A 92,706-nucleotide genomic window follows, 5' to 3' on the forward strand; every position below is an offset into this window, starting at 1 on the left:
GACCAGCAGCGAGCGGATTTTCGAGGTGATGGTCGAGCCACCTCCTTGACCCTGTTCCTGGCTCTTGGGACCGGCGGCATTTGCCGCCTTGGCTGCTGCCTTCGCGCTTGCCTTTGCACTTGCCTTGGCGCCGCGGGCCGGCTTTTCCGGCTGTGCGGCGGCGGCCTGCGCGGCGCGGCGCGCGGCGGCAATGAAGCTCGACGAGGACACCGGCTCCTTTGGAGCTGCGGGAATTTCGCTGATCGCGCTTTCGGAGGCGGCGATGCGCTCCGACGGCGTTGCGGCGCGGCTGCCCGGCCGTGTGCCCGGCTCGAGCGGATGGTCCGGCGGCAGTTCGGGCGCGATCGCGGCGCGGGCAGGGGCGGTGTGCGGCTCGAGGATTTCGCTGATCGCGCGCGGCGGCACCGGCTGTGCCATCGGCATCGGCGGCGGCGCGGCAGGCGCTGCAGCGTGGAATTCGCGCGGCGCCGCGACGAAGGCGGACTGCGCCGGGTATTGCGCGGCTGCGGGGTTCGGCAGCTCGGGCTTCGGATCGTATTTCGGCTGCTGCGGTGCTTGCGGCCGCGGCTCACGCCCGACAGGCGCGGGCTCCATCGGAGCGGCCGCTTGCATCGCCAAGGAAGCCGGCATGGAAGCCGGCATGGGCATCGGCTGCGGAGCAGGCGGCGCGCTGCGTACTGCGCGCAGATCGCCTTCGATCATCGAGAGGCGGTCGACGACATGGCCGAGCGCGCTGTGGACGGCGTCGAGCGAGTCCTGGGTGCTGCGGTTGGTCTCGGCCTGGCTGAATCGGATGTCCGAGAGCTCGCGCTTGACCAGATCGACCATGCCGGAATCGGCAGCCGGCGCCGAATTTCGGCTCTCGGCGAGGGCCGAATAGGTCGCCTGCTGGCGCTCGAGGTGGCGGAGGATGTCGTGCAGCCCGTCCTCGACGCGGCTCAAATTGCCGTTGCGCGGATCCGAGGCGGCCTCGATCCGCTCCAAGAGATACGAGACCCGCTGTTCGAGATGGGCGAAGGTCGAGGCGGAATCGTTGCCGACCTGCATGCGGTCGAACCGGTCAGATAGCGCGCGGATTGCAGCTTCCAGATGCTCGCTGCTCTCTGGCCGCTCGCGCGTTTCCAGCGCGGCGGTGAGCGCGGCGATGCGCTGCTCCAGCACGGCAAAGCTGTCGCTGGGACCGGTGGGGCGGGTGATCTGGTCGACCTTGGACGACAGCAGCTGCACGTCCTCTGATAGCCGCGCCAGCGCTTCGTTGGAGGCGACGTTGGAGACGATGCCGCGCAGCGCCGAGATCGCGCCTTCGAGCTGGCGCACGGTCGAGGGATCGTCATTGGCGCGCAGGATCAGGTCGAGCTTGGCGCCGAGATTGCGGATCGCCTCGTCATAGCCGGTGAGCTGCTCGGCCGGCGTCAGCGTGCGCAGCACCTGCTTGATGTCGGACAGTGCGCGCTCGATGCCCGACAGCACCTGGCCGTCGGTGCCGTTGGAGCGGGTTTCGTCGATGCGACGGTGCAACGAGCGGATCTCGTTCTCGATCGATTCGATCGCGCGCCGAGGCATCGCCTCGGTGATGGCCTGACGGATCTCGGCGAGCTCGCCGCGGAAGGCGTTGATCGCCTGCTCGGTATTGTCGGGGCGCTGCAGCGATTCGATCTGGCTCGTGATCTTGAGCAGATGGCGCTCGAGCGAGGAGAAATCCGGGCCCGGCTGCGGTGGCGGCGGCGGAGCATAGGCAGGTGCCGGCGGCGCCATCGGGGGCGTGTAAGGAGCGGCGTAGGGCGTTGCACCGGGGGCGATCGACGGCGCCGCGCGCGGCGGCACCTGGCGCGGCGCAAAGCCGTCGAGCTCGCTCTGGCGCGCGGTGATCTCGGCGACCGCGACATCGAACGAAGCGGGGCTCAAGGGCGGCGAGCTGCGATAGACCTGGGCTGCCGCGCGCTCGACCGCATCGGCCTGGCGCTGGCGCGTTTCAACGGGTGAGGGCGCAGGGGCCGGCCGCGGCGCAGAAGGCTGCTGGGGTTGCTGCGGCCGCGAGATTTGCGACAGGCGCGCATCGAGCCGCGAGATGGCGTCGTTGAGCTGGCGCGCGACGCCCTGCTCGCGCGAGACGTCTCTTTGCGCAGAGTCTTGGCGCGGTGCGGGTTTTGAAATCCGTTCGATCTGCTGGGTGATGGCGTCGAGCCGCTGGTGGATGTCGGCGACTTCGCGGCTCTCCTGGCTCGGCATGGGTTGCGGGCGCTGATCCTGACGTGGATCTTGGCGTGGATCCTGGCGCGGATCGCGCTGATCGTAAGGCGCGCGAAAATTCGGCGGGGCAGTCTCGCCGAGCGTGGAGTTCAGCCAATCGTTGAGCGACATGCCGGCGCGACGCGCGGCAGCTTCGGCCCGCTCTCGGACGGAGGGATCGATGCCGTCAGCACTCCACGATACGCGCGAATTCATGACTCTGTCCGGTTCCGACTTCGGCGCCCCACCCGGCACCTCCAGCCTCCCCACGCGTGCCGGTTGCAATCACAACCGGATTTGCCGCGGGTCGTCTGCCTCGAAAACCGACTTTTTCCTGTTACGGTAAATAACGGGTTAAGGAATGGGGCGCCGGTGTCTTAAAGTTGGGCGGCCCCGGCCCAGCTTGGCCCAGAATCCTGCGTTCCGGGAACTCTCTGCGTCCTGGCAGCTTGGAACTTGAGCAACAAAGGATGTTCGAGATGGCAGGTCTGACTGAAGAAGAAATCCGCAAGCGGGCCTATGAGATCTGGAAAGGCGCCGGCGAGCCAAGCGGGAAAATGGACACCTTCTGGTATGAGGCCGAAAAGCAGCTTCTGGCCGAACGGTCAGCGCAAGGCGAGGTGCCGCCCGGGATGACCGACAATCTGCCGGTTTAGCCGGATCACCCCTTCCCCTCCCGCTTGCCATCCTCCAGCGGCACCACCGTGCCCATTCCCGTGTCCTTGCCGCTCATCGCCGACAGCGCCTCCAGCGCCTCCTCGCAGAAGTCCGCGACCATCTGCTCGTGCCGGGCGCCGAGCTGGAGCAGCAGCAGGTTGCCGAGGTCGAGCACGCCTGATGCCGTACCATCCGGAAAGCGCTTCTTGAGGATGCGCTCGTAGTTGGCGTGGCGGTCACGGTGGTGCTCCAAGCGGTCCATCAGATCGGTCCGCATCGGCTCGATGTCGATACTGTCGAGCGCGTGCAGCCGGACCAGGAGGTCGTCCTTGATGGAGGGGGGTGTGCTCGGCCGCGCGGCCCAGTGCCGCAGCGCTGTTCGGCCTTCCGGAGTGAGCGTATAAATGAGTTTATTGGGTTTGCCCGTCTGCACGACCTCGCGGCCCTGGATGTAGCCGCGGTCGCGCAGCTTGGAGAGCTCGCGGTAGATCTGCTGGTGGTCGGCCTTCCAGAAGAAGCCGATCGAGGAGTCGAAGGTCTTGGCGAGCTCGTAGCCCGTCATCGGCCGTTCCGTCAGGCATGCGAGGATTGCGTCGCCCAGCGCCATGGCACCTGCTCCTTGTTAGTCCCGACCAATTGACTTGACTTTATGCGCATTGGTGCATATGCGTCAATGTGCATATGAGGTGGCCGAAGGTCGGGGCTGACGATCCGACCCGAAAATCAAACGGAATCAACTTCCTCGCTACTGTGCATGGGGTTGTTTTCGCGTTTTGGTGCCAAAGCCCTTTGGGAGGCAGCCTGAAATGACCGGTCTCGACGCCTGGTACGCCTTCATGACGTCGCACGACCACAAGGCGCTGTGGGACCTCCTGCATCCCGACGCCGTGTTCGAGAGCCCCGTGGTGCATTCGCCCCAGCGCGGCCGCGACATCACCTTCAAATATCTCGCCAGCGCCGAGAAGGTGCTCGGTGGTCCGGGCTTCACCTATGTCGGCGAGTGGCGCAGCGATAGCGGCGCCGTGCTCGAATTCAAGACCCAGATCGACGGCATCGAGATCAACGGCGTCGACATCATCACTTTCGATGACGAGGGCCGCATCACGAATTTCAAGGTGATGGTGCGGCCGCTCAAGGCCATCAACATGCTGCACCGCCTGATGGCGGAGCAGCTCGCCGCAGCCCAGTCCTAAGCCAGATCATTACTTCAGACCGCCCGCCGGGAGACCACCATGCCGATCTATAAAGCGCCCGTCGAAGACGTGAACTTCCTGCTCAACGACGTCTTCCAGATCGACCGCTACGATAACCTTGCCGGCTTTTCCGATGCGTCGAGCGACGTGCGCGAGGCGATCCTCGGCGAGGCCGCCAAGCTCGCCGAAGAGGTGCTGCAGCCGCTCAATCGCGTCGGCGATCTCGAAGGCTGCAAGCGCACTGAGGACGGCAGCGTGACCACGCCGAAGGGTTTCAAGGATGCCTTCAAGCAGGTCGCCGAAGGCGGCTGGCTCGGCCTGTCGGCACCGACCGAGTTCGGCGGGCAGGGGCTGCCGGTGACGCTGTCGCAAGCCGTCAACGAATTCCAGATCTCCGCCAACATGGCGTTCTCGATGTATGGCGGCCTCACCATGGGCGCGACCGCGGCGCTGATCGTCCATGGCTCGCCGGAGCAGAAGCAGACCTATGTGCCGAAGATGGTCGCCGGCGAATGGACCGGCACCATGAACCTGACCGAGCCGCATTGCGGCACCGATCTCGGCATGCTCCGCACGAAGGCGGTGCGCCAGGCCGACGGCAGCTTCAAGATCACCGGCACCAAGATCTTCATCTCGGCCGGCGAGCATGATCTCGCCGACAACATCATCCATCTCGTGCTCGCCCGCATCGAGGGCGCGCCGGCCGGCATCAAGGGCGTGTCGCTGTTCGTGGTGCCGAAATTCCTGGTCAATGCCGACGGTTCGGTCGGCGCACGCAACGGCGTCGTCTGCGGCTCGATCGAGCACAAGATGGGCATCCACGGCAATTCGACCTGCGTGATGAACTACGACAACGCCACCGGCTGGCTGATCGGCGAAGAGAACAAGGGCATGCAGGGCATGTTCGTGATGATGAACGAAGCCCGGCTCGGCGTCGCGGTGCAGGGCCTCGCGCAGTCCGAGGTCGCCTATCAGAACGCGGTCGCCTATGCCCGCGAGCGCATCCAGGGCCGTTCGCTCACCGGTGCGAAAGCGCCGGACAAGCCGGCCGACCCGATCATCGTGCATCCGGATGTGCGCCGTACGCTGCTGTCGATCCGCGCCTTCAACGAAGCCGCGCGCGCCTTCGTGATGTGGACCGCGTTGAAGAGCGACGTCGCCCACCGCTCCGAGGACCCGAAGGACCGCCAGGCCGCCGACGATCACATGGGCCTGATGACGCCGGTGCTGAAGGGCTTCCTCACCGATTACGGCTTCGCCAATGCGGTGCAGGCGCAGCAGATGTATGGCGGCCATGGCTACATCGCCGAGCAGGGCATGGAGCAGTTCGTGCGGGATGCGCGCATTGCCATGATCTATGAAGGCGCCAACGGCATCCAGGCGCTCGACCTGGTCGGCCGCAAGCTGCCGCGCGACGGCGGCCGCGCCATCATGGCCTTCTTCGGCGAGGTCGGCGCGTTCGCCAAGGAGAACGGCGGCGACGAGGCGATGAAGCCGTTCATCACCCCGCTGTCGACGTCGCTTGGCCATCTCCAGCAGGCCACCACCTGGCTGATGCAGAACGCGATGATGAAGCCTGACAACGCGGGAGCAGCCGCAACCGACTATTTGCATCTCTTCGGCTTCGTCGCGCTCGGCTACATGTGGGCGAAGATGGCGAAGGTGACGCTGGCGAAGATTGCCGCCAGTGGGACGACCCCCTATCTCTCCACAAAACTCGTCACCGGCCGCTTCTTCATGGAGCGCATGCTGCCGGAGACCGCGGCCAATCTCGCGCGCATCCAGTCCGGCGCCGCCACCATCATGGAACTGCCGGCGGAAGCCTTCTGAGGTTTCCCGCCCACAAATGATCGCGACCGCGCAGCGGTCGTCAGCAAGATAACCGCAATCAGGAGGCTCCCATGGCAGATGCCTATATCTACGATCACGTTCGCACGCCGCGTGGCCGCGGCAAGGCCGATGGCTCGCTGCACGAGGTGACCGCGCTCGCGCTCGCCACCGTGCCGCTGAAGGCGCTGAAGGACCGCAACAACCTTCCCGAAGATTCCGTCGACGACGTCATCCTCGGCGTGGTCGATCCGGTCGGCGAAGCAGGCTCCGACATCGCGCGCTTCGCCGCGCTCAAGGCCGGCCTCGGCGAAGCCGTCCCCGGCGTGCAGATCAGCCGCTTCTGCGCCTCCGGTCTCGATGCCGTGAACTTTGCCGCCGCCCAGGTGATGAGCGGCCAGCACGAGCTGGTGATCGGCGGCGGCGCCGAATCCATGAGCCGCGTCGGCATCGGCGCCTCCGGCGGCGCCTGGCCGATGGATCCCTCGATGGCCGTGCCTTCCTATTTCATGCCGCAGGGCGTCTCGGCCGATCTGATCGCGACCAAATACGGCTTCTCGCGCGACGATGTCGACGCCTATGCGGTGCAAAGCCAGCAGCGTGCAGCGAAATCCTGGGAGGAAGGCCGCTTTGACAAGTCGATCGTCCCGGTGAAGGACATCAACGGCCTGACCATCCTCGCCAAGGACGAGCACATGCGTCCCTCGACCACGATGCAGTCGCTGGCGCAGCTGCAGCCGTCGTTCACGATGATGGCGCAGATGGGCGGGTTCGACGGCGTCGCCGTGCAGTCGCATCCGGAAATCGAGCGCGTCAATTACGTGCACCACGCCGGCAATTCCTCCGGCATCGTCGATGGCGCCGGTGCCGTCCTGCTCGGCAGCAAGGAGGCCGGCAGCAAGTACGGCCTGAAGCCGCGTGCCAAGATTCGCGCGTTCGCGAATATCGGCTCGGAGCCTGCAATGATGCTGACCGGCCCGGTCGACGTCACCGAAAAGCTGTTCGCCCGTTCCGGCATGAAGAAGTCTGATATCGACCTGTTCGAGCTCAACGAGGCCTTCGCCTCGGTCGTGCTGCGCTACATCCAGGCCTTCGACATCGACAATGCCAAAATCAACGTCAATGGCGGCGCCATCGCGCTCGGCCATCCGTTAGGGGCCACCGGCGCGATGATCCTCGGCACCGTGCTCGACGAGCTCGAGCGCACCAACAAGTCCACCGCCCTGGTCACGCTGTGCATCGGCGGCGGCATGGGCACCGCGACCATCATCGAGCGCGTCTAAGGGTTGAGGAGCCATCAACATGTCGTACAAGAACTTCAAGGTTGAAACCGATTCCGACGGCATCGCGCTCGTCACCTGGGACATCCCGGGCCGTTCGATGAACGTGCTCGACGAGACCTCGACCAACGAGTTAGAGGGGATCGTCAAGGCGACCACGGCCGACGCCGCGGTGAAGGGCGTCGTCATCACCTCTGCCAAGGAGGCGTTCTGCGCCGGCGCCGACCTCTCCATGCTCGAAGGCATGAACCAGGCCTACGCGAAAGTTTTCAAGGAGCAGGGCGAGACCGCCGCGAACCAGATGCTGTTCGACCAGAGCCGCCGCTTCTCGCAGGTGCTGCGCTCGATCGAAACATCCGGCAAGCCGTGGGCGGCCGCGATCAACGGCCTCGCGCTCGGCGGCGGTTTCGAGATCACGCTATGCTGCCACTATCGCGTCGCCGCGGAGAATCCCAAGACCCGTCTCGGCCTGCCCGAGGTCAAGGTCGGCCTGTTCCCCGGCGCCGGCGGCACGCAGCGGGTGCCGCGCCTAGTGCCGCCGCAGGACGCGATGACGATCCTGCTGAAGGGCGAGCCCGTCACCGTCGAGAAGGCGAAGCAGCTCAACCTCATTCACGCCATCGTGCCGGCCGCCGATCTCATCAAGGCCGCGAAGGAGTGGATCAAGGGCGGCGGCAAGGCCGTCGCGCCTTGGGACGAGAAGGGCTTCAAGCTGCCCGGCGGTCCGGTGTTCTCCAAGGCTGGCATGATGATGTTCCCGGCCGGCAACGCGATCTATCGCCGCGAGACCTACGACAACTATCCGGCCGCGCGCGCGATCATGAGCTGCGTCTACGAAGGCCTGCAGCTGCCGATCGACGCTGCGCTTCGCGTCGAGTCGCGCTACTTCACCTCGGTGCTGCGCTCGAAGGAAGCGGCGGCGATGATCCGCAGCCTGTTCCTGTCGATGCAGGAGCTCAACAAGGGCGCGCGCCGTCCGAAGGACGTGCCCGCTACCAAGGTGAAGAAGATCGCCGTGATCGGCGCCGGCTTCATGGGCGCGAGCGTCGGCTACGTCTCGGCCCGCGCCGGCCTCGACGTCGTGCTGATCGACCGCGACCAGGCGAGCGCCGACAAGGGCAAGGCCCATGCGCAGAAGGTGATCGAGGAGCAGATCAAGAAGGGCCGCGCCAAGCCCGACGATGCCGAGAAGCTGCTCGCGCGCATCACACCAACCGCGGATTACGCTGCGTTGAAGGACGTCGACCTCGTCATCGAGGCCGTGTTCGAGGACCGCAAGGTCAAGGCCGAGACCTTCGCCAAGGCGCAGGAATATCTCAAGCCCGACGTGATCTTTGCCTCGAACACCTCGACACTGCCGATCACTTCGCTGGCAGAGAGCTTCAAGGACGAGGGCAAGTTCGTCGGCATCCACTTCTTCTCGCCGGTCGAGAAGATGATGCTGGTCGAGATCATCAAGGGCAAGAACACCGGCGATGTCGCGCTCGCGACCGCGCTTGATTACGTCCGGCAGATCGGCAAGACGCCGATCGTCGTCAACGACTCCAGAGGCTTCTTCGCCAATCGCTGTGTCGGCCGTTATGTCGCCGAAGGCAACGAGATGTTCCTCGAAGGCGTGCCGCCGGCGATGATCGAGAACTGCGCCAAGATGGCCGGCATGCCGGTCGGCCCGCTCTCGCTCTCGGACGAAGTCGCGCTCGACCTCGGCCTCAAGATCATGAAGGCAACCGAAGCCGATCTCGGCCCGAACGCCATCAACCCCGATCAGAAGAAGCTGATGGTGGAACTGGTCGAGAACCAGGGCCGCCTCGGCCGCAAGAACAGCAAAGGGTTTTACGATTATCCCGAGAAGGGCAAGGGCTCGAAGAGCCTGTGGCCCGGTCTCTCGGCGCTGCAGCCGAAGCAACTCGATCCTGATACGCTCGACGTCGAAGAGTTGAAGCAGCGCTTCCTGGTGGTGCAGGCGGTGGAAGCCGCGCGCACGGTGGAGGATCACGTCATCACCGATCCGCGCGAGGCGGATGTCGGATCGATCCTCGGCTTCGGCTTCGCGCCGTTCACCGGCGGCACGCTGTCCTACATTGACTTCATGGGGCCTAAGAAGTTCGTCGAGCTTTGCCACAAGCTCGAAGCGAAATACGGCTCGCGGTTCGCCCCGCCGAAACTGCTCGAGGAGATGGCGGCAAAGGGTGAAACCTTCTACGGCCGCTTCGCGCCGAAGAAGGTGGCAGCCTGATCGGTTGAAGACGTTTAAGAACGAAAGGCCGGATCGTCGATCCGGCCTTTTTCTTTTGATGACGTCATCACGGTTGCGTCATGAAGGTCTTGGATTGTGGACAAGTCACAATATCCGCCTACGAACCATGCCAGAGTTCCAGTGCGGGGAGAAATTGCCACGGCCGCGTAAAAGCAATGCCGTTCTTTCGCTCGGCTCTGGCACTAGTTTTGCTAAGAAATTGAGGTCAGCCAGCGGTCAGACCGCTGCCGGAAGCCGACAGGCTGCCGAAGACGAGGAAAGTGTCTGCAATGAATTCGCTTGCGCTTCAGAAGACCATGCGTGACCGTGAACTGGGCACGAAATATGGAGCTGCTTCTGCGCTTGCTCGCTTCCAGCCACACCCGAACGGAGTACGCCTGCGGCGAAAGGGGCCGATGTTTTGGGCGGCCTTGGCGCTACTTGTGCTGGCGGCGGATACCTTGCTCGCGCTGCTCGCTTGGGGCGCCGTCGATCGCGTCCTGAAGTGAAATCTCGCGCCTGTGCATCAGATAAGTCGCGGCTAGATAGGCGAGCTCCGAGGCGACGAGACAGCCGGTAATGGTCGTGACGCCTGCGACGATGCCAAATCCGTAAACGTGAAGAATGATTGCCGCAAGCAGCGCAATCAGAGGTGAAATGAGGATCAGAGCCCAGACTCGATAAGTGAATCCGGTGGCCAGTCCTGCCAATGCGCTTACAAAAATCAACAAAAGGGCGATCGTCAAATTCAACCCCGATGAGAGCACTTTTGATCTGCAACCGCAGCTTGGCGCCCTTCGGGCGGGAACAAGACAGAAGTACTTACATAGTGCGAACGGTGGTTCATAAGTCCAATCGCAGGTATGATGATCCCCTGAAATTGGGTTCAGGCTGCACCCGTGGCCGCGCTGCGACGAGGGCTTTGTAGGCGGCGAGGTTCGGCATCGCCGAGCGGTCGAACTTCATCCGATCGCCTCGGGTCAGCATCGCGAAACAATAGCCGCCGCCCCCGTGGACTGGGTCGTTCAGCGCCGGGGCGAACAGCGGGCTGAAACTCTTGTGGATCTCCGACGGCAGGAAATTTATCCATTCGAGCCGCTTGTAGCGTTCGGCGCTGCCATGGGCCGGCGCCAGGGCCTCAGCCTGGTCGGCGATCATCTGGACAATGACCGGGGCTTCGGTCACGATCTCGCCCCTGTCGAGGCCCAGCGCAGGCCCATGTCCCTCGGCGATCAGCTTCAGATAATCCTCACCATTTCGAGCTTCCTGGCCCGGTATCGACCCTGACCAGCCGACTCCAGGAAAGCGCGATGTGGGGTGACGGGAGCACGCGCCAGGCGAGTCATAGAGTTTTAGGGAATTTCCTCCTCTCGATGCTTGGTTTGGGCGAAAGACCGACTACATGCGCCTGCATGGAATAGTCAAGATTGATGCAGGTGCATCGAGTGGGGTAAGAGACGGACGACGAGCTTGAGCGGGACCATGAAACGCAAACCATCGACCGAGGCGACCTCCGCCTGGATCCGCCTGATGCGGGTGCAGAGCCGCGTGCTCGATTGTGTCGAGCAGGATCTGAAGAAGGCCGGCTTCCCGCCGCTGGCCTGGTACGATGCGCTGCTTGAGCTGTCCCGGGCGCCCGGGGGCGAGCTGCGGCCGGTCGAGCTCGAACGGCAGATGCTGATCCCGCAATATTCCACCTCGCGCCTGATCGACCGCCTGGTCGACGAGGGCCTCGCGTGCCGGCGCGAATGCAAGATCGACAAGCGCGGCCAGTTTGTGGAGATCACGGAGGCCGGCCGCGAACTCCAGAAGCGGATGTGGGGCGCCTATTCGGCCGCGATCGAAAAGTATGTCGGTTCGAAACTGTCCGATGCCGATGCCGTCAAGCTCAGCGGTCTGCTCGACCGTCTCGGCTGCTCGTGCGGCGAGATGAAGCTGCCGCCCGTCGCCAATAACACCAACGAAACCACGCCATCGCGATGACTCGCGCAGCGCACCAGCTCGGCCGTGCACCCGGTGGGTTCGCGGACCATCCCCGTCACCCGCGCGCCTTCGGTCGAAGCGCCCTTTTGATTAGAGTTTGATATGGCGCGAGATCAGATCGACATGACGCCGCTGCAATCGCGCGACGAGCTCGTCGCCTGGTTCGAGGCCGGCTGCAAGCCGGCGTCCGAATGGCGGATGGGCACGGAGCACGAGAAGACCCCGTTCACGCTCGAGGGCCACTGTCCGGTGCCTTACGAGGGGCCGCGCGGCATCGGCGCGCTGCTCGAAGGCATGAAGCTCCTGCTCGGCTGGGAGCCGATCATGGAGAAAGGCAACATCATCGGTCTCTACGACGTCACGGGCGGCGGCGCGATCTCGCTCGAGCCCGGTGGACAGTTCGAGCTGTCGGGGGCGCCGGTCGAGACCGTGCACCAGACCCAGAGCGAGCTGATGGCGCATCTGGCGCAGGTGCGCGAGATCGCGACCCCGCTCGGCATCGGCTTCCTCGGTCTCGGCATGACGCCGTCCTGGTCGCGTGCCGACATTCCGGTGATGCCGAAGGGCCGCTACAAGATCATGACCAATTACATGCCGAAGGTCGGCCAGTACGGCCTCGACATGATGTACCGGACCTGCACGGTGCAGACCAATCTCGATTTCTCCTCGGAAGCCGACATGGTCAAGAAGCTGCGCGTGTCGCTGGCGCTCCAGCCGGTCGCAACCGCGCTGTTTGCGAATTCGCCCTTCACCGAAGGCAAGCCGAACGGCTTCCTCTCCTTCCGCTCCGAGATCTGGCGCGATACCGACAATGCGCGCGCGGGGATGATGCCGTGGGCGTTCGAGGACGGCATGGGCTTCGAGCGCTATGTCGACTACGCGCTCGACGTGCCCATGTATTTCGTCAAGCGCGGCGAGGATTACATCGACGTCTCTGGCTCTTCCTTCCGCGCCTTCTTCGACGGCCGCAACAACAACCTGCCCGGCGAGCGGCCGACGCTGTCGGACTGGGCCAACCATCTCTCGACGATTTTCCCGGAGGTGCGCCTCAAGCGTTATCTCGAGATGCGCGGCGCCGACGGCGGCCCGTGGGGCCGTCTGCCGGCCCTGTCGGCGTTCTGGGCCGGGCTGCTCTATGACGAGGTGTCGCTCGACGCCGCCTGGGACCTGGTGAAGCACTGGAGCGCGCATGAACGCCAGGCGTTGCGCGACGACGTGCCGCGCTTCGGCTTCAAGTCGCGGATCAAGGACCGCTATCTGTTCGAGGTCGCCAAGGAATGCCTCGTTCTGGCACATGCCGGCCTGCGCCGGCGTGGCCGGATCGACCAGCTCGGCCGCGACGAGACCCGGCATCTGGAGCCGCTCGACCGCATCATCGATTCCGGCCGGACTCCGGCCGAGGAAATGCTTGAGAAGTTCAACGGCCCCTGGAACGGCTCCGTGGAACCTGCCTACGCGGAATACGCGTTCTAATTCGATGGACCCACGATCAGGATTTAGGCCGTTCATCGCCCGTACAGGTTTGCGGCGATCAAATGACCAGCTGAAAAAACCTGAGCGTCATCAATAACTCGAAAGCTGTTCCGATGGGGAAGAGCCGCCTGTCCGTGGCCGTCATGGCAAGGGGCCTGGCAAGCGTCGTGGCTCTTGCCGCGCTGTTTTCGCTCGTGCTTGCGAGCTCGCCTGCGCATGCCCAGACGGCGTTCGACCGGCCCGGCGGCGACTATTTCAGTCAGCCGATCACGTCGGGCGACCCCGAGGATTGTGCGCTGCTGTGCGAGCGCGACCGCAAGTGCCGCTCCTGGAGCTTCAGCTATCCCGACGTCGAAGGAGGCTCGGCGGTGTGCTGGCTCAAGAACACCGTGCCGGCCCGCGTGCCGGGCAGTTGCTGCATTTCCGGCGTGCGCGGCGCCGGCGTGATCGAGCCCCGCATCGAAGGCGTGGAGACGTCGATCGACCGCCCCGGCGGCGACCTGCGTAATTTCGAGCTCAAGGACGGCGAAGGCGAGGAGGTCTGCAAGGCGGCCTGCACCGCCGACAACAAGTGCCGCGCCTTCACCTATGCCCGCCCTGGCTATACGGGGCGCGAAGCGCGCTGCTTCCTGAAGAAAGATATCAAGCCGCCGCGCCGGAAGGCCGGGTTCACCTCGGGCGTGGTCCGGTAGGTGCGATCAGACCCGCACCGGCCCCAGCGCATCGAAGTGCCCGCGCTTCTGGAGCCAGGCCAGCAGGATCAGGCTCGGGATCGCCACCAGGACGCAGATCACGAAGAACAGCGGCCAGCCGGTCGAAGCTGCGACAAAGCCGGCGCCCGAGGAGAGATAGGTTCGCCCCACCGCCGCCAGCGCGGTGAGCAGCGCATATTGCGTCGCCGTGTGCAGCGGGTTCTGGCACAGCGCGGAGAGATAGGCGACGAAGATCACCGTGCCGATGGCGCTGGTGAAATTCTCGGCGCAGATGGCCAGCGCCAGCGCCCATTGATTGGTGCCGACGATCGCGAGCCAAGCGAAGGAGAGGTTGGCCAGCGCCTGCACCACGCCGCCGATCCAGAGCGATGTCGCCAGCGAATAGCGCCGTGCGACAAAGCCGCCGGCGAAGCCGCCGATCAGCGTCGCGGCAAGGCCGACGCCCTTCACGATTGCCGCATAATCGTTGCGGGTGAAGCCGAGGTCGATCACGAACGGTGCCGTCATCGTGCCCGAGAACGCGTCGGTGAACTTGAACAGCACGACGAAGGCGAGCGCGACGAGGGCATCCTTGCGCGTCAAAAATTCGGAGAAGGCGCCGATCGCCGCGTGCAGCACGCGCGTGAACGCGGTGTCGGTCTGCGTTGCAGCTTCGGCTCGCACTGATTGCTCGGGCTCGGTCGCGAGCAGCGCCGTGATCGTGCCGATCAGCACCATCGATGCCATCACCACATAGCCCCACATCCAGGCGGAGGTGCGGGTGATGCCGGTGCTCTCGAAGCCCGAGACGATGAACAGCGCGCCCGCGGTCGAGACCAGCATGCCGATGCGGTAGGCGGCGACGTACGCCGCCATGCCGGCGGCCTGCTCGCTCTCGGGCAAGCTCTCGACCCGGAAGGCGTCGACCACGATGTCCTGCGTCGAGGACGTCGTCGCCACCAGCAGCGCGCCGAGTGCGACGTAGAACGGCGATTGTGCCGGATCGGTCATCGCCAGCAGCAGGATCGCGACGATCAGCAGCAATTGCGAAAACACCAGCCAGCCGCGCCGCCGCCCGAACGCGCGCGTGAACAGCGGCACATGCAGCGCATCCACCAGCGGCGCCCACAGGAATTTCAGCGTGTACGGCGTGCCGACCAGCGCGAACAGCCCGATGGTCTTGAGATCGACGCCGGCCTCGCGCATCCACACCAGCAGCGTCGAGCCCGACAACGCCAGCGGCAGCCCCGAGGAGAAGCCGAGGAACAGCACGATCAATACCCGCGGTTGCAGGTATACGGCAAGGCTGTCGCGCCAGGAAGTGGGAGCCGTGTCGGTGCCGGCGGAAGAGGTCGCGTCGGGTGCGGTCATGGGGAGGTGTTAGCAGATTCTGGGCGAAAAGACTCGCCGTAGCCGGTGAGATGGAAAGAGCCTCAACAACCTCGCTGTCATCGTCCGCGAAGGCGGACGATCCAGTAGTCACCGGCGCCTCGGCTCCATCACGATTGCCGCGGCGTACTGGATGCCCCGCCTTCGCGGGGCATGACAGCGCCGCGGGGCATGACACCGTCAGGGTGGCCCGGCGATCTCGTGGTACAGGTCATCCCAATTCGGATTGTGCTGCTCGATCAAGCGGACCTTCCAGGCTCTGTTCCACTTCTTCAGTCGCTTCTCACGCTTGATTGCGTTCTCGGGGTCCTCGAACTGCTCGAAATAGACCAGCCTTGCGACGTCGTATTTTTCCGTGAAGCTCTCGATGAGCTTTGACTTATGTTCAGCCACGCGGCGGATCAGATCGTTCGTCATGCCAATATACAGCGTACCGCCGATTTTGCTGGCGAGAATGTAGACGTAGTAGTGGCGATCGCCCATCTGCTGCCCCCCACTCCGCCGTCATCGTCCGCGAACGCGGACGATCCAGTAAATCACCGGCGCGTCGGTTCAACAACGTCTGCCGCGGCGTACTGGATGCCCCGCCTTCGCGGGGCATGACCATGTGCCCTGAACTCACTCCCCCGCCTGGAGCTTCCTCGGAAACAGATCTGGCGCCGTCGCGACCAGCTTCGGCCCGTCTGCCGGCGCGTCGCTCTTGCTGAAATCCAGCTCTTCGATTCGCCCCGCGCGCTTCTCGATCTTGTCGGCGGAGATCAGGATCTGGCGGACGTCCTCGTTGGCGTCGGCAAAGTGCTTCTGCAATTTCAGCACGCGGTCGCGCAGACGGCCGAGATCGTCGCCGAGCTTGATCACTTCGGTCTGGATCTGATCGGCGGCATCGCGCATGCGCGCGTCCTTCATGATCTGTTGCATCACCTGGATCGCGAGCATCAGCAGCGAGGGCGACACCAGCACGACCTTGGCGCGATAGGCCTTCTGGATCACGTCGTCGAAACCGTCATGGATTTCGGCGTAGACCGATTCCGACGGCACGAACATCAACGCCATGTCCTGGGTCTCGCCGGTGACGAGGTATTTTTCGGCGATGTCGCTGACATGCTTCATGACGTCGCCGCGCAGCCGCTGCGTGGCGATGCGCCGCTCCTCGTCGGTGCGGGCGTCGTGCAGCGCGGTCATCGCCTCCAGCGGAAATTTCGCGTCGATGCAGAGCGGGCGCTGGTCGGGCAGGAACACGACGCAGTCGGGCCGCTTTCCGGTCGAGAGCGTGTGCTGGAATTCGTAGGACCCCTTGGGCAGACCGTCCTGGACGATCGCCTCCATCCGCGCCTGGCCGAACGCGCCGCGCGACTGCTTGTTGGCGAGCACGTCGCGGAGCGTCGTCACCTGCGTGGTGAGGTCGGTGAGGTTCTTGTGCGCGTTGTCGATGATCCCGAGCCGCTCGTGCAGGGCGCGCAGGCTCTCCATGGTGTTGCGGGTCGAGTGTTCCATGGACTGGCCGACCCGATGGGTTACCGAATCCAGCCGCTCGTTGACCGCGCGCGCCATCTCGGCCTGGCGGCCCGCCAGCGCCTGGGTCATGGCATCGACCCTCCCTGCGGCCTCGCTCTGGGCGTGCAGCACCTGGGCGAGCCGCTCCTCGAGCTCATCGGCGCGGATCGCATTGGCCATGGCGAGTTCCGCGCCGCGCCGCCCCGAGCGCGCGATCACGACGGCAATTACAATCAGCAGGATGAGGATAAGAGCGCCGAGGCCGATCAGCGCATCAATCGTGCGCACCGGCCAGTCGCCCAGCATGAAAACGATCTCGTTCATGCCTGCCCTTCTATCCGATTCGGCGGGCCGCACGAACGAATAGCGAACATTTCTGGTAAAAGCCCGGTTAATTTTTATGGTTAACGAAACCTGAAGTTTTATGGTTAGCGAAAGGTTAACCGGGTTCCTGACCGCATTGACCGTATTCGATGCGGGGCTTAAATCGCGGCCATGGCCCTCAGAGAAATCATTATCCTGCCCGACAAGCAGCTGCGTCTGGTCTCCAAGCCGATCGAGAAGGTCACGCCGGAGATCCGCAAGCTTGCCGACGACATGTTCGAGACCATGTACGACGCGCCAGGCATCGGGCTTGCGGCGATCCAGATCGCGCAGCCGCTGCGGTTGATCACCATGGACCTCGCCAAGCCCGATCAGGACGGCGAAACCCGGCGCGAGCCGCGCGTCTTCATCAATCCCGAGATCATCGCCTCGTCCGAGGATATGTCGGTCTACGAGGAAGGCTGCCTGTCGATCCCCGAATATTACGAAGAGGTCGAGCGGCCCGCCAAGGTGCGCGTGCGCTTCACCGATCTCGACGGCAAGGTGCACGAGGAGGACGCCGAAGGCCTCTACGCCACCTGCATCCAGCACGAGATCGACCATCTCAACGGCGTGCTGTTCGTCGACTATCTGTCGAAGCTCAAGCGCGACCGCGTGATCAAGAAGTTCGAGAAAGCCGCCAAGCGCGCGGAGTAGCCAGATCCTCCGCCGTCATGCCCGGCCAACAGCGCTGAGCGCGTCTCTAAGCTAACGTGCCGGGCATCCACGTTCTCTGCCGCAGCGAGCAGGAAGAACGTGGATGGCCGGGACAAGCCCGGCCATGACGAGTACCTTGTTCGCTTCCGAGGATTGCCGCGCCACATGCCCCTCCGCCTGATCTTCATGGGCACGCCCGATTTCTCCGTGCCGACGCTGCTCGAGCTGGTCGCGCACGGCCACGAGATCGTCGCCGTCTACACCCGCGCGCCGAAGCCGGGCGGGCGGCGCGGGTTGCAATTGCAGCCGACCCCCGTTGAAGAAGCGGCGCGAAAGCTCGGCCTGCCCGTGCTGACGCCGAAGACGTTGAAGACACAGGACGCGCTGGAGGAGTTTCGCTCGTTCGATGCCGACGCGGCCGTCGTCGTCGCCTACGGCATGATCCTGCCGCAGGCGATCCTCGATGCGCCGAAGCTCGGCTGTTACAATCTGCACGCTTCGCTGTTGCCGCGCTGGCGCGGCGCCGCGCCGATCAACCGGGCGATCATGGCGGGCGACGCCGAGAGCGGCGTGATGGTGATGAAGATGGATGTCGGTCTCGACACCGGCGACGTCGCCATGGCCGAGCGTCTCCCCATCACCGACAGCATGACCGCGGCCGATTTGCACGATCGCCTCTCCCGCCTCGGCGCCGACCTGATGGTGCGCGCGATGGCCGCGCTCGACCGCGGCGGGCTTCAGCTCAAGAAGCAGAGCGAGGAGGGCGTCACCTACGCCGCCAAGATCGACAAGGCCGAGGCGCGGATCGACTGGAGCAAGCCCGCACACGCGGTGCTGCGCCACGTCCACGGCTTGTCGCCGTTTCCCGGCGCCTGGGCCGAACTCGAAAATGCGCGCATAAAAATCCTGCGCTGCGAGCTCGCCCAGGGCTCCGGCGCGCCGGGCGAGGTACTCGACAACCAGCTCACCATTGCCTGCGGTGAGGGCGCGATCCGCATCATCGAGCTCCAGCGCGAAGGCAAGGGCCGGATGCAGGCGGCAGAGTTTTTGCGCGGCGTGCCGTTGAAGGCGGGCTCGAAATTCACCTAACACTGTCATACCCCGCGAAGGCGGGGTATCCAGTACGCCGAGGCTTCTCGGTTGAACCGGTAGGCCGCGGCGTACTGGATCGCCCGGTCAAGCCGGGCGATGACAGCAGAACTGGACACGATGCCCCGCTACAAGCTCACCATCGAATATGACGGCGCGCCGTTCTTCGGCTGGCAGATCCAGGACACGCTGCCCTCGGTGCAGGGCGCATTGGAAGCCGCGGTGAAGGCGATGACCGGCGCGGAGCTGCGGGTGCATGGCGCCGGCCGTACCGATGCCGGCGTGCACGCGCGCGGCCAGGTCGCGCATGTCGATATCGAAAAGCAGTTTCCGCCGGGCCGGTTTCGCGACGGGCTGAATGCGCATCTGCGTCCGCATCCGATCGCGGTGCTCGAGGCCGAGATCGTCCCTGACACGTTCGAAGCTCGCTTCTCCGCTGTGAAGCGCCACTACCGCTATCGCGTGATTAACACCCGCGCCAATCTCGCGCTCGACGTCGGCCACGCCTGGCGCGTGCCGCGCAAGCTCGACGCCGACTTGATGAACGCGGCGGCAAAGCGGCTGCTCGGCAAGCACGATTTCACGACCTTTCGCGACACCGAGTGCCAGGCCAAATCGCCGGAGAAGACGCTCGACCAGCTCGACGTGACGCGCGACGGCCGCGAGATCATCATCACCACCTCGGCGCGCTCGTTCCTGCACAGCCAGGTGCGCTCGATGGTGGGCTCGCTGGTTTGGGTCGGCGAGGGCCGCTGGACCGCGGATGATCTCTCCGCAGCACTGGCAGCCCGCAACCGCGCCGCCTGCGGCATCGTCGCGCCGCCGGAGGGGCTGTATCTGATGCAGGTGGATTATTGAGGAGGCGTGTGCGCCGAGTGCGGGCACGCGCTCACCACGCTTTCGGTGTCATGCCCCGGCTTGACCGGGGCATCCAGTACGCCGCGGCCCCTCGGCTCAATCACTGCTGTCTCTGGAATACTGGATCGCCCGATCGAGTCGGGCGATGACAGCGGAGTAAGTTGCGACAACGGAGCAGGGGTTGTCAGCTACCCAAAATACCTTGCCAGTATCCCGCGATAGACCTTTGTCAGCTTCTCCAAATCCGCCACCGGCACCCGCTCGTTGACCTGGTGCATGGTCTGGCCGACCAGGCCGAACTCGATCACCGGGCAATAGCTCGAGATGAAGCGCGCATCCGACGTACCGCCTGATGTCGACAGCTCCGGCTTGCGGCCCGTCACCTCTTCGATCGCGGACACCGCGAGATCGGTGAACGAGCCCGGCTTGGTGACGAACACGTTGGAGTTCGACGGCTCCCAGACGATGCGGGCCTTGATGCGGTTGCCGCAGGCCTTTGCCAGCCGCGTCTCGACCAGCTCGCGCAAGGACGCCTGCGTGTGATTGTCGTTATAGCGGATGTTGAACCTGGCGCGGGCCTCGCCGGGGATGACGTTGAAAGCCCTATTGCCGACGTCGACCGAGACGAATTCGAGATTCGACGCCTGGAATTGCGCGCTGCCATTGTCGAGCGGCTCGTCCGAGATCGCCACGATCAACCGCGAAATATCCGGCACGGGATTGACGGCGCGGTTTGGATAGGCCACATGGCCCTGCACGCCGTCGACATAAAGCGTGCCGGATTGCGATCCGCGGCGGCCGACCTTGATGGTGTCGCCGAGGGCCTCGACATTGGAAGGCTCGCCCAGCACGCAATGATCGAACTTTTCGCCGCGCTCGGCGGCCCATTTCAACAGCTTGATGGTGCCGTTGATGGAGACGTCTTCCTCGTCGCCGGTGATCAGGAACGAGATCGAGCCCGTCCCGTCGGCACGCGGTTTGCCGCCATTGGCGGCGAGATGCTCCAGCACGGCTGCGACCGAGCAGGCGATGCCGCCCTTCATGTCGACCGCGCCGCGGCCGTGCAGGAAACCATCCTTCACCTCGCCGGAGAAGGCGCCAACGCTCCAGGCGCTCTCGTCGCCGGGCGGCACCACGTCGGTGTGGCCGGCGAAGGTGATGTGCGGCCCTGCGGTGCCGATCCGCGCATACAGATTGTCGACGTCGGCGGTGCCGTCCTCCCTGAACGTCACGCGGTGGCAGGTGAAGCCTGCGGCGTTGAGGGCCGTTTCAAGCACACCCAGTGCACCCGCATCTTCAGGGGTTACCGAGGGGCAGCGGATGAGATCGCGGGCAATCGAGAGAGCATCGGTCATGCGCCCCGCTTAACATGCATGCCGCCGGGTGGGCTAGCGGTGGGCGGCACGAATTCGATCTCGCGGCTCTGCTCCCAGCTTTTCGCAGGGGAAGCGGCCGCGCTGTCCTCGACATCAAGCAGCGGATCCGGGCCGAACCTGTTGTGGCCGGACGTGCCGGGTACGATGAACATCTCGACGACGCCCCACAGCCAGAGGATCGACGCGGTGAGGCTGAACGGCGGTGTCAAGGAGCGAGGCAGCAGGTCCGAGAACTGGCTGTAGAGTCCCGGGACGAAGAAGAACAGAACGATCCACCAGCCGCTCCTGTCGCGGTCGTGCAGCCGCTTGATGGCCGTCGCAAGGTAGATCCACAGGAACAGCGCGTTGCCGATCCCCCTGATGATCAGGTTGGTGGCATCGACCGGTCTCGGCAAATGGTGGGCCCGGGGATCGACCGCCTTGAAGAGGTCGTCGAGGCCGAAATCGAAATTCACGGTCAGGCCGGTGGTGAACGATCTCTGGCCGTTGAGGACGTGGATCGCCTGGTTGATCAGTTCGAGCAGGCCCGCCGCCAGCGCGACGATCAGCAGCGCCTGCCAGATCAGAGCGCGGTTGATGCGGCCGTCGAAGCGGAAGAGGTACCAGGTCCAGTCCATGCGAAAGGCTCCGGGCGGTGGGGCCACCCGAAGATTGGTCGCGATGGAGGGAGGGTGGGTTCGATAGGCTACCAGACCCGTCATCCTGAGGTGCGAGGCCTGCGGTGCGGAGCACCGCAGGGAGAGCCTCGAAGGATGTACGGCCACGATGCAGCCGCCAGCCGGGGCCGTCGCCCTTCGAGGGCCGCCGAAGAGGCGGCCACCTCAGGGTGACGGTGAGGGAGTGGCGCTGGTAGTGCCGATCAATCCCGCAGCAGCTCGTTGATGCTGGTCTTCGAGCGCGTGCGCTCGTCGACCCGCTTCATGATGACGGCGCAAGCCGTGCTCGGGCCGATCTGGCCGTTCTTCATGGGTTTGCCGGGCAGGGCGCCGGGGACCACGACGGAATATTCCGGCACTTCGCCGACGAAGATCTCGCCGGTCTCGCGATCGACGATCTTGGTCGAGGCGCCCAGGAATACGCCCATCGCCAGCACCGCGCCCTTGCGCACGATCACGCCTTCGGCGACCTCGCTGCGCGCGCCGATGAAGCAATCGTCCTCGATGATGACGGGTTCGGCCTGCAGCGGCTCGAGCACGCCGCCGATGCCGGCGCCGCCGGAGATGTGCACGCGCTTGCCGATCTGCGCGCAGGAGCCGACGGTGGCCCAGGTGTCGACCATGGTGCTCTCATCGACATAGGCGCCGAGATTGACGAAGGACGGCATCAGCACGACGTTCTTGGCGATGAAGGCCGAGCGGCGCACCACCGCGCCCGGCACCGCACGGAAACCAGCGTCGCGAAAACGGTTCGGGCCCCAGCCTTCGAACTTCGAGGGCACCTTGTCCCACCAGTTCGCCTGGCCCGGGCCGCCGGGAATGACGTCCATGTCGTTGAGGCGGAAGGAGAGCAGCACGGCCTTCTTCAGCCACTGGTTGACCTTCCACTTGCCGTCAGCGCCGCGCTCGGCAACGCGTGCCTCGCCCTTGTCGAGGGTCTCCAGCGCCTGGTCCACGGCCTCGCGCACTTCGCCCTTGGTCGAGGTCGAGATGCCGTCACGCGCGTCGAAAGCGCTGTTGATGGTGGATTCGAGGGCGGACAGGGACATCGGGATTTCCTCTTCGGATCAGGAATTTCGAGGGATTGGGGCGCTTTTTCGGGATTTGGCGGGGGAGAGTCAAGGCATACTCCGCTGTCGTCCATACCTCGGTTGTCATCCCGGACAAGCGCAGCGAAGCGGAGCGCCGATCCGGGATCCATAACCACAGGGAGTGGTTTGGCGAAGACTCGGAGTTGCGAGCTCGCGCGATAACCGAATTCCGTGATTATGGGTCCCGGGTCTGCGCTGACGCTTGCCCGGGACGACGGCAGTTATTGGGGAGACAGCTTGGCCAAAAACCCCGCCAGATCATCCGTGACGTGATCCACATAGGCCGCGTCCCGGCCTTCCAGTTCCCAGTCCTCGCGCACCACCTCTTTGGTGCCGTCAGGGACCACCAGCACCGTGGTCATGCCGAGCTGATGCGGGACGGTGAGATTGCGGGCGAGATCCTCGAACATCGCGGCCCGGGCCGGATCGACGGCATGGTCGGAGAGGAATTTCCGGTAGGTCTGCTCCGCCGGCTTCGGCTCGAACCCGGCGGCGATGATGTCGAACACGCCGTCGAAATGGCTGGCGAGGCCGAGCCGCGCCAGCACCGCATCGACGTGATCGACCGAGCCGTTGGTCAGGATCAGCTTTCGCCCCGGCAGCTTCGTGATGGCAGCGCCAAGCGCCGGATTCGGCTCCAGCGGTGAATGGTCGATCTTGTGAACGTAGGCGAGGTAGTCGTCGGCGCGCACACCATGCAGGGTCATCATGCCGCGCATCGTGGTGCCAAAGCGCAAATAATAATCCTTCTGGATCTTGCGCGCTTCTGCGGGCCCGACGTTGAGCCAGTTGCAGACGAACTCCCCGATCCGCGCATCGACCTGCTGCCACAGATTGACGTGATGCGGGTAGAGCGTGTTGTCGAGGTCGAACACCCAGGTGTCGATATGCGAGAAGGTGCGGGGAGATTTCATCGCAACTCTTTCAACTCACGGCATCGCAAAGCGCAGCGTCTTGCCGCCGCTCGACATGTCAACCGCGCCAAAGCCCGTCGCCGCAAAGCCGCGCGCGGGGCAATCGGTCTGCTCGTTGGTTTCGAACTTGGTCTCGCGCGTGCAGAGCTGCCTGTCCCCGCCCCAGTTCAGCGGCTTGTCCTTCACCTTGATGGTGCGGTTGTCGGCATCGATCGCTTCCGCGAAGCTGAAGATCTGCTTCGGCTGGCCGGTCACGTCGGGATGCAGGCACTTGCCGGGGTCGATGCGGTACCAGCCGCGGCTGGTCACGGACTTGCCGTCGTCAGTGGCGATCGCCGCCATCACCTTATGCGGCGTGTCGTTGCACCAAGTGAGGCCGCTCGCGGACGGTGTCTGCGTCGCGTCGACCATGGTCTTGAAGAAATTTTGCGACGACACGGCATCGGACGAGAGCCCCCGGCTCTTCAGGAACGCGGCCAGCGCTGCCTGCGTCTTCGGCCCGTCGACGCCGTCGATCGCGCCGACGTCATAACCGATGATCACCAGCAGCCGCTGGATGCCGGCGAGGCGCGCCTGCTCGTCGTCATATTCGGCATCCTCGGCGAGATAGGCAACGAGATTGCCGTCGTCGCCTTGCGTCGGCGTCACCTGGGTGAAGGGGACCTGCGTCTGGCCGCTGCGGCACTGCCGCGCGGCCGCGATGACGAAATTGTCCTGCGCCACGCACAGCATGTCGCGGCCGTTCTGCGGGATCGGCGAGGCGCCATAGACGCCGAGCGCGCGGGCGTTGAGCAGGATGCGGTCGGCGGAGAGCGTGCCCTGCACCACCACACGGCAGCTGGCGGGGTCGATCCTGAACCAGCCGCGCGTCGCGGTCGCCGCCTTGTCGTCGATGCCGATCGCGGCCTCGACGACATAGGACATGCGGTTGCAGATTTTGAGGTCCGCGAAAGCGGGGGCGGAGGAGAAGAGGAACGAGACGGCCGCGGCCGGCAGCGTCATGAGGAAACGGGTGAGGGGGGAGCGGCGGGGCCGCCGCTCTCTCGGCTCGTCATGGCCGGGCTTGACCCGGCCATCCACGTGGACCAGCGACCGCGGATAGTCGTGGATGCCCGGGGCAAGCCCGGGCATGACGACCTTTTTCCGCTGGTCGTGCTCGCCCATCACTTATGTATCAGCGTGCCCGTGCCCGTATTGGTGAACAGCTCCAGCAGCACGGCGTGCTGCATCTTGCCGTCGATGATGACGACGCCCTCGACGCCCTGCTCGAGCGCGTAGATGCAGGTCTCGACCTTCGGGATCATCCCGCCGGAAATGGTGCCGTCGGCGATGAGCTTTCGCGCGTCCTTCACCGAAAGCTGCGGGATCAGCTTCTTCGACTTGTCGAGGACTCCAGGCACGTCGGTGAGCAGCAGCAGGCGTTTTGCCTTGAGCGCGCCCGCAACCGCGCCGGCAAAGGTGTCGGCGTTGATGTTCAGCGTCTGGCCTTCATTGGAGGTCGCGAGCGGCGCCAGCACCGGGATCAGCTCGTAGCCGATCAGCTGGTTGAGCAGCGTGAGGTCGACCTTCTCGGGGTCGCCGACATAGCCGAGATCGACCGCCTTCTCGATATGCGAGTCCGGATCGACGATAGTGCGCGTCGTCTTCGACGCCTTCACCATGTTGCCGTCCTTGCCGGAGAGGCCCACGGCCTTGCCGCCGGCCTCGTTGATGTAGCCGACGATCTGCTTGTTGACGGAGCCGGCCAGCACCATCTCGACGATCTCGATGGTCGCAGCGTCCGTGATGCGCAGGCCGGCCGCGAATTCCGAGACGATGCCGAGGCGCTTGAGCATGGTCGCGATCTGCGGCCCGCCGCCGTGCACCACGACCGGATTGATCGCGGTCTGCTCCAAGAGCACGATGTCGCGGGCAAAGTTCTTCGCGGTCTCCTCGTCGCCCATGGCATGGCCGCCATATTTGATGACGATGGTTTCGTCGTCATACTGCTGCATGTGCGGCAGCGCTTCGGACAGGATGCGGGCCTGGTCGAGCGGAGAGATGTCGGTCATGTCACGGATCTCGCTGGCGGGACGGTCGGTGCGCGTTCTATCCGATTGGCGGGCGGGGCGCAAAGTGTGGCTGGCATGTCGCCGTAGCCCGGATGGAGCGAAGCGTACTCCGGGAATCTAGCCGCGAATTCGGCCCCGGATTGCGCTGCGCTCCATCCGGGCTACAGGGTCAGCGCTTCGCCACCGCCGCCGCCAGCGTCACCGCCAGCCACCCCAAAATCATCACCGTCCCGCCGGTCGGCGCCGCCATCGGAAACAGCGCGTGCCCCGCATATTGCCGCAAGCTCAGGTCGCCCGCGAACAGCGCAGCGCCGAGCACGAAACCGAATGCGGCCACGAGTCCAATTCCGCCGTGCAGAAGGCCGCGCGCGAGCAGCGCTGTGGTCGCAAGTATGGCAGTTGCATGAAACAGCAGCATGGCGCTGGCGGAGGCGAGCCGGCTGGCGTCGGTGCCATGCGCGGAGGCGGCGGCCAGCGCGACGCCGGCGCCGCCCATCAAACCGGCAAGCCCAATCAAGAGGCGCGCCATCACTTGCTCCGCTCTTCCAGCAGCTTCGCCATCGCGGCGCGCAGTTCCGCCATGCCGGTCGAGCTGCGCGACGACGTCGCCAGCACGTTCGGGAACGCGGCGGGATGCTTTGCCAGTGCAGCCTCGGTCTCGGCGATGCGCGATTGCAGTTCTGTCGCCTTCACTTGGTCGGCCTTGGTCAGCACGATCTGGTAGCTGACGGCGGAACGGTCGAGCGTCCCAAGGATATCGAGATCGACGTCCTTCAGCCCATGCCGCGCGTCGATCAGCACATAGACGCGCGCGAGCGAGGCGCGGCCGAGCAGGAATGTGTGGATCAGCTCGGTCCAGGATGCGACCTGGCTCTTGGGCGCCTTGGCATAGCCATAGCCGGGCATGTCGACGAGGCGCAGGTCTTTCTTGCCGGGGACCTCGAAGAAGATCAGCTCCTGGGTGCGGCCTGGCGTGTGCGAGGTGCGCGCCAGCGCGTTGCGCCCCGTCAGCGCGTTGATCAGGCTGGACTTGCCGACATTGGAGCGGCCGGCAAAGGCGATCTCCAGCCCGTCCATCGGCGGCAGCGTCTGGATCGAGGGCGAAGCCCAGATGAACTGCCAGTCGCGCGCGAACAGCTTGCGCCCGGCCTCGATCAGCTTGTCGTCTGACTTATCGGTCATCTGAAAGGTCTACCCTCGCGTCATGGCCGGGCTCGTCCCGGCCATCCACGTCTTCTCGGAGCTAGCTTCCAAAACGTGGATGCCCGGGACAAGCCCGGGCATGACGATGTGGAGGCAGTGTACCCGCCGCACCGAGGCGGGCGCTTGTCGGAAAAAGCTACGTCGCCTTCCGCGCGAACGTCGCCTTGAGATTGTCGAATAATTCCACCTTCACGCCGTTGCGGCGCATGATGAAGCTCTGCTGGAGCACCGAGAGAGTGTTGTTCCAAGCCCAGTAGATCACGAGGCCCGCCGGGAAGCCGGCCAGCATGAAGGTGAAGATCAGCGGCATCCAGTTGAAGATGATCTGCTGTGTCGGATCCGGCGGCGTCGGATTCAGCTTCATCTGGAACCACATCGTGATGCCCATGATAATCGGCCAGATGCCGAGCGCGAGGTAATGGCCGAACACGGGAATCGTGGTCGGATCGAACGGGATCAGGCCGAACAGCGTGAACAAATTGGTCGGATCGGGCGCCGAGAGGTCCTTGATCCAGCCATAGAACGGCGCGTGCCGCATCTCGATGGTGACGAACAGCACCTTGTAGAGCGAGAAGAACACCGGGATCTGGATCACCACGGGAAGACAGCCGGCGACCGGATTGATCTTCTCCTTGCGGTAGATCTCCATCATCTCCTGCTGCTGCTTCACCTTGTCGTCGGGATAGCGCTCCTTGAGCGCCTGCAGCTGCGGCTGGATCGACTTCATCTTCGCCATCGAGGCGTAGGACTTGTTCGCCAGCGGGAAGAACAACAGCTTCACGATCACGGTGACGAGCAGGATCGAGATGCCGAAATTGCCGAAGAAGCGGTAGAAAAAGTCGAGGCCGAGGAACATCGGCTTGGTGATGAAGTAGAACCAGCCCCAGTCGATCAGCAGATCGAAATGGTTGAGGCCGAGCTCCTTGTTGTAGCCGCCGAGGCCGGCGAACGGGAATACGCCGACCACGCCGGCTTCCTTGGCGCCGGCGAACAGCCGCGCATTCGCGGTCGCGGTGCCGCCGATCGCGACCGTGACGGGATCGAGCAGATAGTCGGTCTGGTAGCCGCGGATGTTGTTGGCGAGGGTCGATGAGAAACTCGCCTGGAGCTGGGCATTGGTGTCGGGCAGCAGCGCCGAGGCCCAATATTTGTCGGTCATGCCGAGCCAGCCATTGGTGGCCTTGAAGTCCACCTTCTTGGCCTCGTCGATCTTCTTGTAGGCGTATTCCTGCAAGCCATCGAGATAGCCGATCAGGCCTTCATGCAGGATGTAATAGCCGGAGACCTGCGGGGTGCCGTGGCGCGAGATCAGCGCGAACGGATAGAGCGTGACGGGCGCGTTGCCGACATTGCTCACCTCGTCCTTGATGGTGAAGAGATAGTGGTCGTCGACCGAGATGGTGCGGCGGAAGGTGAGGCCGTCGCCGTTGTCCCATTTCAGCTTCACCGGCGTCGTCGGCGTCAGGCTGCCGCTGCCGTCCTGCTGCCAGACGGTTTGAGAGTCCGGCATCTTCGCCGTCACGCCCGTCGCGGCCACCCAGCCAAACTCGGCGTAATAGGGCTCTGCCGTGCCCGAGGGCGAATACAGGATAATCGCAGGCGACTTCGGGTCGACCGTTTCGCGATACTGCACTAGCGCGAGGTCGTCGATGCGGCCGCCCTTCAGCGAGATGCTGCCGGCGAGGCGCGGCGTGTCGATCTTCACGCGCGGGCTGGCGGCAATGGCGGCGTCCCGGGACACGACCGGCTGCGCCGGCTGGTTCGCGCCAGGCGCGGTGGTCGGCGTCGTGCTGCCGGCCTGCGGCGCGGCGCCCGGTGTCGCGGAGGCCGTCGGCTGCGGCGTGCCTTTCTGCAACTCGGCCTGCGCCTGCTGCTGGGCGCGCTGCTTCTCCATCGCCGGCACGTTGTAGAAATATTGCCAGGCGATCAGGACGAGCCCCGACAGAATGACGGCGAGGATGGTATTGCGATTGTCGGTCATCTCGATTGTCTCGTCATCAATCCGGTTTGCGGCTGGTCGCGGCAGGGGAGGCAGGCTTCGGGCCGCGCGCTTTGGCCGTATGCCGTGCGGGCTTCGTGAACGCTATGCGCAGATCGTCGAGCATGGTCGTGAAGTCGCGCGAGAGCGCGTCCCTGCGTCCGACCAGCACATAATCATGATGGGGCTGCATCGACGCCGGATCGAGCCGCTTCACCAGTTCGCGAAGCCGGCGCCGGATGCGATTGCGCTCGGGGGCGTTGCCGTTCTTTTTGGTAACGGTGAAGCCGATCCTGACAGGACCAAGGTCGTCGCGGAGACGGCTCTGCAGGACGAACGCGGGACTATTCACCCGCGCGCCATTGGCAACGGCGAGGAAATCCGCCCGCTGCCTCAGCCGATCCATGATGAAATCCCAAAAATGGGGGTCCGGCTCAGGCGCTCAGACGCTTGCGGCCGCGGGCGCGGCGGGCGGCGAGGACCTTGCGGCCGCCGGCAGTGGCGAGACGGGCACGGAAGCCGTGACGGCGCTTGCGCACCAGTTTGCTGGGTTGATAAGTCCGCTTCACGGGTTTTTCTCCGCTGACCGGGCAATTTGCCTGTAGAATTAAGGGTAATGTCCGGAAGATGTGGCCCAAAACGGGCCCTTTTCGGCCCCAAGAGAGCCGCCCCCGGCATCACACCGGGTTCATCGCGGACAATTCGGGCGGCTTATAAGGGAGCGTCTTGTTTTCGTCAACGCCGCACAAACGCGCGCTTCCGGTGAATATCGCTGTTTGTGCGGGGGTTTTTAACCCTTGAGGTGGCGACTCGCTCTATCAGCGCTTACATCCCACCTTGGCAGATTAGCGATCCGTAATTTGACCGGGCCGGGGGCGGGCCGCATCCTTCCTCCGCCAGATCGTTCACCGGCAAGATCGTTCACCGAAAGTCAGTGAGGACGAATTTCGTGGCAGCGACAGATCTCCAGCCGATCCAGGATACGGATCAGCCGGATCCACCGGCCACGCGGCCGCGTGGGCCGGGCGGGCTTGGGCTGTCCGGCAAGCTGCTGCTGCTGACTGTTCCTCTGGTGATGATCGCAGCCATCCTGCTCTACGTCCCCGCTATCGCCAACTTCTGGGTCAACCGGCTGAACGACCGCGTCGCGGCCGCCAACACGGCGGCGCTGGTTCTGGATGCCGCGCCGCTCGGCATGGTTCCCGATTCGCTGTCGCGCGAGATCCTCAAGAGCATCAATGCCCGCGCCGTCGCCATCAAGATGGGCCAGCAGCGCCGGCTGCTCGCCAGCGACAATCTGCCTGCGACGATCGAGCACGACGTCGATCTGCGCGACATGACGGTGTGGGAGGCCATCACCGGCTCTTTCCAGATGATGCTGGAGACCGGCAACCAGCCGATCCGCATCGTCGGCCCCGGCGTCGGCAACGCCCAGTTCGTCGAGATCGTGACCGACGAATTGCCGCTGCGGCAGTCGATGTACCGTTTTTCCCGCAACGTCGTGGTGGTCGCGCTGATCATCGGCGTCTTGACCGCGGGCCTGGTCTATCTTGCGCTCCATTATCTCTTCGTGCGGCCGATGCGGCGGCTGACCGCGAGTCTGGTCGGCTTCCACGAAAATCCGGAAAGCTCGGCGCGGATCATCGTGCCGAGCCAGCGCAGCGACGAGATCGGGGTCGCCGAGCGCGAATTGTCGGACATGCAGCGCGACCTGATGTCGATGCTGCATCAGAAGAGCCGGCTCGCCGCGCTCGGTCTGGCGGTCTCCAAGATCAACCACGATTTGCGCAACCTGCTGGCCTCGGCGCAGCTGTTGTCGGACCAGCTCGCCAGCGTGCCGGATCCGCGGGTGCAGCGTTTTGCGCCGAAACTGGTGCGCTCGCTCGAGCGCGCCATCGCCTTCTGCCAGTCCACCCTCTCTTATGGCCGCGCCCAGGAAGCCGCGCCCGACCGCCGCATGATCCTGATCGAGCCGGTCGTGCTGGAGGTGCGTGAGACCGCGGGTCTCGCCTCCGACGCCTCGATCGCTTGGGTCGCCGCCATCGAGCGCGGATTGGCGGTCGATGCCGATCCCGACCAGTTGTTCCGCGTGCTGCTCAACCTCGTCCGCAACGCCGCCCAGGCGCTGGAGAGCCATGCGTCGGAGGGGGGCGGTGCGCAGCAGATCCGGATCACCGGCAAACGCGAAGGCGCCGTCGCCATTCTCGAAGTCTCGGATACCGGCCCCGGCGTCCCCCAGAAGACCCGGGAGCATTTGTTCGAGGCCTTCCAGACCTCCGGCCGCCCCGGCGGCAGTGGCCTGGGCCTTGCGATTGCCGCCGAGCTGGTCCGCGCCCATGGCGGCGATATTCACCTGGTCGAAGGCACCATCGGCGCCACCTTCCGCATCGTCATCCCCGACCGCCCCGTGGAACTCCTTTCCATCCGCAACGAGCGGCAAAGGGCGTAGGGCTAGGCCAGTGGCAGAGCCGAGCGATCGGAGCAACCTCCTCCTCTGTCATTCCGGGACGGCCCAAAGGGCCGGGCCGGAATCCATAACCCCGGCTGGTGGTTATGGATTTCGGGCTCGCGCGAAGTGGCGCTCCCCGGAATGACTGAGGGGTGAAAATACGCGAAAATCTCCCCAATCCGGACCTTGCCAACCGCGGCAAGAGCGGTTAGTCAGAGCGCTCTTTCGCACCCCCTCCGGCCTCGCCGGCGGCTGCGTGCGGGCCAAAGCCCGCACTATTCGCGAAAAACGCGCCCGTAGCTCAGCTGGATAGAGCATCAGACTACGAATCTGAGGGTCGGACGTTCGAATCGTTCCGGGCGCGCCATTCCGCCGAATTCGCTGCAAGCACGGCTGCAATCGCGGGCGCGATGGCAAGCCGGAGCCAGCGCGAAGAAACCAGCGATCAGACAGGTACGTCTTTTAAAGTGAAGGCGTGCGGCATGAGCTCGCCGACCGTTCGTTCGATGGGCTCGTTTGTCCCGGTGTCCAGAAAGACCCTGGTGCCGGGTTCGCAGAACTCCAGCATGACCTGTCGACAGGCACCGCAGGGCTCCAGCGCCTTGGTCTTTTCCGCCGTAATCGCTATCGCTGTAATACGGCGGGCACCCTGCGAGACTGCTGAAAATATCGCAGCGCGTTCGGCGCAGATGGTGAGGCCGTAAGAGGCGTTCTCGACATTTACGCCCTGAAATAGGCGGCCGCGTTCGTCGATGACCGCTGCCGCGACCGCGAAGTTCGAGTAACGGGCGTAGGCGAAACCGAGCGCCTGGCGCGCTCGGGCAACCAATTCCGGCGGGCTGATCGCAGCAGGCGCTGGCGGCGAACTCAAGGCCTAACCCTCGTTGTCTTTCTCGATGATTTCCATTCGCTCGATGGAGCGATCCAGGGATTCGAGCATTTTGGTGGAGCCCGTGCGGAGGGCTATGTTACGCGCCGCTTGCAGCGTTGTGTTGGATGAGTCGAACGGCCCGGTTATCTTGATCGTGAAGACACCGGTATCCTCGCCCTTGCTTGTGGTGGGCGTCGCCGAAACAGTCTGAATCTTCATGTCACACCGTGGTCTCTGGAGCTTTTTCCCCGCGAAACGCAATGTCCAGGTACGGACTTATTCGATCCCTGATGAACGGATATGGCAACATCACCGTTCCCTTGAATTCGTCGGAGTTTCGATCGGCCTGCAGTGGCGCCGGCAAGGTTTCGAGCCCGTCGATGCTCACCACCGCGATGACGGTTTCCCGGAGTTTACTATATATGGGAAAGGATAAGACCCATTTAAGCTGGGGGTGCAGTTTATCAAGCTCTTTGCCCGGCAGCAAATTGCCGCCCCATCCCCGGTCGCCCTTTATCACGAAGGCCACCGTGTTCTGCTTGAACGCCGTCCCCGTCGCGCCGTGATCCGGCGAGATCTTGAGATCGAGCTCCGGGGCGTAGTTCATGTTGACCGTGGCGCCAGGCACGATTCGCAAGGCGCCGGCGATCGGTGCGAACAGGTTGATCCGGATCAGGGTGGCATTGCCCTGGAACGCTCGCGCCACCTCCTGCCGTAATGCGTCGAGCTCGATGATGATCAGGTCGAGAATGTCCGGCGGCAGCAGCGGATAGGCGATGAATCGCGCCCATTGTTCGAACTTCAGCTGGTTGTGCACCTCGCTATGACCGCCCTCTGTTTGGTAGTCCAGCAAGGCCGGATGTTTTTGCTCGAACGCCGTGCGGCCGGCATCACCGGCTCGCAGCCGCGTGATCCAATACAGCCGGCGCGACGCGAAGGCGGCGGCGCTGACCACCCAATCCTTGGTCGCGCGCTCGTTGCGCACCGCCATCACCATCGCGCGCGCAGGATTGAGGATATCGGTCCAGCTGAAGTCGTTCGCCAGGATGCAGCCGGTCAGTACGACTCGGTCGTACTTCAGCTCCCCATTATCGGCGCGCAGCGCCTCCATCGCGAGATAGGTACCAAAGCTGTGGGCGATCACACTTATCCGCGACGCGCCCGTCAGTTCAACGAGACGGCGCATTTCTTTTCTGACCTTCTCCACCTGTCGCTGTCGCAACGGTGGAAACAGGAAAGCGAGGGCGAGGAAATAGCCGTAGTCAATATGGTAAGGGATCAGGCCCTGTTTCGCGAGATATGGAGTGATCTGTTTTTGCCAAACGCCTGTCGTCCGGATTCCGTGAATCGTCACGACAATCTTCGGGCGGTTGCCTTCTACCGGCATGACAGATCAACCAAAACCATGGCCTGAGCGCCGCTGTTCTCCAAACGCCATCCGGAAGACTCGCAATGTTTGGCGTGGTTGGCAAGTTGTAGAGCTACGGCATTTTCTATCCTAGGACGTATGGCTCTGGAGGTCAAAATCGGCGTTTATAGCTTAGTTTCAACTACATAGGAGCTCGTGCTATTTTCCAGAGCGCTCCGTGTGCTGTGGTACATTGTCCGATGCGCGTGATCGATCGTCTCCTTTCCCGCCTCGTCATATTCCTTGCAATCGCAGCCGTTCCGGCCGCTCCCGCACGCGCGGCAGAAACCTGTCCGTTCATCAGCTCTCAGGAGCTTGCCCGCGCGATGCCGGCGTTGAAATGGACGCTGATTTCAAATCAGGATGGCCGTGGCTGCATCTATCAGGATGAGAGCTGCATGATGTTCGATCGCGAGGCCAACACCATGACCGTCGCAGTGATCGCGCTGTCGCGCGACATGTGAGACGGGGCTCCCGCAGTTGGCTCCCCCGCCTTTGAGCGATTCCATGCACATGGTCGCGAGGAACTCATGTCTGTGATCGGGGCTTGAATCGGCGTCGCTGGGCTGCACGGTCCAACCTTACCCCGGTGAGCCGTGACTTTTGCAGGAGGTGCCAATGCACGAGCCAACCGAGCAGGACATCCGAGAACGCGCACACGTCCTGTGGGAGCGAGCGGGCAAGCCCGAGGGTCGTGGGGAAGAGTTCTGGCGCGCGGCCGAGCAGGAGCTACGCAACGAAGACAAATCGAACCCGATGCGGACACCGGATACGCTGTAACTCCAACTTTGCGAGGCGACCTATCAACGGGCCTATTTGCCGCTGCCCTGTGCCGAAGTGCCGGATGTGTGGTTGCTGGTTGCAGGCTGGCCGGTCCGATCGCTGCCGGCACTGACCCCGCCCGCCGCGTTGTTCCCGTAGGCGTTACCCTGGTTCGTGTTGACCGTGCCGCTGGCGTTTGTGCCGGCGGTGCCCTGCACGCTGGACGAATTGGTCGTCGTCTGGCCGGAGGCCGATCCACCCGAGTTGCTCTGCGCGAGGGCAAAGGGCAAATTTCCAAACATGAGGCTCAGAAAAATCGCGAGATATTTCATTTTTTGCTCCACTCCGTTTTCGCAACGGGTCTGCAGCCCCTTCGCATTGCTTGACGAGGCTGAGGTGCGCCCAGGCGGCTCTTTCGACCGGCAACGGTCGCGACGTTCGGCGGTTCCTAAGACAGTTTTCGAATAGGCACCTTTCGCGTCCGCCGCAGTTGCCGATCGAGCAGCCCTGCCGATTCAGCGCCGCCGAAGTCGTGCCCGTCCTTCCATGATCGTCTCTTGCACTGGAGCAGCCGCCATGAAGATTCTCGCCATCGCCGTACTCGGCGCGGCCCTGATCACGACGTTTCCCGCCGATGCACAGAACGGATCCGGCGCATCCAGGACGGGCAGCAGCATCAACTCTTCCGGCACGGGCGGCGCGGCAGGCGCGGGAGCCTCGAGCCTGAATACACCAGCGGACAACAATGGAGGCGGGCCGAGCGCGCCGGCGAAGTCCGCACCAGCATCGCCCAGCACCGGATCGACTGCGGGAAGTTCGACATCAACCGCCGGCTCGTCTGCCACTGGGCAGAAGTAGCAACAGGCGTCTTCAGATCCCAGCGGGAATTGCCAGCGCCTCCTTGCACCTGGCCGCGAAGGCGGTGAGATACGCACCCATCTCGTTCGCCAGCGCGTGGGACCGGTCGACATTCTGCAGGCTCATGTTGAGGGCGTAGACCGGCAGCCCCTCCAGCACGATGGGCGTTGCGACGGCAAGCACGGCCGGCTGCCACGACACCGCGCAATAGCCGTCGCGCTCGACGGCGCCGATCGATCTTCTGACGTCCGCAAGCAGCGCTCTCGTGGCAGCACGGCTGCGCCGTTTGAAGTGTTTGAGCAATCGCTCGCGTGCGGCCGCTTCAATGCCGGCGAGATAGGCGCGACCGAGCGAGGTGAGCTCCATCGGCACCTGCTGCCCCGCGACCACGTTGCGCAGTGCCGCGCGAGGGCTGTAGCGGATCGATTCGAGATAGACCATCATGGTTCGATCGGCGGTCGCCAGCCCCACGTTGAGCCGGCGCTTCGCCGACTCGGCGCGCATCATCGCGCCGATCGCGTTGAGCACGGGCGATCCCGTCCGCATCGCGTGACCGATGCTGATGACGGAGGCGGCAAGGCGGTAAGTCCGCTCAGCGCGGACCTCGTCGAGCATTCCGGAATTGACCAGCGTTTTGGTCAGGCGGCTGACCGTCGATCGCGGCAGTCCTGTTCGTTCCGCAATCTCGCCATTGCCGAGCGTGTCGACGCCGGGCCGGAAAGCCCGGAGGATCTCGATGCCTCGCTCCAGCGACCGGTTGCCATCAACCCCACCCGCATATCTGCGCGCCTGCGTCATATCCAGCCTCCCAGATCATTTCCACTCAGTGGAATTAGGGGGATGTTCGGGACGGTGCAAGCCGATATAGCCAGGGGCAAGAAGAATGCCCGGCCGCGCGCGGTTCATCGAGGAAGCGTCGCGGCCTGACATCGGCATTCGAAAGCCCGCTCGGAGCTTGCCATGTCCTACCAGCTCATCGAATTTTCCGTCGACGCCGGTGTCGCGACGATTGCCTTCAACCGGCCGGAACGGCGCAACGCCATGAGCGACGACATGCGCGCCGAGTTCGTCCATGCTCTCGAAACCGTCGCCCGCGACAAGGCGATCAAGGCGCTGGTGCTGACCGGGCGTGGCAACGCCTTCTGCGCCGGTGGCGATATCAGTGGCATGAAGCGCCGGCTGGAGTCGCCGCAGGGGGAAGTCGCCTTCAACGGATGGAGCCGCCAGCAGGGCGTGCACCACGTGCAATCCTTCCTGATGGGCCTGCCGAAGCCGACCATTGCGGCCGTCAACGGTGCCGCGGCGGGCTTGGGAGCGGATACCGCGCTGGCCTGCGACTTCGTGATGGGAACGGAACGCTCGAAATTCACCTGGTCCTACATCAAGCGCGGCCTGATTCCCGACGGCGGCGGCCTGTACTTTCTGCCGCGCCGGGTCGGGCTTCCCAGGGCCAAGGAGCTGATCTTCACGGGGCGCATGGTCGAGGCCGACGAAGCGTTGTCGCTCTGCATCGTCGATCGCAAGGTGGCTGCAAGCGAGTTGCTGCCGGCCGCGCAGGCCTGGGCGGCCGAACTGGCGCAGGGCTCTCCCACCGCGCTGGCGCTGGGCAAGAAGATCCTGAACGAGACTTTCGAGCATTCCGCGCACAACATTTTCAGTCTCGGCAGCCAGGCGCAGGCGATCTGCTATACCAGCGCCGAGCATCGCGACGCCGTGACGGCGTTCCTCGCGCAATCCACGTCGAAGGATTGAGCGATGGATGCGATCGAACGCCTGGTCCGGCCGCGCAGCGTCGCGATCATCGGTGCCTCGGCTGACCCGACCAAGACGTCGGGGCGGCCGGTCTCCTATCTCAGGAAGCACGGCTTTGCGGGCGAGATCTATCCCGTCAATCCGAAGGTCGCAGACATCGGCGGCTTGCGTTGCTACGCCGACGTGGCCTCGCTGCCTGCCGTGCCCGACGTCGGCATCGTCCTGTTAGGTGCGGAGCGCGCGCATATCGCGGTGCGCGAATTGTCCGCGCGCGGCTGCGCTGCTGCGATCGTTCTTGCCAGCGGCTACACCGAAACCGGCGCGGAGGGCGCCGCGCGGCAGAAGCAGCTGACGGAAGCCGCCGGATCCATGCGCCTGCTCGGGCCGAACACGATCGGTCTCGTCAATCTCACCGACAATATCGTGCTGTCGGCCTCCGGCGCGCTGGCGATGGACCGCTTCCCGGCAGGCGCGATCGGGCTGGTCTCGCAAAGCGGCGGCATTCTCGGCGCCTTGCTGTCGCGCGCCGCCGCGCGCGGAGTCGGGCTGTCCAAGCTGGTGTCGACCAGCAACGAGGCCGATCTCGAGCTCGCCGATTTCATCGACTTTCTGGCCGATGACGGCGCGACCAGGGTGATCGCGCTCTACATCGAGGCGATCCGCAACCCCGCGCGCTTTCGCGATGCGGTGCTTAAGGCGCGCCGCGCCGGCAAGCCCGTCGTCGCCTTCAAGATCGGGCGATCGGAAGCGGGTGCAAAGGCGGCTGTCTCGCATACCGGGGCGCTTGCGGGCTCCGACCGGATGTACGACGCCTTGTTCAGGCAGCTCGGCGTGATCCGCGCCAGAACGTTTGATGACCTGCTCGACATTCCTGCGGCCCTTGCGGCCGGACGCAAGCTGTCCGGCAAGCGTGTGGCGATCCTCACCTCGACCGGTGGCGCCGGCACGATCGTGTCCGACAGCCTGGGCGTCGCCGGCTTTGCCACACCCGCGCCCGACGCGGAGACGGCGGCTCAACTGCGCAGCCTTCAATCGGGATCGCACACCGCGCTGGATCGCAATCCGATCGATGTGACGCTGGCCGGCCTGCAGCCGGACCTGCTGCGCGCCGCGATCCGCATCCTGCTCGCAAGTCCCTCCTACGATGCGCTCACCATCATCGTCGGCTCGTCGGCGGTGGGATCGCCGACGCTGATGGCCGATGCCATCCGCGACTGCCTGCCGATGAGCGATAAGCCCGTCATCGCCTATGTCAGCCCCTACGCGCCCGAGGTGGTCGCCGTCCTCACCGGGCGAGGCGTGCCGGCCTATACGTCGGCCGAGAGCTGCGCCGCTGCGCTCGACGGGCTCTTGCGGGCGGGACTGCCGGAGCAGGTCCAGACATCCGGCTCGGTGGGGCCGGCGGTCGATATCAGTGACGTCCCGGCGGGCTCGCTGGATGAGGCAGAGGCCAAGGCGCTGTTCGCCCGCTTCGGCGTTCCGATCGTCGCCGAGAAGGTGATCGCGACATCGACCGAAGCGGAGCAGGCGGCGCGGGACTTTGGCGGCCCGGTCGTCCTCAAGATTCTCTCGCGCGAGATCGCGCACAAGAGCGATGTCGGCGGCGTCGCCGTGGGCCTGACCGCCGAGACGATCGGCAAGCGCCTGACGGCGATGGCCGGAGAGGTCGAGGCGAAGGCCGGCAAGCGACCCGAACGTTTTCTGGTTCAGGAGATGATCTCCGGCGGCGTCGAGATCATTCTCGGGATGCATCGCGATCCGCTGGGGACGGCGATCCTGCTCGGCATGGGCGGCGTCTCCGCCGAACTGTTCAGGGACACGACGATGCGTCTGTTGCCACCCCAAGGCGGCCTCGATCTGTCCGAAGCCGGAGCGATGATGCGCGACCTCGTGACGTGGCCGCTGCTGGACGGCTTTCGCGGCCGGCCGGCATGCGATGTCGATGCGCTCGCAGCCGCGATCGTTGCCTTCTCGCGCATGGTTGCGCAGCTCGGCGACCGCCTCGTCGAGGCCGAAATCAATCCGGTGTTCGTGCTGCCGGAAGGCCAGGGCGTGAAGGCTGCGGACGGATTGGTTGTTCTCAATGACTGAACGAAATCGGATGGAGCTCCAGATGGCCATTGGCGAAATCATCGATCACGACCGCGCTCGCAAGAAGGGTGTTGCCGTACGGCGCTGGCTGCACCGCGCCATCTTCGCCTGTGCCGTCCTGCCGGTCGTCACCGGCATGGCAATTGCGCCGGCGCGCGCCGAATACCCCGAAAAGATCGTCAAGATCGTGGTGCCCTTCGCAGCCGGCGGCGGCACCGACATCATCGCGCGCACCACGGCGCAGGAGATCCAGGCGGACCTCGGCAGATCCGTCATCATCGAGAACAAGCCGGGCGCCGGCACCATCATCGGAACCCAGACGGTGGCCACCAGCGATCCCGACGGCTATTCGCTGCTGATGGCGACCTTCGCGCACGCGGTCAACCCGAGCCTCTACAACAAGCTGCCGTTCGATCCGCACAAGGACTTCGCGCCGGTCTCGCTGATCGCGCGCTCGTTCAACATCGTCGTGGTCAACCCGGCATCGAAGATCAACTCGATCGCCGATCTGATCGCGGAAGCCAAGGCCAATCCTGGCAAGCTCAATTTCGGCACGTTCGGCACCGGCACCTCAGCCCATCTCGCCGGCGAGCTGTTTAACGCGCTGGCCAACGTCAAGATGACGGCGGTGCCGTACAAGGGGGCCGCGCCTGCGATCAGCGATCTCCTGGGCGGACAGATCGACGTGATGTTCACAACGGTGGCGAGCGCGGCCTCGCTGGTCGCTGCGGGCCAACTCCGCGCGCTGGCTGTCACGTCCGCGGAACGTTCGACCGCATTTCCGCAATTGCCGACGGTCGCCGAGGCCGGCGTGCCCGGCTACGCCGCCGAGTCCTGGTACGGCCTGTACGCCCCGGCCAGGACGCCTGCGCCCGTGATTGCACGCCTCAACCAGGCTGTCGCCAAGGCCGTCAAGTCCGGTGGCTTCAAGCAGCTCGAGGCCAACGAGGGCCTCATCATGGTCGGCGGCTCACCGGAAGATCTCGATCGCTATGTCGCGCAGGAAGAGGACCGCTGGCGCAAGCTGGTCAAGGACGCGAATATCGAGGTGCAATGAGGAGCCGGTTGATGAGCTGAACCAGGGTGCTCTCCAGCTCTTGCGGAGAACTGATGGTGATGCCGTCCTTGTAGTACTGGTCGACGGGGTGGGCGATACCGATCGCCGCAAGCTTGATGTCGCCGGCCTGCTCGATCTCGCCGGTGACGCGGCGCAAATGGTGGATCAGATAGCCGTCGCCATTGGCGAGCAATGTGGAATCGTCGACCGGCGCACCGTCGGACAGCACAATCAGATATTTCTGTCTTTCTTCGCGCCGGCGCAATCGCGACGCAGCCCATTCGACAGCTTCGCCATCGACGTTCTCCTTGACGAGGTCTCGCCTCAGCATCACGGCACAGCGTTGTGCGCTCAGCTTCTCGCCGGCGCTGCAATAGACGATGTGCAGCAGGTCGTTAAGCCGCCCGGGATAGGGCGGCTGGCCGTCGTTCAGCCATCCCTCGCGGCTCCGGCCGCCCTTCCAGCGTGCGGTCGTGAATCCGAGCACTTCGTATTTTGCTCCGATCCTGTCGAGCAGGTCGGAGGCGACCAGCGCAGCCCGCGCCGCGAACAGCATCGGCGGCCCCCGCATCGATCCGGAATGATCGATGAGCAAGGATACGACCGTATCAGCGGCAGCAAAATCCGAGCCGTCTTGCGGCTGGGCCGTTGCCATGCACGCTCGCTGTGCAGCAAGGCCCTCTTCGAGCGCGTACAATTGTCTGAGATCGACCTTGGGAAAGCGCTCGGCCCAGTCCCGGTCGGGGTCGGAGAGAAGAACCGAATCCAGATCGTCGGCGTTCGCCTCGACGTCGAAATCGCTTGTGTAGATCCGATAAGGCATACCGGGCTCGAACAGGACCGGAGTTCGCCACGATCTCCGAAGCAGCCGCAGGACGCTCAACGCAAGGAGCGCAACGAGCATCGTCAGGAAAGCGTTACGCCAAAGCAAGGCGGGCTCCAGTCATGTTGGGTGGGCGTTTCGGTCGGTTAGGCCGCCGGCCGACACGCTGACGTATTCGCGTGCAGGCCCGATCATGCTCTATTCGCTGCTCTCGTCGGGAGTCCGTGGAACGTGGCGCTGAAGGTCCATTCTGTCGTGCAGAATACGCACGATTTCGATCGTGCTGTCGGGTGCTGCCCGATACATCAGGAAGTGACTTCCGCGGTGACCGCGCCGTGCGACATGGAGCGTACGAAGACCTGCCATGATCTCGTCGCGAGCCGTGGAGCCCAAGACGTCGGGGCCGTCGGTGAGTTCGCCAATCGCCTGAACGAGCGTGTCCCGATAGATGCGCGATTGGCGCGCGCCAAAATTCTCCGCGGTCCATTTGAGGATGTTGGCGAAGTCGACTTCCGCAACAGCACCGAGACGAACCCGCCATTTCCGCTCGGCCATGAGGGTTTTACTTGGTTGTTCTGGAGATGACCCTCTCCGAGAGGTCATTCAAATAGGCTTGGAGTTCCTCGACGGTTCCAAACTCTTTGAATTCGCCTCGATCTAGCGCCCCGACGCCTTTGCGAGCCGCTGCCTGCAACGCTTTCAGCTTGACCGCGTCTTCCGCTTCGCGCTGCTCCACGAGCCGCAGCCCGTCGCGCAGCACTTCGCTGGCGTTCTGGTAGCGACCGGACTTGACGAGGGTCTCCAGGAGTTCTTCCTGACGCTCCGTCAGCACGACGTTTCTGGTGGGCATGGACACCCTCTTTCTCGGTCGTTCGGAGGCAAACAGGGTTATGGCATAATATGCCATGGCCGCTCGGCCGGCTCAACTCTGAAGTTGCGACTCTCAGCGCGAGCCCGCTGCAAACGCCGCGGCCCGAGCCTGCAATTCCGCCCGAACCCGATCGAGCACGCTCTCATATTCCCGCGTCTCGCTCTGCCTGAATAGCCGCACGCTCGGATACCAGGGGCTGTCGTCGCGATCGAGCAGCCAGCGGTAGTCGGGCGTCCATGGCAGCAGGATCCAGGTCGGACGGCCGAGGGCGCCGGCGAGATGGGCGACGCTGGTGTCGACGGTGATCACGAGATCGAGACAGCTGACCAAGGCAGCGGTCTCGGTGAAGTCGGTGAGGTCGGCGGTGAGGTCGACGATGTCGCTCCGCTCGCGCAACACCGCCGCGTCGGCCGGGCGCGGGGCCTTCTGCAGGCTGATGAAGCTGGCATCGACGTCGAGGATGCGGCAGAGCGTTCGCAGCGGAATCGAGCGCGTTTGATCGTTGACGTGGCCGGGATCACCGGACCAGACGAGGCCAACCCGGAGCTTGCTGCGAGGACCGAGACGATTGTCCCAGGCCCGAATGCGGTCGGCTGGAATGGAGGGCAGATACGCCGCCGACGGAATCGTGTCGAGACGCGTTCCGAAGGCGAGCGGAAGGCTGGAGATCGGGCAGTGCAGGTCGAACGCCTTCAGCCTGCCTGCCGTCGACAGCGGAGCGCAGTCGGATACACCGCTCAGGTTTGACATCAGGCGATGCAGCGGATCTTGGACGGCGAGAAGAACGCGCGCGCCGCGCTTTGCCAGCAGGGGGACGTAGCGGGCGAAGTGAATGCTGTCGCCCAGTCCCTCGTCCGCAGCGACGAGGATCGTCTTGCCCTCAAGGCTCTCTTCACCGAGCCACATGGGCTGCGCAAACTTCGCGTATTTCGACGAAGGCAGCTTCAACCTTGTGTGGTGCCCGCGCCAGCCAGTTTCGAAATCACCCGTCAGGAGCCGGGCCAGAGTCACATTCCACTCCGTCACACTATTGCTCAGCCCGAGCGCCTTCATGCGATCGGATAGCGCGAAGACCTCGTCGAAGCGGTGCAGGTGGTAAAGCGTGGTCAGCTTGTTGTTGAAGGCATCGACCAGGCGCGGCTGGAGCGCGACGGCCTTGTCGAACCATGCCAGCGCTTCCTCATCCCTGCCGAGCTGCCGCAACGCGAGACCGAGATGGTTGCAGGTGTCGGCATTGTCAGGGTCGAGCTGATGCGCCCGCCGGCCGTCGCTCGCGGATTCCTCGAACCGTTTCAGGCAGTAGAGAATCCATGCGCGCGCGTGCAATGTCGGGGCATGGTCCCGGTGCAGGCTGTCGCTCAGATCGAGACGCGCGATCGCCTCTTCGTTCCGACCCAGCTTGTGGAGGATGATCCCGCTCTTGTGGAGGGCATCGTGCTGATGCGGATCGAGCTCGATCGCCTTTTGAAAACTCACGAGGGCCTGATCGAGGCGCTTGAGCTGGACGAGGATGTCGCCATGCTGTCGCCAAAACTCGGAATCATCGGGTCGAAGCTGGATCGCCTTGTCGAGGACGTTGAGGGCTTCTGCGAAACGCCCATGGCGCTGCAGCGCCGCCCCGAAGCTCGCGAGATATTCCGCCTTGGGGGCGCGCTGGATCGCGCGGACGATCCAGCCCATGGCATCGCCATATTGCCCGGCTTGGAGAAGCAGCAGCCCCATCAGATGCTGCGCGCCGGCGTGCTCCGCATCGATCGCGAGCGCCTGCTCGCAGCAGGCCCGCGCGTCGGGATGCCGTCCGCCCCTGAAATGCTGAAGGCCCGCCTCGCAGAGCGCGGCGGGCGTCTTCACCGCCAGCATGCTCAGGGCTGTCATTGAGCTGTTGCTGGCGGCTCGGTGATTGGCTTGTCCGGTCAAGTCGCGATCAGCTTTCGATGTCAGATCGCGACCGTGCACGATTCTTGTAAACCCCGGAAGCTGGGCGGGCAGTCGGTGCGTTCGCAACGCAAGCCTCGCGCAAGCTTGCGCCCTCAGCGCGGCAGCGTTGCCTGCACGTTCTTCAGCATGGCGACGAGCTGGCTCTGCTGGCTGGTGCCGGTCTTGTAGAAGACCCGGATGAGATGGCTGCGCGCCGTGCTCATGCGAATGCCGATCCGGTCGGCCGTCTCCTTGAGCGGGTGACCGCCGGCGAGGTTCGCGGCGACGCGGGCCTCCTGCGGGGTCAGGTCGAACAAGCGGGCGATCGTCTCGGCAAATCCGGATGGCATGTCTTGCGAGATCCGGCGCACGATGACCACCGCGCACGGCTCCAGTGCAATACTGGGAATATCGTGCCCCATGGATGGGCCGATCGAGATCGCGAGGGTTGCGGGATCGTTGACTTCAGGTCCCGGGGCAATCAGGAGGTCTCCGCCAAGGCCGGGCAGCGCATTGGCGCGCGCCGCGCAGGACTCGGCAACGAGCTGCCGTAGCCTTGCGTCGTAGCGCGGGTCCGCGGTCATGAGCACGCCTCTGCGCAGGAACAGGCCGGCATCCTGATCAGACAGGATCTGCTCGGCCGCCTCGTTGCGGGCGAGAACGCGCAGTTGCGCGTCGACGGCGAGGACAGCGAACGGCAAATGCGACAGGCTGGAGGACACCAGCTTCGCGAGTCCCGCCTGCCGCCCGATCTCGACGGCGCGCGCAAGATGCGGCGAGACCATGTTGAGGAGCTCGAGCTCTGCGGCGTCGAACGCCGTCTGGTTGCGGCCGCGCTGCACGTCGAAGAACCAGGATGACTGCCGCGAGGTGATCAGCTTGCAGGTGAGGCCGCCATACATGTCCTGCGGCGCCATCCACTCGTTCCAAAGCCGGCTTGTCCGCAGCGTCTCCCGTCCGATGAAATCGAGATCGCTGTAGGCCGTGCCGACCGGCGCCCGCGCGATCGCGCTCTCGACGATGTTGGGTTCGCCGGCGAATTCGGCGATGTAGCGGTCCTGGAAGGCGGGGTCGTTGTTGGGCGCAATCAGGTCGCCCGGCCCGCGCTCGGGTCCCGTCCGGACGAGACAGGCCTTCGAGCCGTTGAACAATTCGCGCAGGGATTCGATCGCGTCCGGCCAGGACACCGGATCATAGGCGGCCTGATAAAGGCTGCCGACGCAGGCGACGACGGAGCTTTCCTGAACCTGCATGGCGCTGCTGATCCGATTCATCATCCACCTATTCGGCGGCCATATCCGAACTCAACAGCGCGTTGAGCCGGATCGGTTGCACGGGTTTGCGCAGCAGCAATATGCCGCGCTGGCGTGCGCCTTCGGCGATCTCCGCGCCGATGTCGCCGGTCATCATGCTGATCCTGGTCCGGCCCGCATGTGCCGACAGGATCTTGTCGGCAATGGTGAGGCCGGTTTCCGCACCCGCGAGCCGGTAGTCGAGCAGAACGATCCATCGCTTGCCTGCGCCATCGTGATTGAGGAAGTGAAGCGCCGGATCGCCGGATTCGAACAGCGCGCATTGGTAGCCCCAGTTGGTCAGCAGCCGCTCGAGCGAATCCCGCGTCGTGGCGTCGTCGTCGATCACGAGGACGCCGGGCGGGTCCGACAGATCGGGCAGCCGCTCGACACGCGCTTGCGGCTCGACATCGGTGCTTGCCGGGATCTCCTCCGCCATCGGAACGGTCAGGCTGAACGTGGTTCCGCGTCCGACCACCGATTTCACCTCCAGCGGCCAGCTCATGGCGTTGCAGAGGCGGCGGACGATCGACAGGCCGATGCCGAGGCCCTTGTCCCGGTTGCGCTCGGGGTTCCCGACCTGGAAGAAATCATCGAAGATCGCATCGAGATATTGTCGTTCGATCCCGATGCCGGTGTCGATCACCTGAATCCTGACGGCGCCGGCCCGGCGGCGCGCGCACAGCAGGATGGCGCCCTTCGTCGTATATTTGATCGCGTTGCCGACCAGGTTGAGCAAGGCGCGTTCGAGCAGCACCGGATCGACTGAGCACCACAGCTCCGAGGGCGGCACCCGCAAGCGCAGCGATTTGCGCCGCGCCTCGAGATTGAGTGTCGTGGCCACCCTTGCAAAGATCTCGTGAACGGCGACGGGGCGGACGCTGGCGTTGCGGATCTCGGCGTCGGTGGCCGAGACGCCCATGATGGCATCGAATTGTCGCAGCAGGCTCGCCGCGCAGTCCTGCAGATGCGCGATGATCTCGTTGCGATCGCCGTGCTCGGAGGAGCGTGCCAGCAGCTCGAAATACAGCCCCATCGCGTTCAGCGGCTGACGCAGATCGTGGCTGGCCGCGCTGAAGAAGCGCGTGCGCTCGGCGAACAGTTCCTCGATCTGCTGAGCCTGCTTGGCCTTGATCTCGAGCAGCTCGGCGATATCGAGGCGAATGTTGATCGCCGCCTCCGACTTGCCCGCGGCGATGAGGCCGGTCGCCACCGTGAACGGCAGCAGGGTCAACAGGCCGATGCCGGCGACCTGTTCGAGCCCGCCGCCGAAGCTCAGCAGCCAGAGCGCCGCCGGAACGTTCGCGGTGATCATCACCACCCACATGCTCGGCGTGTAGTCCGCGCCGACGATCCAGGTTGCGATCGTCACGAAGAAGATGAGGGAGCCCATCGGCACCAGCACCGATGCGGGGGCGCCGTTGACGTGGAGCAGCAGAGGCCCCAGCGACCAGGCGAGCGCGTTGATGCCGCACAGCCCGGCCTTGGCCCAGCCCCAGCGCCACAGCGTCTCCTGTGGCGGAGAGGCGAGGCGGAATGCGTCGTTGATGTTGGTGATGAAGCATTCCGACAGGAACACCAGGAATGTCCAGATCGCGACCCGGATGAACGGCAGGTCGCACAGCAGCCAGACCAGCAGGCCGGTGTAGAATGCGCCGCCGGTGGAAATCGCCTGGAGAAACCGGATGCCGCCGAGATGCGGGATCGCCCGCGTCCGGAAGAACAGGTGGATGCGTTCCTGCTTGACGGCGCTGGCGCGCAGGGCGGCGCTGCCGGCGGTCATCTAGATCAGCCTCTGCCGCAGCGCGCGGGTCACGGCTTCGGTCCGATTGCCGACCTGCAACTGCTCGAAGATCCGTCCCCAATGGGCCCTGATGGTGCTCTCGGTGACGCCGAGGCGCTCGCAGATCTGCTTGTCCAAAAGGCCCTGGCTCGCATAGATCAGGATCTCGCGCCGCCGCAGCGACAGCATGTTGCCGTCCGTCGCGCCGCTGACGGGATCAAAGACCTTGCCGCCGGAGAATGCGATGCGAATGGCGGCGACGAGATCGGCCGAGGTCTTGTCCTTGGAGAGGCAGAGCACGGCCCCGAGCGATGCCGCGCCTTCCGCAAGCGGCGATGACAGGTCGGCGCAGAGCAGCCCGAGCGCGATCAGCGGAAAGCGCGCCTTGATGTCCCGCAGCAGCGACAATCCGTCTCCGTCAGGCAGACGGTAGTCGGCAAGACAGAGATCGACCTCCTTGGCGTTGAGAAAGTCCAGCGTCGCGGTGCAGCTTTCCGCGGTTGCGACGCTGAGATCCTCGATCTCCAGCTCGAGGGTGCGGCGGACGGCGTCCCTGTAAATCGGGTGATCATCTACAAAGAGGAGCGATGGCACTTATTCCACCTGCCTTCGGCGATCATGCAATCCTTCCCAAATGCCTGGCTTCTGCAAGCCCAATCGTCAGGCATTTGCCGGTTGGCGAATTCCAACCAGAAGGGCGCCGGTGCCATTCGGCGCTCGGAAAGTCAGCACCTCTACTTACAACCTTCGCCCAGAGAGGGGAGCTATCGAAAACGACAGCTGTCTATAGCAGCACGTGGTTCCGCAGCATAGACAATGCGAGTTCCATCGCGGTGGAGGGACACCCGATGACAGGCAAGAACGACGGCAGCTTCGGCGGGCGCGGGATTTCGCCGTGGGCCGCGCTGATCAGGGGCGGGTTGATCACGGCATTCGTCTCCGTGCTGCTTCTGCTGCTTCTGTTCGCGCAGTGATGGCGGGAACCCGCGTCTCGCGCAACGTCGGCCGGCGAATGCGCCTCCATTCCGAGCAATTGCGGATATTCCATTCAGAACATCGGCAACGAGGCTGCCGAGATCGTCGGCGTGCTCGACAGCGGCATTTATCACGAGAGCAGCCTGTCGGACTGGCTGGCCAAGGCGCCGCATCACCTCCTTGCCAACAATTTCGGCATCAAGGAGCAGGACGTCGCGCGCTTCGCGGAGCGGCGGACCATCATCACCGCGCCGGGTGAGGGTGAAGCGCGCAGCAGCTGTAATCTGCTTCACACGCAAACGCGTCCAATGACGCTAGATGAACACAGGCCTCGCTCTCTGGCGCGGTCCGGTTCGGAGCTGGCGATGATGGCTGCTTTGGCAAAGGCGATATCCCGCGCGACGAGAACCAATCTCGACGTCGAGACCCTGAAGATCCTCCTGATCTTCGCGGGTGCGGGCCTGCTGCTCTCCCTCGTCGCTCTGATGATCTACGGACAGGCAGTCAAGGCAGCCTTGTTTTGAGATCGGAGCCACGGCCGATCATCGAACTGTCATCGCGCCGTCATTCCCGCTCTATTGATCGCTGGTCCTTATCCCGCGGATCGTGGAGACTGAAATGCATCCGACTGAGACACTATCGTCCGACCGCCGGTCGGTCCTGAAGGGCTTTGCGGCCGCAGCCGTTGCGTCGCTGGCGACGCCGGCTTTGGCCGCCGAGGCCCTGCCGCCGCAACCGACCGGACCTGCGGCCGCAATCGCCACCGACAAGGCCTATTGGGCGGCCGTGAAGGGGCTCTATGCGGTGACGCCTGAGGTGGTCAATCTGGAGAACGGTTATTGGGGCATCATGGCCGAGCCTGTCAGGCGCGAGTTCATCCGCCAGTCCGACATGATTAACTTCCAGAACACCTATTACGCGCGGCAGCGCGCGGGCGCTGATTTCGAGGCGGTGCGCAGCAAGGTGGCGCAGGCACTTGGCGCGGCGCCCGAGGAGATTGCGCTCACGCGCGGCGCGACCGAGGCGTTGCAGCTGCTGATCGGCGGCTACAACCGGCTGAAGCCCGGCGACGGCGTGCTCTACGCCGATCTCGATTATGATTCGATGCAATATGCGATGAATGCACTGAAGGGCCGCCGTGGCGTCGATGTCGTCAGGTTCGATATCCCGGAGCCGGCCACCCGTCAGGCCGTGCTCGACGCCTATGCCCGCGCCCTGGAGGCCAATCCGAAGACCAGGCTGTTGCTGCTCACCCATGTCAGTCATCGCACCGGCCTTGTCATGCCGGTCGCCGAGATTGCCCGCATGGCCAAAGCCAAGGGCATCGATACCATCCTCGATGCTGCCCATTCCTGGGGGCAGATGGACTTCAATGTGAGCGAGCTCGAGGTCGATTTCGTCGGCTTCAATTTGCACAAATGGATCGGTGCGCCGCTTGGCGTGGGTTTCCTCTACATCAGGAAGGATCGCCTCGCCGACATCGACCGCGACATGGGCGACGAGGATTTTCCGGAAACCGACGTCCGCTCGCGCGTGCACACCGGCACGGTGAATTTTGCGACGGTTTTGACGGTGCCTGCGGCCGTGGCGCTGCATCAGCAGATTGGAGCTGCGGCGAAACAGGCCCGCCTGCGATATTTGCGCGACTATTGGGTCAGCCGCGCGCGTGGCTTCAAGGATCTCGAGATCCTGACGCCGGACGAGGTCGGCTCCTATGGCGCGATCACGTCCTTCCGCCTCGCCGGCAAGACCGGCAAGGCCGACAATGACGCCATCGTGGCCAAACTCCGGGACAGCCACAAGGTCATGACGGTGCGCCGCGCCGGTGTCGCCAGAGGCCAGTGCATCCGCGTGACACCGGCACTCTACACCGACGAGGCCGATCTCGACCGCTTTGTCGAGGCGCTCGCCATGGTCACCGGGACAAAGACGGGCTAGCTCGCGCACCGGCGGTGCGGGTCGCCGCATAGCTTACCGGTTGGCATCATGTGCCATCGGTGTCGCGACCGGCGCCGCCTCGCTGCCGCGGGGCGGACCGATCAGGCAGGCGAGCCGGTCGCGCCAGGTGCGCGAACGCCAGAGATCGCGCGCCAGCGCCGCCCATTCGTGAAACGCGATGATGACAGGATTGTTGGAGCGCAGCGGCGTGACGAGGCCGTAGCGGCAGGGCAGGTCGTCGCGCTCTGCGACGAAGGTGCCGAACATCCGGTCGAATACGATGAAGATGCCGCCGTAATTGCGGTCGAGATATTCCGCATTGCAGGCGTGGTGCACGCGATGATGCGAGGGCGTGTTGAGCACATATTCCAGCCAGCCGAGCTTCGGAATCCACTCCGCGTGCAGCCAGAACTGGTAAAGCAGATTGACGGCGGCGGCGGTGAATACCGGTCCCGGGGCGAAGCCGAGCCAGATCATCGGCACGAAGAAGATCGCAGTACCCGTCAGCCGCCCGGTCCAGCCGAAGCGGTAGGACGCCGCCAGGTTGAACTCGTTCGAGGAATGGTGGATCGCATGCGTCGCCCAGAACCAGCGCACGCGATGGCTGCAGCGATGGAACCAGTAATAGCTGAAATCCTGGGCAATCACGAGCACGGCGACGGCCCATGGACCGTTCAGCGGCACGGTGAACAGCCGATGCTTCCAGGCCAGCTCGACCAGCGGCTGCGCCAGGCTGAGCGGCACGATCGCATAGACGACATATTCCCGGCCGAGCGCGTCAGCGAGCGAGGCGAGGTACGCCCGCCAGTCGTAGTCGCGCCGCATCACCAGGGCCAGGACCAGACCTTCCAGTGTCGCGATCACGATCAGGGCGGGAAGGGCGAATTTCAGCACCTGGAATAGCAGCGTCATGGCCATCTCCGCATCGCAGGCGCGCGGCCTGCCCGGAGCAAAGCTGGCACGGCGAAAATGCCACGGCGCGCCGATTCCTGCAGACGGATTGGCCGATTCCCGCAAACGGCCGCCCGAAATCAGGAATCGGTCAGGTCCCGGCCGCGCTCGGTCCGGCGGCCGCTCCCGCGCCGGCAAGACGCGCGCGCCGATATTCGGACGGCGTCAGGCCGGTCTGTGCCTTGAAGGCGCGGTTGAACGGGCCGATCGAGCCGAAGCCCGCATCGAGCGCGATGGTCAGGATCGGGACGCCGGCCTGCGCGGGATCGCTCAATGCAGCTTCGGTCTCTGCCAGCCGGTAGCCGTTGACGAAGGCGTTGAAATTGCGGTGTCCGAGCCGGCGGTTGATCAGATGACGCAGACGGTACTCGGGAATGTCGAGCTTTCGCGACAAGGACGCGATGCTCAGGTCCGGCTCGCGAAAGACCTTGTCATGGTCGAGCAGATGCTGAAGCGCGGCGAGCTGCACCGCATCGGGCTCGGCCGCCGGAGTTGCGGGCGGCGGACCGGATGGCAGTGCCGACGGCGTTGCCCGGACCGGCGCTGGCGCCAGCTGTGCCTCCGCCGTCGTGATCGAACCCAGCACGGCGAACAGGAAGATCAGCGCCGTCAAGGTGGCGGCACTGGCGAGGCTGACCGAACTCGCCGAAAGGCCGCCGGGCCAGAGCCAGTCCGCGGCGATCGCAATCAGCGCATAGAGCACGGTGACGGCGGCGTACCAGATGCGAAGCCGCCGCCGCCTTTCCACCAGGTCGATTGCGCGCCCCGACAGTGCGTGCCAGGCGCCGAGCAGCAGGAAGCCCACCGACAGGCCGGTGCGCGCCACGTCGACGGCCATTGGGTGCCTGAACTGGTCCATCAGGGCGAGCACCACCAGAACCAGCCAGCCGACCGCGTGGTGCCAGCGCGGCCGGAACTCGTCGGTGAACATCGCGCCCATGGTGATCCAGAACGCGGCCGGCACGCCGGCGCTGACGATCGCAACCGGAATGCGCAGGCGCAGATCCAGCGCCCCGAAGCCCGGCGCCGATTCGATGATGTAGGCTGCGATGCCCGCCGCCAGCGGCGCGGCATAGCGACTCACGGCATCGTGCCGCGCGCTGCGAGCGGCGACTGCCGCGCGGAGAAGAAGGATGACGACCGCTCCTCCACGCAGTGCAGCTTCCAGGGTCGTCATGCAATTCAAGGGTCCGGCCGGGATTGTTGGCGGACAATTGCATCATGGGCGGTCGTGTCAACCGTGGAGAGCGGTGCAGCGGCAGGCCGATGACATCAGCTTTCGCCGCTGCGCGCGTAACCATCCGGCCTGTCCGGTGCACTGGCTCACGCCGTCGCCAGCACAGGCTGCACCGGCCGCCGCCCGATCATCAGCGACAGCAGGGCCGCGGCGATGCCCGTTGCGCCGGCGATCATGAAGGCTTGCAGATAGTCACCCTGCGCCGAGCGCATGAAGCCGGCGAAGAATGCGGCGCAGGCCGCCCCGAGCTGGTGGCCGGCGACCACCCAGCCGAAAATCAGCGGCGCATTCTTGTCGCCGAACGTCTCGTTGGCGATGCGCACGGTCGGCGGCACGGTGGCGATCCAGTCGAGCCCGTAGAACGCCGCGAACACCGTCAGGCTGACGAGGGAGAAATCCGAGTAAGGCAGGTAGATCAGCGACAGCCCGCGCAGCCCGTAATAGAAGAACAGCAGCTTGCGCGGGTCGAACCGGTCGGTGAGCCAGCCCGACAGCGTGGTGCCGAACAGGTCGAAGAACCCCATCAAGGCGAGCAGGCTCGCGGCCTGCACTTCGAAAATGCCGTGATCGCCGCAGAACGCGATCAGATGCGTGCCGACGAGGCCGTTGGTGGTGAAGCCGCAGATGAAGAAGGTCGCGAACAGGAACCAGAAGGTCGGTGTCTTCGCCGCGCGGACCAAATTGCTGATCGCGGCAACGAACGGATTGCCCTGCGCAGGCGCCGCGGGCGCATCGTCATGCGTGCTGCCATAGGAGCGCAGGCCGATCGCGGCGGGCCGCTCCGGCACCAGGATGTACACCAGGGGAATCAGCGCCGCGCAGCATGCCGCGACCGTCAGCACCACCGGCTTCCAGCCGCCCCATTCGACCAGCGAGGCGAGACCCGGCATGAAGATCAGCGTGCCGGTCGCGGTGCTCGCGGTCAAAAGCCCCATGACGAGGCCGCGATTGGTGGTGAACCAGCGATTGACGATGGTGGCGCCGAGCACGTTGGCGACCGCGCCCGAGCCGATACCGGAGAGCAGGCCCCAGGTCAGGAACAATTGCCACGGCGCGGTCATGAAATAGCTCGCGCCCGTGGAGAGCGACATCAGCGCTAGCGCGCCCAGCACGGTGCGGCGGATGCCGACGCGCTGCATCACCGCCGCGGCGAACGGCCCGGCGAGGCCATAGAGGAAGATGCCGATCGCGGTCGAGGACGAGATCACGCTGACGTCCCAGCCGAAGGATTTTTGCAGCGGCAGCATCAGCACGCCCGGCGTCGAGCGCAGGCCGGCGGCGGCGAGTAGCGCGAGAAAGATCACGCCGACGACCACGAAGGCATAGCGTTGGCCGAACGGCCGCCGGGAGACGGCGATGGAGGGATTGGGCGCGGATTGAACGGGGGCTGGAGGCATGTTACTTACCGGTACGTACTGCGATGCGGTATTAGTACGTACCGGTCAGTAACATTGTCAAGCCCATCCGGGAGGCACCGACAGCGATGAGGAAGAAAGCCGAAATGCCCGCGGAGGCGCCGCTCCGGGCCGCCGACCGGATCAGGGCCTCCGCGCGCGAGTTGTTCTACCGCGAGGGCATCCGCGCGGTCGGCGTCGACGAGGTGGTGGACCGGGCCGGCGTCACCAAGCCAAGCCTCTACCGCAGCTTCGCCTCCAAGGACGATCTCGCCGCCGCTTACTTGCGCGACTACGATCTGGAGTTCTGGCAGAATTTCGAGCACCCCGGCGGCAAGAGTTACGCCGATGCGCGCGAGCATGTGCTCGCCTATATCGGCCAGCTGTCGGCGCGTGCCGTGCGCAAGGGCTATCGCGGCTGCGGCCTCAGCAACGCCACGGTCGAATATCCTTCACGCGACAATCCCGCCCGTCAGGTCGCCGAGGCGCACAAGAAAATGTTCCGCAAGCGGCTGCGCGAGCTCGCCGCCAATATGGGCGCGCGCCAGCCGAACATGCTCGGCGATGCGCTGCTGCTGCTGATCGAAGGCATCTACCTCACCGGCCAGCAGTCCGAGGACGGCCCGGCACAGTCGGCGGTGGCGGCGGCGAAGCTGTTGATCGATGCGAGCGTGAAGGGCTGAGGCGCTACTCCTCCTCCCCGGTGGAGTCCGCCTTGAGCGAAATGCCGCGGCTCCGCAGCGCTTCCCCCATCTTGACGAGATCGGCCAGCGATCTCGCGTTCATCTTGCGCATGGTCTCGCGGCGATGAACCCTGACGGTGACTTCGCTGATTCCGGCGGCGCCCGCGATCTGCTTGGTCTGCAGGCCCGACACCGTCAGCGCCATGATCTCGCGCTCGCGGGATGTCAGCTCTTCGAACCGTCGTTGGGTGTCGGCCACGACGTGATCGTCGACGCGTCTCTGCCGGTCCTTCTGGATGGCTGCGAGCACCGCCTCCAGCAGAGCCTGGTCGCGGTAGGGTTTGGTCAGGAATTCCACGGCGCCCGCCTTCATTGCCTGGACCGACATGTAGACGTCGGCATAGCCGGTGATGAAGATGATCGGCGGATGGCTGCCGGCAGCGGCCAGCTCGCGTTGAAAATCGAGCCCGCTCGATCCAGGCAAGCGCACATCCAGGATGATGCAGTTCGGAGCGTCCTTGCGGGCCTGCTGGAGATACTCGCGCGGTGAGGCGAACAGCTCGACCCGCAGCGCCGCCGTCTCCAGCAGTCCCTGGATGGACTCGCGCACGGAGATGTCGTCGTCGATGACCGCGACGATCGGAGCCGGCTCACTCATCACTCATACTCATGGCTCGTCCCTGGCCTTGCCGGGCAAGGTGAACTGGAACAGTGCGCCATGCGGTTCGGCGGGCGAGGCCCACAGACGCCCGCCATGGGCCTCGATGATCGACCGGCAGATCGCCAGCCCCATTCCCATCCCCTTGGGTTTTGTCGTGAAGAACGGGCTGAAGATCTTGTCGATGGTGCCCTCGTCCAGACCGACACCGCTGTCGCGGACGAAGATCAGGCCGTCCCCGTCGGGGCCGGCATTCGAACCGACGACGAGCAGCCTCGGTCGGCCGTTGACGTCGGACATCGCATCGGCGCCGTTGATGACGAGATTCAGCAGGACCTGCTGAAGCTGCACGGCGTCGCCGAGCACAGGCGGCGGCGATGGCGCGAGCTCGGTTCGCACCGAAACCTCGCGCAGGCGCAACTCGGTCTGCAGCAGGTCGAGAACCTGGTGGATCAACTCGTTGACGTCGATGCTCCGCGCCTGCGGCGGCGTCTTCGTCAGCAATCCCTGGATGCGCTGAATGACGCCGTTGGCGCGCTCGCCGTCGCGAAGCATCCGCTCCGCCGTCGTGCGCGCCTTGTCGATGTTCAGCGTGCCCGCGTTCAGCCAGTGCAGCACCGTGTGGCCGTTGGTGATGACGCCGGTGAGCGGCTGGCGGACCTCATGCGCAATCGAAGCGGCGAGCTGGCCCATTGTGGTGGCCCGCGTGACGCGGGCGAGGTCGGACTGGATGGCCTGCAATTCGTCCGCAGCGTTCCTGGCGGCCGTGACGTCCATGACGGCGCCGATGAAACCCGTGCCGGTGTCCCGACTGTCGGCGCTGCGCACTACGAGCTGGACATAACGCGTGGTTGCATCCGGCATCGACAGGCGATGCTCGATTTGAAACCCTGTTTTGTCGCGGAAGGACCTGTCGATCGTCTGCTTCAGCAGCGCGCGGTCATCCGGATGGGTCCTCGCGATCATTCTCGCCAGGGTCGGTTCGACATCGGGCTCATACCGATAGATCCGAAAGGTCTCTTCCGACCAGAACTGCACGCCTTCAGGATCCTGCCAGCCGACGCTTCCGGTGTGGCTGAGGTGCTGGGCCTGGGCGAGATAGGCCCGGCTGACGTCAAGTGCCTCCATCGCCCGACGATTGCGCATGACGAGGAGGGTCGACATCGCGATTCCGGTGACGCCGATGGCGCGATCGAGCAGCGGCCAGTGCGCCCAGGGATCTCCCGGCGAAATCAAATGGGTCAGGATCGTCAGGGCTTCGCATCCGATCCCCGTCAGCAGGACGCCGGTCGAACTGAACGCGATCGACGCGATCAGCACGACGAAGACGTAGAGCACGGAGACCGAAACTTCGATCGGCGTTGCCGCGTCGATGGCGAAAATGACGCCCGCGGATAAGACAATCCCGACCGAGGCGAGAGCACGCTGGCCTTCGCGACTATCGGGAAACTGTGTCATCGACCCCATGGCGGCAACCCGAAGGCGGTGAGGCCGGAATGACGCCCTTCGGTGACCGAACATTCCTCGTCTTCTTTTGAGTTCGCCTGCTTCATAGCAAAAACCGCGAAATGCGGCAACGCACCTAAACGAAACGAAAGTAGAGCAATCCATTCGATCGTGTCGAGTGGCAAGACGACACATGGAGCACCGTCTTCGCCAATGGTCTTCTCGCCCAGCCAAGGCCAGGCTGATGACGTGGGAGAGTGTGTTGAGCGACGAAGCCCTGATCGCGATCGTGGACGACGACGAATCCGTGAGGGTCGCCATGGGCGGCATGGTCGAATCGTTTGGTTACGCACCTGCCACGTTCGAATCCGCCGATGACTTTCTGAACTCCGATCAATTGCACGGCGCCTCCTGCCTGATTCTGGATGTCCAGATGGACGGCATGAGTGGCCTCGAACTGCATGCGAGACTGGTCGCGACCGGTCACCGGATTCCGACCATTTTCGTGACGGCCTTTCCGGAGGGACGCATCCGGGACCGAGCGCTCCGCGCGGGCGCCGTCTGCTTTCTCGCCAAACCGTTCGGGCGAGACGATCTTCTGGGCTGCATTCAAAACGCCCTCGGCAAGTCAGCGCCATAGGATGTGTCATGAACGCCTCTGTCGGGACCCGGCAACTTTCGGCGGCAGTGGCGGCAGAAGACACCGGCGCGTTTGCCGAGGTCTTGCGAACGGAAACGTCCGAATCGAACAGCTCCATCGAAACTTCCGTTTGCTTTGGCCCCTTCGAGTTCTTCCCGCGCCGCAGGTGCCTGTTCAAGGCCGGCCAGCGGGTTCAGCTGGGCGGTAAGTCCATCGATCTCCTGACTGTCCTTGCGGAGCGTCGTGGCGAGGTCGTTGACAAGAACGAGCTGTTCTCGCGGGTTTGGCGGGGCATCGTCGTCGACAGCGGCGCCCTGAGGTTTCAGGTCGCCGCATTGCGTAAGGCGCTCGGCGAGGACATGGGCGACGACGGCCACATCAAGACCGTTTCCGGGCGCGGCTATTGCCTGATCGCGGCGCGCGATCGGCCGCGTTCCCTCGAGCAATCGGCTGCGGCCGCGGAGATCGGCTCCCCGCCGCAGCTTCCTGCGCCAGTTGAAGGCATGATCGGCCGCGATGAGGCGGTTCGCCGGATTTCAGATCTGCTGAAGACCAATCGGCTTGTCACCGTTCACGGCCCGGCAGGCGTTGGCAAGACGACGGTCGCAGTGGCCGTGGCGCACGCCGAAGCGTCCTCCTTTGCCGGCGACGTTCACTTTATCGATCTCGGCCCGGTCGCGTCGGCGCATCGACTGCCGGATGCGATTGCTTCGGTGTTCGGCTTGCCGGATCAATCCATCGATCCGCTGCCGGCTCTGCTGAATCATCTCGAGGACCGGCACGCGCTGCTGGTCTTCGACTGTTGCGATCATCTGATCGAACCGGTGTCGCTGATCATCGAGCGTATCCTCCATCGCGCACCGCAGGTGAGCATCCTCGCGACGAGCAGGGACATGCTCAGCGTCGATGGCGAGCACGTGTACCGTCTTTCCGGGCTTGCCTGTCCGCCGGATGAGGCGGGCGACCGGTCGGCAGAGAGGATTCTCTCGTTCGATGCGCCTCGGCTGTTTGCCAATCATGTCGTCGCAAACGGGTACGAGATCGAGATCACCGAAGCCGACGCGCTGCTTGCCGCAGATATTTGCCGGAAGCTGGACGGACTTGCGCTTGCGATCAAGATCGCGGCCGCGCGCGTGCCTTCGTTCGGCTTCCCGCAGGTTGCGAGCTCGCTGGAGAGCGGCAGCTGGCTGCGCTGGCGCGGCCAGCGTACCGCCTTGCCCCGCCATCAGACCATGGCTGCGGCCATTGACTGGAGTTACGATCTGCTCTGCGAAGAGGAACGGGCCGCGATGCGCCGCCTCTCCCTCTGCCGGGGGCTTTTGAGCCTCGACGAAATCTGTGACGCTCTGAGCGGGACCTTGCCATCGCGTTCGGACGCGCTGCAGATCGTCGGCATGCTGGTGACGAAGTCGCTGATCTCGTTCGAGACCGCGGAAGGCGGCGGACGGTACAGGATGCCGAATTTGATTCGATCCTATGCGCTCGAAAAGCTGCAGTCGCCGCGGTCGATCACGATCACCGCCTGAGCGACCTTGGCCCTTCGGCTGCCGGGAGCCGGGGCCTGTGCATCGTCCGGGCCAGCCCTTTCTCACATCGTGACGCGTGGTCTACATTTCCCCCTCCGCCGCCCCCGCGCATGGAGACCGACGCGTGCTCGAACATATCCTCAGATTCATGACGCTCGGGACGGTGATCGTCGGCATGGCCGCGATCTACGCGGCGCTCCACACCAACAACCGGCGTCTGGGCGCGGACATCTTCCTGCGCTATTCCGACCGGGTCTCCGATCTGCGCCGCCGGCTTCCCGTCGCGGCATTTCTGGAGCGAGAGACGGCCGGCGACATCGAGCTGACCGCGGACGAGCGGCGGGCCGTGCATGAGATCATCCATTCGATCTTCGAGCTCTATGAGCTCAAGGTCCATGGCTACTTTCCGCCGGCGATCTGGAAAATCAGGGAGCCCGATATCGAAAGGCTGCTGGGGTTGCCGGCCTTTCAGCAGGAGCTGGCCGGCATGGCGGGCCGCTATGCGAGCCATCCGCGCCTTGCGGCCTGGCTCGGGAAGATCAGGAGGCAACGGGAAGCGACCTGACCTGCGCGGAAACAGTAGCTCGCCCTCACCTCACGAGCTTGCGCGGATCCACGAAGACGATCTGGTCTTCGTCGCCGCCTTAACAGGAACTTCCATTTTTTCCCGACGTTGAACTGCCAGCCCGAATGGGCGGCTGGCGTGTGCAATGAAGAACTTTTCCAATGCCGAATTTTCTCCCGAGGCGATCGAACTGATGACCGCCGCCCTGGAAGCTGCGGTTGCGACCCTGCCCGAGCCGGTGCACGCCTCGCATGTCACCGCGCTTGCCGAATCCATCCTGCGCTCCGCAAGCGCCGGCGAGCGCAATGTCGCGAACTTGCAGAGGATTGCCCTGATGGAATTGCAACTGGCGCCACGCTGATGAGGAGGTTCACGATGAAAGCTGTGGTTGCCGCCCTCATTGCGCTCTCGGCTGCGCCGCTCGGTGGTGCCCGGGCACAGAGCTGGACCCCTTACCGGATTCCCGAGTCGGGGACCTCCGTCGACATCCCCAGCTCGGTGTTCACCGAAGTGGCGGGCCAGCCTGACGGATATGGCCGGCAATTTCGGACGTCGGACGGCCGCGCGGATCTCACGGTGCAGGCCGTTCCAAACCAGGGACTGCCGCCGGCCGAATTCCTGGCCAGGAAGAATCCGCCGTCCGGGATCGTCTATCGGCGGATCGCGCCGAACTTCTTCGTGGTCTCCAGCATCAAGCGCGACAAGATATGGTACGATCGCTGCAATTTTTCGCGGCGCTACGTCCATTGCGTGCTGATCAATTATCCCGCGGTCGAGAAGCGGCAATGGGATCCGCTGGTGACGCGGATCAGCCACAGCCTGCGTGCCGACTGAAATCGGACCGTGAAAAAAGCTGCCCGAGCAAGTCGGGCAGCAGGTCGTGAGGATCAGCGCGCCGTCGTCGATGTGGTCGACATGGTCGGCTTCGAACCCGGGACATGCGACATCGTCTTGGTTGTCGAACCGACCTCTTCGCCGGCCTTGACTTGGGTGCGCGTATGCGAGCGGCTGAAGGTACCGCCCTCATGGGCCTGCGCCCGGGCGTTGGAATTCATCACCGGACCGTTGCCCTTGTTCATGCTGACGCCTGTCTGCGTCTTGCCGTCGACGGCCGCGGCGCTTCCGCCGGCCGCGATCGACGAGCCCGTGCGGCCCGACGCCGAAGTGGACGTGCCACCGGTGCCGACCGTCGAGGCAGACGTGCCGCCGGCTGCGGCCGAACCGCCCGTTCCGCCGGTTACGCTGGTCTGTGCAAGAAGGGGTGACGTGGCGGCGAGCAGCAGTGCGAGCGCCGAAGTCGTCAGGAGCGTTCTCATGTTTCAATCCTTCATGATCTAGGGTGACGAAGTCGAGATCGTGCAGCCATTGACGGTGACCGTACTGGCGCTGGTTGAGCCGGGCCCGCCCGCCGTCGATGACGAGCTCGTAACGTTGCCGCCGCCGGCCTGCACGTGCACGGAGGATCCGCCCGCCGAGCTCGAGCTCGAAAGCGAACCGCTCGAGGCCGTCGAGCCGGTGGTCTCGGAGCCCGATGAGCCCAGTGCGGTGATGCTGCCATCGGCATGTTTCTCGACCGTGACCTTGCAGGTCGCGCCCGATGCCGTCTTTCCGGTCTTTTCCATGGTTTCTGCCTGAGCGGCGCTGCCCATCAGGGCCAACGCCGCGATCGCGATGATCGATCTGTTCATGCGAGTCCTCCTCGAGTGAAGACGAGGGAGCGGCATTGCTGCCGCTCCCGGTCAAGGCGTCAATCCTTGTCCTTTTTCATCTCATCCTTGTGGTGGCCCTTGCCCTTTTCCATGCCCATGTCGCTGGCATGACTCGCCGACGAGCCGGCCGCTCCGACCGTCGAGCCGCTCTTGCCGCCGCCGGCCGACGAGCCGCCGGTACCGACCGTCGAAGCGGAATTGGAGCCCGAGCCCGCTGCGGAGCCGCCGGTGCCGACGCTGGACGAGCTCTTGCCGCCGCCGGCCGATGAGCCGCCGGTGCCGAGTGTCGACGCGGAGCCGCTGCCCGAGCCCGCCGCGGAGCCGCCGGTACCGACGCTGGACGAACTCGTGCCGCCGCCCGCCGACGATCCGCCGGTGCCGAGCGTCGATGCGGAGCCAGAGCCGCTGCCGGCCGAAGACCCGCCGGTGCCGACGGTCGAGCTGCTCGTGCCGCCGCCGGCCGAAGAGCCGCCGGTGCCGACCGTCGAACTCGATTGCGCGATGGCGAATGCCGTGCTGGCCAACAGCGCCGCCGCAGTTGCAGAAAGCTTGAAGATCCTCATGTCCATCTCCTCCAGAGTTTCAAAAAAATTGCCAAGTCAGGCTCGGGATAAAGTGGCAATCACGGAAAACGTTCCTCTGCTTGCGGGCGCAACGTTTGGAGAGCAAAGTTCTGCAATGCGAAGAGAAGAGCAGACCCCACATCGTGCTGCCATTCATCTGCCGTTCATTTGGCACCGCGCCTGCGTGATGCCGCAGCCTTCAGAACGCGCCGGCCATCACCTGGCGATCACAGAGGCGGGGCGGCGACAGCTGCCAATGGAACGGTGCGTTCGGGCCGAGGTTGACGAGACATGAAGTGGCTCACCGCCGCAGTGGCGGCCCTGGCGCTCTGCCTTCTCCTGTATGCCGGCTCGGCACTCGCGTCTCTCGCCCGCTTGGCGGAGGCGGCGCGCCGCGGTGATGCCGAGCAAGTGCTTGCACGGACCGATCTGCCGCGCGTGCGCCATGCGCTCGTCGATCAGCTCGTCGATGCCTATCTCCGCCGCCTGGGACGCGAGCGGCCGATCAAGCCGTTGGAACGGCTCGCCATCAATACGTTCGGCGCCAGCATCGCAGACGAGCTCGCGGCAAAATTGATGACGCGCGAGAACATCGCCGTCCTGCTGCAAACAGGCGCCCTGCCGGAGAATGTGGAGCTCGGCACCATTCCGCCGCTCGCCAGCATCGATCTGTCGAACATGACGGCCATCATGGGACGCCTCGCCCTGATCAAGCCGGTGGAGTTTTCCCTGCAGCTGGGCGCAGCCGCAGACGCCGGCAGCATCAGCATGCATTTCGCCGGCGATGGTTGGCGGCTGTCGGCGGTCAACCTGCCGGCGCGCATGGTGGCAAAGCTGGTCGAGCGGCTGCCGACCCGCTGATCCCCGGTTATCGCCAGCCGCGGACTTGTCGCGTATGTCCGGTCACCGCCAGCCCAGCGCAGGCGCCACGTGCTTCAGGATCGCCTCGATTGCGTGCGCGCAGTAGTCGACACCGAGCTGGTTGGGAATGGTCAGCAGCAGCGTGTCCGCCTCTGCAATCGCCTCGTCCTGCCTGAGTTGCGCGATCAGAACGTCCGGCTCGGCCGCGTAACTCCGCCCGAAGATCGCGCGCGTGCGCGGATCGATGAAGCCGATCTGGTCCTGGCCGCCACGCTCGCCGCCGAAATAGGCGCGGTCGCGATCGTCCATCAGCGCGAAGATGCTGCGGCTGACCGACACGCGGGGCTCGCGGCTGTGGCCGGCCTCCTTCCAGGCGGCGCGATAGGCGCGGATTTGCGCGGCCTGCTGCACGTGAAAGGCCTCGCCGGTCTCGTCGTTCTTCAGCGTCGAGCTCTGCAGATTCATGCCGTGCTGGGCGGCCCACACCGCGGTCGCGTTCGAGCCGGCGCCCCACCAGATCCGCTCGCGCAGGCCCGGCGCATGCGGCTCAATGCGCAACAGCCCCGGCGGGTTCGGAAACATCGGCTGCGGATTGGGTTTTGCAAAACCCTCGCCGCGCAAGAGGTCGAGGAAGACCTCGGCGTGACGCCGGCCCATGTCGGCGTCGGTCTGCCCTTCGGCGGGCTCATAACCAAAATAGCGCCAGCCGTCGATCACCTGCTCGGGCGAGCCGCGGCTGATGCCGAGCTGGAGCCTGCCGCCGGCGATGAGGTCGGCGGAGCCTGCGTCCTCCACCATGTAGAGCGGATTCTCGTAGCGCATGTCGATCACGGCGGTGCCGATCTCGATCGTGCTGGTTTTCGCGCCCACCGCTGCGAGCAGCGGGAACGGCGAGGCAAGCTGCCGCGCGAAATGATGCACGCGGAAATAGGCGCCGTCCGCGCCGAGCTGCTCGGCCGCAACCGCAAGCTCGATCGATTGCAGCAGCGTGTCGCCGGCCGAGCGGGTCTGCGATTGCGGGGAGGGGGTCCAGTGTCCGAAGGACAGAAATCCGATCTTCTTCATGGGCGTCATTTAATGCCTGTATGGATCGCGTCAACCGCTGGCGCCTGAGGCCGCGGGCCTCACGGTGCGCGCGGTTCGTCCGGGCGCGTGCCTGACCATTCACGGGCAGCATGGTGATCGAGCCGAGCGCAACGACAACTGGCTCGATCACCCCGGCGACGAGCCAGGACCATGGCGATCGGTCGTGCCTCAGGCGGCCCGGACCGCCTCGAGGAACTGTTGTACTTCGCTCTTCAGGCGGGTGCTGTCGGTGGCGAGAGACTTCGCCGCGGACAAAACCTGGGATGAGGCCGAGCCGGTCTCGGTGGCTCCGCGCTGCACGCCGATGATGTTCGACGAGACCTGCTGGGTGCCCTGCGCCGCCTGCTGGACGTTGCGAGAGATTTCCTGCGTTGCGGCTCCCTGTTCCTCGACGGCCGCGGCGATGGTGGACGCGATTTCGGAGAGCTTCTCGATGGTGCCGCCGATCTCCTCGATGGCTCCGACCGACTCCTTGGTCGCCGCCTGGATGCCGGAAATCTGCTGGCCGATCTCGCCGGTGGCTTTCGCCGTCTGCTCCGCCAGTGCCTTCACTTCGGACGCGACCACCGCAAAGCCGCGGCCGGCCTCACCGGCACGTGCCGCCTCGATGGTGGCGTTCAGGGCCAGCAGGTTGGTCTGGCCCGCGATCGTGTTGATGAGCTCGACGACGTCGCCGATCCGGCTCGCGGCGCGGGATAGCTCGCTGACGCGATCGTTAGTGCTGCGTGCCTGGTTGACCGCCTCGTGTGCCATCCGCGCCGATTCCTGCACCTGTCGGCTGATCTCGTTGACGGATGACGACAATTCCTCTGTCGCCGACGCGACCGACTGAACGTTGGTGGAGGCTTCCTCGGATGCGGCCGCGACCATGGTTGTCACCTCCTGGGCCTGCTCGGCCGTGGCGGTGAGCGTGCTCGCGGACGCCTCGAGTTCGGTCGAGGCCGATGAGACCGTCTCGACGATCTCGCCGATCATCGATTCGAAATTGCGCGTGATATCGTCGACCCGCCGACCGCGCTCGATCTTGGCCTCCGCGTCGCGCGCTGCGGCGTCGTCCGATGCCTTCTTCGCAATCAAGGCCTCCTTGAAGACCTGCAGCACGTCGGCCATCGCGCCAATTTCGGTCTTTTCTCCGCGATGGTGCACCTCGGCCGAGAGATCGCCTCGGCCCAGCTCCTGCATCGGCTTGATGATCGAAGCAATTCCCGCGGAGACGTCGCGCAACAGAATGAACCCGACCAGCGCCCCGCCGGCTACCGCCGCGAGGATGATCCCGACGATCACGATGAGGGCCGTGCTGTAGCCTTCGGCCGCGGCAATCGTCTCGTCGTCCGCGCCCTTGTCGTTGATCTTGATGTTCTTCTGAAGCAGTTCATCGGCTTGAACGCTGAGCTTGCCATATTTGGCGAGAAGCTCGCGCGCCTCGAGCGCCGGACGCCCGGTGATTTTACGGGAGATGTCGGTGACTTCGTCAACGGCTTTGCGGTAGTCGCTCCAGACCCGCATCCACTCCATGTAGTTGGCACGCTCTGTCGGATCGGTGATCATCCGCTCGTAATTCTTGCGCTGCTCCTCGAGATCCGCAAGGCTCGCGGCGGCCCGTTTCTCGAAGCTGGCCTTGCCTTCCGCGGTCTCGTTGAAGATATGATCGCGAATGGCGATACGGTATTCGGTGATGGCCGTTCGCATCGCGGCGAGCGCGCGGACGCTGGGGAGCCAGTTGGTGGCGATCTCGACGGAGTGGGCGTTGATGCCTTGCATGCTCCGCACCGCCTTGGCTCCCAGTCCTCCCATCAGGACGAGCATGATCGCGATGACCGCGATGATCTTCGAGCGGATCGACCATTTGGCAAACATGATGAAATCTCCGAAGTATTGGCTGACACGCCCACATGTTCACCGCGGAAGCGGATGAGCGTTTCTGCGCCCGACATTCGGCGTTTCTCGTAAAATTTGATGAAATTCCAGGCGGGCCAGCATCGTTCCGAAAATGCCAGTCGCTTGGTGTCAGGTCGATGACACCTGCGCTTCGCCGAGACGGGCATTGATCGCGGTCATTGTTTCGCCGCTGTATCCGACGGAAGCTCTCCGAAGCGCTGTCGGTAGGCGCGGGCGAAGTGGCCGAGGCTGTGGAAGCCGCACGACAGGGCGACTTCCGTCACGGATTTTGACGTCCCGTCGTCCGCCAGCATGGTGCGCGCGCGTTCGAGCCGCAGACGCTTCAGATACTGGCTTGGGGATTCGCCGTGGACCTCCTGAAAATAGCGAAAGATCGATCGCACGCTCGTTCCGGTCGCCTCCGCAATCCCGGCGACGTCGATCGGTTTGCTGAAGTTCTCGAGGATGAAGTCCTCGGCTTGCTTGAGTTGGGACCGGCTCGGGCGCGGACTCGAGAGATCGAGAAGATGGCTGTGATTGTGCGGGAGATGGATCAGGAGTCGGAGAAGCACCACCGCGTGAATCTGCTCAATCAGCGAGTCGTGAAAGCGCCGCTCGAGCGCGTCGAGTTCCTGCGCGCCTCGAAACACCGTATCCCGAACGTAACGGCTGAAGCTCAGGTTCGACGCGGCCGGCTGGGTGAACTGCACCGCGTCCGAAACCTCTTCGCCGCACAGTGAGGCGAGGGTCTGTCTCAGGTCTTCCGGCTTGATGCGAATGAACAGGCTGGAATGACCTTCGGGGTCGATCTTGCGGGCCTCGACGCTCTCCGGGATCACATATCCCATGTTGTGAGGGCCGGTATCGATTTCTCTTCCCTGCAGGGCAATGCGGCTGCTGCTGCGGGTCTGGAAGACAATTCTGAGGTAGTCCACCGGCTGATAGAGGACGTCGAGGGCCGCGTCGCTCTTCGACGCGAAAAACGGCAGTTTCTGGCTCTGAACGCTGTTACACCAATAGCCCGCTCTGCCGCCCGGAAACTTGGCTGATTGGACGCTGCCGCTTGCGACCTCTTCGAGCTGGTGCGCGAGCTCCTGCATGTTGCGAGCTTGAAACGCCGGGTATTTTCTCAGAAGCATGTCGCGAATTCGAATTGGTGCTGCGGTTGCAGGCCGACACAACGCATTCCCAGGCGCCTGACGGGAAAAAGGGGTAACACGGAAATATTCCCCGTGGCGAACAATTCCTATCGGTTTCCGGAGAACTTCAAGAATGTGATCGGCAAGGTGGTGAGCATCCGCGATCAACGCGATCCGGTCGCCGATTTCGCGACCGCCAACGGTCGCCGTCAATCATCAACCCGTAAAACTACGGCATGACATAGGATCAAAATTGCGGGCCGCTGAACTTCACCATCCCATGTACCAGCTATACGCGCCCACCCCGGGCGCAACATGGAGCGTTCACGACAGAGATTGTGATGCCTGTTTTGCCCGACGCGTCAAGAGATTTTTCTGTTTTTCGGAAGTGTGGGTGCTGGCGACACGAGCGCGGGGACGATGAGCGTCATCCTGGCCACTCGGTGCTGCAAGCCATTGATCTTGTTATCGCGGGCTACTGTGCATGGGGTTGTTTTCGTATTTGCTGCGAGAGCCACGAGAGGGTCACGCAAGTTTCGACTGTTGCCGGCTACTTCATCAGCCTTATGCCCTTCGTCGTGAACTTCTGCGTCTTGCCGCCGGGGCGCAACGGACGCTTCGTGCCGGCAGCCTTGCCGGTGCCGGGCGGCTGGTGTGCTGGGACCAGCTGGTGCGGCTGCGAGCCGATCAGATCGCGGCGGCCCATCTCGATCAGGGCTTCGCGCAGCACCGGCCAGTTGTCGGGGTCGTGGTAACGCAAAAACGCCTTGTGCAGGCGGCGCTGGCGCAGGCCCTTGATCGCCTCGACCTTGTCGCTGCCGCCGCGGCGCACGCCGCGCAAGGGATTGACGCCGGTGTGGTACATCGCGGTCGCGGTCGCCATCGGCGAGGGCAGGAAGGTCTGCACTTGATCCGCGCGATAGCGGTTCTTCTTCAGCCACAGCGCGAGGTTCATCATGTCCTCGTCGGTCGTGCCCGGATGCGCCGCGATGAAATAGGGGATCAGGTAATATTTCTTGCCGGCGCGCTCGGCCGCTTCATCGAACATCCGCTTGAACTTGTTATAGGCGCCGATGCCGGGCTTCATCATCTTGTCGAGCGGGCCGCGCTCGGTATGTTCAGGCGCGATCTTGAGATAGCCGCCGACGTGATGGGTGACGAGCTCCTTGATGTATTCGGGGCTCTCGACCGCGAGGTCGTAGCGCACGCCCGAGGCGACCATCACCTTCTTGATGCCCTTGGTCTCGCGCACCTTGCGATAGAGCCGGATCAGATCGTCATGCGAGGTGTTGAGGTTGGGGCAGATCTCGGGGAAGACGCAGGACGGACGGCGGCACGCGGCCTCGACCTTCGGATCCTTGCACGCCATCCGGTACATGTTGGCGGTGGGGCCGCCGATGTCGGAGATCACGCCGGTGAAGCCGGGCGTCTTGTCGCGGATCAATTCGATCTCGCGCAGGATCGATCCTTCCGAGCGGTTCTGGATGATGCGGCCCTCGTGCTCGGTGATCGAGCAGAAGGTGCAGCCGCCAAAGCAGCCGCGCATGATCGTCACGGAGAACTTGATCATGTCCCAAGCGGGGATCTTCGCATCGCCATAAGACGGATGCGGCGCGCGCGCATACGGCAGATCGTAGACCGCGTCCATCTCCTCAGATGTCAGCGGGATCGGCGGCGGGTTGAGCCAGAGATCGCGATCGCCATGACGCTGCACCAGCGGGCGCGCATTGCCGGGATTGCTCTCCCGGTGCAGCACGCGCGAGGCGCGCGCGTAAGCTTCTTTGTCCTGCTCGACCTGCTTCAGCGCCGGCAGGCGGATCACGGTCGGCCCCTTCTGGCGCGTGGCGCCCTCGTCGGCGGAGTCGAGATCGTCGGCGTGCAGCTCGGTGTAATCCTCAGGGACGCGGCGGAACAGCGCGACGCCCCTGATGTCGTCGAGCTCGCGCGGTGCTTCGCCGGCCGCGAGCCGCTGCGCGACTTCGACCACGGCGCGCTCGGCGTTGCCGTAGAGCAGGAGGTCGGCCTTGGCATCGGCCAGCACCGAACGGCGCACCTTGTCCGACCAGTAATCGTAATGCGCGATCCGGCGCAACGAGGCCTCGATGCCGCCGAGCACGATCGGCACGTCCTTGAACGCCTCGCGGCAGCGCTGGGCGTAGACGATGGTGCAGCGGTCCGGCCGCTTGCCGCCTTCGCCGCCGGCCGTATAGGCGTCGTCGCTGCGGATGCGGCGGTCGGCGGTGTAGCGATTCACCATGGAATCCATGTTGCCGCCGGTGACGCCGAAAAACACTTTTGGCTTGCCGAGCGCCTTGAACGGCTCGGCCGAGTGCCAGTCCGGCTGGGAGATGATGCCGACGCGGAAACCCTGCGCTTCGAGCAGGCGGCCGATGATCGCCATGCCGAAGCTCGGATGGTCGACATAGGCGTCTCCGGTCACCAGCACGATGTCGCAGGCGTCCCAGCCGAGCGCGTCCATCTCGGCGCGGCTCATGGGAAGGAACGGCGCCGGCTTGCGCGGGCGCGCGTGGGCCATCAGGGGCTTTTCGGCGGCGATGATCTGGATGTCCATGGCGCTACGCATAAGACTCCGGGCGTGCGAATACAACCGGCGGCTATGCCGCGTCCGCGGATTAAGGTTCCCGAATGGCGCGCATTCGGCAGCGCAGAGGGCGCGGTCCGGCTCTGCGACACCCTCCACATCCCCGCCGCCATGCTGCTTCCGTCCTGACGCATTGAGTGCCGGAATAGTCACATCCGCCGGCATTGTGGTTCACTCGCAGGAACCAACCGCGTCTGCGAACATTCTGACCCTGGCGCCTGCGCGAGCCCCCGCTCGCGCGCGGCTCGACCAATTCCGGCGCCAGCGCCGCCGGCCGGATTCTGCCCCGATGCTCGCTTCGGGGCGATGGGGGGCTTGTGAGCACCGTCATAGAGAATTTGCTGCTCCGAAAGCAGAAGCTCGTGGAAGAACTCGAGAAGGCGCAAGCCGTCGAGGATCGCGACAGGATCGAGCACCAGCTCGAGCAGATCAACACCGCGCTGGATTTTCTGGATCGGCCCGGATCGAAGGACGGACGCTAGCAGCGTTCAATCCAGCTTCAGCGCCTCGATCTTCAAGGCCTTGGCATACGCGATGCCCGAATTGGTGATGTGCGTGGTCATCAATGCTTCGTAGGCCGCAAACTCGCCTCGTGCGAACAGCTCGAGCAGCTTGCGATGCTCGTCGAACGACGTGCGGGTCCGTACGTCGATCGGCGAGGTCAGATTGGTGCGGAGCGCGGCGACGCGGCCGGAGACGAGCTGGTAGGATTCGATCAGATAGCGATTGCCGCAATGGGCGAACAGTCCCTCGTGGAACGCGGCATCGGCGCGGCCATAGGCGATGTTGTCTCGGGCTTCGACCGCCGGCTCCATCGCCGCGATCGCCGCGTTCATCGCGGCCATCGCGCCGTCACGATCGTGGCGGTGGGCGAGCTCGGCCGCCTTGGGCTCGAGCGCAATGCGGAAAGTGCAGAGCGCGGTGATGTCCTCCGCGCTCGGCGTGAAGACGAAGCTGCCGACCTGCGGGCGGATCACCACGAGGCCCTGCGCCTGCAACTGGCCCATCGCCTCGCGCACCGGCGTGCGGCTGACGCCGAACGAGTTCGCCACCATCTCCTCGGAGATCGCGGCTCCCAGCGCGAACTCGCCGTCGATGATGGCCTGACGCAGCCGCAACATCACCCGCTGCGACAGCGATTTCGGCGTATCGAGCCTGAGCGATCGCATGCGCTCTCCCGGTCAGATCACCTTGCCGGGATTGAGCAGATGATCGGGATCGAGCGCGGCCTTGAGCGTGCGCATCAGCGCGATCTCCGGCTCGCTGCGGGCATGGCCCAGCCACTTTTTCTTCAAGGTGCCGATGCCGTGCTCGGCCGAGACGCTGCCGCCCAACTCGCGCACGAGGCCATAGATGATCGCGTCCATCTCCTCCTTCGGCTGCCGGTCGACGGGAAGGCCGGTGACCCAGGAGACGAGATGCAGATTGCCGTCGCCGATATGGCCGTAATAGACGCTCTCGCAGCCCGTGATGCCATCAGCGAGCGCGGCCTTGCAGCGCGTGACGAACTCGTCCATGCGTGCCACCGCAAGGCCGATGTCGTAGGAGATGTGCGGGCCCAGCACCTGGCCGAACTCGGCACAGATGTCGCGCACGCGCCAGAACGCCTGCGTCTGCGCCAGCGACTGCGCCACGGCGGCATCCGCAAGCATGCCGCGCTCCATCAGCTCTTCGAGCCAGGCCTGGAAGCGCGGCGCGTCGATGCTCTCGTCGGTGCCTTGCGCTTCCACCAGCACGTAGAGACCGTGGCCCGCGGCAACCGGCGGCTTCACGCCAGCGCGGGTCGTGATCACGTCCCAATAGTCCGGCCACATCACCTCGAAGGCCGACAGCAATGGTCCGAGCCCGCTGCGCGCAGCCCCCAGCAAATCGATCACCGCGGCATAATCCTTCAGCGCGCACAGCGCGGCCATGGTCGAGCGCGGCTTCGGAAACAGCTTCAGCACGACGCGGGTGATGATGCCGAGCGTGCCTTCCGAGCCGATGAAGAGATGCTTCAGATCGTAGCCTGCATTGTTCTTCATCAGCTTGTTGAGGCTGGTGATGATGGTGCCGTCGGGCAGCACCACTTCGAGACCGAGCACCAGCTCGCGCGTCATGCCGTAGCGGATCACGCGGTTGCCGCCGGCATTGGTGGAGAGATTGCCGCCGATCGCGCAGGAGCCGCGCGAGCCGAGATCGAGCGGAAAGAAGAAGCCGGCCTCGTCCGCGGCCTTCTGGATCGTCTCGAGCGGCGTGCCTGCTTTCACCGTCATCGTCATCGAAGCGCGATCGATCTCCTCGATGCCGGTCATGCGCTCCAGCGAGATCGCGACCCAGCCGGTTTCAGGCGAGGCGCCGCGGCACAGCCCGGTCAAGCCGCCCTGTGGCACGAACGGCAGATGCGCCTGCCGGCAGGTCAGGATCGCGTCGGCGACGCCCTGAGCATCCGCGGGGCGGATCACCGCGCGCGGCGTCTGCGGCAGGCTCGCACTCCAATCGTTGCAATTGCGCGCCGGCACCTCGCTGCCGACAAGCACGGCGGCCGCGCCAAGCTTGTCGCGCAAGGTGCCGAGCAATTGGTCGGGACGGTCGATGGGGGTCACCAAGTTCATGCGAGACCTCCTTCAGATTCGACGGCGCCTCATGCGGGCCGGGATGGTGGAAAGAATTTGCCTCCACGTTGTATGTAAGGTACAAGGTAAAAAGTAAAGCAAAAACAGTGGCTCGGAACGTCTCCAAGATCGCTTCAAGATCAGACGCTTAGTCCGGGGCTGCAACAAAGGGTGGTGTCATGACTGAGGCGATTCGCGGATTCTGGGTGGCATCGGCAACGCCTCTGGCGACGGACGGCAGCGTGGATTCCGCGAAGCTCGCCGCGCACGCGAAGCATCTCTTCAGCAAGGGCGTCGATGGCGTCGTGCTGTTCGGCACCACCGGCGAGGGTACCTCGTTCAATGTTGCCGAACGCGTCGCGACGATCGAAGCCCTGCTCAAGGCCGGCATTGCACCGGAACGCATCGGCATCGGCGGCGGCTTCCCCGCGATCAGCGACAGCATTGCGCTGACGCGCGCGGTGCTCGGCCTCGGCTTGCGCCACCTGCTGTATCTGCCGCCTTACTTCGATCGCAGTGTCACGCCCGAAGGCATCGAGGACGCGTTTGCTGCGATCATCGACGGCGTCGCCGACGATCGCCTGCGCGCCTATCTCTATCACATCCCGCAGGTCTCGGGCGTCGCGATCCCGACGACGGTCGCTGCCAATCTGCGCAAGCGCTACGGCAAGGTGGTCGCGGGCCTGAAGGACTCCAGCGGTGACTTCAAGCAGTTCCAGGCGTTCCGCGCAGCCGCACCGGCGCTCGCCATCACCGTCGGCAACGAAGCGGACATCACGCGTGCGATCGCCGGCGGCGGTGCCGGTACGATCTGCGGCATGGCCAATATCGCGCCGGAGCTGGTCAAGGGCATGGTCGACGGCAAGGATGTCGAAGCACGCATGCAGGCCGCGGTCGACATCGTGGTTAAGTCACCATCCTTCCTAGCGACGCTGAAGGCCATCTTGGCGGCGCAGACCGGCGACGCCAGCTGGCTGCGCGTGCGTCCGCCGCTGCGGTCATTGTCTGACGGCGCCGCGCTCAAGGCGAAGCTGGAAGAGCTGACCAGCCCTGCCATCGCATAAGCGCGCTTTAATCGCCCGAAGCAGGCGCCGACATCGCGCGGACTGCGACAAGCGCAGCGGCAAAGCCGGCCGCCGCACCCACGCCGAGCGCCCAGCGCGGGCCGAGATTGTCCGCCACCCATCCGACGATAGGTGCGCCGATGGGTGTGCCGCCGAGCGCGACGCCGAGGCGCAATGCCATCACGCGTCCTCTCATCCGCGGCTCGGTCGAGAGCTGCATCAGGCTGTTCGAGGTATTGGTGACCGTCAGGGCGGCGATGCCGATCACCACGAGGGCGGCGGCGAACAGCCAGTAGCTGGGGGCAAGCGCGGCCAGCGTACAGCCTGTTCCGAAAGTTGCAGCCCCCAACAGCAGCGAGACGAACTGCGGCTGTGCGCGTCCTGCGGCCAGCAACGCGCCCGAGATCGTGCCGATCGCCATCGTCGACGACAGCAGGCCAAAGCCGCGCGCATCGGTGTGGAAGACGGTGACCGCCATGGTCGAGATGAAGATCGGGAAGTTGAGCCCAAACGTGCCGATCAGGAACAGCATGATCATGATCGCCCTGAGATCCGGGCGCGACCAGACGTAGTGAAAACCTTCCGTCATGCCGCCCTTGGCCCGGATGGCCCGCGCGTTCGGGCGAAGCTCCGAGCTGCGCAGCGAGGCGAGGGAGCCGAGCACCGCCATGAAGGATGCGGCGTTGAGCAGGAACGCCCATCCGGTGCCGATCGACGCGATGACAGTCCCCGCGATCGCGGGCCCGATCATCCGCGCGGCGTTGAAGGACGTCGAGTTCAGCGCGATGGCGTTGGAGAGGTCGTCATCGCCGACGAGCTCGGTCACGAATGTCTGGCGCACCGGAGCGTCGAAGGCAGCAGCGCAGCCGAACAGGAACGCGAACGCGTAGACGTGCCAGAGCTGCAACAGGCCGGTGACGGTGAGCAGGCCAAGGGACAGGGCCAGCACACCCATCGTCGCCTGCGTCGCGATCAGAAGTCGTCGCTGGTTGAAGTGATCGGCCGCAAATCCCGTCCACGGCATCAGCAGGAGTTGTGGTCCGAACTGAAGCGCCATCACCACGCCCACAGCCGACGCATTGTGCCGCGTGAGCTCGGTGAGAACGAGCCAGTCTTGGGCGGCACGCTGCATCCACGTCCCGGTGTTGGACACCAGTGCGCCCGCGGCCCAGACGCGGTAATTGAAGTTTCGGAGAGAGCGAAACGTACCTGCGGCCGGCACGCTCACGAACCTGTTGGCGTGTTGCCGCCGTGGAATCGGCCGAAATGCCGTGCGCAAAATAGGCTGAGGAGCAGGGCGCCGCCCCCGAGTGCAGCCACGTCACGCGTGTCCATCAGGGCAAACTCTCCGACCCGACAGACGAGGAGATAGCCGACGACGACGTTGAAAAAGCCCCAGAGCACGTTGACCGTCGACGAGGATAGTCCTTCGCCCCGCGGTTGTGCGAACGGGCTCTGGAATGGTTCTCCGCGCAGGCCACTGACGAGATGCGGAATGGCGTTCGCCAGAAATGCACCGCCGAAGAAATAGGAAACGAGATGAAGCCAGTTCATGCCTGCGCGCTCCGTGTTGCCAGCAACTCGATGATCGCCTGCGTGGTGCCGCTCTCGCCGAGACGCGGAAAGACGTTTGTAATGCTGTAGTCGTGGGCTTCGGACCGCGCATCGGTCATCGCGTCCGTGGCGAGGCTGACATTGAAGCCCGCCTCGTAGGCCTGGCGCGCGGTGGACTCGACGCCGGTGCCGGTCGCGACGCCGGCGATGACGACCTGCGTGACGCCGCGCGATCGCAGCTGGCTTTCGAGATCGGTGCTGGCGAATGCACCCCAGGTCCGCTTGGTCACGATGATATCGCCGGGTTGCTGCTCGAGCTCCGGAATGAGAGTGGTCCATCCGTCGGGGAGCGGACCGCCGGCCCGCGGCCGCTCGGTACGGCCCGGCGCTCCGCCATCGACGTTGACCAGCACGACCGGCAGGCGATGCCGCCGAAACGCAGCAGCAAGCGTGCAGGAGCGCTGCACGACTTCGTCGATCGAATCGAGCAACGGTGACTCGACGATGCCGCGTTGCAGGTCGACGACAATGAGCGCGGTGATCGGGTCGAGCGTGGTGAGAGGCATTGTTTTTCCTTCCGGCAGGCCAATGCGTGGTGGATCAGGAGGGCAGCTTCAATCGTCGATGAGCCGCTTCAGCAATTCGATCGCACCGGCCAGTTCCTCCTGCTCGCGCGATGAAAGCCGTGTTGCGATGGTACGCGCCAGCCAATCCTGGCGTGCGGCGCGCCCGACCCGGAGCCGATCGCGGCAGGCCTTCGTGAGGGACAGAATGGTTTGGCGGCCGTCTTCGGGATCTGGTGCACCGCTGACGAGACCTGCTGCCTGGAGCCCGGCGATTGCGGTGCTCATCGACTGCGGACGCATCCCCTCCGACCGTGCCAGGCTCGATACCGTTGCGGTACCCTCCTTTTCCAGCCGCAGCACGACGGACACCTGTGACGGCGTCAGGTCGCCCTCGCTGCCCTGCTCCCGAAGCCGGCGCTTCAGCTTTCCTGCCACGGAACGGAGATCTTCGGCGAGCGCGCCGGCGCGCGCGGAGGGGCGCTGGTCCGATGAACTGTTCATGGCGGAGCAAATAGCATATAGGAAGATAAACTGCTAAGTTTATATGGGTAGGTTGTCTGAATAAATCGTGATTGGCGCTCCCGCGCATCGAGAAATTGTGTTGGGTTTTTGGGGTGCGCGATGATTGTGCGGCGACCGTCGCTCGCGGAGGGGCGCGCACTTAGAACGATTCAATACTAGAGCGATTCAAGTCGCCGATATGTTCTCTTCGTCCACGGCGGCTGCTAGATGCGCCAGCTTCAATGCTGAGTCTGACCTGGAAGTGAATCGAAAGTGCGTGCCTCTGTGGATGGTCCCCGCGTCAGTGGCCATCGTCCCCGTGCCGGCAAGAGCCGTGCAGGTCTTCTCCTCGGCGCAGCGGTGCTGCTCGCTGAATCCGCCTCCAACACGACGGGAGCACAGGCGCAATCGGCGTTGCCGCCGGTGGCGGTCGAAGCTCCAGTACAGCGGCCGAAGCCGGCGCGCGCAGCGGAACAGGCGGCCCAACGGCGGAAGCAAATCGCCGCGCGCCAGCGTACTCCCAATCCCGCACCAGCCGTACCGACGCTTTCCGAGCGCGCCGCCGCTGCGGCCGCCGCCCAGCAAGCCGCCAAGCTCGGCTACCGTGCGATGCCGAGTGCGACCACGCTGCGCAGCGGCGCTTCGCCGCTCGACACCTCGCAATCGGTGAACGTCGTGCCCGAGCAGGTGTTGAAAGACCAGCTGCCGCGCAATATCGACGATGCGCTCATCAACGTCTCCGGCATCACCCAGACCAATACGCTCGCCGGTTCGCAGGACGCCGTTATCCGCCGGGGCTTCGGCGACAATCGCGACGGCTCGATCATGCGGAACGGCATGCCGCTGGTGCAGGGGCGCAGCTTCAACTCCGCGGTCGAAAGCGTCGAGGTGCTGAAAGGCCCGGCTTCGCTGCTCTACGGCATCATGGACCCCGGCGGCATCGTCAACACCATCAGCAAGCGTCCGGAGCTCTATCAACACGGTTCAGTCACGCTGCTCGGTTCGGCCTTCAGTGCCGACAAGACCGGCGCCGACGGTCTGCTCGACATCACCGGTCCGATCGGCGATCAGGGCCTTGCCTATCGTTTCATCGGGTACGGCGTCAGCGAGGATTATTGGCGCAATTTCGGTCGTCACCGTGAGATGCTGGTTGCGCCGTCACTCGCCTGGTATGGCGAGACCACAACGGTACAGCTCAACTATGAGCACCGCGAGTTCATCTATCCGTTCGATCGCGGCACTGCGTTCAATCCGGCAACGAAAGCGCCGCTGGCGGTTCCCGCGACGCGCCGGCTCGACGAGCCCTTCAACAACACGTGGGGGACGTCGGACCTGATTCAGGCCTCCGTCGAGCATCGCCTCAACCAGGACTGGAAGCTCTACGCCGGCTACAGCTACAACACCGAGACTTTCAGCGCCAACCAGCTCCGCATTACCAACATTAACTTCACGACTGGCGCCGAGACGCGCAGCAATGATGGCACAGGAAGCTCGCTCAGCAACGTGAGCTACGGAACATCGTACGTTTCCGGCGGCTTCTGGCTCGGCAACATGCGCAATGACGTCGTGTTCGGCGGCGACGGTCAGTATCGCACCATCTACCGTGACACCCTGATCCGGCAGACAACTCCCGCATTCAATGTCTACAATCCTGTCTACGGACTGATCGGGCCGGGGACGACGCCTTCGAATCCCGACAGCGCCCAGACCGATAAGCTTGGCCAGTGGTCGCTGTTCTTCCAGGACACGTTGCATCTCACCGAGCGGTTCGCACTGGTCGGGGGCGTGCGTTACATGGACTATGACCAGATCGCCGGGCGTGGAAAGCCGTTCAACACCAATACCAACGTATCCCAGGATAAGGTGCTTCCCCTTGGCGGCGCCATCTTCAAGCTGACCGACGAAGTCTCGCTTTATGCAAGCTACACCGAGTCGCTAAAACCGAACTCGACCATTGCGCCGATCGGCATCGTGATCGATTCCAAGGTCGCGCCCGAGGAGGGCGTCTCGTACGAGACCGGTGTGAAGTTCGATTTGAACAAGCGCATCTCCGGCACGCTGGCGCTCTACGATCTCGACAAGAAGAACGTGCAGACGACGGTGACCAACAGCGCTGGTAACGTCGAACTTCACACCGTTGGCCGCGCACATTCGCGCGGTGTGGAGCTGGATGTCACCGGCAGGCTCACCGATAGCTGGGCGTTGATCGGCAGCTATGGCTATACCGACGCGCGCGTTACGGCGTCGGAGGATCCGACGCTTTACGGCAGGAAGCTGCAGAATGTTGCGCTGAATACGGCGTCACTTTATCTGGTCTATGATTTCGGCACTGCATTACCCGGCCAGCTTCGGCTCGGTGGTGGCGCGCGCTATGTCGGCGACCGCCCCGGCGATGCAACCAACAGCTTCTTCTTGCCGTCCTATGTCGTCGCCGACATTTTCGCGACCTATGAAACGAAATACCAGAATACGCCGGTGATCTATCAGTTCAACGTCAAGAACTTGTTCGATACCGTCTACTATCCCTCCGCCGTCAACAATCTGAATGTCGCCATCGGCGATGCCCGCCGCTTCTCGATGTCGGCAACGGTGAAGTTCTAGCGATGGCGACGCGGCACAAAGCCATCGCGCCGATGATCGCGGTGGCGTCTGCCTGCGTTGCCGCTACAGGTGCGTGCCTCACCGGCGTCGCCATCGCGAGACATGCGCCTCACTCGGCGACCGCGCAAAAATCTGTGGAGCTCCTCCGCAAGCCGGCGGCGCAGAAAATCTTTGTCGCCGCCGAGCTCGAATATCCCGTGCTTGCCACGGCGGAGCGCGCGGCGATCGTGGCTGACATCGGTGCGTTCGTCGCCGATGCTCTGCCGATCTACCAGATCGCCGCGCATCAGCAGGCCGCGATCGCCCTCTTCAAGAAGGTCGGCTTCAATGAGTAGGTTGGGGCATCACATCAAGGCCGGTCTGCTCCAGGTCCATTCCATCGCGGGCCTTGCGCTGGCGCTGCTGCTGTCGCTGATCGCGCTGACCGGCGCGATCATGAGTTTTGAGGACGAGATCGTCGACCACCTCAATGCGGGAATCATGCACGTCGCGCCGCGCACCGCACCGGCGCTGATGCCGGACGAACTGGTAGCCCGGCTGAAGGCGGCGCAGGACCTCGGCAAGGTCTCGGCCGTCACGCTGTCGAGCGATCCGGCTGCCGCCGTACGTGTCCGCTTCGCGCGCGACGAGCAGGGCGCGCGGCCGGCATCGCTCTGTGTCGACCCCTATGATGCGCATGTGCTGGGCGCGCCGCGTGGCGAGGAATTTTTTGCGACCGTGCGCAGGCTGCATCGCTGGCTGCTGATCCCCGGCGATGCCAAGGGCTGGGGCCGCCAGATCACCGGCGTTGCCGCGATCGGCCTGATCGTCATGCTGATCTCGGGCCTCGTGCTGCGCTGGCCGCGCCGCGCCGGCAGCGTGAAGATGTGGCTGAAGCCGAATCTCCGGCTCGGCGGCCGCGCCCTGCACCGGTCGCTGCATGCGGTGATCGGCACGTGGGTGCTGCCGGTCTATCTGGTGATGACGCTGACCGGGCTGTGGTACTCGTTCGACTGGTACAAGTACGGCGTCGTCTGGCTGCTGTCGCGCCCGGAGGTCACGGCTGCAAAGATGCAGCCGAAGATGTCCGCAAAGGCGCCGCGCGAGGCCGCGCGACCAAAACCGGACCAGCCGATCGGATTCGATCAGGCATGGACGACGTTCCGGCGCGAGGAAGGCGACCATTTCTCCAGGGCGTTGTTCACGCTGCCGGCTGGCCCGGGCACATTGATACGGATCCGGTCGTGGGGGAAGGATTCCGCGCTCGATACCACGCGCGATGAATTCCGCATCGATGCGGTTACGGGGCAGCTGGCCTCGGCCGAGCGTTACGCCGACAAGACGTTCGGCGAGAGGGTCATCGCCAACGTGCTCGACATCCACCGCGGCGCGGTTTTGGGCTGGCCCGGCAAGCTCGCCTTCATGATCGCCGCGGCGCTGATGCCGCTGTTCGCGGTGACGGGCGTGCTGCTGTACCTGTCGCGCCGCAAGCTGCGGCCGTCACGCCAGCGCGCAACGTTCGGCGATGATGCCGCCAATCGCGCGGGTGACGGGCAGGTCGCAGCCCGCGGCAATGTCTAGGGCGAGCTCGACGGCATTGAGCTGGGGCAGGTCGGCCAGATCGCCTGCGGGCCGCAGCGCCTTCCGCATCCCGAGCCTCACCGGCAAGGCGGCATAGCCGAGACCGGCCTTGACGGCGCCGACCAGTGCGGAGAGCGAACCTGCTTCGCAGGCCACGGCCCACTCACGTCCGACGAGGCGCAGGCCGCGCAGCGCCTCGTCGCGATAGGCGCAGCCCTCGGCGAATGCCACCAGCGGAACGGCGGCGCCCGATTGCACCACAGCCTTGCCAGACAAGGCCTTGCCGAACCATGCCATCGGCTCGAACGCGATCGCGGCGCTAGCCGCATTCGACGGCGCACGCTTGTAGAAGGCAAGATCGAGCCGGCCGCAGCCGACGTCTTCGGCGAGCCGCGCCGACAGGCCGGTGCGCAGCGACAGGCGCGCGTCGGGAAAGCGCGCACGGATCTCGCCGATGGCCGATGTGAAATCGCGCTCGAGGAAATCTGAGGGAACGCCGAGCCTGATCGGCTCACCCGGATGCGGCGCGCGCATGGCGGCAACTGCGCGCTCGTTGAGCGCGATCATCTCGCGCGCATGTGCCACGAGTTCGGCGCCCTTCGCGGTCGGGCCGAGCACACGGCCGCGGGCACGGTTCAGCAGGGGAAGGCCGACCACGGCTTCGAGCCTGATGATCTGGAGACTGATCGCAGACTGCGACCGCCCCAGCCGCTGCGCGGCGCGCGAAAAGCTCTTCAGCTCGACGATGGCGAGCAGGGACCGGAGCGTGTCGATATCGAGGGTCGTTGGCATGGCGGAAACTCCGGACGGAGCCGTGCTGGTCCAGCAACACGGCAGCCAGAATGAGATTTATCAATGAAGCCATTGCAGAAATCAATTTCTCCCGCGCATGGCGGTGGCGCTATCTGGCAGACGCGCCGATCACAACTGGTGACGCGGGGGAGGAAAACACATGCAACGCCGCAATGTTCTGAAGGGCCTCGGATTGACTGCCACCGCCGCCATGGCCGCCACGCCGGCTTTTGCCCAAAGCGCCGGCGCGGCCGCGACCTCACCGTCTGCCTGGCCCGCGCCGCAGCTGGCCACCGGCACCCGGCTCGGCCATTGCCGCGTCGGCAATGGTCCGGTTGCTTGCGTGGTACTGCATGAATGGCTCGGCGACCACGTCAACTGGGAACAGGTGCTGCCTTATCTCGATCCCGCGCGTCACAGCGTTGTGTTCATGGATCTCCGCGGCTATGGCTGGTCGCGCGGCATGAGCGGCGCCTACACGCTGGACGAGGCGGTCGCTGATGTGCTGCGCAGCACTGATGAGCTTGCGATCGCGCGTTTCCATCTGGTCGGGCATTCGATGTCCGGCCTCGTGGCGCAGAAGCTCGCGCTTCAGGCCGCCGGCCGGATCCAGAGCGTCACGCTGTTCTCGCCGGTGCCGCCGACCGGCTTCCGCGCCGACGAGGCGGCGTTGAAGGCGCTCAACGCCGTCATCGACGAGGACGAGGCGGCCGGCCGCGCGATCACCGCGCGCACCGCCAGCCGCTACGGCGCCGGCTGGCTGCATCGCAAGCTTGCGATCGCGCGCGCGGCGGCTACGCCGGAGGCGATGCGCGGCTATCTCAGGATGTTCACGACCTCCGCCATCACCGAGGGAACGCATGGGCTGACCGCGCCGCTGCATGTCGTGACCGGCGCGCTGGATATTCCGTTCTACCGCGGCGAGCCCCTGCGAAATGCTTTTACTCTCGCCTATCCCAGCGTGACGTTCGAGACCATTGAGGATGCCGGCCATTATTCCATGCTGGAGACGCCGGTGCGGGTGGCAAGCATCATCGAAAAGCAGCTGGCCGCCGCAGGCTGAGGCCGCCCTGCAGTGGGGTGGCTAGCCAAGGCCGTCGCAATGGTTCAAAAGCTCATGGCTCGCCTCACCAGGGTTTTTGCCATGAAGCTCTCCACCGTTACGCCCGCCGATATCCGCCGCGCGCTGCTGCTGCGCAAGGAGATCGCGCTGCTCGATCTCCGATATGAGGCCGCCTTCGCCACCGGCCATCCGCTGTTCGCGGCGAACATGTCCGCGGACCGCATCGCGATCGAGGCCGAGGTGAGGCTGCCGCGCAAGGACGTGGCGATCGTGCTCTATGACAACGGTGAGGGACTGGTTGCCGGGGCTGCCGCGCAGCTTGCGGCCCTCGGCTACACCAACGTCCGTGCGCTCGACGGCGGGCTGCAGGCCTGGCGCGATGCCGGCTATCAGATGTTCGAGGACGTCAATTCCTATTCGAAGGCATTCGGCGAGCTGGTCGAGGCGCGCCGCCACACGCCCTCGTTCAGCGCCGACGAAGTCGCAAAGCTGATCGCCGACAAGGCCAATATCTCCATCCTCGACGTCCGCCGCTTCGACGAATACGCGACCATGAACATCCCGGGTTCAATCAGCGTGCCCGGCGCGGAGCTGGTGCTGCGGGCAGGGCAGGCCGCGCCCGATCCTGACACCACGATCATCGTGAATTGCGCCGGCCGCACGCGCTCGATCATCGGCACCCAGTCGCTGATCAACGCCGGCGTGCCGAATAAGGTGCGGGCACTGCGCAACGGCACCATCGGCTGGACGCTGGCGCGGCATGCGCTCAACCACGGCGCGGACAGGCGCGGCGCGATCGGGTCGTTCGACGGCGGCCCGGCCAATGCCCGCGACGTCGCCTATCGCGCCGGTGTCCGTCACATCGACGCGAGCGAGATGGCGGCGCTCGTCGCAGAGGCCGATCGCACGCTCTATCGTTTCGACGTGCGCGACGCCGAAGAATATGCCGCCGGCCATCTCCCGGGCTTCCGCCATTATCCCGGCGGCCAGCTCGTGCAGGAGACCGACATGGCCGCACCGGTGCGCGGCGCGCGCATCGTCCTGACCGACGACAAAGGCGTGCGCGCCGACATGACGGCCTCCTGGCTCGCGCAGATGGGCTGGGAGGTCTATGTGCGCGAGGGCGGCTATGACGGCACGCTGGAGATTGGTCCGCCGCTCGTGCTTCCGAAGCCCGACCCGGCCCATCGCTACCGCCGGCCCTATGAAGGCACCGACATCGCGGAGAAGGCGATGCAAGCCTATCTCGATTGGGAATACGGCCTCGTCGAGCAGCTCCGCCTCGACGGCACGCACGGGTTTTATGTGATCTGAGTCTGAATACCGTCACCCTGAGGTGCTCGCCCTTTGGCGAGCCTCGAAGGGCGACGGCCCGGCTTTTCGCCGTGCGGAGGCATCGGGGCCGTTCATCCTTCGAGGCTCGCAAGGGTGCGCACCTCAGGATGACGGGGCTGTGGTGCGGTATGACGGAGATATTGGTGGGATGCCAGGCGTTCCGCCCCTGCCATCCTCTCCCCGTATCCAAACCCTATTGTCCTTTGCACCGTCGGCGGTCTATGAGCTGCCGCAAAGCCGTCATTTCAGGAGATTCAATGTCAGCCCCAGGCCAAAGCCCTGAGCGGAGTGCGAAGGCGCTGCTGCTCGAAGGCGTCAATGACAGCGCCGTCGACCTCTTCAAGAACGCAGGCTTCACCAATGTCGAGCGCCTGACCAAGGCGCTGGACGGCGAGGATCTGCGCAAGGCACTCAAGGGCGTCTCGCTGCTCGGTATCCGCTCGCGCACCCAGATCACCGACGAGGTGCTGGCCGCCGCCGACGGGCTGCTCGCGGTCGGCTGCTTCAGCGTCGGCACCAACCAGGTCGATCTGCTGGCGGCGCGCAAGCGCGGCATTCCCGTGTTCAACGCGCCGTTCTCCAACACGCGAAGCGTCGCCGAGCTCGTGATCGGCGAGATCGTGATGCTGCTGCGGCAGATCTTTCCGCGCTCGGTGTCGTCTCATGGGGGCGGCTGGGACAAGTCCGCGGCCGGCAGCCATGAGGTGCGCGGCCGCACTCTCGGCATCGTCGGCTATGGCAATATCGGTTCGCAGCTCTCGACGCTGGCCGAAGCCATGGGCATGCGCGTGATCTATTACGACCGCACCGACAAGCTTCGCCACGGTAACACCGAGCCGGTCGAGAAGCTGGAGGAGCTCTTGGCGCAGAGCGACGTCGTCAGCCTGCACGTACCGGAGACGCCGGAAACCGCCGGCATGATCGGCGAGAAGGAATTGCGGACGATGAGGCCGGGCTCGTTCTTCATCAACAACAGCCGCGGCACCGTGGTCGATCTCGATGCGCTTGCGGGCGCCTTGCGCGACGGTCACATCGCCGGCGCTGCGATCGACGTCTTTCCGGTCGAGCCCTCCTCCAACTCGGAGCGATTCACGAGCCCGGTGCAGGGCCTCAACAACGTCATCCTCACCCCGCATGTCGGCGGCTCGACCGAGGAAGCGCAGGAGCGCATCGGCGGCGAGGTCGCGCGAAAACTGGTCGACTATTTCATCACGGGATCGACCATGGGCGCGGTGAACTTCCCGGAGGTACAGCTGCATCTGCGCCCTTCCGGCGCGCGCTTCAGTCATGTCCATCGCAACGTGCCGGGCATGCTGCGCCGTCTGAACGAAGTCTTCCTTCAGCGCGATATCAACATCGCCGCGCAATATCTGGAGACTGCCGGCGACCTCGGCTACGTCGTGCTCGATGCCGATCTCGGCGGCCAGGATTCGGCCGCGCTGCTCGCGCAGATCCGCAGCCTCGAGGGCACGGTCGGCGCTCGGCTGGTGTTCGAGCATTAGACCGCCGAATTGACGTCCGCCAGGAGGTCGCTTTGAATGCGGCCTCCTGGCGAAGTGAACAAGAAATAGAAGCGATAGGAGGAAACGATGGCGCGGATGCGGGCGAATTTCTGTGCGTTATGCGTGGGGGTGTCCATTGCATTGGGGGCGGGCGGCGCATCGGCGGTCACCTTGGCTGAGGATGCGGACACGGTCTGCAAGGGCCTCGCCGGCGGCACCGATGCGGTGAAGATCGATGCCGCGACGATGTTGGCACCATCGCCTTTAGCCCTCGCTGAACGCGGGCCGACGCCGTCGGGACGCGTCATGCCGGCCAATCCTGCCTTCTGCAAGGTGCTCGGTCATATCGACCCCGCCGATCCCATGGCGCCGCCGATCAAATTCCAGGTCAATCTTCCGATCGAATGGAACGGCCGCTCGGTGCAATATGGCGGCGGCGGTTTCAACGGCGTGCTGATTACCGGCCTTGGATTGCCGCCGGCCTATCCCTTCGACAAGCCGTCGCCGCTCGCGCGCGGTTTTGTCACCTACGGCACCGATTCCGGCCATGAGACCCGGCCGGGCGAGCCACCGCAGCTCTTTGCGCTCAACGACGAGGCCTTCGAGAATTTTGCCCATCGTGCCTACAAGAAGGTTCGCGACGCCGCGGTCGCGCTGATGCAGCGCGCCTACGGCAAGAAGCCCGAAAAAATGTACTTCATGGGCTCGTCCGAGGGCGGCCGCGAAGGCCTGACCATGGCCCAGCGCTATCCTGACGATTTCGACGGCATTTTCGCCCGCGTGCCCGTCATCAATTGGGTGGGCCTGCAGCATGCGGGTACGCGCTCAGGCCTCGTGACCATGGGGCAGGGCTGGATCAGTCCTGCGCAGGTGAAGCTCGTCGGTGATGCTGTGCGAGCCGCTTGCGACAAGGCCGACGGCTCCGACGACGCGCTGGTGCTGGACGCCGTGGGCTGCAAAGCGACGTTCAAGGTCGAGACCTTGCGTTGCGCCGACGGCAACAGCGGCGACGAGTGCCTCAGCGACGCACAGATCAAGGCAATCAATACGCTGCACGCCACCTACAAATTCCCGTTCACACTCGCCAATGGCCTCGACGATTATCCGGGCTGGGGCGTCTCGGGCGAGGACACGCCGGCAACCGGCCCGACCGGCGGCTGGTCTGCGTGGTGGCTCGGCAGCGCGCCGCCGGCGCAGCCGCCCGCGCCCAACAACGGCATTGCCTGGATCTACGGTGCCGGCGGCATTCAATACGTGTTTGCGCGCGATCCCAAGCTCGACGTCACCACCTACAAGGTGGAGGACCACAAAGCGCGGCTGCTCGAAGTCTCCAGCCTGATGGATTCGACCGATCCCGATCTCAGCCGATTCCGGGCGCGCGGCGGCCGGCTGATCATGCTCGAGCACATGGCGGATTACGCGCAGAGCCCCTATGCAGGTATTCGCTATTTCGAGAGCGTCGAGCGCAAGCTCGGCAAGGCGGAGACGGCCGAATTCGCGCGGCTCTACACCGCACCCGGCGTTGACCATGTCGGCTCCGGTGCGCCGGCCAATGTCGACATGTTGAGCGTGCTGGTCGACTGGGTCGAGAAAGGCAAGGCGCCCGGCGATCTCGAAGTCAGCGAGCAGAAGGTCGAGGCGCCGTCATTCGCGGTGCTGCGTGCGCTGCCGCTGTGCCGCTGGCCGACATGGCCGCATTACAAAGAGGGTCCGGTGAAGGAGGTCGCAAGCTTCACATGCGCGCCTTAGGGCACCGATCGTCACCACGGCGTCATGGCGGGCTTGTCCCGGCCATCCAAGCCTTGCCGTGCAACAGAGGACGTGGATGCCCAGGACAAGCCCGGGCATGACGAACTCCGCCTTCTAATGCGCCGGTCCACCCGCGGCCTTCACCCTTCGCGTCAGCAGCACCGCGATCGCGGCGAGCACCAGCACCGCGCCGATTAACGCAAAGGCGTCTGAATAGCCCATCACCAGCGCCTGGCGCTTCACCGTCTTGCCGAGCGCAATGATGGCCTGCTCGCGCGCGGCGTGGGGATCGGGCACGCCGTGGGCCATGAAGTAATCCGTCATCTGCGCGATGCGGCTGCGGACCTCCTCGCGGCCGAGCGTGACCGACTGGCCGATGATGTTGGAGTGGAACTGCTCGCGCTTGGTGATGATGGTGGCGAGCGTCGCCGTGCCGATGGCGCCGCCGAGATTGCGGAACATGTTGCTGATGCCGGAGGCGGCGGCCGCATCCTGCGGCGCGATGCCGCCCGTCAGCACCGAGGTCAGCGGCGTCAGCACCATGGCCTGGCCGACCGCGCGCACGATGTTCGGGATCCAGAGCTGGTCGCCGGCGTAGTCCGGCGACATCGCCGTGTTCATGAAGCAGCTATAGGCGAAGATCAAAAGGCCCGTGATGGCGATGTAGCGCGTGTCGAAGCGTTGCATCAGTTTCGGGATCAGCGGGATCAGCATCAGCTGCGGCAAGCCGGTCCAGGCCAGCACATTGCCGATCTGCTCGGCATTGTAGCCCTGGGCCTGGCCGAGATAGGCGGGCAGGATGTAGACCGAGCCGAACAGCGCGAAGCCGACCATCGTCATCGCGATGGTGCCGAAGCCGAAATTGCGCTGTGTCAACAGGCGCAGCCGGATCAGCGGCTTTTCGATCGTGAGCTCGATCGTGACGAACAGCGTCAGGCTCACGGCCGCGACGATCGCGAGCTTGACGATGAAGGGCGATGAGAACCAGTCGTCCTTGTTGCCTTCCTCGAGCACGGCCTGCAGCGCCGACAGCCCGATCGCCATGGTGACGATGCCGGCCCAGTCGCCGTCCTTCAGAAGGCCGAGCTGCATCTTCGTGCGCTCCAGCGTCAGATAGAGCGCGGCCACCATGACGGCGGTCGGAAGCACGTTGACGAAGAAGATGGTGCGCCAGCCGTAATTCTCGGTGAGATAACCGCCGATGGTCGGCCCGATCGCGGGGGCGAAGGTCACCGACAACGCGAAGATCGCAAGGCCGACCGGCTGCTGCGGCTTTGGCAGCTTGGTCAGCACCAGCGTGAACGCCATCGGGATCAACACGCCGCCGGCAAAGCCTTGCAGGCCGCGCATCGCGATCATCGAGGGCAAATCATGGGTGAAGGCACAAGCGACCGAGAACGCCGCGAACAGCGTCGCGCTCGCCAGCATGTAGCGGCGGAACGTGAACACGCGGCTGAGATAATCGGTCAGCGGGATCACGATGATCTCGCCGATCAGATAGGACGTCGAGATCCAGGAGCCGTTGTCGGCGCCGGTGCCGATGCCGCCCTCGATATTGCCGAGCGAGGCGTTGGTGATCTGGATATTCAGGATCGCCATGAACGAGCCGATCATGGCGGCGAGCACGGCGACCCAGACCGCGGCGCTCGCGCGGTTGGGATCGGCAGGCGCGCGCTCAGGCGTCGCGGCCGGTGATGCCGGCGTCGAAAGTGACAGGCTGTTTGACATGGCACGACCCTCCGGAGACGAGCTTCGCTTTGGACGCGGCGTCCGCGTTCGCGGCCGGCGCGGTCGAACGTGTTGCAATGGTTGGGATGACGGACATGCCGGGCCGCAGCGTGATCGCCGGTGCATTCGCGGCATCGAGCAGGATCTTGACCGGGATGCGCTGCACCACCTTGGTGAAATTGCCCGTGGCATTGTCCGGCGGCAGCAGCGCGAATTCCTGGCCGCTCGCCGGCGCGAGGGAGTCGACGTGACCGTGCACGACCTGGCCCGGGAACATGTCGACCTCGATATCGACCGCCTGCCCGGCCTTCACGTGGGTGAGCTGCGTTTCCTTGAAATTGGCGACGACGTAAGCACCGTCCGCCGGCACGATCGACATCAGCTGCGTGCCCGCCTGCACGAACTGGCCGACGCGCAAGGAGCGGTTGCCGACGATCCCGTCGATCGGCGAAACGATCGTGGTGTAGCCTAGATTGAGCTCGGCCTGCTGCTGGATCGCGGCGGCGCGGGCAGTAGCGGCCTTGGCCTGCACGATCTCCGCCTTGAGCAGATCGACCTGCTTCCGGGCGGAGATCAGGTTGGCGTTGTCGCGCGCGATCGTCGCGTCCGCGCCGGCGTCGCGGGCCTGCGCCTGCTGCGCGTTCTGCACGCTGCCATAGCCGGTCTTGGCGAGATCGCTGTAGCGCTTGTTCTCCTGCTCCGCGAAGGTCTTGGCGGCGGTGTCGACGTCGATAGTCGCCTTGGCGGCGGCGATCACCGCCTGCTGAACATCGAGCTGGGCCTCCTTGCTGGTCACCGTCGCATTCGCGGCGGCGACATCGGCCTTGGCCTGGTCGAGCGCCACCTTGAAGTCGCGATCGTCGATCCGGGCCAGCACCTGGCCGGCCTTCACATGCTCGTTATCGGAGACCAAGACACCGTTGAGATAGCCGCTGACCTTGGGTGCGATGGTGGTGTTGTCCGCCTTCACATAGGCGTCATCGGTGGAGACGAGGTACTGGCCGACGGTCCAGTAATCGTAGCCATACCAGCCGGCGCCGGCCAATGCGACGGCCGCCGCACCCATCAGCAACAGCTTGCGAAGATTCAGCTTTTTCTTGGTGGCTCCGGTCGGCGTGGCCGGCAGGATGCCCTCGCGTGCGGTCGCGGGAATGGCGGTCTGGGCGGCAGCGGACGGGGTCGTGTGGACGGTCATGGCCGGCTCCCCTGAATTAGGAAACTTGATAATTTCCAAAATGAGACTAGCTTGGGAATTGTCAATGGAATGACAGGCGTCATTTAAAAGCATGGCTCAGGCAAAATCAGACAGTGGCTGCCGCCCGCGCGGCCGGCCTCCGGTGCGCAGCGACGAGGAAACGAAGCAGATCGTCCTCGAAGCCGCGCGGCATACGTTTGCTGCCGAGGGCTATGCCGCGACCAGCACCGAGGAGCTCGCGCGCGGCGCCGGCATCTCGACCAAGACCTTGTATCGGCTGTTCCCGGGCAAGGCCGCGCTGTTCGAAGCGATGTGCGCGGACAGGCTGGAGCGACTGCTCTCGGCGGTCGACCTGCAAGGGAGCGACGAGGTCGATATCGAAACCGGCCTGCACGCCGCGTTGCTCGCCTGCGCCGATCTCGCGCTCGATCCCGAGGTCGTGGCGTTGCAGCGCATGGTGCTGCAGCAATCCGCCACATTTCCCGAGCTCGCCGCCAATTTCTACAACAACGGCATTGCTCGTACCGCCAAGGCGCTGGCCGGCTGGTTGCGTCTCCAGGTCAAGCGTAAGCGCATCGCAATCGACGATCCCGAGGAAGTCGCCGGCATGCTGGTCGGCATGGTCGCATCGGCGCCTCAGCGCGCCGCGATCTATGGTGGCCTACCATTGCCGTCGCGCAAGCAGATCGAACGGCGCGTGCAGACCTGCGCCACCCTGTTCCTCGACGGCTGCCGCGCCAAATCGGCCTGACGGCCGCGCTTTGACAAGAGTGCCGGTGTCGGTTATCTATTTCGCATGCGAAATAAATCCGCCGCGGCGAGCCACCACCGGCTGATCTACCTCCTGAGCGTCGCACAACGCCGGTTGCAGCGCTGGATGGCGTCGCAGCCCGAGAGTGAGGTGACGCCGGCGCAGGCGGGGCTGCTGTTCATTCTCGGCAAGCAGGACGGCGCGCTGATGGGCGAAGCGGGCGCGGCGCTGGACATGGGGCCGGCCGGTATTTCCGGCCTCGTCGATCGCATGGAAGCCGCAGGACTGATCGAGCGGCGCGCCGATCGCGAGGACGGACGCGCCTTTCGGGTGTGGCTGACGCCGAAGGGGCGGAGCGCGCTGGCGCGGGCGAAAACGTCGGCCGCCGAGATCAACGCGGCGCTGACGGACGGGTTCACGGCTGCGGAGATCGACATCGTGGCGCGCTGGCTCACCAGCATTCGGGACAAGTTTCCGAGAGACACTTCGAGATCACCAGAGGAATAAGGAGAGCGCAATGACCGAGCACGTCCGAATCGAGAACAACGGCGGAATTCTCACCATCACCCTGGCGCGTCCCGACAAGAAGAACGCACTGACGGATGCGATGTACGGCAAGCTCGCCGACACCATCGTATCCGCCGAGTCCGATCCCTCCGCCCGCGTGATCCTGATCCGCGGTGAGGGTGACATGTTCACCGCCGGCAACGATGTCGGCGAGTTCGCGGCGGTGGCATCCGGCAAGTCGGAAGGCAGCCGTAACGTCGTTCGCTTCATCCAGTCGCTGGCGCGCTGCACAAGGCCGCTGGTCGCCGCGGTGCAGGGCCGCGCCGTCGGCGTCGGCACCACGATGCTCTTGCATTGCGATCTCGTCGTGCTCGCCGACAATGCGCAATTGTCGACGCCCTTCGTCAGCCTTGCGCTGGTGCCGGAGGCTGCCTCCAGCCTGTTGATGCCGGCCCGCATCGGCTATGCCCGCGCCTACGAAATGTTCGCGCTCGGCGAGACCGTGCCGGCGACATCCGCGCTGAACTGGGGTCTCGCCAACCGCGTGGTGCCGCTCGACAAGCTCGACGCGGAGGCGCTCGCGCTGGCGCAGCGACTCGCTCGCCAGCCGGCCGGCGCGCTCACCGCGACCAAGAAGCTGATGCGCAACGGCGAGGCGCTGGTCGCGCAGATGCAGGCAGAGGGCGAGCAGTTCGCGCTGCGCCTGCGCACAGCGGAGGCGCGGGAGGCGTTTACGGCGTTTGCCGAGCGGCGGCCGCCGGATTTCACGAAAGTTGCCTGATTTCGTTAGCGGAAAGCCCGGGCATGCCAGGAACTCTCGGCAATTTGACTAAAACCTTAACCGATCTTTGGCATGTCGCGCTGCAAGGTGGCCTTTTCCGAAGCCCCTCGTGACCCCATGGCGATGTTTAAGAAATCGGTAAGCTCGCTGCTTCTGACCCTGATGGCCTTGCTGGCGATTGGCGCGCTGGCTTCCACGGCGATCCAGATGTTCGGAGCCTTCGGTCGCTACAGCGACAGTCTCGAGACCGCGCGGCTGGCTGCTGCCGACAAGGCGATCTTCCACGGCGTGCTCGCACTGCGTAACAATCGCGGCGATGCCCAGAGTGCCATCCTCGGCGAAGACGATCCGCGCGCCAAGCTCGCCGATGCCGAGAAGGCAGAGCAGGGCGGTTATGACGGCGTCAGCTCCGCGCTTGCCACCGTCGAATTCGCACGCCGCGACGAACTCGCCAGCACGCTGAAGCAGCGCTGGGATGAAGCCGCGCCGCAATTCCAGCTGTTCTACGACGAAGCCAAGCGTCCGCGCGCCGAGCGCAAGATCGAGCGGACCAATTCCTGGTACGATGCCGTCACCAAGGTGATCGACACCGCCAATCTCGCCTCCACCGCGGTGTCGAACCGCGCCTGGATGAACGATCCCTACATCGCCCGCATGATCCAGGTCCGCCGCTTCGCCTGGCAGGTGCGCGACCGTTACGGCATCCATTGCTCGATGCTGCGCTCGAACGTCAACAGCAGCAAGCCACTCGACGACACCCAGAAGCGCTCGCTTGCGCAATGGGACGGCACCATCGCCTCCGGCTGGGCCGGCATGGGCGAGCTGCTCGCAGCGCCCGATGTCAGCGCGGAGCTGGTCACCGCGGCGAAGGAAGCCCAGGCCAAGACCGACGGCGTCCTCAAGCAGATCGGCGACATGACCAAGAACTTCGACGGCAGCGGCAAACCTGCAATGCCGGCTTCGGAGTGGAACACGCTGTGCCAGTCGCCGTTCCCGCTGATCGTGGGAGTCGCGACCAAGGCGCTGGATCAATCGATCGCACGGGCCGAATCCGTTCAGGCCAAGGCACTCACCAACCTCGTCATGCAGTCGATCGGGTTTCTGGCCGCGCTGGCGGTCACGCTTGCCGGTGTCTATGTTGTGCGCAATCGACTGATGCGCCCGGTGCGCGCCATACTCGATGCCATCGCCCGGATCGGCGCGCGCGATTATGCGACGCCCGTCCCGCAATCTCGCTATCCCGACGAGTTCGGCACCATGGCGGCCGCGCTCGAAAGCCTGCGCGAGAGCGCGGCAACGGCCGAGCGTCTCGGCCGGGAGCGCGAATCGCAGCAGGCGCTTCAGCTCGCCCGCTCCGGCACCGTGGACGAAGCCTGCCGCAGCTTCGACGCCACCGTGCAGGCCGTCATCCACAGCGTCGCGGCGTCGGCGAGGGAGCTCGACGCCACCGCGACCGATGTGCGCACGCTGGTCTCGGAATCGAGCAACCAGACCGCGGCAGTCGCCTCCTCTGCCGAGCAGGCCACCAACAATCTCGAGACCATCGCGGCCGCGACCGAAGAGCTTTCCGCTTCCGTCGGCGAGATCTCCGCGCAAGTGCAGTCGAGCGCGCGTGAGGCCCGTGAAGCCGTGTCGCAGGCCGAGCGGACCAACGCGACGGTCGAGGTTCTCGACCAGACCGCAGGTCGCATCAGCGAGGTCGTGAAGATGATTCACGCCATTGCCGGCCAGACCAATTTGCTGGCCTTGAACGCCACCATCGAGGCTGCCCGTGCGGGTGAGGCTGGTCGCGGCTTTGCCGTGGTCGCCGGCGAGGTCAAGAGCCTCGCGGCCCAGACTGCCACTGCGACCGAAGAAATCTCGCGCCAGGTCGAGGAGATCCAGGGTGCGACCGGACAGGCCGTGAGCGCGATCCGCTCGATCGGTGGGGCCATCAGCGGCATCGACGAGAAAATGACGGCAATCGCGGCGGCGGTCGAGCAGCAGCGCGCCGCCACCACCGAGATCTCGCGCAACTTCCAGCAGGCCGCCCAGGGCACCCGTGAAGTCACCGACACCATCGGCAGCGTCGCCAAGCTCAACCAGGAGACCGGCAACGCCGGCACGGTGCTGTCAGAGTCCGTCAAGAAGATGTCGGCGGACGCCGATCGTCTCCGCACCGCGGTCGAGGGCTTCCTTGGTGCGGTGAAAACCGCTTAAGGCCATCATCCCGCGTCGTGCGGATCGGCATTGCCGCCGATGCGCGCGCCGAGTACATCTGTTTCGCCGCGCGCGTGCGGTTGTAGATGTGCAAGAAAATCAGGGATGGAGAGTTCGATGCCGGTCACCCCACACAAGGCCCAGCGCCCCTATCGCGGCGTGTTCCCGGTGGCGCCTACCATCTTCGACG

At 64.8% G+C, this 92,706-nt stretch carries 94 protein-coding genes, 1 tRNA gene and 1 pseudogene; 43 read left to right on the top strand and 53 right to left on the bottom strand.

Annotated elements, in window-relative coordinates; all coding sequences use genetic code 11:
* A partial coding sequence (locus tag HYH08_RS31670) for a hypothetical protein (protein ID WP_220013756.1) occupies window positions 1-2,445 on the bottom strand: 2,445 nt, incomplete at its 3' end.
* Between the two features lie 263 nt (window positions 2,446-2,708).
* Here HYH08_RS31670 and HYH08_RS31675 point away from each other — a divergent pair.
* Window positions 2,709-2,885 carry a DUF2934 domain-containing protein gene (locus HYH08_RS31675; RefSeq protein ID WP_220013757.1) on the top strand — a complete coding sequence of 59 codons (177 nt, stop codon included), beginning with the start codon at window positions 2,709-2,711 and terminating at the stop codon, window positions 2,883-2,885.
* Window positions 2,886-2,890: 5 nt separating this feature from the next.
* On the opposite strand, the gene HYH08_RS31680 is transcribed toward HYH08_RS31675, so the two are convergent.
* Window positions 2,891-3,493: a PadR family transcriptional regulator gene (locus HYH08_RS31680; RefSeq protein WP_220013758.1), complete on the bottom strand. Its 603-nt coding sequence runs from the start codon at window positions 3,491-3,493 to the stop codon at window positions 2,891-2,893.
* A gap of 199 nt (window positions 3,494-3,692) precedes the next feature.
* On the opposite strand from HYH08_RS31680, the gene HYH08_RS31685 reads away from it, so the two are divergent.
* The 4 genes from HYH08_RS31685 (at window position 3,693) to HYH08_RS31700 (ending at window position 9,422) form a co-directional block, all read left to right on the top strand.
* Window positions 3,693-4,079 (top strand): nuclear transport factor 2 family protein, encoded by a 387-nt coding sequence (locus tag HYH08_RS31685; RefSeq protein WP_220013759.1) that lies wholly within the window; start codon window positions 3,693-3,695, stop codon window positions 4,077-4,079.
* Window positions 4,080-4,118: 39 nt separating this feature from the next.
* Window positions 4,119-5,909, top strand: a complete 1,791-nt coding sequence (locus tag HYH08_RS31690; RefSeq protein WP_220013760.1) for an acyl-CoA dehydrogenase C-terminal domain-containing protein — start codon at window positions 4,119-4,121, stop codon at window positions 5,907-5,909.
* Window positions 5,910-5,980: 71 nt separating this feature from the next.
* On the top strand, window positions 5,981-7,189 hold the full coding sequence (locus HYH08_RS31695) for an acetyl-CoA C-acetyltransferase (RefSeq protein WP_220013761.1): 1,209 nt from the start codon (window positions 5,981-5,983) through the stop codon (window positions 7,187-7,189).
* Window positions 7,190-7,208: 19 nt separating this feature from the next.
* Window positions 7,209-9,422 carry an FAD-dependent oxidoreductase gene (locus tag HYH08_RS31700; RefSeq protein ID WP_220013762.1) on the top strand — a complete coding sequence of 738 codons (2,214 nt, stop codon included), beginning with the start codon at window positions 7,209-7,211 and terminating at the stop codon, window positions 9,420-9,422.
* Between the two features lie 437 nt (window positions 9,423-9,859).
* Here the strand turns inward: HYH08_RS31700 and HYH08_RS31705 are convergent, their stop codons facing one another.
* Together HYH08_RS31705 and HYH08_RS31710 are read right to left on the bottom strand one after the other, a co-directional pair.
* Window positions 9,860-10,168: a hypothetical protein gene (locus HYH08_RS31705; protein ID WP_220013763.1), complete on the bottom strand. Its 309-nt coding sequence runs from the start codon at window positions 10,166-10,168 to the stop codon at window positions 9,860-9,862.
* 97 nt (window positions 10,169-10,265) lie between these two features.
* Window positions 10,266-10,778 (bottom strand): annotated as a pseudogene (locus HYH08_RS31710) (glutathione S-transferase family protein); the annotation flags it as partial.
* 126 nt (window positions 10,779-10,904) lie between these two features.
* Between HYH08_RS31710 and HYH08_RS31715 the strand changes: the two are divergent.
* From HYH08_RS31715 to HYH08_RS31725, 3 genes are all read left to right on the top strand, one after another.
* The gene (locus tag HYH08_RS31715; protein WP_220013764.1) at window positions 10,905-11,405 is read left to right on the top strand and encodes a MarR family winged helix-turn-helix transcriptional regulator; all 501 of its coding nucleotides are present in this window, start codon (window positions 10,905-10,907) and stop codon (window positions 11,403-11,405) included.
* Between the two features lie 102 nt (window positions 11,406-11,507).
* Window positions 11,508-12,878 carry a glutamate--cysteine ligase gene (locus HYH08_RS31720; protein WP_220013765.1) on the top strand — a complete coding sequence of 457 codons (1,371 nt, stop codon included), beginning with the start codon at window positions 11,508-11,510 and terminating at the stop codon, window positions 12,876-12,878.
* Window positions 12,879-12,991: 113 nt separating this feature from the next.
* Window positions 12,992-13,570: a PAN domain-containing protein gene (locus HYH08_RS31725; protein ID WP_220013766.1), complete on the top strand. Its 579-nt coding sequence runs from the start codon at window positions 12,992-12,994 to the stop codon at window positions 13,568-13,570.
* A gap of 6 nt (window positions 13,571-13,576) precedes the next feature.
* On the opposite strand, the gene HYH08_RS31730 is transcribed toward HYH08_RS31725, so the two are convergent.
* The 3 genes from HYH08_RS31730 to HYH08_RS31740 all read right to left on the bottom strand — a co-directional run bounded on the left by HYH08_RS31730 (window position 13,577) and on the right by HYH08_RS31740 (window position 16,777).
* The gene (locus tag HYH08_RS31730) at window positions 13,577-14,941 is read right to left on the bottom strand and encodes an AmpG family muropeptide MFS transporter (RefSeq protein WP_220013767.1); all 1,365 of its coding nucleotides are present in this window, start codon (window positions 14,939-14,941) and stop codon (window positions 13,577-13,579) included.
* Between the two features lie 198 nt (window positions 14,942-15,139).
* Window positions 15,140-15,442: a GIY-YIG nuclease family protein gene (locus HYH08_RS31735; RefSeq protein ID WP_220013768.1), complete on the bottom strand. Its 303-nt coding sequence runs from the start codon at window positions 15,440-15,442 to the stop codon at window positions 15,140-15,142.
* A gap of 135 nt (window positions 15,443-15,577) precedes the next feature.
* Window positions 15,578-16,777, bottom strand: coding sequence for a DNA recombination protein RmuC (locus HYH08_RS31740; RefSeq protein WP_220013769.1), 1,200 nt, complete (start codon window positions 16,775-16,777; stop codon window positions 15,578-15,580).
* A gap of 171 nt (window positions 16,778-16,948) precedes the next feature.
* Here HYH08_RS31740 and def point away from each other — a divergent pair, with 171 nt between their 5' ends.
* From def to truA, 3 genes are all read left to right on the top strand, one after another.
* Window positions 16,949-17,473: a peptide deformylase gene (def, locus tag HYH08_RS31745; RefSeq protein ID WP_220013770.1), complete on the top strand. Its 525-nt coding sequence runs from the start codon at window positions 16,949-16,951 to the stop codon at window positions 17,471-17,473.
* A gap of 165 nt (window positions 17,474-17,638) precedes the next feature.
* On the top strand, window positions 17,639-18,562 hold the full coding sequence (fmt, locus tag HYH08_RS31750; protein WP_220013771.1) for a methionyl-tRNA formyltransferase: 924 nt from the start codon (window positions 17,639-17,641) through the stop codon (window positions 18,560-18,562).
* Window positions 18,563-18,682: 120 nt separating this feature from the next.
* Window positions 18,683-19,420, top strand: coding sequence for a tRNA pseudouridine(38-40) synthase TruA (gene truA, locus HYH08_RS31755; protein WP_220013837.1), 738 nt, complete (start codon window positions 18,683-18,685; stop codon window positions 19,418-19,420).
* A gap of 188 nt (window positions 19,421-19,608) precedes the next feature.
* Here truA and dapE read toward each other — a convergent pair whose 3' ends face one another.
* The 11 genes from dapE to rpmH form a co-directional block, all read right to left on the bottom strand.
* A complete protein-coding gene (dapE, locus tag HYH08_RS31760) occupies window positions 19,609-20,775 on the bottom strand; it encodes a succinyl-diaminopimelate desuccinylase (RefSeq protein ID WP_220013772.1) in 1,167 nt (388 codons plus the stop codon).
* Window positions 20,772-21,413 (bottom strand): DUF805 domain-containing protein, encoded by a 642-nt coding sequence (locus HYH08_RS31765; protein WP_220013773.1) that lies wholly within the window; start codon window positions 21,411-21,413, stop codon window positions 20,772-20,774. The genes dapE and HYH08_RS31765 overlap by 4 nt, the downstream gene beginning before the upstream one ends.
* Window positions 21,414-21,655: 242 nt before the next feature.
* Window positions 21,656-22,501, bottom strand: coding sequence for a 2,3,4,5-tetrahydropyridine-2,6-dicarboxylate N-succinyltransferase (gene dapD / locus HYH08_RS31770; protein WP_220013774.1), 846 nt, complete (start codon window positions 22,499-22,501; stop codon window positions 21,656-21,658).
* A 263-nt stretch (window positions 22,502-22,764) separates the two neighbouring features.
* Window positions 22,765-23,457 carry a pyrimidine 5'-nucleotidase gene (locus HYH08_RS31775; protein WP_220013775.1) on the bottom strand — a complete coding sequence of 231 codons (693 nt, stop codon included), beginning with the start codon at window positions 23,455-23,457 and terminating at the stop codon, window positions 22,765-22,767.
* 15 nt (window positions 23,458-23,472) lie between these two features.
* On the bottom strand, window positions 23,473-24,459 hold the full coding sequence (locus tag HYH08_RS31780) for a DUF1036 domain-containing protein (protein WP_220013838.1): 987 nt from the start codon (window positions 24,457-24,459) through the stop codon (window positions 23,473-23,475).
* Between the two features lie 161 nt (window positions 24,460-24,620).
* Window positions 24,621-25,508 carry an acetylglutamate kinase gene (gene argB / locus HYH08_RS31785; protein WP_220013776.1) on the bottom strand — a complete coding sequence of 296 codons (888 nt, stop codon included), beginning with the start codon at window positions 25,506-25,508 and terminating at the stop codon, window positions 24,621-24,623.
* A 169-nt stretch (window positions 25,509-25,677) separates the two neighbouring features.
* Window positions 25,678-26,037, bottom strand: coding sequence for a DUF423 domain-containing protein (locus HYH08_RS31790; RefSeq protein ID WP_220013777.1), 360 nt, complete (start codon window positions 26,035-26,037; stop codon window positions 25,678-25,680).
* Entirely contained in the window at window positions 26,037-26,690 is a 654-nt protein-coding gene (gene yihA / locus HYH08_RS31795) for a ribosome biogenesis GTP-binding protein YihA/YsxC (RefSeq protein WP_220013778.1), read from the bottom strand. Before yihA ends, HYH08_RS31790 begins: the two co-directional genes overlap by 1 nt.
* A 157-nt stretch (window positions 26,691-26,847) precedes the next feature.
* Window positions 26,848-28,692 (bottom strand): membrane protein insertase YidC, encoded by a 1,845-nt coding sequence (gene yidC, locus HYH08_RS31800; protein WP_220013779.1) that lies wholly within the window; start codon window positions 28,690-28,692, stop codon window positions 26,848-26,850.
* A 16-nt stretch (window positions 28,693-28,708) separates the two neighbouring features.
* On the bottom strand, window positions 28,709-29,095 hold the full coding sequence (gene rnpA, locus HYH08_RS31805) for a ribonuclease P protein component (RefSeq protein ID WP_220013780.1): 387 nt from the start codon (window positions 29,093-29,095) through the stop codon (window positions 28,709-28,711).
* Between the two features lie 28 nt (window positions 29,096-29,123).
* The gene (rpmH, locus tag HYH08_RS31810) at window positions 29,124-29,258 is read right to left on the bottom strand and encodes a 50S ribosomal protein L34 (protein ID WP_008542748.1); all 135 of its coding nucleotides are present in this window, start codon (window positions 29,256-29,258) and stop codon (window positions 29,124-29,126) included.
* Window positions 29,259-29,638: 380 nt separating this feature from the next.
* On the opposite strand from rpmH, the gene HYH08_RS31815 reads away from it, so the two are divergent.
* Complete coding sequence (locus tag HYH08_RS31815; RefSeq protein ID WP_220013781.1) at window positions 29,639-31,138, top strand: ATP-binding protein; 1,500 nt, start codon at window positions 29,639-29,641, stop codon at window positions 31,136-31,138.
* A 290-nt stretch (window positions 31,139-31,428) separates the two neighbouring features.
* Window positions 31,429-31,505, top strand: a tRNA-Arg gene (locus HYH08_RS31820).
* A 78-nt stretch (window positions 31,506-31,583) separates the two neighbouring features.
* On the opposite strand, the gene HYH08_RS31825 is transcribed toward HYH08_RS31820, so the two are convergent.
* Genes HYH08_RS31825 through HYH08_RS31835 form a run of 3 tightly spaced genes read right to left on the bottom strand, consistent with a single transcriptional unit; the run spans window position 31,584 to window position 33,396 of the window.
* Window positions 31,584-32,009, bottom strand: coding sequence for a cytidine deaminase (locus tag HYH08_RS31825; protein ID WP_220013782.1), 426 nt, complete (start codon window positions 32,007-32,009; stop codon window positions 31,584-31,586).
* A 3-nt stretch (window positions 32,010-32,012) separates the two neighbouring features.
* Window positions 32,013-32,228 carry a hypothetical protein gene (locus HYH08_RS31830; RefSeq protein WP_220013783.1) on the bottom strand — a complete coding sequence of 72 codons (216 nt, stop codon included), beginning with the start codon at window positions 32,226-32,228 and terminating at the stop codon, window positions 32,013-32,015.
* Between the two features lies 1 nt (window position 32,229).
* Entirely contained in the window at window positions 32,230-33,396 is a 1,167-nt protein-coding gene (locus HYH08_RS31835) for a lipase family alpha/beta hydrolase (RefSeq protein WP_220013784.1), read from the bottom strand.
* Window positions 33,397-33,623: 227 nt separating this feature from the next.
* Between HYH08_RS31835 and HYH08_RS31840 the strand changes: the two genes are divergently transcribed.
* Both HYH08_RS31840 and HYH08_RS31845 read left to right on the top strand, forming a co-directional pair.
* The gene (locus HYH08_RS31840) at window positions 33,624-33,881 is read left to right on the top strand and encodes a hypothetical protein (protein WP_228748211.1); all 258 of its coding nucleotides are present in this window, start codon (window positions 33,624-33,626) and stop codon (window positions 33,879-33,881) included.
* A 154-nt stretch (window positions 33,882-34,035) separates the two neighbouring features.
* Window positions 34,036-34,197 carry a DUF2934 domain-containing protein gene (locus HYH08_RS31845; protein WP_220013785.1) on the top strand — a complete coding sequence of 54 codons (162 nt, stop codon included), beginning with the start codon at window positions 34,036-34,038 and terminating at the stop codon, window positions 34,195-34,197.
* Between the two features lie 32 nt (window positions 34,198-34,229).
* On the opposite strand, the gene HYH08_RS31850 is transcribed toward HYH08_RS31845, so the two are convergent.
* From HYH08_RS31850 to HYH08_RS31860, 3 genes are all read right to left on the bottom strand, one after another.
* Window positions 34,230-34,511 carry a hypothetical protein gene (locus HYH08_RS31850; protein WP_220013786.1) on the bottom strand — a complete coding sequence of 94 codons (282 nt, stop codon included), beginning with the start codon at window positions 34,509-34,511 and terminating at the stop codon, window positions 34,230-34,232.
* A gap of 183 nt (window positions 34,512-34,694) precedes the next feature.
* Window positions 34,695-35,024: a hypothetical protein gene (locus HYH08_RS31855; RefSeq protein ID WP_220013787.1), complete on the bottom strand. Its 330-nt coding sequence runs from the start codon at window positions 35,022-35,024 to the stop codon at window positions 34,695-34,697.
* 25 nt (window positions 35,025-35,049) lie between these two features.
* Window positions 35,050-35,835: an IclR family transcriptional regulator gene (locus HYH08_RS31860; protein WP_220013788.1), complete on the bottom strand. Its 786-nt coding sequence runs from the start codon at window positions 35,833-35,835 to the stop codon at window positions 35,050-35,052.
* Between the two features lie 162 nt (window positions 35,836-35,997).
* On the opposite strand from HYH08_RS31860, the gene HYH08_RS31865 reads away from it, so the two are divergent.
* The 3 genes from HYH08_RS31865 to HYH08_RS31875 are packed head-to-tail and all read left to right on the top strand — an operon-like array spanning window position 35,998 to window position 39,937.
* On the top strand, window positions 35,998-36,789 hold the full coding sequence (locus HYH08_RS31865) for an enoyl-CoA hydratase/isomerase family protein (RefSeq protein WP_220013789.1): 792 nt from the start codon (window positions 35,998-36,000) through the stop codon (window positions 36,787-36,789).
* A gap of 3 nt (window positions 36,790-36,792) precedes the next feature.
* The gene (locus tag HYH08_RS31870; protein WP_220013790.1) at window positions 36,793-38,880 is read left to right on the top strand and encodes an acetate--CoA ligase family protein; all 2,088 of its coding nucleotides are present in this window, start codon (window positions 36,793-36,795) and stop codon (window positions 38,878-38,880) included.
* A 22-nt stretch (window positions 38,881-38,902) separates the two neighbouring features.
* Entirely contained in the window at window positions 38,903-39,937 is a 1,035-nt protein-coding gene (locus HYH08_RS31875) for a tripartite tricarboxylate transporter substrate binding protein (protein ID WP_220013791.1), read from the top strand.
* Here HYH08_RS31875 and HYH08_RS31880 read toward each other — a convergent pair.
* The 7 genes from HYH08_RS31880 to HYH08_RS37835 all read right to left on the bottom strand — a co-directional run bounded on the left by HYH08_RS31880 (window position 39,909) and on the right by HYH08_RS37835 (window position 47,217).
* Window positions 39,909-40,760, bottom strand: a complete 852-nt coding sequence (locus HYH08_RS31880; protein WP_228748212.1) for a cobaltochelatase CobT-related protein — start codon at window positions 40,758-40,760, stop codon at window positions 39,909-39,911. The genes HYH08_RS31875 and HYH08_RS31880 overlap by 29 nt on opposite strands.
* A 198-nt stretch (window positions 40,761-40,958) precedes the next feature.
* On the bottom strand, window positions 40,959-41,315 hold the full coding sequence (locus HYH08_RS31885; protein WP_220013792.1) for a type II toxin-antitoxin system RelE/ParE family toxin: 357 nt from the start codon (window positions 41,313-41,315) through the stop codon (window positions 40,959-40,961).
* 7 nt (window positions 41,316-41,322) lie between these two features.
* Window positions 41,323-41,610: a type II toxin-antitoxin system ParD family antitoxin gene (locus HYH08_RS31890; protein ID WP_220013793.1), complete on the bottom strand. Its 288-nt coding sequence runs from the start codon at window positions 41,608-41,610 to the stop codon at window positions 41,323-41,325.
* A gap of 93 nt (window positions 41,611-41,703) precedes the next feature.
* Window positions 41,704-43,506, bottom strand: coding sequence for a tetratricopeptide repeat-containing glycosyltransferase family protein (locus HYH08_RS31895; RefSeq protein ID WP_220013794.1), 1,803 nt, complete (start codon window positions 43,504-43,506; stop codon window positions 41,704-41,706).
* Between the two features lie 155 nt (window positions 43,507-43,661).
* The gene (locus HYH08_RS31900) at window positions 43,662-44,825 is read right to left on the bottom strand and encodes a helix-turn-helix transcriptional regulator (RefSeq protein ID WP_228748213.1); all 1,164 of its coding nucleotides are present in this window, start codon (window positions 44,823-44,825) and stop codon (window positions 43,662-43,664) included.
* Window positions 44,826-44,829: 4 nt separating this feature from the next.
* A complete protein-coding gene (locus tag HYH08_RS31905) occupies window positions 44,830-46,623 on the bottom strand; it encodes an ATP-binding response regulator (protein ID WP_220013795.1) in 1,794 nt (597 codons plus the stop codon).
* Window positions 46,624-47,217 carry a response regulator transcription factor gene (locus tag HYH08_RS37835; RefSeq protein ID WP_220013796.1) on the bottom strand — a complete coding sequence of 198 codons (594 nt, stop codon included), beginning with the start codon at window positions 47,215-47,217 and terminating at the stop codon, window positions 46,624-46,626. It abuts the gene before it with no gap.
* Between the two features lie 254 nt (window positions 47,218-47,471).
* On the opposite strand from HYH08_RS37835, the gene HYH08_RS37745 reads away from it, so the two are divergent.
* The 3 genes from HYH08_RS37745 (at window position 47,472) to HYH08_RS31920 (ending at window position 49,536) form a co-directional block, all read left to right on the top strand.
* Complete coding sequence (locus tag HYH08_RS37745) at window positions 47,472-47,597, top strand: hypothetical protein (RefSeq protein ID WP_283844187.1); 126 nt, start codon at window positions 47,472-47,474, stop codon at window positions 47,595-47,597.
* Window positions 47,598-47,708: 111 nt separating this feature from the next.
* On the top strand, window positions 47,709-48,122 hold the full coding sequence (locus HYH08_RS31915) for a cupin domain-containing protein (RefSeq protein WP_220013844.1): 414 nt from the start codon (window positions 47,709-47,711) through the stop codon (window positions 48,120-48,122).
* A 94-nt stretch (window positions 48,123-48,216) separates the two neighbouring features.
* Complete coding sequence (locus HYH08_RS31920) at window positions 48,217-49,536, top strand: aminotransferase class V-fold PLP-dependent enzyme (protein WP_220013797.1); 1,320 nt, start codon at window positions 48,217-48,219, stop codon at window positions 49,534-49,536.
* Between the two features lie 33 nt (window positions 49,537-49,569).
* On the opposite strand, the gene HYH08_RS31925 is transcribed toward HYH08_RS31920, so the two are convergent.
* From HYH08_RS31925 to HYH08_RS31935, 3 genes are all read right to left on the bottom strand, one after another.
* Window positions 49,570-50,448 carry a sterol desaturase family protein gene (locus tag HYH08_RS31925; RefSeq protein ID WP_220013798.1) on the bottom strand — a complete coding sequence of 293 codons (879 nt, stop codon included), beginning with the start codon at window positions 50,446-50,448 and terminating at the stop codon, window positions 49,570-49,572.
* A 130-nt stretch (window positions 50,449-50,578) separates the two neighbouring features.
* Entirely contained in the window at window positions 50,579-51,664 is a 1,086-nt protein-coding gene (locus HYH08_RS31930; RefSeq protein ID WP_220013799.1) for an AraC family transcriptional regulator, read from the bottom strand.
* 146 nt (window positions 51,665-51,810) lie between these two features.
* Window positions 51,811-53,121 carry an MFS transporter gene (locus tag HYH08_RS31935; RefSeq protein ID WP_220013800.1) on the bottom strand — a complete coding sequence of 437 codons (1,311 nt, stop codon included), beginning with the start codon at window positions 53,119-53,121 and terminating at the stop codon, window positions 51,811-51,813.
* A gap of 86 nt (window positions 53,122-53,207) precedes the next feature.
* Between HYH08_RS31935 and HYH08_RS31940 the strand changes: the two genes are divergently transcribed.
* The gene (locus HYH08_RS31940; protein WP_220013801.1) at window positions 53,208-53,801 is read left to right on the top strand and encodes a TetR/AcrR family transcriptional regulator; all 594 of its coding nucleotides are present in this window, start codon (window positions 53,208-53,210) and stop codon (window positions 53,799-53,801) included.
* A 4-nt stretch (window positions 53,802-53,805) separates the two neighbouring features.
* Here the strand turns inward: HYH08_RS31940 and HYH08_RS31945 are convergent, their stop codons facing one another.
* Both HYH08_RS31945 and HYH08_RS31950 read right to left on the bottom strand, forming a co-directional pair.
* Window positions 53,806-54,459 carry a response regulator transcription factor gene (locus tag HYH08_RS31945; RefSeq protein WP_220013802.1) on the bottom strand — a complete coding sequence of 218 codons (654 nt, stop codon included), beginning with the start codon at window positions 54,457-54,459 and terminating at the stop codon, window positions 53,806-53,808.
* Between the two features lie 9 nt (window positions 54,460-54,468).
* Window positions 54,469-55,926: a sensor histidine kinase gene (locus HYH08_RS31950; RefSeq protein WP_220013803.1), complete on the bottom strand. Its 1,458-nt coding sequence runs from the start codon at window positions 55,924-55,926 to the stop codon at window positions 54,469-54,471.
* 238 nt (window positions 55,927-56,164) lie between these two features.
* Here HYH08_RS31950 and HYH08_RS31955 point away from each other — a divergent pair, with 238 nt between their 5' ends.
* The 5 genes from HYH08_RS31955 (at window position 56,165) to HYH08_RS31975 (ending at window position 59,470) form a co-directional block, all read left to right on the top strand.
* Window positions 56,165-56,545, top strand: coding sequence for a response regulator transcription factor (locus HYH08_RS31955; protein WP_502789228.1), 381 nt, complete (start codon window positions 56,165-56,167; stop codon window positions 56,543-56,545).
* A gap of 8 nt (window positions 56,546-56,553) precedes the next feature.
* The gene (locus HYH08_RS31960) at window positions 56,554-58,071 is read left to right on the top strand and encodes an ATP-binding protein (RefSeq protein ID WP_220013804.1); all 1,518 of its coding nucleotides are present in this window, start codon (window positions 56,554-56,556) and stop codon (window positions 58,069-58,071) included.
* Window positions 58,072-58,195: 124 nt separating this feature from the next.
* Window positions 58,196-58,636, top strand: a complete 441-nt coding sequence (locus HYH08_RS31965) for a hypothetical protein (protein WP_220013805.1) — start codon at window positions 58,196-58,198, stop codon at window positions 58,634-58,636.
* Between the two features lie 145 nt (window positions 58,637-58,781).
* The gene (locus HYH08_RS31970) at window positions 58,782-58,997 is read left to right on the top strand and encodes a hypothetical protein (RefSeq protein ID WP_220013806.1); all 216 of its coding nucleotides are present in this window, start codon (window positions 58,782-58,784) and stop codon (window positions 58,995-58,997) included.
* A 14-nt stretch (window positions 58,998-59,011) separates the two neighbouring features.
* Window positions 59,012-59,470 carry a hypothetical protein gene (locus HYH08_RS31975; RefSeq protein ID WP_220013807.1) on the top strand — a complete coding sequence of 153 codons (459 nt, stop codon included), beginning with the start codon at window positions 59,012-59,014 and terminating at the stop codon, window positions 59,468-59,470.
* A gap of 53 nt (window positions 59,471-59,523) precedes the next feature.
* On the opposite strand, the gene HYH08_RS31980 is transcribed toward HYH08_RS31975, so the two are convergent.
* Genes HYH08_RS31980 through HYH08_RS31990 form a run of 3 tightly spaced genes read right to left on the bottom strand, consistent with a single transcriptional unit; the run spans window position 59,524 to window position 60,908 of the window.
* Complete coding sequence (locus HYH08_RS31980; protein ID WP_220013808.1) at window positions 59,524-59,952, bottom strand: hypothetical protein; 429 nt, start codon at window positions 59,950-59,952, stop codon at window positions 59,524-59,526.
* Between the two features lie 18 nt (window positions 59,953-59,970).
* Window positions 59,971-60,324 carry a hypothetical protein gene (locus tag HYH08_RS31985; protein WP_220013809.1) on the bottom strand — a complete coding sequence of 118 codons (354 nt, stop codon included), beginning with the start codon at window positions 60,322-60,324 and terminating at the stop codon, window positions 59,971-59,973.
* A gap of 59 nt (window positions 60,325-60,383) precedes the next feature.
* A complete protein-coding gene (locus HYH08_RS31990; RefSeq protein ID WP_220013810.1) occupies window positions 60,384-60,908 on the bottom strand; it encodes a hypothetical protein in 525 nt (174 codons plus the stop codon).
* On the opposite strand from HYH08_RS31990, the gene HYH08_RS31995 reads away from it, so the two are divergent.
* Both HYH08_RS31995 and HYH08_RS32000 read left to right on the top strand, forming a co-directional pair.
* Complete coding sequence (locus HYH08_RS31995) at window positions 60,907-61,203, top strand: hypothetical protein (protein ID WP_220013811.1); 297 nt, start codon at window positions 60,907-60,909, stop codon at window positions 61,201-61,203. The genes HYH08_RS31990 and HYH08_RS31995 overlap by 2 nt on opposite strands.
* The gene (locus tag HYH08_RS32000) at window positions 61,200-61,769 is read left to right on the top strand and encodes a DUF2939 domain-containing protein (protein ID WP_220013812.1); all 570 of its coding nucleotides are present in this window, start codon (window positions 61,200-61,202) and stop codon (window positions 61,767-61,769) included. Before HYH08_RS31995 ends, HYH08_RS32000 begins: the two co-directional genes overlap by 4 nt.
* A gap of 42 nt (window positions 61,770-61,811) precedes the next feature.
* Here the strand turns inward: HYH08_RS32000 and HYH08_RS32005 are convergent, their stop codons facing one another.
* From HYH08_RS32005 to HYH08_RS32015, 3 genes are all read right to left on the bottom strand, one after another.
* Entirely contained in the window at window positions 61,812-62,834 is a 1,023-nt protein-coding gene (locus HYH08_RS32005) for an LLM class flavin-dependent oxidoreductase (protein ID WP_220013813.1), read from the bottom strand.
* A 189-nt stretch (window positions 62,835-63,023) separates the two neighbouring features.
* Window positions 63,024-64,712 (bottom strand): methyl-accepting chemotaxis protein, encoded by a 1,689-nt coding sequence (locus HYH08_RS32010; RefSeq protein WP_220013814.1) that lies wholly within the window; start codon window positions 64,710-64,712, stop codon window positions 63,024-63,026.
* Between the two features lie 197 nt (window positions 64,713-64,909).
* A complete protein-coding gene (locus tag HYH08_RS32015) occupies window positions 64,910-65,872 on the bottom strand; it encodes a helix-turn-helix domain-containing protein (RefSeq protein WP_283844188.1) in 963 nt (320 codons plus the stop codon).
* 93 nt (window positions 65,873-65,965) lie between these two features.
* Between HYH08_RS32015 and HYH08_RS32020 the strand changes: the two genes are divergently transcribed.
* Complete coding sequence (locus HYH08_RS32020) at window positions 65,966-66,112, top strand: hypothetical protein (RefSeq protein WP_220013815.1); 147 nt, start codon at window positions 65,966-65,968, stop codon at window positions 66,110-66,112.
* A gap of 310 nt (window positions 66,113-66,422) precedes the next feature.
* On the opposite strand, the gene HYH08_RS32025 is transcribed toward HYH08_RS32020, so the two are convergent.
* Window positions 66,423-68,444, bottom strand: coding sequence for a YgiQ family radical SAM protein (locus HYH08_RS32025; protein WP_220013843.1), 2,022 nt, complete (start codon window positions 68,442-68,444; stop codon window positions 66,423-66,425).
* Window positions 68,445-68,791: 347 nt separating this feature from the next.
* Here HYH08_RS32025 and HYH08_RS32030 point away from each other — a divergent pair, with 347 nt between their 5' ends.
* A complete protein-coding gene (locus HYH08_RS32030) occupies window positions 68,792-68,956 on the top strand; it encodes a hypothetical protein (RefSeq protein WP_220013816.1) in 165 nt (54 codons plus the stop codon).
* 6 nt (window positions 68,957-68,962) lie between these two features.
* Here the strand turns inward: HYH08_RS32030 and HYH08_RS32035 are convergent, their stop codons facing one another.
* Window positions 68,963-69,643 (bottom strand): GntR family transcriptional regulator, encoded by a 681-nt coding sequence (locus tag HYH08_RS32035; protein WP_220013817.1) that lies wholly within the window; start codon window positions 69,641-69,643, stop codon window positions 68,963-68,965.
* A 12-nt stretch (window positions 69,644-69,655) separates the two neighbouring features.
* The gene (locus tag HYH08_RS32040; protein WP_220013818.1) at window positions 69,656-71,068 is read right to left on the bottom strand and encodes an FAD-binding oxidoreductase; all 1,413 of its coding nucleotides are present in this window, start codon (window positions 71,066-71,068) and stop codon (window positions 69,656-69,658) included.
* Window positions 71,069-71,247: 179 nt separating this feature from the next.
* On the opposite strand from HYH08_RS32040, the gene HYH08_RS32045 reads away from it, so the two are divergent.
* On the top strand, window positions 71,248-72,132 hold the full coding sequence (locus tag HYH08_RS32045) for a dihydrodipicolinate synthase family protein (RefSeq protein ID WP_220013819.1): 885 nt from the start codon (window positions 71,248-71,250) through the stop codon (window positions 72,130-72,132).
* Window positions 72,133-72,139: 7 nt separating this feature from the next.
* Here HYH08_RS32045 and HYH08_RS32050 read toward each other — a convergent pair whose 3' ends face one another.
* The 4 genes from HYH08_RS32050 to HYH08_RS32065 are packed head-to-tail and all read right to left on the bottom strand — an operon-like array spanning window position 72,140 to window position 74,753.
* Window positions 72,140-73,360 (bottom strand): MFS transporter, encoded by a 1,221-nt coding sequence (locus tag HYH08_RS32050; RefSeq protein WP_220013820.1) that lies wholly within the window; start codon window positions 73,358-73,360, stop codon window positions 72,140-72,142.
* Window positions 73,357-73,686, bottom strand: a complete 330-nt coding sequence (locus tag HYH08_RS32055; protein WP_220013821.1) for a hypothetical protein — start codon at window positions 73,684-73,686, stop codon at window positions 73,357-73,359. Before HYH08_RS32055 ends, HYH08_RS32050 begins: the two co-directional genes overlap by 4 nt.
* Complete coding sequence (locus HYH08_RS32060; RefSeq protein WP_220013822.1) at window positions 73,683-74,252, bottom strand: isochorismatase family protein; 570 nt, start codon at window positions 74,250-74,252, stop codon at window positions 73,683-73,685. The genes HYH08_RS32055 and HYH08_RS32060 overlap by 4 nt, the downstream gene beginning before the upstream one ends.
* Before the next feature lie 48 nt (window positions 74,253-74,300).
* Entirely contained in the window at window positions 74,301-74,753 is a 453-nt protein-coding gene (locus tag HYH08_RS32065) for a MarR family winged helix-turn-helix transcriptional regulator (RefSeq protein ID WP_220013823.1), read from the bottom strand.
* 273 nt (window positions 74,754-75,026) lie between these two features.
* On the opposite strand from HYH08_RS32065, the gene HYH08_RS32070 reads away from it, so the two are divergent.
* The 3 genes from HYH08_RS32070 to HYH08_RS32080 are packed head-to-tail and all read left to right on the top strand — an operon-like array spanning window position 75,027 to window position 78,914.
* Window positions 75,027-77,354 carry a TonB-dependent siderophore receptor gene (locus tag HYH08_RS32070; protein ID WP_220013824.1) on the top strand — a complete coding sequence of 776 codons (2,328 nt, stop codon included), beginning with the start codon at window positions 75,027-75,029 and terminating at the stop codon, window positions 77,352-77,354.
* Between the two features lie 2 nt (window positions 77,355-77,356).
* Window positions 77,357-77,689, top strand: coding sequence for a type 2 periplasmic-binding domain-containing protein (locus HYH08_RS32075; RefSeq protein ID WP_228748216.1), 333 nt, complete (start codon window positions 77,357-77,359; stop codon window positions 77,687-77,689).
* Window positions 77,682-78,914, top strand: a complete 1,233-nt coding sequence (locus tag HYH08_RS32080) for a PepSY-associated TM helix domain-containing protein (protein WP_220013825.1) — start codon at window positions 77,682-77,684, stop codon at window positions 78,912-78,914. Before HYH08_RS32075 ends, HYH08_RS32080 begins: the two co-directional genes overlap by 8 nt.
* Here the strand turns inward: HYH08_RS32080 and HYH08_RS32085 are convergent.
* Entirely contained in the window at window positions 78,834-79,706 is an 873-nt protein-coding gene (locus HYH08_RS32085) for a LysR family transcriptional regulator (protein ID WP_220013826.1), read from the bottom strand. The genes HYH08_RS32080 and HYH08_RS32085 overlap by 81 nt on opposite strands.
* 160 nt (window positions 79,707-79,866) lie before the next feature.
* Here HYH08_RS32085 and HYH08_RS32090 point away from each other — a divergent pair, with 160 nt between their 5' ends.
* The 4 genes from HYH08_RS32090 to HYH08_RS32105 all read left to right on the top strand — a co-directional run bounded on the left by HYH08_RS32090 (window position 79,867) and on the right by HYH08_RS32105 (window position 85,355).
* A complete protein-coding gene (locus HYH08_RS32090) occupies window positions 79,867-80,769 on the top strand; it encodes an alpha/beta fold hydrolase (protein WP_220013827.1) in 903 nt (300 codons plus the stop codon).
* An 81-nt stretch (window positions 80,770-80,850) separates the two neighbouring features.
* Window positions 80,851-82,083, top strand: a complete 1,233-nt coding sequence (locus HYH08_RS32095) for a rhodanese-like domain-containing protein (RefSeq protein WP_220013828.1) — start codon at window positions 80,851-80,853, stop codon at window positions 82,081-82,083.
* 278 nt (window positions 82,084-82,361) lie between these two features.
* Window positions 82,362-83,606, top strand: a complete 1,245-nt coding sequence (gene serA / locus HYH08_RS32100; RefSeq protein WP_220013829.1) for a phosphoglycerate dehydrogenase — start codon at window positions 82,362-82,364, stop codon at window positions 83,604-83,606.
* A gap of 87 nt (window positions 83,607-83,693) precedes the next feature.
* Window positions 83,694-85,355 (top strand): tannase/feruloyl esterase family alpha/beta hydrolase, encoded by a 1,662-nt coding sequence (locus HYH08_RS32105; RefSeq protein WP_220013830.1) that lies wholly within the window; start codon window positions 83,694-83,696, stop codon window positions 85,353-85,355.
* 114 nt (window positions 85,356-85,469) lie between these two features.
* Here HYH08_RS32105 and HYH08_RS32110 read toward each other — a convergent pair whose 3' ends face one another.
* Window positions 85,470-87,083, bottom strand: coding sequence for an MDR family MFS transporter (locus tag HYH08_RS32110; RefSeq protein WP_220013831.1), 1,614 nt, complete (start codon window positions 87,081-87,083; stop codon window positions 85,470-85,472).
* Window positions 87,031-88,278 carry an HlyD family secretion protein gene (locus HYH08_RS32115; RefSeq protein ID WP_220013832.1) on the bottom strand — a complete coding sequence of 416 codons (1,248 nt, stop codon included), beginning with the start codon at window positions 88,276-88,278 and terminating at the stop codon, window positions 87,031-87,033. The genes HYH08_RS32110 and HYH08_RS32115 overlap by 53 nt, the downstream gene beginning before the upstream one ends.
* 91 nt (window positions 88,279-88,369) lie before the next feature.
* Between HYH08_RS32115 and HYH08_RS32120 the strand changes: the two genes are divergently transcribed.
* The 4 genes from HYH08_RS32120 (at window position 88,370) to HYH08_RS32135 (ending at window position 92,516) form a co-directional block, all read left to right on the top strand.
* Window positions 88,370-89,029 (top strand): TetR/AcrR family transcriptional regulator, encoded by a 660-nt coding sequence (locus HYH08_RS32120; RefSeq protein WP_220013833.1) that lies wholly within the window; start codon window positions 88,370-88,372, stop codon window positions 89,027-89,029.
* A gap of 45 nt (window positions 89,030-89,074) precedes the next feature.
* A complete protein-coding gene (locus HYH08_RS32125) occupies window positions 89,075-89,536 on the top strand; it encodes a MarR family winged helix-turn-helix transcriptional regulator (RefSeq protein WP_220013834.1) in 462 nt (153 codons plus the stop codon).
* 10 nt (window positions 89,537-89,546) lie between these two features.
* Window positions 89,547-90,317: an enoyl-CoA hydratase gene (locus HYH08_RS32130; protein ID WP_220013835.1), complete on the top strand. Its 771-nt coding sequence runs from the start codon at window positions 89,547-89,549 to the stop codon at window positions 90,315-90,317.
* A gap of 117 nt (window positions 90,318-90,434) precedes the next feature.
* Window positions 90,435-92,516 (top strand): methyl-accepting chemotaxis protein, encoded by a 2,082-nt coding sequence (locus HYH08_RS32135; RefSeq protein WP_220013836.1) that lies wholly within the window; start codon window positions 90,435-90,437, stop codon window positions 92,514-92,516.
* A gap of 5 nt (window positions 92,517-92,521) precedes the next feature.
* Here the strand turns inward: HYH08_RS32135 and HYH08_RS37750 are convergent, their stop codons facing one another.
* The gene (locus tag HYH08_RS37750) at window positions 92,522-92,644 is read right to left on the bottom strand and encodes a hypothetical protein (protein WP_283844189.1); all 123 of its coding nucleotides are present in this window, start codon (window positions 92,642-92,644) and stop codon (window positions 92,522-92,524) included.
* Between the last annotated feature and the right edge of the window lie 62 nt (window positions 92,645-92,706).

This window comes from Bradyrhizobium sp. BR 10289 (genome assembly GCF_019455385.1).
Classification (GTDB): Bacteria; Pseudomonadota; Alphaproteobacteria; order Rhizobiales; family Xanthobacteraceae; genus Bradyrhizobium.

Excerpts from the sequence above, each read along its gene's own strand:
- HYH08_RS31675 (WP_220013757.1), top strand. The coding sequence starts at position 2,709 with ATGGCAGGTCTGACTGAAGAAGAAATCCGCAAGCGGGCCTATGAGATC.
- HYH08_RS31680 (WP_220013758.1), bottom strand. The coding sequence starts at position 3,493 with ATGGCGCTGGGCGACGCAATCCTCGCATGCCTGACGGAACGGCCGATG.
- HYH08_RS31685 (WP_220013759.1), top strand. The coding sequence starts at position 3,693 with ATGACCGGTCTCGACGCCTGGTACGCCTTCATGACGTCGCACGACCAC.
- HYH08_RS31690 (WP_220013760.1), top strand. The coding sequence starts at position 4,119 with ATGCCGATCTATAAAGCGCCCGTCGAAGACGTGAACTTCCTGCTCAAC.
- HYH08_RS31695 (WP_220013761.1), top strand. The coding sequence starts at position 5,981 with ATGGCAGATGCCTATATCTACGATCACGTTCGCACGCCGCGTGGCCGC.
- HYH08_RS31700 (WP_220013762.1), top strand. The coding sequence starts at position 7,209 with ATGTCGTACAAGAACTTCAAGGTTGAAACCGATTCCGACGGCATCGCG.
- HYH08_RS31715 (WP_220013764.1), top strand. The coding sequence starts at position 10,905 with ATGAAACGCAAACCATCGACCGAGGCGACCTCCGCCTGGATCCGCCTG.
- HYH08_RS31720 (WP_220013765.1), top strand. The coding sequence starts at position 11,508 with ATGGCGCGAGATCAGATCGACATGACGCCGCTGCAATCGCGCGACGAG.
- HYH08_RS31725 (WP_220013766.1), top strand. The coding sequence starts at position 12,992 with ATGGGGAAGAGCCGCCTGTCCGTGGCCGTCATGGCAAGGGGCCTGGCA.
- HYH08_RS31730 (WP_220013767.1), bottom strand. The coding sequence starts at position 14,941 with ATGACCGCACCCGACGCGACCTCTTCCGCCGGCACCGACACGGCTCCC.
- HYH08_RS31735 (WP_220013768.1), bottom strand. The coding sequence starts at position 15,442 with ATGGGCGATCGCCACTACTACGTCTACATTCTCGCCAGCAAAATCGGC.
- HYH08_RS31740 (WP_220013769.1), bottom strand. The coding sequence starts at position 16,777 with ATGAACGAGATCGTTTTCATGCTGGGCGACTGGCCGGTGCGCACGATT.
- def (WP_220013770.1), top strand. The coding sequence starts at position 16,949 with ATGGCCCTCAGAGAAATCATTATCCTGCCCGACAAGCAGCTGCGTCTG.
- fmt (WP_220013771.1), top strand. The coding sequence starts at position 17,639 with ATGCCCCTCCGCCTGATCTTCATGGGCACGCCCGATTTCTCCGTGCCG.
- truA (WP_220013837.1), top strand. The coding sequence starts at position 18,683 with ATGCCCCGCTACAAGCTCACCATCGAATATGACGGCGCGCCGTTCTTC.
- dapE (WP_220013772.1), bottom strand. The coding sequence starts at position 20,775 with ATGACCGATGCTCTCTCGATTGCCCGCGATCTCATCCGCTGCCCCTCG.
- HYH08_RS31765 (WP_220013773.1), bottom strand. The coding sequence starts at position 21,413 with ATGGACTGGACCTGGTACCTCTTCCGCTTCGACGGCCGCATCAACCGC.
- dapD (WP_220013774.1), bottom strand. The coding sequence starts at position 22,501 with ATGTCCCTGTCCGCCCTCGAATCCACCATCAACAGCGCTTTCGACGCG.
- HYH08_RS31775 (WP_220013775.1), bottom strand. The coding sequence starts at position 23,457 with ATGAAATCTCCCCGCACCTTCTCGCATATCGACACCTGGGTGTTCGAC.
- HYH08_RS31780 (WP_220013838.1), bottom strand. The coding sequence starts at position 24,459 with ATGACGCTGCCGGCCGCGGCCGTCTCGTTCCTCTTCTCCTCCGCCCCC.
- argB (WP_220013776.1), bottom strand. The coding sequence starts at position 25,508 with ATGACCGACATCTCTCCGCTCGACCAGGCCCGCATCCTGTCCGAAGCG.
- HYH08_RS31790 (WP_220013777.1), bottom strand. The coding sequence starts at position 26,037 with ATGGCGCGCCTCTTGATTGGGCTTGCCGGTTTGATGGGCGGCGCCGGC.
- yihA (WP_220013778.1), bottom strand. The coding sequence starts at position 26,690 with ATGACCGATAAGTCAGACGACAAGCTGATCGAGGCCGGGCGCAAGCTG.
- yidC (WP_220013779.1), bottom strand. The coding sequence starts at position 28,692 with ATGACCGACAATCGCAATACCATCCTCGCCGTCATTCTGTCGGGGCTC.
- rnpA (WP_220013780.1), bottom strand. The coding sequence starts at position 29,095 with ATGGATCGGCTGAGGCAGCGGGCGGATTTCCTCGCCGTTGCCAATGGC.
- HYH08_RS31830 (WP_220013783.1), bottom strand. The coding sequence starts at position 32,228 with ATGAAGATTCAGACTGTTTCGGCGACGCCCACCACAAGCAAGGGCGAG.
- HYH08_RS31835 (WP_220013784.1), bottom strand. The coding sequence starts at position 33,396 with ATGCCGGTAGAAGGCAACCGCCCGAAGATTGTCGTGACGATTCACGGA.
- HYH08_RS31845 (WP_220013785.1), top strand. The coding sequence starts at position 34,036 with ATGCACGAGCCAACCGAGCAGGACATCCGAGAACGCGCACACGTCCTG.
- HYH08_RS31850 (WP_220013786.1), bottom strand. The coding sequence starts at position 34,511 with ATGAAATATCTCGCGATTTTTCTGAGCCTCATGTTTGGAAATTTGCCC.
- HYH08_RS31860 (WP_220013788.1), bottom strand. The coding sequence starts at position 35,835 with ATGACGCAGGCGCGCAGATATGCGGGTGGGGTTGATGGCAACCGGTCG.
- HYH08_RS31865 (WP_220013789.1), top strand. The coding sequence starts at position 35,998 with ATGTCCTACCAGCTCATCGAATTTTCCGTCGACGCCGGTGTCGCGACG.
- HYH08_RS31870 (WP_220013790.1), top strand. The coding sequence starts at position 36,793 with ATGGATGCGATCGAACGCCTGGTCCGGCCGCGCAGCGTCGCGATCATC.
- HYH08_RS31875 (WP_220013791.1), top strand. The coding sequence starts at position 38,903 with ATGGCCATTGGCGAAATCATCGATCACGACCGCGCTCGCAAGAAGGGT.
- HYH08_RS31880 (WP_228748212.1), bottom strand. The coding sequence starts at position 40,760 with ATGCCTTATCGGATCTACACAAGCGATTTCGACGTCGAGGCGAACGCC.
- HYH08_RS31885 (WP_220013792.1), bottom strand. The coding sequence starts at position 41,315 with ATGGCCGAGCGGAAATGGCGGGTTCGTCTCGGTGCTGTTGCGGAAGTC.
- HYH08_RS31890 (WP_220013793.1), bottom strand. The coding sequence starts at position 41,610 with ATGCCCACCAGAAACGTCGTGCTGACGGAGCGTCAGGAAGAACTCCTG.
- HYH08_RS31895 (WP_220013794.1), bottom strand. The coding sequence starts at position 43,506 with ATGACAGCCCTGAGCATGCTGGCGGTGAAGACGCCCGCCGCGCTCTGC.
- HYH08_RS31900 (WP_228748213.1), bottom strand. The coding sequence starts at position 44,825 with ATGATGAATCGGATCAGCAGCGCCATGCAGGTTCAGGAAAGCTCCGTC.
- HYH08_RS31905 (WP_220013795.1), bottom strand. The coding sequence starts at position 46,623 with ATGACCGCCGGCAGCGCCGCCCTGCGCGCCAGCGCCGTCAAGCAGGAA.
- HYH08_RS37745 (WP_283844187.1), top strand. The coding sequence starts at position 47,472 with ATGACAGGCAAGAACGACGGCAGCTTCGGCGGGCGCGGGATTTCGCCG.
- HYH08_RS31920 (WP_220013797.1), top strand. The coding sequence starts at position 48,217 with ATGCATCCGACTGAGACACTATCGTCCGACCGCCGGTCGGTCCTGAAG.
- HYH08_RS31925 (WP_220013798.1), bottom strand. The coding sequence starts at position 50,448 with ATGACGCTGCTATTCCAGGTGCTGAAATTCGCCCTTCCCGCCCTGATC.
- HYH08_RS31930 (WP_220013799.1), bottom strand. The coding sequence starts at position 51,664 with ATGACGACCCTGGAAGCTGCACTGCGTGGAGGAGCGGTCGTCATCCTT.
- HYH08_RS31935 (WP_220013800.1), bottom strand. The coding sequence starts at position 53,121 with ATGCCTCCAGCCCCCGTTCAATCCGCGCCCAATCCCTCCATCGCCGTC.
- HYH08_RS31940 (WP_220013801.1), top strand. The coding sequence starts at position 53,208 with ATGAGGAAGAAAGCCGAAATGCCCGCGGAGGCGCCGCTCCGGGCCGCC.
- HYH08_RS31945 (WP_220013802.1), bottom strand. The coding sequence starts at position 54,459 with ATGAGTGAGCCGGCTCCGATCGTCGCGGTCATCGACGACGACATCTCC.
- HYH08_RS31950 (WP_220013803.1), bottom strand. The coding sequence starts at position 55,926 with ATGGGGTCGATGACACAGTTTCCCGATAGTCGCGAAGGCCAGCGTGCT.
- HYH08_RS31960 (WP_220013804.1), top strand. The coding sequence starts at position 56,554 with ATGAACGCCTCTGTCGGGACCCGGCAACTTTCGGCGGCAGTGGCGGCA.
- HYH08_RS31970 (WP_220013806.1), top strand. The coding sequence starts at position 58,782 with ATGAAGAACTTTTCCAATGCCGAATTTTCTCCCGAGGCGATCGAACTG.
- HYH08_RS31975 (WP_220013807.1), top strand. The coding sequence starts at position 59,012 with ATGAAAGCTGTGGTTGCCGCCCTCATTGCGCTCTCGGCTGCGCCGCTC.
- HYH08_RS31980 (WP_220013808.1), bottom strand. The coding sequence starts at position 59,952 with ATGAGAACGCTCCTGACGACTTCGGCGCTCGCACTGCTGCTCGCCGCC.
- HYH08_RS31985 (WP_220013809.1), bottom strand. The coding sequence starts at position 60,324 with ATGAACAGATCGATCATCGCGATCGCGGCGTTGGCCCTGATGGGCAGC.
- HYH08_RS31995 (WP_220013811.1), top strand. The coding sequence starts at position 60,907 with ATGTCCATCTCCTCCAGAGTTTCAAAAAAATTGCCAAGTCAGGCTCGG.
- HYH08_RS31990 (WP_220013810.1), bottom strand. The coding sequence starts at position 60,908 with ATGAGGATCTTCAAGCTTTCTGCAACTGCGGCGGCGCTGTTGGCCAGC.
- HYH08_RS32000 (WP_220013812.1), top strand. The coding sequence starts at position 61,200 with ATGAAGTGGCTCACCGCCGCAGTGGCGGCCCTGGCGCTCTGCCTTCTC.
- HYH08_RS32005 (WP_220013813.1), bottom strand. The coding sequence starts at position 62,834 with ATGAAGAAGATCGGATTTCTGTCCTTCGGACACTGGACCCCCTCCCCG.
- HYH08_RS32010 (WP_220013814.1), bottom strand. The coding sequence starts at position 64,712 with ATGTTTGCCAAATGGTCGATCCGCTCGAAGATCATCGCGGTCATCGCG.
- HYH08_RS32015 (WP_283844188.1), bottom strand. The coding sequence starts at position 65,872 with ATGCTTCTGAGAAAATACCCGGCGTTTCAAGCTCGCAACATGCAGGAG.
- HYH08_RS32025 (WP_220013843.1), bottom strand. The coding sequence starts at position 68,444 with ATGGACATCCAGATCATCGCCGCCGAAAAGCCCCTGATGGCCCACGCG.
- HYH08_RS32035 (WP_220013817.1), bottom strand. The coding sequence starts at position 69,643 with ATGCGATCGCTCAGGCTCGATACGCCGAAATCGCTGTCGCAGCGGGTG.
- HYH08_RS32040 (WP_220013818.1), bottom strand. The coding sequence starts at position 71,068 with ATGAACTTGGTGACCCCCATCGACCGTCCCGACCAATTGCTCGGCACC.
- HYH08_RS32045 (WP_220013819.1), top strand. The coding sequence starts at position 71,248 with ATGACTGAGGCGATTCGCGGATTCTGGGTGGCATCGGCAACGCCTCTG.
- HYH08_RS32055 (WP_220013821.1), bottom strand. The coding sequence starts at position 73,686 with ATGAACTGGCTTCATCTCGTTTCCTATTTCTTCGGCGGTGCATTTCTG.
- HYH08_RS32060 (WP_220013822.1), bottom strand. The coding sequence starts at position 74,252 with ATGCCTCTCACCACGCTCGACCCGATCACCGCGCTCATTGTCGTCGAC.
- HYH08_RS32065 (WP_220013823.1), bottom strand. The coding sequence starts at position 74,753 with ATGAACAGTTCATCGGACCAGCGCCCCTCCGCGCGCGCCGGCGCGCTC.
- HYH08_RS32075 (WP_228748216.1), top strand. The coding sequence starts at position 77,357 with ATGGCGACGCGGCACAAAGCCATCGCGCCGATGATCGCGGTGGCGTCT.
- HYH08_RS32080 (WP_220013825.1), top strand. The coding sequence starts at position 77,682 with ATGAGTAGGTTGGGGCATCACATCAAGGCCGGTCTGCTCCAGGTCCAT.
- HYH08_RS32085 (WP_220013826.1), bottom strand. The coding sequence starts at position 79,706 with ATGCCAACGACCCTCGATATCGACACGCTCCGGTCCCTGCTCGCCATC.
- HYH08_RS32090 (WP_220013827.1), top strand. The coding sequence starts at position 79,867 with ATGCAACGCCGCAATGTTCTGAAGGGCCTCGGATTGACTGCCACCGCC.
- HYH08_RS32095 (WP_220013828.1), top strand. The coding sequence starts at position 80,851 with ATGAAGCTCTCCACCGTTACGCCCGCCGATATCCGCCGCGCGCTGCTG.
- serA (WP_220013829.1), top strand. The coding sequence starts at position 82,362 with ATGTCAGCCCCAGGCCAAAGCCCTGAGCGGAGTGCGAAGGCGCTGCTG.
- HYH08_RS32105 (WP_220013830.1), top strand. The coding sequence starts at position 83,694 with ATGGCGCGGATGCGGGCGAATTTCTGTGCGTTATGCGTGGGGGTGTCC.
- HYH08_RS32110 (WP_220013831.1), bottom strand. The coding sequence starts at position 87,083 with ATGTCAAACAGCCTGTCACTTTCGACGCCGGCATCACCGGCCGCGACG.
- HYH08_RS32115 (WP_220013832.1), bottom strand. The coding sequence starts at position 88,278 with ATGACCGTCCACACGACCCCGTCCGCTGCCGCCCAGACCGCCATTCCC.
- HYH08_RS32120 (WP_220013833.1), top strand. The coding sequence starts at position 88,370 with ATGGCTCAGGCAAAATCAGACAGTGGCTGCCGCCCGCGCGGCCGGCCT.
- HYH08_RS32125 (WP_220013834.1), top strand. The coding sequence starts at position 89,075 with ATGCGAAATAAATCCGCCGCGGCGAGCCACCACCGGCTGATCTACCTC.
- HYH08_RS32130 (WP_220013835.1), top strand. The coding sequence starts at position 89,547 with ATGACCGAGCACGTCCGAATCGAGAACAACGGCGGAATTCTCACCATC.
- HYH08_RS32135 (WP_220013836.1), top strand. The coding sequence starts at position 90,435 with ATGGCGATGTTTAAGAAATCGGTAAGCTCGCTGCTTCTGACCCTGATG.